The 111,878-nt window shown below is 71.7% G+C and carries 101 protein-coding genes, 1 tRNA gene and 1 pseudogene (2 of these 103 running past the window's edge); 45 read left to right on the forward strand and 58 right to left on the reverse strand.

The window, feature by feature from the left end:
• From LXM90_RS06170 to rpsF, 10 genes are all read right to left on the reverse strand, one after another.
• Positions 1 to 897 carry the 5' portion of a class I SAM-dependent methyltransferase gene (locus LXM90_RS06170; RefSeq protein WP_234082054.1) on the reverse strand. 174 nt of this gene lie to the left of the window's left edge, so only the first 897 of its 1,071 coding nucleotides appear in the window; it begins with the start codon at positions 895 to 897; its stop codon lies off the left edge, out of view.
• The gene (gene lgt / locus LXM90_RS06175; protein ID WP_020090639.1) at positions 894 to 1,796 is read right to left on the reverse strand and encodes a prolipoprotein diacylglyceryl transferase; all 903 of its coding nucleotides are present in this window, start codon (positions 1,794 to 1,796) and stop codon (positions 894 to 896) included. The genes LXM90_RS06170 and lgt overlap by 4 nt, the downstream gene beginning before the upstream one ends.
• An 82-nt stretch (positions 1,797 to 1,878) precedes the next feature.
• Positions 1,879 to 2,793 carry a VOC family protein gene (locus LXM90_RS06180; RefSeq protein ID WP_234082057.1) on the reverse strand — a complete coding sequence of 305 codons (915 nt, stop codon included), beginning with the start codon at positions 2,791 to 2,793 and terminating at the stop codon, positions 1,879 to 1,881.
• Entirely contained in the window at positions 2,790 to 3,692 is a 903-nt protein-coding gene (locus LXM90_RS06185; protein ID WP_234082059.1) for an SMP-30/gluconolactonase/LRE family protein, read from the reverse strand. Before LXM90_RS06185 ends, LXM90_RS06180 begins: the two co-directional genes overlap by 4 nt.
• Positions 3,693 to 3,702: 10 nt before the next feature.
• Complete coding sequence (locus LXM90_RS06190) at positions 3,703 to 4,152, reverse strand: cupin domain-containing protein (protein WP_020090636.1); 450 nt, start codon at positions 4,150 to 4,152, stop codon at positions 3,703 to 3,705.
• 226 nt (positions 4,153 to 4,378) lie between these two features.
• Positions 4,379 to 5,866 (reverse strand): replicative DNA helicase, encoded by a 1,488-nt coding sequence (locus tag LXM90_RS06195; protein WP_020090635.1) that lies wholly within the window; start codon positions 5,864 to 5,866, stop codon positions 4,379 to 4,381.
• A gap of 312 nt (positions 5,867 to 6,178) precedes the next feature.
• Positions 6,179 to 6,751 (reverse strand): 50S ribosomal protein L9, encoded by a 573-nt coding sequence (rplI, locus tag LXM90_RS06200; RefSeq protein ID WP_020090634.1) that lies wholly within the window; start codon positions 6,749 to 6,751, stop codon positions 6,179 to 6,181.
• A 41-nt stretch (positions 6,752 to 6,792) separates the two neighbouring features.
• A complete protein-coding gene (locus LXM90_RS06205; protein WP_234082062.1) occupies positions 6,793 to 7,842 on the reverse strand; it encodes a DUF2232 domain-containing protein in 1,050 nt (349 codons plus the stop codon).
• A gap of 128 nt (positions 7,843 to 7,970) precedes the next feature.
• Positions 7,971 to 8,222 (reverse strand): 30S ribosomal protein S18, encoded by a 252-nt coding sequence (gene rpsR / locus LXM90_RS06210; RefSeq protein WP_007561044.1) that lies wholly within the window; start codon positions 8,220 to 8,222, stop codon positions 7,971 to 7,973.
• 3 nt (positions 8,223 to 8,225) lie between these two features.
• Positions 8,226 to 8,687: a 30S ribosomal protein S6 gene (gene rpsF, locus LXM90_RS06215; RefSeq protein ID WP_020090632.1), complete on the reverse strand. Its 462-nt coding sequence runs from the start codon at positions 8,685 to 8,687 to the stop codon at positions 8,226 to 8,228.
• A 519-nt stretch (positions 8,688 to 9,206) separates the two neighbouring features.
• Between rpsF and hpnA the strand changes: the two genes are divergently transcribed.
• The 6 genes from hpnA to LXM90_RS06245 all read left to right on the forward strand — a co-directional run bounded on the left by hpnA (position 9,207) and on the right by LXM90_RS06245 (position 16,249).
• A complete protein-coding gene (gene hpnA / locus LXM90_RS06220; RefSeq protein WP_026604540.1) occupies positions 9,207 to 10,235 on the forward strand; it encodes a hopanoid-associated sugar epimerase in 1,029 nt (342 codons plus the stop codon).
• Positions 10,232 to 11,128: a squalene synthase HpnC gene (gene hpnC / locus LXM90_RS06225; RefSeq protein WP_103984922.1), complete on the forward strand. Its 897-nt coding sequence runs from the start codon at positions 10,232 to 10,234 to the stop codon at positions 11,126 to 11,128. Before hpnA ends, hpnC begins: the two co-directional genes overlap by 4 nt.
• Positions 11,125 to 11,976, forward strand: a complete 852-nt coding sequence (hpnD, locus tag LXM90_RS06230) for a presqualene diphosphate synthase HpnD (protein ID WP_020090629.1) — start codon at positions 11,125 to 11,127, stop codon at positions 11,974 to 11,976. The genes hpnC and hpnD overlap by 4 nt, the downstream gene beginning before the upstream one ends.
• Complete coding sequence (hpnE, locus tag LXM90_RS06235) at positions 11,976 to 13,277, forward strand: hydroxysqualene dehydroxylase HpnE (RefSeq protein ID WP_091679133.1); 1,302 nt, start codon at positions 11,976 to 11,978, stop codon at positions 13,275 to 13,277. Before hpnD ends, hpnE begins: the two co-directional genes overlap by 1 nt.
• A 42-nt stretch (positions 13,278 to 13,319) precedes the next feature.
• Positions 13,320 to 15,317: a squalene--hopene cyclase gene (gene shc, locus LXM90_RS06240; protein WP_020090627.1), complete on the forward strand. Its 1,998-nt coding sequence runs from the start codon at positions 13,320 to 13,322 to the stop codon at positions 15,315 to 15,317.
• A gap of 233 nt (positions 15,318 to 15,550) precedes the next feature.
• Positions 15,551 to 16,249, forward strand: coding sequence for a phosphorylase (locus LXM90_RS06245; protein ID WP_103984920.1), 699 nt, complete (start codon positions 15,551 to 15,553; stop codon positions 16,247 to 16,249).
• Positions 16,250 to 16,364: 115 nt separating this feature from the next.
• Here LXM90_RS06245 and LXM90_RS06250 read toward each other — a convergent pair whose 3' ends face one another.
• Positions 16,365 to 17,891, reverse strand: a complete 1,527-nt coding sequence (locus LXM90_RS06250) for a Do family serine endopeptidase (RefSeq protein WP_020090625.1) — start codon at positions 17,889 to 17,891, stop codon at positions 16,365 to 16,367.
• Positions 17,892 to 18,217: 326 nt separating this feature from the next.
• Between LXM90_RS06250 and LXM90_RS06255 the strand changes: the two genes are divergently transcribed.
• Positions 18,218 to 18,583, forward strand: coding sequence for a hypothetical protein (locus LXM90_RS06255; RefSeq protein ID WP_103984919.1), 366 nt, complete (start codon positions 18,218 to 18,220; stop codon positions 18,581 to 18,583).
• A gap of 70 nt (positions 18,584 to 18,653) precedes the next feature.
• Here LXM90_RS06255 and LXM90_RS06260 read toward each other — a convergent pair whose 3' ends face one another.
• The 4 genes from LXM90_RS06260 to LXM90_RS06275 form a co-directional block, all read right to left on the reverse strand.
• Positions 18,654 to 21,371: a valine--tRNA ligase gene (locus LXM90_RS06260; RefSeq protein WP_234082065.1), complete on the reverse strand. Its 2,718-nt coding sequence runs from the start codon at positions 21,369 to 21,371 to the stop codon at positions 18,654 to 18,656.
• Positions 21,372 to 21,484: 113 nt separating this feature from the next.
• Positions 21,485 to 22,036: a PopZ family protein gene (locus tag LXM90_RS06265; protein ID WP_020090622.1), complete on the reverse strand. Its 552-nt coding sequence runs from the start codon at positions 22,034 to 22,036 to the stop codon at positions 21,485 to 21,487.
• 197 nt (positions 22,037 to 22,233) lie between these two features.
• Positions 22,234 to 23,847 carry a TolC family outer membrane protein gene (locus tag LXM90_RS06270; protein ID WP_020090621.1) on the reverse strand — a complete coding sequence of 538 codons (1,614 nt, stop codon included), beginning with the start codon at positions 23,845 to 23,847 and terminating at the stop codon, positions 22,234 to 22,236.
• A 411-nt stretch (positions 23,848 to 24,258) separates the two neighbouring features.
• Entirely contained in the window at positions 24,259 to 25,008 is a 750-nt protein-coding gene (locus tag LXM90_RS06275; protein ID WP_234082070.1) for a collagen-like protein, read from the reverse strand.
• Between the two features lie 279 nt (positions 25,009 to 25,287).
• Here LXM90_RS06275 and LXM90_RS06280 point away from each other — a divergent pair, with 279 nt between their 5' ends.
• Positions 25,288 to 25,512: a hypothetical protein gene (locus LXM90_RS06280; RefSeq protein WP_020090619.1), complete on the forward strand. Its 225-nt coding sequence runs from the start codon at positions 25,288 to 25,290 to the stop codon at positions 25,510 to 25,512.
• Between the two features lie 21 nt (positions 25,513 to 25,533).
• Here the strand turns inward: LXM90_RS06280 and LXM90_RS06285 are convergent, their stop codons facing one another.
• Entirely contained in the window at positions 25,534 to 27,447 is a 1,914-nt protein-coding gene (locus LXM90_RS06285) for a putative bifunctional diguanylate cyclase/phosphodiesterase (protein ID WP_020090618.1), read from the reverse strand.
• Positions 27,448 to 27,753: 306 nt separating this feature from the next.
• Here LXM90_RS06285 and LXM90_RS06290 point away from each other — a divergent pair, with 306 nt between their 5' ends.
• The gene (locus tag LXM90_RS06290; protein WP_020090617.1) at positions 27,754 to 28,821 is read left to right on the forward strand and encodes a spore photoproduct lyase family protein; all 1,068 of its coding nucleotides are present in this window, start codon (positions 27,754 to 27,756) and stop codon (positions 28,819 to 28,821) included.
• 93 nt (positions 28,822 to 28,914) lie between these two features.
• Positions 28,915 to 29,373, forward strand: a complete 459-nt coding sequence (locus tag LXM90_RS06295; protein WP_020090616.1) for a nucleoside deaminase — start codon at positions 28,915 to 28,917, stop codon at positions 29,371 to 29,373.
• Between the two features lie 16 nt (positions 29,374 to 29,389).
• On the opposite strand, the gene LXM90_RS06300 is transcribed toward LXM90_RS06295, so the two are convergent.
• Both LXM90_RS06300 and LXM90_RS06305 read right to left on the reverse strand, forming a co-directional pair.
• Entirely contained in the window at positions 29,390 to 29,701 is a 312-nt protein-coding gene (locus tag LXM90_RS06300) for an ETC complex I subunit (protein WP_020090615.1), read from the reverse strand.
• A gap of 25 nt (positions 29,702 to 29,726) precedes the next feature.
• A tRNA-Pro gene (locus LXM90_RS06305) sits at positions 29,727 to 29,803 on the reverse strand.
• Positions 29,804 to 30,161: 358 nt separating this feature from the next.
• Here LXM90_RS06305 and LXM90_RS06310 point away from each other — a divergent pair.
• From LXM90_RS06310 to LXM90_RS06325, 4 genes are all read left to right on the forward strand, one after another.
• Positions 30,162 to 31,100, forward strand: a complete 939-nt coding sequence (locus tag LXM90_RS06310; RefSeq protein WP_020090614.1) for an SMP-30/gluconolactonase/LRE family protein — start codon at positions 30,162 to 30,164, stop codon at positions 31,098 to 31,100.
• Positions 31,101 to 31,215: 115 nt separating this feature from the next.
• Positions 31,216 to 31,923, forward strand: coding sequence for a glutathione binding-like protein (locus tag LXM90_RS06315; RefSeq protein WP_020090613.1), 708 nt, complete (start codon positions 31,216 to 31,218; stop codon positions 31,921 to 31,923).
• Positions 31,924 to 31,930: 7 nt separating this feature from the next.
• A complete protein-coding gene (locus LXM90_RS06320; RefSeq protein WP_082558041.1) occupies positions 31,931 to 32,506 on the forward strand; it encodes an NUDIX domain-containing protein in 576 nt (191 codons plus the stop codon).
• Positions 32,503 to 33,399 carry an inositol monophosphatase family protein gene (locus LXM90_RS06325; RefSeq protein WP_026604536.1) on the forward strand — a complete coding sequence of 299 codons (897 nt, stop codon included), beginning with the start codon at positions 32,503 to 32,505 and terminating at the stop codon, positions 33,397 to 33,399. The genes LXM90_RS06320 and LXM90_RS06325 overlap by 4 nt, the downstream gene beginning before the upstream one ends.
• 94 nt (positions 33,400 to 33,493) lie before the next feature.
• On the opposite strand, the gene LXM90_RS06330 is transcribed toward LXM90_RS06325, so the two are convergent.
• The 4 genes from LXM90_RS06330 to clpB form a co-directional block, all read right to left on the reverse strand.
• Positions 33,494 to 35,443 (reverse strand): DUF4139 domain-containing protein, encoded by a 1,950-nt coding sequence (locus LXM90_RS06330; RefSeq protein ID WP_042671285.1) that lies wholly within the window; start codon positions 35,441 to 35,443, stop codon positions 33,494 to 33,496.
• A 258-nt stretch (positions 35,444 to 35,701) separates the two neighbouring features.
• Complete coding sequence (locus LXM90_RS06335) at positions 35,702 to 36,163, reverse strand: hypothetical protein (protein ID WP_020090610.1); 462 nt, start codon at positions 36,161 to 36,163, stop codon at positions 35,702 to 35,704.
• Positions 36,164 to 36,497: 334 nt separating this feature from the next.
• The gene (locus tag LXM90_RS06340; protein WP_020090609.1) at positions 36,498 to 36,947 is read right to left on the reverse strand and encodes a hypothetical protein; all 450 of its coding nucleotides are present in this window, start codon (positions 36,945 to 36,947) and stop codon (positions 36,498 to 36,500) included.
• 182 nt (positions 36,948 to 37,129) lie between these two features.
• Entirely contained in the window at positions 37,130 to 39,754 is a 2,625-nt protein-coding gene (clpB, locus tag LXM90_RS06345; RefSeq protein ID WP_020090608.1) for an ATP-dependent chaperone ClpB, read from the reverse strand.
• A 198-nt stretch (positions 39,755 to 39,952) separates the two neighbouring features.
• Here clpB and LXM90_RS06350 point away from each other — a divergent pair, with 198 nt between their 5' ends.
• Positions 39,953 to 40,723, forward strand: a complete 771-nt coding sequence (locus tag LXM90_RS06350) for an MOSC domain-containing protein (protein ID WP_042671271.1) — start codon at positions 39,953 to 39,955, stop codon at positions 40,721 to 40,723.
• Between the two features lie 144 nt (positions 40,724 to 40,867).
• Here LXM90_RS06350 and LXM90_RS06355 read toward each other — a convergent pair whose 3' ends face one another.
• Entirely contained in the window at positions 40,868 to 41,458 is a 591-nt protein-coding gene (locus tag LXM90_RS06355; protein ID WP_234082073.1) for a c-type cytochrome, read from the reverse strand.
• Positions 41,458 to 42,732 (reverse strand): PQQ-dependent sugar dehydrogenase, encoded by a 1,275-nt coding sequence (locus LXM90_RS06360; RefSeq protein WP_170855136.1) that lies wholly within the window; start codon positions 42,730 to 42,732, stop codon positions 41,458 to 41,460. The genes LXM90_RS06355 and LXM90_RS06360 overlap by 1 nt, the downstream gene beginning before the upstream one ends.
• 317 nt (positions 42,733 to 43,049) lie before the next feature.
• Between LXM90_RS06360 and LXM90_RS06365 the strand changes: the two genes are divergently transcribed.
• Entirely contained in the window at positions 43,050 to 43,703 is a 654-nt protein-coding gene (locus LXM90_RS06365; RefSeq protein WP_234082076.1) for a protein-L-isoaspartate O-methyltransferase family protein, read from the forward strand.
• A 68-nt stretch (positions 43,704 to 43,771) separates the two neighbouring features.
• Here LXM90_RS06365 and LXM90_RS06370 read toward each other — a convergent pair whose 3' ends face one another.
• Genes LXM90_RS06370 through LXM90_RS06380 form a run of 3 tightly spaced genes read right to left on the reverse strand, consistent with a single transcriptional unit; the run spans position 43,772 to position 46,984 of the window.
• A complete protein-coding gene (locus tag LXM90_RS06370; RefSeq protein ID WP_234082079.1) occupies positions 43,772 to 45,238 on the reverse strand; it encodes a flavin-containing monooxygenase in 1,467 nt (488 codons plus the stop codon).
• Positions 45,235 to 46,137, reverse strand: a complete 903-nt coding sequence (locus LXM90_RS06375; protein WP_234082081.1) for an alpha/beta hydrolase — start codon at positions 46,135 to 46,137, stop codon at positions 45,235 to 45,237. The genes LXM90_RS06370 and LXM90_RS06375 overlap by 4 nt, the downstream gene beginning before the upstream one ends.
• 1 nt (position 46,138) lies before the next feature.
• Entirely contained in the window at positions 46,139 to 46,984 is an 846-nt protein-coding gene (locus LXM90_RS06380; protein ID WP_020090601.1) for an SDR family NAD(P)-dependent oxidoreductase, read from the reverse strand.
• A gap of 73 nt (positions 46,985 to 47,057) precedes the next feature.
• On the opposite strand from LXM90_RS06380, the gene LXM90_RS06385 reads away from it, so the two are divergent.
• Entirely contained in the window at positions 47,058 to 47,747 is a 690-nt protein-coding gene (locus LXM90_RS06385) for a TetR/AcrR family transcriptional regulator (RefSeq protein WP_234082083.1), read from the forward strand.
• Between the two features lie 57 nt (positions 47,748 to 47,804).
• Positions 47,805 to 49,052, forward strand: a complete 1,248-nt coding sequence (locus LXM90_RS06390; protein ID WP_020090599.1) for a NupC/NupG family nucleoside CNT transporter — start codon at positions 47,805 to 47,807, stop codon at positions 49,050 to 49,052.
• A gap of 4 nt (positions 49,053 to 49,056) precedes the next feature.
• On the opposite strand, the gene LXM90_RS06395 is transcribed toward LXM90_RS06390, so the two are convergent.
• From LXM90_RS06395 to pqqA (LXM90_RS06405), 3 genes are all read right to left on the reverse strand, one after another.
• Positions 49,057 to 50,010 carry a class I SAM-dependent methyltransferase gene (locus tag LXM90_RS06395; protein ID WP_020090598.1) on the reverse strand — a complete coding sequence of 318 codons (954 nt, stop codon included), beginning with the start codon at positions 50,008 to 50,010 and terminating at the stop codon, positions 49,057 to 49,059.
• Between the two features lie 159 nt (positions 50,011 to 50,169).
• Complete coding sequence (pqqA, locus tag LXM90_RS06400) at positions 50,170 to 50,259, reverse strand: pyrroloquinoline quinone precursor peptide PqqA (RefSeq protein WP_020090597.1); 90 nt, start codon at positions 50,257 to 50,259, stop codon at positions 50,170 to 50,172.
• An 80-nt stretch (positions 50,260 to 50,339) separates the two neighbouring features.
• Positions 50,340 to 50,429: a pyrroloquinoline quinone precursor peptide PqqA gene (gene pqqA, locus LXM90_RS06405; RefSeq protein WP_007559223.1), complete on the reverse strand. Its 90-nt coding sequence runs from the start codon at positions 50,427 to 50,429 to the stop codon at positions 50,340 to 50,342.
• A 393-nt stretch (positions 50,430 to 50,822) separates the two neighbouring features.
• On the opposite strand from pqqA (LXM90_RS06405), the gene mgtE reads away from it, so the two are divergent.
• Entirely contained in the window at positions 50,823 to 52,235 is a 1,413-nt protein-coding gene (mgtE, locus tag LXM90_RS06410) for a magnesium transporter (RefSeq protein WP_376738881.1), read from the forward strand.
• A 15-nt stretch (positions 52,236 to 52,250) separates the two neighbouring features.
• Here mgtE and LXM90_RS06415 read toward each other — a convergent pair whose 3' ends face one another.
• From LXM90_RS06415 to paoA, 4 genes are all read right to left on the reverse strand, one after another.
• On the reverse strand, positions 52,251 to 53,792 hold the full coding sequence (locus LXM90_RS06415; RefSeq protein WP_234082085.1) for an acyl-CoA synthetase: 1,542 nt from the start codon (positions 53,790 to 53,792) through the stop codon (positions 52,251 to 52,253).
• A 108-nt stretch (positions 53,793 to 53,900) separates the two neighbouring features.
• On the reverse strand, positions 53,901 to 56,123 hold the full coding sequence (locus tag LXM90_RS06420) for a xanthine dehydrogenase family protein molybdopterin-binding subunit (RefSeq protein WP_234082086.1): 2,223 nt from the start codon (positions 56,121 to 56,123) through the stop codon (positions 53,901 to 53,903).
• A 21-nt stretch (positions 56,124 to 56,144) separates the two neighbouring features.
• Positions 56,145 to 57,119 carry an FAD binding domain-containing protein gene (locus tag LXM90_RS06425; RefSeq protein WP_234082088.1) on the reverse strand — a complete coding sequence of 325 codons (975 nt, stop codon included), beginning with the start codon at positions 57,117 to 57,119 and terminating at the stop codon, positions 56,145 to 56,147.
• Positions 57,120 to 57,129: 10 nt separating this feature from the next.
• On the reverse strand, positions 57,130 to 57,786 hold the full coding sequence (gene paoA / locus LXM90_RS06430) for an aldehyde dehydrogenase iron-sulfur subunit PaoA (RefSeq protein WP_012322349.1): 657 nt from the start codon (positions 57,784 to 57,786) through the stop codon (positions 57,130 to 57,132).
• Between the two features lie 300 nt (positions 57,787 to 58,086).
• Here paoA and LXM90_RS06435 point away from each other — a divergent pair, with 300 nt between their 5' ends.
• From LXM90_RS06435 to lptB, 9 genes are all read left to right on the forward strand, one after another.
• Positions 58,087 to 58,917 carry an aldo/keto reductase gene (locus tag LXM90_RS06435; RefSeq protein ID WP_234082091.1) on the forward strand — a complete coding sequence of 277 codons (831 nt, stop codon included), beginning with the start codon at positions 58,087 to 58,089 and terminating at the stop codon, positions 58,915 to 58,917.
• A gap of 138 nt (positions 58,918 to 59,055) precedes the next feature.
• Positions 59,056 to 60,072, forward strand: coding sequence for a quinolinate synthase NadA (gene nadA / locus LXM90_RS06440; protein WP_234082094.1), 1,017 nt, complete (start codon positions 59,056 to 59,058; stop codon positions 60,070 to 60,072).
• The gene (locus LXM90_RS06445) at positions 60,069 to 61,583 is read left to right on the forward strand and encodes an L-aspartate oxidase (protein WP_234082097.1); all 1,515 of its coding nucleotides are present in this window, start codon (positions 60,069 to 60,071) and stop codon (positions 61,581 to 61,583) included. Before nadA ends, LXM90_RS06445 begins: the two co-directional genes overlap by 4 nt.
• Positions 61,580 to 62,452 carry a carboxylating nicotinate-nucleotide diphosphorylase gene (gene nadC / locus LXM90_RS06450; protein ID WP_091977714.1) on the forward strand — a complete coding sequence of 291 codons (873 nt, stop codon included), beginning with the start codon at positions 61,580 to 61,582 and terminating at the stop codon, positions 62,450 to 62,452. The genes LXM90_RS06445 and nadC overlap by 4 nt, the downstream gene beginning before the upstream one ends.
• A 174-nt stretch (positions 62,453 to 62,626) precedes the next feature.
• A complete protein-coding gene (locus LXM90_RS06455) occupies positions 62,627 to 64,615 on the forward strand; it encodes a potassium transporter Kup (protein ID WP_419149852.1) in 1,989 nt (662 codons plus the stop codon).
• A 131-nt stretch (positions 64,616 to 64,746) separates the two neighbouring features.
• Positions 64,747 to 66,579: a molecular chaperone HtpG gene (gene htpG / locus LXM90_RS06460; protein ID WP_234082100.1), complete on the forward strand. Its 1,833-nt coding sequence runs from the start codon at positions 64,747 to 64,749 to the stop codon at positions 66,577 to 66,579.
• A 229-nt stretch (positions 66,580 to 66,808) separates the two neighbouring features.
• Positions 66,809 to 67,528 carry an LPS export ABC transporter periplasmic protein LptC gene (lptC, locus tag LXM90_RS06465; RefSeq protein WP_042671243.1) on the forward strand — a complete coding sequence of 240 codons (720 nt, stop codon included), beginning with the start codon at positions 66,809 to 66,811 and terminating at the stop codon, positions 67,526 to 67,528.
• Positions 67,525 to 68,196 (forward strand): LptA/OstA family protein, encoded by a 672-nt coding sequence (locus tag LXM90_RS06470; protein WP_056531813.1) that lies wholly within the window; start codon positions 67,525 to 67,527, stop codon positions 68,194 to 68,196. The genes lptC and LXM90_RS06470 overlap by 4 nt, the downstream gene beginning before the upstream one ends.
• An 8-nt stretch (positions 68,197 to 68,204) precedes the next feature.
• Positions 68,205 to 69,056, forward strand: coding sequence for an LPS export ABC transporter ATP-binding protein (gene lptB / locus LXM90_RS06475; RefSeq protein WP_419149853.1), 852 nt, complete (start codon positions 68,205 to 68,207; stop codon positions 69,054 to 69,056).
• 9 nt (positions 69,057 to 69,065) lie between these two features.
• Here lptB and LXM90_RS06480 read toward each other — a convergent pair whose 3' ends face one another.
• A complete protein-coding gene (locus LXM90_RS06480) occupies positions 69,066 to 70,217 on the reverse strand; it encodes a demethylmenaquinone methyltransferase (RefSeq protein ID WP_020090583.1) in 1,152 nt (383 codons plus the stop codon).
• 179 nt (positions 70,218 to 70,396) lie between these two features.
• On the opposite strand from LXM90_RS06480, the gene LXM90_RS06485 reads away from it, so the two are divergent.
• Positions 70,397 to 71,710, forward strand: coding sequence for an MFS transporter (locus tag LXM90_RS06485; RefSeq protein ID WP_020090582.1), 1,314 nt, complete (start codon positions 70,397 to 70,399; stop codon positions 71,708 to 71,710).
• A gap of 50 nt (positions 71,711 to 71,760) precedes the next feature.
• Here LXM90_RS06485 and LXM90_RS06490 read toward each other — a convergent pair whose 3' ends face one another.
• From LXM90_RS06490 to LXM90_RS06505, 4 genes are read right to left on the reverse strand one after another with little or no spacing between them, the layout of a single operon-like run.
• Positions 71,761 to 72,888, reverse strand: coding sequence for a glycosyltransferase family 4 protein (locus LXM90_RS06490; protein ID WP_020090581.1), 1,128 nt, complete (start codon positions 72,886 to 72,888; stop codon positions 71,761 to 71,763).
• 1 nt (position 72,889) lies between these two features.
• On the reverse strand, positions 72,890 to 74,272 hold the full coding sequence (locus tag LXM90_RS06495) for a right-handed parallel beta-helix repeat-containing protein (protein WP_020090580.1): 1,383 nt from the start codon (positions 74,270 to 74,272) through the stop codon (positions 72,890 to 72,892).
• Complete coding sequence (locus LXM90_RS06500) at positions 74,269 to 75,210, reverse strand: glycosyltransferase family 2 protein (protein WP_026604531.1); 942 nt, start codon at positions 75,208 to 75,210, stop codon at positions 74,269 to 74,271. Before LXM90_RS06500 ends, LXM90_RS06495 begins: the two co-directional genes overlap by 4 nt.
• Positions 75,207 to 76,685: a lipopolysaccharide biosynthesis protein gene (locus tag LXM90_RS06505; RefSeq protein WP_026604530.1), complete on the reverse strand. Its 1,479-nt coding sequence runs from the start codon at positions 76,683 to 76,685 to the stop codon at positions 75,207 to 75,209. The genes LXM90_RS06500 and LXM90_RS06505 overlap by 4 nt, the downstream gene beginning before the upstream one ends.
• A gap of 128 nt (positions 76,686 to 76,813) precedes the next feature.
• On the opposite strand from LXM90_RS06505, the gene LXM90_RS06510 reads away from it, so the two are divergent.
• Positions 76,814 to 77,416: a serine acetyltransferase gene (locus LXM90_RS06510; RefSeq protein ID WP_026604529.1), complete on the forward strand. Its 603-nt coding sequence runs from the start codon at positions 76,814 to 76,816 to the stop codon at positions 77,414 to 77,416.
• 8 nt (positions 77,417 to 77,424) lie between these two features.
• Positions 77,425 to 78,015 (forward strand): serine acetyltransferase, encoded by a 591-nt coding sequence (locus LXM90_RS06515; RefSeq protein ID WP_020090576.1) that lies wholly within the window; start codon positions 77,425 to 77,427, stop codon positions 78,013 to 78,015.
• A 28-nt stretch (positions 78,016 to 78,043) separates the two neighbouring features.
• Here the strand turns inward: LXM90_RS06515 and LXM90_RS06520 are convergent, their stop codons facing one another.
• On the reverse strand, positions 78,044 to 79,219 hold the full coding sequence (locus LXM90_RS06520) for a DUF1972 domain-containing protein (RefSeq protein WP_043711944.1): 1,176 nt from the start codon (positions 79,217 to 79,219) through the stop codon (positions 78,044 to 78,046).
• A 39-nt stretch (positions 79,220 to 79,258) separates the two neighbouring features.
• Between LXM90_RS06520 and LXM90_RS06525 the strand changes: the two genes are divergently transcribed.
• On the forward strand, positions 79,259 to 79,996 hold the full coding sequence (locus LXM90_RS06525) for a class I SAM-dependent methyltransferase (RefSeq protein ID WP_020090574.1): 738 nt from the start codon (positions 79,259 to 79,261) through the stop codon (positions 79,994 to 79,996).
• A 4-nt stretch (positions 79,997 to 80,000) separates the two neighbouring features.
• Here the strand turns inward: LXM90_RS06525 and LXM90_RS06530 are convergent, their stop codons facing one another.
• From LXM90_RS06530 to LXM90_RS06550, 5 genes are read right to left on the reverse strand one after another with little or no spacing between them, the layout of a single operon-like run.
• Positions 80,001 to 80,942: a glycosyltransferase family 2 protein gene (locus LXM90_RS06530; RefSeq protein WP_020090573.1), complete on the reverse strand. Its 942-nt coding sequence runs from the start codon at positions 80,940 to 80,942 to the stop codon at positions 80,001 to 80,003.
• Positions 80,939 to 82,543 (reverse strand): O-antigen ligase family protein, encoded by a 1,605-nt coding sequence (locus tag LXM90_RS06535; RefSeq protein ID WP_020090572.1) that lies wholly within the window; start codon positions 82,541 to 82,543, stop codon positions 80,939 to 80,941. Before LXM90_RS06535 ends, LXM90_RS06530 begins: the two co-directional genes overlap by 4 nt.
• On the reverse strand, positions 82,540 to 83,181 hold the full coding sequence (locus LXM90_RS06540) for a CpsD/CapB family tyrosine-protein kinase (protein ID WP_020090571.1): 642 nt from the start codon (positions 83,179 to 83,181) through the stop codon (positions 82,540 to 82,542). The genes LXM90_RS06535 and LXM90_RS06540 overlap by 4 nt, the downstream gene beginning before the upstream one ends.
• On the reverse strand, positions 83,178 to 84,710 hold the full coding sequence (locus LXM90_RS06545) for a GumC family protein (protein ID WP_020090570.1): 1,533 nt from the start codon (positions 84,708 to 84,710) through the stop codon (positions 83,178 to 83,180). Before LXM90_RS06545 ends, LXM90_RS06540 begins: the two co-directional genes overlap by 4 nt.
• Positions 84,707 to 85,861 (reverse strand): polysaccharide biosynthesis/export family protein, encoded by a 1,155-nt coding sequence (locus LXM90_RS06550; RefSeq protein ID WP_020090569.1) that lies wholly within the window; start codon positions 85,859 to 85,861, stop codon positions 84,707 to 84,709. Before LXM90_RS06550 ends, LXM90_RS06545 begins: the two co-directional genes overlap by 4 nt.
• Positions 85,862 to 86,319: 458 nt before the next feature.
• On the opposite strand from LXM90_RS06550, the gene LXM90_RS06555 reads away from it, so the two are divergent.
• The 5 genes from LXM90_RS06555 (at position 86,320) to LXM90_RS06575 (ending at position 89,851) form a co-directional block, all read left to right on the forward strand.
• Positions 86,320 to 87,423, forward strand: a complete 1,104-nt coding sequence (locus LXM90_RS06555) for a helix-turn-helix transcriptional regulator (RefSeq protein WP_234082103.1) — start codon at positions 86,320 to 86,322, stop codon at positions 87,421 to 87,423.
• Between the two features lie 98 nt (positions 87,424 to 87,521).
• Complete coding sequence (locus LXM90_RS06560; protein ID WP_012322375.1) at positions 87,522 to 87,722, forward strand: hypothetical protein; 201 nt, start codon at positions 87,522 to 87,524, stop codon at positions 87,720 to 87,722.
• A gap of 394 nt (positions 87,723 to 88,116) precedes the next feature.
• On the forward strand, positions 88,117 to 88,326 hold the full coding sequence (locus LXM90_RS06565) for a hypothetical protein (protein ID WP_020090567.1): 210 nt from the start codon (positions 88,117 to 88,119) through the stop codon (positions 88,324 to 88,326).
• Positions 88,327 to 88,468: 142 nt separating this feature from the next.
• Positions 88,469 to 88,999, forward strand: a complete 531-nt coding sequence (locus LXM90_RS06570) for a GNAT family N-acetyltransferase (RefSeq protein ID WP_234082105.1) — start codon at positions 88,469 to 88,471, stop codon at positions 88,997 to 88,999.
• A gap of 237 nt (positions 89,000 to 89,236) precedes the next feature.
• The gene (locus tag LXM90_RS06575) at positions 89,237 to 89,851 is read left to right on the forward strand and encodes a DUF2147 domain-containing protein (RefSeq protein WP_234082107.1); all 615 of its coding nucleotides are present in this window, start codon (positions 89,237 to 89,239) and stop codon (positions 89,849 to 89,851) included.
• A gap of 28 nt (positions 89,852 to 89,879) precedes the next feature.
• Here LXM90_RS06575 and LXM90_RS06580 read toward each other — a convergent pair whose 3' ends face one another.
• Entirely contained in the window at positions 89,880 to 91,103 is a 1,224-nt protein-coding gene (locus tag LXM90_RS06580; protein WP_234082110.1) for a serine hydrolase domain-containing protein, read from the reverse strand.
• 52 nt (positions 91,104 to 91,155) lie between these two features.
• Positions 91,156 to 91,665, reverse strand: a complete 510-nt coding sequence (locus tag LXM90_RS06585; RefSeq protein ID WP_234082112.1) for a DUF427 domain-containing protein — start codon at positions 91,663 to 91,665, stop codon at positions 91,156 to 91,158.
• Between the two features lie 114 nt (positions 91,666 to 91,779).
• On the opposite strand from LXM90_RS06585, the gene otsB reads away from it, so the two are divergent.
• The 3 genes from otsB (at position 91,780) to LXM90_RS06600 (ending at position 94,076) form a co-directional block, all read left to right on the forward strand.
• Positions 91,780 to 92,523 carry a trehalose-phosphatase gene (gene otsB / locus LXM90_RS06590; RefSeq protein ID WP_234082114.1) on the forward strand — a complete coding sequence of 248 codons (744 nt, stop codon included), beginning with the start codon at positions 91,780 to 91,782 and terminating at the stop codon, positions 92,521 to 92,523.
• A 29-nt stretch (positions 92,524 to 92,552) separates the two neighbouring features.
• The gene (locus tag LXM90_RS06595) at positions 92,553 to 92,957 is read left to right on the forward strand and encodes a DUF4260 domain-containing protein (protein WP_234082116.1); all 405 of its coding nucleotides are present in this window, start codon (positions 92,553 to 92,555) and stop codon (positions 92,955 to 92,957) included.
• Positions 92,958 to 93,074: 117 nt separating this feature from the next.
• Positions 93,075 to 94,076, forward strand: a complete 1,002-nt coding sequence (locus LXM90_RS06600; RefSeq protein WP_234082120.1) for a glucokinase — start codon at positions 93,075 to 93,077, stop codon at positions 94,074 to 94,076.
• Between the two features lie 85 nt (positions 94,077 to 94,161).
• Here LXM90_RS06600 and LXM90_RS06605 read toward each other — a convergent pair whose 3' ends face one another.
• Complete coding sequence (locus LXM90_RS06605) at positions 94,162 to 95,634, reverse strand: MFS transporter (protein WP_024828057.1); 1,473 nt, start codon at positions 95,632 to 95,634, stop codon at positions 94,162 to 94,164.
• Positions 95,635 to 95,794: 160 nt separating this feature from the next.
• Between LXM90_RS06605 and LXM90_RS06610 the strand changes: the two genes are divergently transcribed.
• Together LXM90_RS06610 and LXM90_RS06615 are read left to right on the forward strand one after the other, a co-directional pair.
• On the forward strand, positions 95,795 to 96,082 hold the full coding sequence (locus LXM90_RS06610) for a hypothetical protein (RefSeq protein WP_234082123.1): 288 nt from the start codon (positions 95,795 to 95,797) through the stop codon (positions 96,080 to 96,082).
• 104 nt (positions 96,083 to 96,186) lie between these two features.
• A complete protein-coding gene (locus LXM90_RS06615) occupies positions 96,187 to 97,128 on the forward strand; it encodes a 2-hydroxyacid dehydrogenase (RefSeq protein ID WP_205833815.1) in 942 nt (313 codons plus the stop codon).
• 10 nt (positions 97,129 to 97,138) lie between these two features.
• On the opposite strand, the gene LXM90_RS06620 is transcribed toward LXM90_RS06615, so the two are convergent.
• A complete protein-coding gene (locus LXM90_RS06620; protein WP_234082125.1) occupies positions 97,139 to 98,032 on the reverse strand; it encodes a LysR substrate-binding domain-containing protein in 894 nt (297 codons plus the stop codon).
• Between the two features lie 111 nt (positions 98,033 to 98,143).
• On the opposite strand from LXM90_RS06620, the pseudogene LXM90_RS06625 reads away from it, so the two are divergent.
• Together LXM90_RS06625 and LXM90_RS06630 are read left to right on the forward strand one after the other, a co-directional pair.
• Positions 98,144 to 98,868: pseudogene (locus LXM90_RS06625) on the forward strand (SDR family NAD(P)-dependent oxidoreductase).
• Between the two features lie 134 nt (positions 98,869 to 99,002).
• Positions 99,003 to 100,964: a cytochrome C oxidase Cbb3 gene (locus LXM90_RS06630; protein ID WP_234082128.1), complete on the forward strand. Its 1,962-nt coding sequence runs from the start codon at positions 99,003 to 99,005 to the stop codon at positions 100,962 to 100,964.
• A gap of 189 nt (positions 100,965 to 101,153) precedes the next feature.
• On the opposite strand, the gene LXM90_RS06635 is transcribed toward LXM90_RS06630, so the two are convergent.
• From LXM90_RS06635 to urtA, 9 genes are all read right to left on the reverse strand, one after another.
• Complete coding sequence (locus tag LXM90_RS06635) at positions 101,154 to 101,723, reverse strand: ClpP family protease (RefSeq protein WP_234082130.1); 570 nt, start codon at positions 101,721 to 101,723, stop codon at positions 101,154 to 101,156.
• A 58-nt stretch (positions 101,724 to 101,781) separates the two neighbouring features.
• On the reverse strand, positions 101,782 to 102,837 hold the full coding sequence (locus LXM90_RS06640; RefSeq protein WP_234082132.1) for an aliphatic amidase: 1,056 nt from the start codon (positions 102,835 to 102,837) through the stop codon (positions 101,782 to 101,784).
• 46 nt (positions 102,838 to 102,883) lie between these two features.
• On the reverse strand, positions 102,884 to 103,201 hold the full coding sequence (locus LXM90_RS06645) for an FmdB family zinc ribbon protein (protein WP_234082134.1): 318 nt from the start codon (positions 103,199 to 103,201) through the stop codon (positions 102,884 to 102,886).
• Between the two features lie 119 nt (positions 103,202 to 103,320).
• Complete coding sequence (gene fmdA, locus LXM90_RS06650; RefSeq protein ID WP_012322394.1) at positions 103,321 to 104,550, reverse strand: formamidase; 1,230 nt, start codon at positions 104,548 to 104,550, stop codon at positions 103,321 to 103,323.
• 161 nt (positions 104,551 to 104,711) lie between these two features.
• Complete coding sequence (gene urtE, locus LXM90_RS06655; RefSeq protein WP_234082137.1) at positions 104,712 to 105,476, reverse strand: urea ABC transporter ATP-binding subunit UrtE; 765 nt, start codon at positions 105,474 to 105,476, stop codon at positions 104,712 to 104,714.
• Between the two features lie 2 nt (positions 105,477 to 105,478).
• Complete coding sequence (urtD, locus tag LXM90_RS06660; protein ID WP_012322397.1) at positions 105,479 to 106,264, reverse strand: urea ABC transporter ATP-binding protein UrtD; 786 nt, start codon at positions 106,262 to 106,264, stop codon at positions 105,479 to 105,481.
• Between the two features lie 8 nt (positions 106,265 to 106,272).
• Positions 106,273 to 107,445 (reverse strand): urea ABC transporter permease subunit UrtC, encoded by a 1,173-nt coding sequence (urtC, locus tag LXM90_RS06665; RefSeq protein ID WP_234082139.1) that lies wholly within the window; start codon positions 107,443 to 107,445, stop codon positions 106,273 to 106,275.
• 12 nt (positions 107,446 to 107,457) lie between these two features.
• Positions 107,458 to 108,384 carry an urea ABC transporter permease subunit UrtB gene (urtB, locus tag LXM90_RS06670; RefSeq protein WP_012322399.1) on the reverse strand — a complete coding sequence of 309 codons (927 nt, stop codon included), beginning with the start codon at positions 108,382 to 108,384 and terminating at the stop codon, positions 107,458 to 107,460.
• Between the two features lie 196 nt (positions 108,385 to 108,580).
• Positions 108,581 to 109,849, reverse strand: a complete 1,269-nt coding sequence (gene urtA / locus LXM90_RS06675; RefSeq protein WP_042669481.1) for an urea ABC transporter substrate-binding protein — start codon at positions 109,847 to 109,849, stop codon at positions 108,581 to 108,583.
• 283 nt (positions 109,850 to 110,132) lie between these two features.
• On the opposite strand from urtA, the gene LXM90_RS06680 reads away from it, so the two are divergent.
• Positions 110,133 to 111,878 carry the 5' portion of an ATP-binding protein gene (locus LXM90_RS06680; RefSeq protein ID WP_234082143.1) on the forward strand. 1,635 nt of this gene lie beyond the right edge of the window, so only the first 1,746 of its 3,381 coding nucleotides appear in the window; the start codon lies at positions 110,133 to 110,135; its stop codon lies off the right edge, out of view.

Consider the following 111,878-nt stretch of genomic DNA (forward strand, 5'->3'; position numbering starts at 1 on the left):
GAGTCCGAGGGCGGCCAGGAAGTCGCCCTGATCGACGGGGCCGTGGATCGCGGCGCCCTCGGCCCGCGCCGCCTGGGCGAGGGCGGCGAAATCGACGTGATGCGTCAGATCCGCCTCGCCGGGCTCCGCCAGCGGGTCGGCGAAGCGATGTCCCGCCAGCGCCTGGAGGGTGTCGCCGAAGCCCGGACGCACATGGCCGTAATCGATGGCCAGCAGGGCGCCGCCTTCGGAACACAGCCGCCGCGCCAGCGCGCGTATCAGCGCGAGGCCGGCCGCCGGCACGCTCATCAGCGCGCCGTCCGGGCCGTCCGCCGCGAGGCCCGGGACCGGCTCCGGCGACAGGCCGAAAGCGAGGCCGCCCGCCGGATCGAGACCGACCTGCCGCTCGTGCCAGCCCGACGGCTGGCGCTCGAACTGGCGCACCGGCAGGCAGTCGAAGAACTCGTTGGCCAGGATGATCGCCGGCCCCTCGGGCAGCGTGTCGACGCTGTCGTGCCACGCGGCACCGGTCCCGGCGAGGGCGCGCGCCTGCGCGGCCCGCAGCACCGGGCTCGTCTCGACGAGGTGCGGTGCCACGCGCACCCCCGGGAGCGCTGCCCGCAGCGCGCGCAGCGCGTCCGCCATCAGCGTGCCGCGGCCGGGCCCCAGCTCCACCAGGAGGAGCGGATCCGGCGACCCGATCGGGCCGCGGACGTAGGCTGTCCAGGCACCGAGCAGTTCTCCGAACATCTGGCTGATCTCGGGCGCGGTGGTGAAGTCGCCCTGGGCGCCCAGGGGATCGCGGGTGCGGTAGTAGCCGTGGACCGGGTGGCCGAGGCAGAGGGCCATGTAGCGGTCGACGCCGATCGGCCCGTTCTGCCGGATCAGCGCCGCGATCTCGGTTCCGAGGGGGGTCACGCCTCGACGGCCGCCTTGCGGGCGGCCTCGGCGGCCGGCGCTTCCACCGGATGGCGGGGCCGTGTCCGGCCGGTCGCGGCCAGCACGATGTAGGTCAGGCCGACGATCATCATCGGCACGCACAGCAGCATGCCCATGGTCACGCCGCCGCCCATCGGACCGAGATGGTCGCCGAACAGGAAGCCGAGCTGGCGATCCGGCTCGCGGAAGAACTCGCAGAAGGTCCGGGCCAGCGCGTAGCCGAGGACGAAGATGCCGCCGAGGAGCCCGGGCTTGCGGAAGCCGAACCGGCGGACGCTGACCGCCATCACGATGAACAGCAGCAGGCCCTCGGTGGCGGCCTCGTAGAGCTGGCTCGGGTGGCGCGGCAGCGGGCCGCCGCTCGGGAACACGATCGCGTAAGGGAAGTCCGGCGCCGCGCGGCCCCAGAGCTCGCCGTTCACGAAATTGGCGATCCGGCCGAAGAACAGGCCGATCGGCACCACCACGGCGCCGATATCGAGGAGCGTGTAGGCGTTGAGACCTTTCCCGCGGGCAAACAGCACGAAGGCCAGGATGGCCCCGATGAAGCCGCCGTGGAACGACATGCCGCCATTGCGGATCGCCAGGATCTCCCACGGATCGGCGATGTACATCGGCAGATTGTAGAACAGCACGTAGCCGATCCGCCCGCCGAGCACGACGCCGAGCGCCACCCAGACGACGAGGTCGTCGATGTCGACGACCTGCGGGCGCTTCACCACGCCCCAGAGGCTGTCGGCCATGACGAGGCGGCGCGCGTAATACCAGCCGCCGATCAGGCCGGCGATGTAGGCGAGCGCGTACCATTTGATCGTGATCGGCCCGATCGCGATCGCCACCGGATCGATGGCCGGAAAGGGCAGGGCGAGGAGCGGCATCTAACTCACCTCCGGGGCGGCCGGATTGGACGCCGGAGGGGCGACGCGTCAAGCCCGGGCGCACGCTCCCGGAACGGAGGCCTCAGCCGCGCACGAACAAGAAGCCGTGTCCGTCCGGGCCGGCGCAGTAGGCTGCCGTGCCGTCGGCGGAGGTCCGCGGCGTTCGCCCGCTCTCGCGCAGGCGCCGCGACAGGGCCCGCGGATCCGCTGCGGTGAACAGGTAGCGGGTGGCGGCCCGGTCGGCGGGCTCGACGACGAGCCGTGGCTCTGTCGCGGGCGTGCGGTAATGCAGGAGCTCCACGTGCGGCGCGGGGTCCGGCGGCGCCAGGGCGATCACGTCGACCTGCGGATCGTCGACTCCGTCGAGGCGCGCTTGCTCCGGCCCGCGGTTCAGGCCGCGCTCCGTCACCGCCAGCCCGAGGGGGCCGGTCAGGAAGGCCAGGGTGGCGTCGAGGTCGGTGACGGTGATCGCCGAGTGATCGATCCCCAGGAACAGGCCCGGCGGGTCGCGCCAGCGGGCGGCCGCGGGTCCGTCGGGGAAGAAGATCAGCTCCAGGGGATGCCCGTCGGGGTCGCGGAACTTGTAGGCGATCACGCCCCCCGTGGAGGCCGGCAGGCGCTGCGGCCCGCCACGGCTGATCGGCGTCGGGGCGAGCCGTGCCAGTCGCGCGGCCGCGGCTTCCATGTCGCGGACCGGGATCGCGAGGTGCTGGAAGAACGGGTCGGTCGCCGCGGGATCGGCCGGGTAGGGCGCGCCGGGCGGATCGACCGCCAGGAAGGTCACGGTCTGCCCGCCGAGGCGCATGCGCAGCTGGGTGGCGCGCCGGTCCGCGAGCCCCATCGCCTCCGCCTGCGCGGCGGGAACCGGCTCCGGCGGGGCGGCCCGCGCGAAGCCGAGCCCGTCCCGGTAGAAGGCCTCCGTGACGGCGAGGTCCGCGACCGTGCGGCCGAACCCCGTGAGGGCCCGCACGCCGCCCTCGGGAGCGGTGCCGCTCACAGGAGCGGCGCTCCCCGCACGTTCACGTAGATCGCGTAGAGCGCCTGCGAGGCGCACAGGAAAAGGCGGCTGCCGTTGCGTCCGCCGAAGGTGAGATTGGCGACCGTCGCGGGCACGAAAATCTTGCCGACCAGCTCGCCGCCGGGGTCGATGCAGTGGACCCCGTCCCCGGCGCTCGACCAGACATTGCCGTGCTCGTCGCACCGGATGCCGTCGGCGTTGCCCGGCGCGATCCGGCAGAACACGTCGCCGCCTGACAGGCTGCCGTCCTCGGCCACGTCGAAGACGCGCACGTGCTGGAGCGGATCGGTGTCGAACTGCAGCCCGGTCTCGACGATGTAGAGTCTGCGCTCGTCGGGCGAGAAGCAGAGCCCGTTCGGCCCCTGGAAATCGTCGGCCACCACCCGCAGCGAGCCGTCGCGCGGATCGAAGCGGTAGACGGCGGCGGGCAGCTCGGATTCCTGCTTGCCGCCCTCGTAGTCGGTCTGGATGCCGTAGGGCGGGTCCGAGAACCAGATCGTCCCGTCCGACTTGCAGACGATGTCGTTGGGCGAGTTCAGGCGTCGCCCCCGGTAATGCTCGACCAGGCCCGTGACCCGCCCGTCGAGCTCGGTCCGATGGATGCGCCGGCCGCGGTGCGAGCAGGACAGCATCCGCCCCTGGCGGTCGCGGGCGTGGCCGTTCTCGAAGTCGCTCGCCTCGCGGTAGACGCTCAGGCCGGCGGATTCCGACCAGCGCATTACCCGGTTGTTGGGGAGGTCCGAGAACAGGAGCTCGTCGCGGTCGCCGAACCAGACCGGGCCCTCGGTCCAGCGGAACCCGTCCGCGAGCTTCTGCAGCGGCGCGTTCGGCAGGATGTAGGCCTTGAAGCGCGGCTGCGTGAGTTCGAAGCCGTCCATGGAGCCGCCCCTACTTGAAGCGGCCGGGCTGATTGACGGTCGGCTCGACCTGCAGCCCGGTCACGATCATCGTGCAGGGCTCGTCACCCACCGTCCCGGACAGGTGGCCCTTCCGGCCGTCCCGCGCCTTGGTGTTCTGGTCCTCGCCCATCATCAGCTCGCCCGGGCCCATCTCGACCCGGTGGCCGTCCATCGTCTCGACGAACCAGCGGCCCGACAGGACGGCGATCCATTGCGGCCGCGGATTCTCGTGCCACTCGCCGACCCAGCCGACCGGCAGGACCGTGAAGGTCACGACCGACGGCGCCGGGTCCATCTTATCGTTCCACTGCGGCGCGGTCTCGGGGTTGATCCCCTCGAACTTGAACCGCTCGAGGTGGAACAGCTCCTGGCGGCTGACACCCTCCGCATCGGTGTAGACGTGCCAGTACGGCATCTTCGGAGGGGTCGGCTCGCTCATCGTCGCTCCTGCCGCGGCGGGACACACCCTCCCACAACGGCCGGGCTTGGCGATGGTTCGCGGCTCCCGACGAAGGCCAGAACGACCGGGACATCGCTCCGAGTCCCGGTCAGCAAAGCTCCTCACCGTCCTTGCGAGCGGAGCGAAGCAACCCAGCCGGCGCCACACTCGGCGATCGCGCGCCGGCCCGGCTCGCCTCGCCGCGCTCGCGATGACGGCGCGACGCTCACATCTGCTCGGGGATCCGGTCCGTCTGCGCGAGGTTCGAGAACCGGGTGATGTTCGCGTCGAACTGCAGCTCCACGGTGCCGGTGGGGCCGTGACGCTGCTTGCCGAGGATCACCTCGGCCTTGCCGTGGACGCGCTGCATCTCGGCTTCCCAGGCGAAGAACTCCTCGGTCCCTTCGCGGGGCTTCTTGTTCCCGACGTAGTACTCCTCGCGGAACACGAACATGACGACGTCGGCGTCCTGCTCGATCGAGCCCGACTCGCGCAGGTCGGCGAGCTGCGGACGCTTATCGTCGCGGTTCTCCACCTGACGGGAGAGCTGCGACAGGCCGATGATCGGAACCGCCAGCTCCTTGGCGAGCGCCTTCATGCCCGTCGTGATCTCGGTCATCTCCTGCACGCGGTTGTCGCTGCGCTTGCCCGAGCCCGAGAGGAGCTGGAGGTAGTCGACGATCAGCAGGTCGAGGCCCTTCTGGCGCTTCAGGCGCCGGGCCCGGGCGGCGAGCTGGGCGATCGAGATGCCGCCGCTCTGGTCGATGTAGAACGGGATCGTCTGCATGTCCCGGGCGGCGTCGGTGATCTTGTAGAAATCCTCGGGCCGGATGTCGCCGCGGCGGATCTTGTACGAGGGCACGCCCGACTGCTCTGCGATGATGCGGGTCGCGAGCTGCTCGGCCGACATTTCCAGCGAGAAGAAGCCCACGATGCCGCCGTTCACGGTCCGGGTCGTGCCGTCCGGCTGCTTCTCGCCGCGGTAGGCCTTGGCGATGTTGAAGGCGATGTTGGTCACCAGCGAGGTCTTGCCCATGGCCGGGCGGCCCGCGAGGATGATCAGATCGGAGGGCTGCAGGCCGCCCATCTTGGCGTCGAGGTCGGACAGACCCGTGGCGATGCCCGAGAGCTTGCCGTCGCGCTGGTAGGCCTTGGCGGCCATGTCGACCGCGGCGGTCAGCGCGTCCGAGAATTTCTGGAAGCCGCCGTCGTAGCGTCCGGCCTCGGCCAGCTCGTAGAGCCGGCGCTCGGTCTCCTCGATCTGGTCCCGGGGCGCCTGCTCCACCGGCGCCTCGTAGGCGCCGTTCACCAGATCCTCGCCGATGGTGATCAGCCGGCGGCGGATGGCGAGGTCGTAGATCGTGCGGCCGTACTCACCGGCGTTGATCACCGTCGTCGCGTCGGCGGCGAGGCGCGCGAGGTACTGCATCACCGTCTGGCCGCCGAAATCGGCGTCGCCCAGATAGGTCTTCATGGTGATGGGCGTGGCGAGCTTGCCGGCCTTGATCAGGGAGGCCGCCACCGTGAAGATCTGCTGGTGGGCATCCTCCATGAAGTGCTCGGCCAGCAGGAAGTCCGACACCCGATAATAGGCGTCGTTGTTCACCAGGATCGCGCCCAGCAGCGCCTGCTCCGCGTCGATGTTGTGCGGGGCGACGCGGTACTCGGCCTGGACCGCTTCGAGCTTGGCCGTGAGCGCATTGGGCAAGGCCATCGGCGGACGACTCCGTATCAGGCGCCGCGGCGGGCGCGCCAGGATCACACCGCACGACCTTGGCGCCGGTATGGTTACCGAAGCCTAGCCGACGGCCGGTTCTGCCGGGCCGGGGCGCGGAAAAGCGGACGCCCGCCGACTCTCGCGAGGGGCGGGCGTCCATGCTGGAACAAAACTGGAACGTGTCAAGTCTCGGGGACCATCATCCCCAGTGTTCACCGGTATACACGGCGGGGTCGGCCTCGCGGCTCGGCCACGCCGCCGCAGGCCCGACCGGCCGGTTGGCCGGCCGGTCAAGCCTGCAACCGGGGATCAGCCGCGGTCGTCGGCGCCCTCGCCGGCATCGGCCAGCGCCTGACCGACCTCGAGGCCGAGGTCGTCGAGGTTGAACGCCTCGCGCTCGGTCACCGACTCGCCGCGGGCCTGACGCTCGGCCTCCTCGGGGCTGCGGGCGACGTTGACGGTGATCTCCACCTCGACCTCGGGGTGCAGCACCACCGGGACCGTGTGAAGGCCCAGCGTCTTGATCGGCTGGTTCAGGGTGAACTGACCGCGATCGACCGTGAAGCCCTCCTTCGCGACGACCTCGGCGAGGTCGCGGGTCGAGACCGAGCCGTACAGAACGCCGGTCTCGCCGGACTGACGGATGAGGACGAAGCTCTGGCCGTTCAGCTTCTCGGCGACGACCTCGGCGTCCTTCTTGCGGTCGAGGTTGCGAGCCTCGAGCTGGGCGCGCTGGGCCTCGAAGTGCTTCTTGTTGGCTTCCGTCGCGCGCAGGGCCTTGCCGCGGGCGAGCAGGAAGTTGCGGGCGAAGCCCGGACGGACATTCACGGTCTCGCCCATCTGGCCCAGCTTGGCCACGCGCTCGAGCAGGATCACTTCCATGGTCTTTCTCCTTCAGGTGTTCGGCCACGCGGGCCGGGGTCTCACGGCGCCGGATCGCCCTTGGGGCGTCGGCGGTCGAGGGCTGTGTCGGCGAGGCCGAACAGGGTCAGGGCGACCAGGGCGATGCCCTGGGTCACGAACAGGATCAGGTACATGCCGAACAGCATGAGCCCGCGCCCCGGCCGGCCGCGGGAGCGGTCGTGGAAGGCGGCGAGCCCCTGGAGGGCGAAGGCGGCGCTGAACGCGCCGAGCAGCGCGACCCCGAACACGCCGACATAGCCGGGCGCGAAGCACATCCCGACGGCCGCCGCGACCGCCACGAGCGTGCTGCGCGGCATGGCGGTCGAGGGGATGTCGGGCCAGGGCCGCGGCAGGCGGCCGGAGATCTTCACGATCCGGGCCGACGCCCAGAGGTAGAAGGCCAGCAGCAGGGCGAGGCCGTTCGCCGCGAAGGCGGGCACGACGCGGGCGAGGGCGTCCGCCACCTCGGCCCGCGTCACGTCCGCCGGGTCGGCGTCGGCCTGCGGGGCCGGACCGGGCGTCGCCGCCCCGTCCTTGCCGCCCGCCTCGCCGCCGGTCGAGGGCGCGTCGGCGCGCGGGGCATCTGCGCGCGGGGTCTCGGGGGACGGGCGGGCGGAGGGCAGCCGCGTCTGGACCAGGGTCTGGGCGAGCCCGCGCAGCTGCGCGTCGAAGGCGGCGTGGTTCGGCGACGACAGGACCGCGATGGCGATGAAGGCGAGGGCGGCCGTGGCGGCGATCCAGCCGAGCAGGCGGCCGGTCGGGTACCATTCGAGGCCGGCGGGCGTCTCGCGCCCGAGGAGCGCGAGGTAGGCGATCCACCAGGCGGGCAGGGCGATGTAGGCCGCGAAGGCCAGTCCCAGGAAGGGCGCGATCACCAGGACCAGCGCGAGGCTGCCGGCGGCGGCCGCGGCGAGCGCGGCCTTGTGGCTCCAGCCCAGGCCGACGATCAGGATCGGAAGCGGCGCCACGAGGTAGAGCAGGATCGCGAGCGGCGTCGCCTTCAGCAGCACCCCGAACAGGAGTGCGGAGACGAGGCCCGCGCCGATACCGATGCCGATGTGCTGTGCCATGAATTCCGCTGTCCCGCTGCCGGTACGGCAGGGTTAGAGGCGGCTACGCGCCCCAACGATCGGGCGGCGCGAGCCGCCCTCTGGGAGGGCCGGCCCGGGCAGATGCCGGGCCGGCGGGTTCTGATGGCCTACTTGATCACGTAGGGCAGCAGGCCGAGGAAGCGGGCGCGCTTGATCGCCTGGGCGAGCTCGCGCTGCTTCTTGGCCGAGACCGCGGTGATCCGCGACGGCACGATCTTGCCGCGCTCGGACACGTAGCGGGACAGGAGCTTGACGTCCTTGTAGTCGATCTTCGGCGCGTTCGCGCCGGAGAACGGGCAGGTCTTGCGACGACGGAAGAAGGGACGGCGTCCGCCGCCCGCACCAGCACCGAATGCCATGGGTTAGCCCTCCCCGCCGAAGCTGCGCTCGCCGCGGTCACCGCGATCGCCGCGGTCACCACGGTCGCCGCCGAAGCCGCCACCGCCGAAGCCCTCGTCATCGCGACGACGGCCGCGCTCGCGATCCTTGCGGTCGTCGCGGTCGCGCTTCTGCATCATGGCGGACGGCTCGGAATCGAGCTCCTCGACCCGGATGGTCATGAAGCGCAGCACGTCCTCGGAGATCTGCATCTGGCGCTCCATCTCGGCGATGGCGGCCGGCGGGGCGTCGATGTTGAGGAGGGCGAAGTGCGCCTTGCGGTTCTTCTTGATCCGGTAGGCGAGGGACTTCACGCCCCACATCTCGATCTTCTCGAGACGGCCACCGTTCTGCTCGATCACACCCTTGTAGGTGTCGATCATCGTCTCGACCTGCTGGGACGTCACGTCCTGGCGGGCCAAGAGCACATGCTCGTAGAGAGGCATTGTCGGGCCTTTCATCGTCAAAAGGAGCCCGGCCGCCGGAAGGCGGCTGATTCGGGCCGGTTCATCTCGCGCTACGCTCGGCGCCAAGCCCTTCGAGCCGATTTTCAGGCCCGAGCGGTTGATCGAAGGCGGAGACACCGGACGACGGGATCTGGGAGAGCCCTGTGCCGCGAGCGGCACCGTCCGTTCAGCCCCCGGCCGGAGCGAACGCGAGGGGCGGCGCATAGTCGGTTTTTCGCGACCTGGCAAGGTCGTGGCAAGGTCGCGTCGTGGGTCGCGGCTTGGGTGGCGGGCCCGAACTCCCCGCGGCCGCGGGGATTCGGGCCGCGCGTCCCGTGCCGGGCCCTGCCGGGACGGCCCCGCCTGTTGTGCGGAACACGCCCACGGGCGCGTGCCGCGCCGCGGCGCGACCCTGTCCGGCACCGCTCAAGCTTGCCGCTCGGGCGGTTCGATGACACAAGCGCGGCGCGGCTGGGGATCCCCGGCCGCACTGGTTTTCGGTAATCCTCCAGATCCGCGATGGCAGAGGCCCCAGCTTCCGGCCCGTCCGAGGTCGGTCCCGTGCTGATCACCGGCGCGAGCGGCTTCCTCGGCTCAGCCCTGGTCGACGTGTTCCGCCGGGCCGGCTTCCCGGTGCGCATCCTCGTGCGCGCGTCGAGCCCCCGCCGCAACCTCACCTGGACCGACGTGGAGATCGCCGAGGGCGACATGCGCGACCCGGCCGCCGTGGCGGCGGCGATGCGCGGCCAGCGCTACCTGATCCACGCCGCGGCCGATTACCGGCTCTGGGCGCCGGACATGGAGGAGATCGTCCGCACCAACCGCGACGGCACGCGCCTGATGATGCGCGCGGCGCTCGAGGCCGGCGTGGAGCGTGTCGTCTACACGTCGAGCGTCGCGACGATCAAACCGCCGGCCGACGGCGTCACGCCCTCCGACGAGACCATGCCGCTGACGCCCGAGACCGCGATCGGCGCCTACAAGCGCAGCAAGGTCGTGGCCGAGCGGGTGGTCGAGGAGATGGTCGCCCGGGACGGCCTGCGGGCGGTGATCGTCAACCCGTCGACGCCGATCGGTCCCCGCGACGTCAAGCCGACGCCGACCGGCCGGATCATCCAGGAGGCGGCGCTCGGCAAGATGCCGGCCTTCGTCGATACCGGGCTCAACCTCGCCCACGTGGACGACGTGGCCCAGGGACACCTCCTGGCGCTGCGCAAGGGCCGCATCGGCGAGCGCTACATCCTCGGCGGCGAGGACGTGTTCCTCTCGCAGATGCTCGCCGACATCGCCGGCATGGTCGGGCGCAAGCCGCCGACCGTGAATCTGCCCCGGGCCGCCGTCTACCCGGTGGCGTTCTTCGCGCAACTCGCCGCGCGGGTCACCGGCAGGCAGCCCTTCGCGACGATCGACGGGATCCGCATGTCGCGCTACCGGATGTTCTTCTCGGACAGGAAGGCGCGCGCCGAACTCGGCTACACGGCCCGGCCGTACCGCGAGGGCCTGTCGGACGCGATCACGTGGTTCCGGGAGGCGGGCTACCTCGCATGAGCACCCTCGATTCCGCCACCGCGACGCGCTCCGGCAAGGGGCACCGCGACGAGAACTTCCCCGTCGCCTCGCACCTGATCCATCCCCGCCACCGGGGCGCGATCCTGGCGTTCTACAACTTCGTCCGCGCCGGCGACGACGTGGCCGATCACGCCGCCCTGTCGCCCGAGCGCAAGATCGAGCTGCTCGATCGCCTCGCCGACGCGCTCACCGGCGCCGGGCCGTCCGATCCCGAGGCCGAGCCGCTGAAGCGCGAGCTCGCGGCCCGCGGCCTGCCGTCCCGGCACGCCCTGGAACTCCTCGACGCGTTCCGCATGGACGCGCGCAAGAACCGCTACGCGGACTGGGACGAGCTGATCCACTACTGCCGCTACTCGGCGATGCCGGTGGGCCGCTACGTCCTCGACGTGCACGGCGAAGACCCGGCCCGGGTCTACCGGGCGTCCGACGCCATCTGCGCGGCGCTCCAGGTGATCAACCACCTCCAGGATTGCGGCAAGGACTTCGCGGCGCTCGACCGGGTCTACCTCCCGCAGGATTGCCTCGACCGCCACGGTGCCACCGTGGGGATGCTCGGGGAGGAGAAGGCGCCGCCGCAGCTCCGGGCCGCGATCCGCGAGCTGGCGCAGCGCTGCCTCGACCTCCTCGACGAGGGCGCGGTCCTGCCGGACCTGATCGACGACCTGCGCCTGTCTCTGGAGATCGCCGCCATCCACCGGCTCGCCGTCGTGCTGAGCCGGGGCCTGCTGGAGCGCGACCCGCTCTCGGAGAAAGTCCATCACGGCAAGGCCGCCTTCGCGCTGACGGCGCTGGGCGGCGTCGCCGCCACCCTGGCGCGCCGGCCCTTCCGCGGCCGGACCGTCCGGGCCGCGGCTCAGGGAATCCGCTCGTGACCGCCACCGCCACGCCCGCCCAGGACCACGCGAGCGCCGCCCCGGCGCTGCCCGCCGCCGGCTCCTCCTTCTACACGGCGATGCGCCTGCTGCCGAAGGAGCGGCGGGAGGCGATGTACGCCGTCTACGCCTTCTGCCGCGCCGTCGACGACGTCGCCGACGACGGCGGCACCCGAGCCGTCCGGCAGGTCGAGCTCGACCGCTGGCGGGCCGATATCGACGCGCTCTACGCCGGCCGCCCGGCCCCGCGGGTGCGCGACCTCGTGGAGCCCGTGCGCCGATTCGGCCTGAAGCGCGAGGATTTCCAGGCGGTCATCGACGGCATGGCGATGGACGCCGTCGAGGACATCGTCGCCCCCGACGCCGAGACCCTCGACCTCTACTGTGACCGGGTCGCCAGCGCGGTGGGCCGGCTGTCGGTGCGGATCTTCGGCATGCCGGAGGCGGACGGCATCCGGCTGGCGTGGCACCAGGGCCGCGCGCTCCAGCTCACCAACATCCTGCGCGACATCGACGAGGATGCCGAGCGCGGCCGCCTCTACCTGCCGCGCGAGAAGCTCCGGGCGATCGGCCTCACCGACCCGACGCCGGCAGAGGCGATCGGCCACCCCCGCATCGGCGAGGTCTGCATCTCCCTCGCCCGCGAGGCCGAGGATCACTACCAGGCGACCTGGGAAATCATCCGGCGCAGCCCCCGCAAGGCGACCAAGGCCGCCCGGCTGATGGCCGCCGCCTATCACCTCTACCTCAAGGCGGTCCTCGCGCGCGGCTGGGCGATGCCCCGCGCCCGGGTGAAGCCCGGCAAGCTCGCGCTGCTGGGCGTCGTCGTCCGGCACGGCCTGATCTGATGGGCACCGTCCACGTCGTCGGCGCCGGCCTCGCCGGCCTCGCCGCTTCCGTCGCGCTCGCCGAATCCGGCGCCCGGGTGGTCCTGCACGAGGCCGCCAAGCAGGCCGGCGGCCGCTGCCGCTCGTACTACGACCCGGCCCTCGGCCTGACCATCGACAACGGCAACCACCTGCTCCTGTCCGGCAACGCCGATTCCCTCGGGTTCCTCCGGACGATCGGCGCGCCGGCCGACGCCCTGGTGGGGCCGGACGTGGCGGAGTTCGACTTCGCCGACCTGAAGACCGGCGAGCGCTGGCGGCTTCGGCCCAATGCCGGGCGGCTGCCCTGGTGGGTCATGAGCCCGGCCCGCCGCGTCCCCGGCACCCGGGCGCGGGACTACCTCGCGCCCCTCGGGATCCTGCGCGCGGCCTCCGGCAAGGCGGAGGGCGCGGGCGGCACGATCGGCGCCCACATGGCCTGCGAGGGCACGCTCTACCGGCGCCTCTGGCACCCGGTGCTGCTCGCGGCCCTCAACACCGAGCCCCGCGACAGCGACGTCGGACTGGCGGCGCGGATCCTGCGCGAGACCCTGGGGGCGGGCGGCAAGGCCTGCCGCCCGCTCGTGGCCGTCGAAGGGCTGTCCTACGCCTTCGTAGATCCGGCGATCCGCTACCTCACGAGCCGCGGCTGCGAGATCCGCCTCGGCCGGCGCCTGCGCGGCCTCGACCTCGCGGACGGCCGCGTCGGGCAGCTCGTGTTCTCGGACGGTGCCGAGACCCTCGGTCCGGAGGACGGCGTCGTGCTGGCGCTGCCGCCGTGGGTCGCCCGGGAGGTGTTGCCCGGTCTCCTCGCACCGGTGGAATTCCGCTCTATCGTGAACGCGCATTTCGCGCTGGTGCCGAAGCCCGGCAGCCCGCTCGTCCTCGGCGTGGTCAACAGCCTCACGGAGTGGCTTTTCGCCTATCCCGACCGGTATTCGGTCACGATCAGCGGTGCCGACCGGCTCCTCGACGTGCCCCGCGAAGACCTCGCGCGGCAGATCTGGGCCGAGATCGCACAGTTGTGCAACCTTGCACCCGACCTGCCCAGCTGGCAGATCGTAAAGGAGAAGCGTGCGACCTTCGCGGCGACGCCGGCGGAAGCCGCGCGGCGCCCGAAGGCCGAAACCGCCTACGACAATCTCGTCCTGGCAGGCGATTGGACCGCCACCGGCCTGCCGTCGACGATCGAGGGAGCGATCCGCTCTGGCCAGACGGCCGCACGTTCCTTGCGTGCGGGATCTGCCGCGCGTGCTGGAACCCAGGTGCGCGGCGCAGCTTGAGGCATGGCGTCCGCCGCGAGGCGGTCGTTCGAGGCGAGGACTATGAGAGAGGCCGTTAGCAAAGTCGAGGCGCTGCAGCGCTCGAAGACTCAGGGGATCTCGCTCGAGGACGTCGAGCGCGGCGTGGCGCAGGCGACGCGCGCGCTGACCGCCCTGGCGCACGACGACGGGCACATCTGCTTCGAGCTCGAGGCGGATGCCACGATCCCGTCCGAGTACATCCTGTTCCACCATTTCCGCGGCACGCGGGTCCCCGGCGACCTCGAGGCCAAGATCGGCAACTACCTCCGCCGCACCCAGGGGCGGCACGGCGGATGGGCCCTCGTCCACGAGGGGCCGTTCGACATGAGCTGCACGGTCAAGGCGTATTTCGCCCTCAAGATGATCGGCGACGACATCGAGGCGCCGCACATGCGCCGGGCGCGCGAGGGCATCCTGTCCCGCGGCGGCGCGGCCAACGCCAACGTGTTCACCCGCTTCATGCTGGCCCTCTACGGCGAGGTGCCGTGGCGCGCCGTGCCGGTGATGCCCGTCGAGGTGATGTTCCTGCCGAAGTGGTTCCCGTTCCACCTCGACAAGATCAGCTACTGGGCCCGCACCACCGTGGTGCCGCTGTTCGTGCTGCAGGCGACCAAGCCCCGGGCGCGCAATCCCCGCGGCATCAGCGTGCAGGAGCTGTTCGTCACCCCGCCGGAGAGCGTCCGCTCCTGGCCGGGCTCGCCCCACGCTACGTGGCCCTGGACCCCGATCTTCGGCTTCATCGACCGGGTGCTGCAGCGGGTCGAGAACCACCTGCCGCGCAAGAGCCGGCAGCGCGCCATGGAGATGGCGCGCGCCTGGGTGAGCGAGCGCCTCAACGGCGAGGACGGCCTGGGCGCCATCTTCCCCGCCATGGTCAACTCGGTGCTGATGTATGAGGTGATGGGCTACCGGCCCGATCACCCGCAGGTCCGCGTCGCCTGCGACGCCATCGAGAAGCTCGTCGTCGAGAAGGCCGACGAGGCCTACGTCCAGCCCTGCGTCTCGCCGGTCTGGGACACGGCGCTCGCGAGCCACGCGCTGCTCGAGGCCGGCGGCCCCGAGGCCGAGGCCCAGGCCCGCGCCGGTCTGGACTGGCTGAAGCCTCGGCAGGTGCTCGACATCGTCGGCGACTGGGCGGCGCGCAAGCCGAAGGTCCGGCCGGGCGGCTGGGCGTTCCAGTACGCCAACGCCCACTATCCCGACCTCGACGACACCGCCGTGGTGGTGATGGCGATGGACCGGGCCATGCACCAGCACGGCCTCGTCGCCGGCATGCCGGACTACAAGGCCGCGATCGCCCGCGCCCGGGAATGGGTCGAGGGGCTGCAATCCGAGGACGGTGGCTGGGCGGCGTTCGACGCCGACAACAACCACATGTACCTCAACCACATCCCGTTCTCGGATCACGGCGCGCTGCTCGACCCGCCGACCGCGGACGTGACCGCCCGCGTGGTCGGGATGCTGTCCCAGCTCGGCGAGACCCGGGAGACCTCCCGCGCCCTCGACCGCGGCGTGAACTACCTCCTGAATGATCAGGAGGAGGACGGCTCGTGGTACGGCCGCTGGGGCATGAACTTCATCTACGGCACGTGGTCGGTGCTCTGCGCCCTCAACGCCGCCGGGGTCGACTCCGCCGATCCGCGCATCCAGAAGGCCGTGTCCTGGCTGATCCGGATCCAGAACCCGGATGGCGGCTGGGGCGAGGACGCCTCCTCGTACAAGATCGACCCGGCCTTCGAGCCCGGCTCGTCCACCGCCTCGCAGACCGCCTGGGCGCTCCTCGCCCTGATGGCGGCCGGCGCGGTCGACGACCCGGCCGTGACCCGGGGCATCAACTTCCTGACCCGCACGCAGGGCGCGGACGGGTTCTGGAAGGAGGAGCGCTACACCGCCACGGGCTTCCCGCGGGTCTTCTACCTGCGGTACCATGGTTACCCGAAGTTCTTCCCGCTCTGGGCGATGGCGCGCTTCCGCAACCTCAAGCGTGGCAACAGCCGGCGCGTCCAGTTCGGCATGTGACGTCCGCCGACGTCCTGGGGCCGGCCCGGCGGGCCGGCTCCGCTCCGCCGGATCGCGGCGCGCTCGACCGTCCCGACAGCCGATCCGCGAGCCCCGGTACGAGACACGTGGCCTCCTCAGACAGCGATCCCGCGGGACCGGACGAACCGCCCCCCGCGTCGGATCCGGCCCGGACCCCGCCTCGGCGCTCGCGCCTTCTTGCGGACCTCGCCGGACTCGTCCACGAGCGCGCCATGATCGATCCCGCCGCACCCGTCCTGGCCGTTACCGGCCTCGCCCGCGAGCGCCGCATGGCGGCGGGGGCGGGGGTCGAGGCCGTGGGAGCCGGCGGCAATCCCTACCGGCTCCGCCAGCTCCTGGAGGCCCGCGGCCAGCCCGGCTGCCGGGCGGTTGTCAGCTTCGGCATCGCGGGCGGCCTCGATCCCTCGCTCCGGCCCGGCGACGTCGTGGTGGGCACCGGCGTGGTGAGCGAGGAGGGGCGGCGCGCCGCCGATCTCGACCTGTCGGCCACGCTGCTCAACCTCCTGTCCGGCGTCGGGCCGCGGGTGATCCCGGCGGATCTGGCGGGCGTCGACACGGCGGTGCTCGCGGTCGACGGCAAGACGGACCTGCGGACCACCACCGGCGCCGCGGCCGTCGACATGGAATCGCACGTGGCCGCGTCCTTCGCGGGCCGGCACGGCCTGCCCTTCGCGGCCGTGCGGGTGATCTGCGATCCGGCCGACCAGGCCCTCCCGGTTTTCGCGGCCTCGGCCCTCACGCCGGACGGCGAGCCCGACATCGCCGCGGTGTTCTTCGCCTTCGCGCGCGGCCGGGCACGCCTGGGAGACCTCATGCGCCTCGCCCGGGACTCGAACGCCGCCTTCGCGGCGCTGGGACGGTGCCGGACGCGGCTCGGGCCGGGACTGGGCATACCGGTCCCGGGTCGCTGAGACCCGCGAACGCGGTCAGGTGAGCCACGAAAAAGCGCCGGCCTGTACGGCCGGCGCGAGTCGGAGGTCACCACGAGACGGCGCGGGGCGGACCCCGCGCCGGGAGAAACCGGCCTCAGCCGGCCTTCTTGTTGAGCGAGACCGCCACGAACCGGGTCTGGCCCTTGCCGCTCTTCACCCGCATCAGCACGGCCTTGCGCCCGCTCGACTCGGCCGCCCGGATCTGCGTCGCCACGTCCGACGGACGGGCCACGCTCTGGCCGCCGACGTCGAGGATCACGTCGCCCGCCTCGATACCCTTGGCGGCCGCCGGGCCGTCGGGATCGACCTGGACCACCGCGACGCCCTGATCCGACAGGCCGACATCGCCGGCCGGGGCGAGCTGCAGGCCGAGCCGCGGCTGGCCGTTGCCCGAGTCGTCGTCGCGGCTCGCCATCTTGGTGCCGTCGGTCGGCATCGTGCCCAGCGTCACCGTGGCGGTGTCGGTCTTGCCGCCGCGCAGGTAGCTCAGCTCGACCTTGGCGCCCGGCTTCAGGCCGGCGATCTTGCGCGACAGCTCGCGGGCGCTGTCCACCGTGTCGCCGTTGACCTTCTCGATCACGTCGCCCGCCTTCAGGCCGGCCTTGGCCGCCGGGGTGCCGTTCTCGGCGTGGTCGACCAGGGCACCCTTGGCCTTGTCGAGGCCCAGGCCCTCGGCGATGTCCTGCGTCACGGGCTGGATCTGGACGCCCAGGTAGCCGCGGGCGACCTTGCCGTCGGTGCGGAGCTGGTCGACCACCGCCTGGACGGTCTCGGCGGGGATCGCGAAGGCGAGGCCGACGCTGCCGCCCGACGGGGACGCGATGGCGGTGTTCATGCCGACCACCTCGCCGTTGACGTTGAAGGTCGGGCCGCCCGAGTTGCCCTTGTTGATCGGGGCGTCGATCTGCAGGAAGTCGTCGTAGGGGCCGGCGCCGATGTCGCGGCCGCGGGCCGAGACGATGCCGGCGGTCACGGTGCCGCCGAGGCCGAACGGGTTACCGATCGCCACGACCCAGTCGCCGACCTGCGGCGCGGCCTTTCCGAACTGGACGTACGGGAAGTTCGAGCCCTCGGTGATCTTCAGCAGGGCGACGTCCGTCTTGGAATCCTTGCCGATGACCTTGGCGTCGAGAGTGCGCCCGTCGTCCAGCGTCACCTGCACGGTCTTGGCATGGTCGACCACGTGGTTGTTGGTGACCACGTAGCCGTCGGCCGAGATGATGAAGCCGGAGCCGACAGCGCCGCGCGGGCCCTGATGCTGGGGCTGCATCCCGCCGGGGCCGTTCTGGCCGAAGCGCTTGAAGAACTCGCGCAGCTGCGGCGGCACGTTCTGGAGGTTGCGCCCCTGGCTCGGTCCGTCGTCGTCGTCGCTGCTCGCCGAGTCGTCGAGCTTCACCTTCACCGAGACGACGCCCGGCTTCACCTTGTTGACGATACCGGCGAACGAGCCCGGCGGGTGCTCGGGGGCCTCGATCGGCGACTTGGGCAGCGCCTGCGCGTAGGCCGGGGTCGCGGCCGGCAGATAACCGCTGCCGATGGCACCGCCGGCGATCAGCGCGGCGGCCGCCACGGAGGCGAGGGCGCGGCGCGAGGTGCGGCCAGTGGGACGGGTCTCGGTCATGGGGGGTCTCAACCTCTCGGGACTGATCGGGACGACGCCGGCGGTCGCGGCCATCGATGGGATCTGTCTAAGGGGCGGCGCCTGACCCGGGCGTGGCGATCAAATTACCGTTTGGACAGGTAGCCGAGCGCTCGCGGAGCCCCAGCGCGATCGCGGCGCGTGACCGAGACCGGAGGCCCGACGTCGCGGCGCTGGCCGAGCCGGATCCGGGCTCGTGCCGCCCAGCACCGCAGTTTCCGGGAGTCGATCTTAAATACCGCTCAGTTCGGCGGGCCGGCGCAATCTCGGTGCCGCCAGATCCGAGTGTGTAGGCAGAGGAATTGACAATGAAGGTGCTGTTGGCGGCCGCCATGTTCTTCGGATCGACTGTCGGCGCGCTGGCGGTCGAGTCGTACGCGGATTACCGTGATTACTTCGACGCGAAGCCCGCCGTCGCAAGTCGCGCGCTGCGCAGCGTTTCCGAGAGAACGTACAGCGTCGATACGCGCCGCCCCGGAGATGAGCGCGTTGCGAAATCGGCGGCCAACTTCCGGCCCGGCTACTGGAACCAGTCGGGCGGCTACGTTCCACCGGACTATTCCCTGCATCCGCGGGGCGCGTCGCAGGACGGCTTCTGGACCCCGAACGACGCGTCCGCCGCCAGTTGGGGCGGGCCGCGGGCGTTCACCGGAACCCTCGGCACCCGACGCTGACGGGCGAGCCTCCGGGGCCGGGTCACCCCCGGGGCGGGCCTGACACGTCGGAGCGCTCCCGGACGGGCGCTCAGTCGCCGCTGAGCCGGACCAGAGCTTCCTCGATCTTCGCCAGCCGCGCCGACTCGCTCTCGCGGCGCTCCCGGTTCTCCTCGATGATCTCCTCGGGCGCCCGGGCCACGAAGTCGGCGTTGCCGAGCTTCGCGTCGATCTTCTTGATCTCGCCCTGCGCCTTGCCCTGCTCCTTCTTCAGGCGCGCGACCTCGGCCGCGAGGTCGACCACGCCTTCAAGGGGCAGCGCGGCGACGCTGCCGCGCACTAGGAGCTGCACCGAGTTCTTCGGCGGCGTCTCGGAGAAGGTGATCTCCGACAGCCGAGCGAGACGCAGGAGCGTGTCGCGCCACGCCTCAACCCGCGCTCTCACCTCCGGGGCGGCGCCGACCATCACCAGCGGGATCTGCGCGCCGGCCGGGACATTGGTCTCGGACCGCGCCGAGCGGATCTGGCTGACGAGATCGACCACGAACCCGACCTCGGCCTCCGCGGCCGCGTCGGCGAGGCCGCCGAGGTCCGGCCAGGCGGCCAGGGTCAGCAGGCCGCGCTCCGACAGGTCGGCGCCCTTGATCGCCCACAGCTCCTCCGTGAGGAACGGCATGAACGGGTGGAGCAGCTTGGCGACCTGATCGATCAGGAACGCCACGCTCGCCTGCGTCTCGGCCCGGATCGCCGGATCGACGCTCTCGCCCTGGAGCACCGGCTTGGCGAGCTCGAGATACCAGTCGCAGAAGATGTTCCAGACGAAGCGGTAGGCCACCGCCGCCGCGTCGTTGAAGCGGAAGGCCTCGAGGGCGCCCGCGACCTCGTCGACCGCGCGGGCCGCCTCGGTGAGCGCCCAGCGGTTGATCGCGCCGGTGGCGGAGCGCGGGTCGAAGGCCGGGTCGAGGCGGCAGCCGTTCAGTTCGGCGAAGCGGGCGGCGTTCCAGAGCTTGGTCGCGAAGTTGCGGTAGCCCTGGACACGGTCGGTGGACAGCTTGATGTCGCGGCCCTGGACGGCCAGGGCGCAGAGGGTGAAGCGCAGGACGTCGGCGCCGACCTGATCGATCAGTTCCAGGGGATCGACGACGTTCCCCTTCGACTTCGACATCTTCGCGCCCGACGCGTCCCGCACCAGGGTGTGCAGGTAGACCGTGTCGAAGGGCGCCCGGTCGGTGAGGTGCAGGCCCATCATCATCATCCGGGCGACCCAGAAGAACAGGATGTCCTTGCCGGTCACCAGGGTGTTGGTCGGGTAGAAGCGCGCGAGTTCCGGGGTCGTGTCCGGCCAGCCCAGCGTCGAGAACGGCCAGAGCGCCGAGGAGAACCACGTGTCGAGGACGTCCGCGTCGCGGGTGAGCGCGACCGGCCGGCCGTGCTGCGCGTCGGCCGCCGCCTGCGCCTCGGCCTCGCTCTCGGCGACGAAGATGCCGCCGGCGTCGTCGTACCAGACCGGGATCTGGTGGCCCCACCAGAGCTGGCGCGAGATGCACCACGGCTCGATGTTGGTGAGCCACTGGAAGAAGATCTTCTCGTAGTTCTCGGGCACGAACTTGGTCTGCCCGTCGCGCACCGCCTGGAGGGCGCGCTCCGCGAGCGGCTTGACGTTCACGTACCACTGGTCGGTCAGGTAGGGCTCGATGACCACGCCCGAGCGGTCGCCGTGCGGGACCGCGTGGGTGTTCGGCTCGATCGCGCGCAGCCGACCGCGCGCCTCCATCAGCGCCACCACCTCCTTGCGGGCCTGCGCCCGGTCGAGGCCGTGGAGCGCCAGGGCCTCCGGCTCGGGCGCGACGCCGTCGAGGAACTCGGCGTTGCCGTCGAGCAGCATCCGGCCCTCGGGATCGAGGACGTTGATCAGGCCGAGTCCGTGGCGGCGGCCGACGTCGAAGTCGTTGAAATCGTGGGCGGGCGTGATCTTGACCGCGCCCGTGCCCTTCTCGGGATCCGAGTAGGTGTCGGCCACGATCGGGATCAGCCGCCCGACCAGCGGCAGGCGCACGCGCTGGCCGACGAGCGCGGTGTAGCGCGCGTCCTCGGGATGGACCGCGATGCCGGTGTCGCCCAGCATCGTCTCGGGGCGGGTGGTGGCCACCGTGATGACGGCGCCGGTCTCGGCGCCGGCCTCGTCCACCACCGGGTAGTCGAAGTGCCAGAGATGGCCCCTGGTCTCGACCTGCTGGACCTCCAGGTCCGAGATCGCGGTCTGGAACTTCGGGTCCCAGTTCACCAGCCGCTTGTCGCGATAGATCAGGCCCTGCCGGTGCAGGTCGACGAAGGTCTTGAGCACGGCCCGGCTCAGCCCCTCGTCCATGGTGAAGCGCTCGCGGGACCAGTCGCACGAGGCGCCGAGCCGCTTCAGCTGGTTGACGATCGCGCCGCCGGATTCCGCCTTCCAGGCCCAGACCTTCTCGACGAAGGCCGCGCGGCCGATCTCGCGGCGGCCGGGCTCCTGACGCTCCATCATCCGCCGCTCGACCACCATCTGGGTGGCGATGCCGGCATGGTCCGTCCCCGGCTGCCAGAGCACGTCCTTGCCGCGCATGCGCTCGAAGCGGCAGAGGATGTCCTGCAGCGTGTTGTTGAGGGCGTGGCCCATGTGCAGGGAGCCCGTCACGTTCGGCGGCGGGATCACGATGCAGTACGGCGGGGCCCCGACGCGCTCGGGCCGGCCGGCACGGAAGGCGTCCGCCTCGGCCCAGGCGGCGGAGATCCGCGCCTCGACGGAGGTGGGCTCGAAGGTCTTGTCCATCATCGCGGGTACGGGCCGGCGCTTGTCCAAACGGGGGTGGCCCCGCTTTCGACCGTCACGCCGCTCCCGTCAACACGCGGACGGCGGCCCGCGGCCGCCGTACCCAGGCCGCCGGCTCAGCGGCCGCGCGACACCCGCTCGATCTCGGCGCGCACGAGGCGCTCGACCACGGCCGGGAGGTTGTCGTCGAGCCAGGATTTCAGCATCGGCCGGAGCATCTCCTTGACGAGATCCTCCAGGGTCCGGGCGTTCTGCGTCAGCACGGTGTGGGCCAGCAGGTTGAACGCGCCGCTGACGCTGGCATCCGTGGCCGGAGAGACCAGGGCCTCGGGCTCCGGCTCGGGCGCGCGGGCGGCCTGGAGCACGGGCTGCGGGGGCGGAGGCGGTGGGGGCGGCGGCTCCGGGGCCGGCTCGGGCTCGGGCTCGGGCTCCGGTTCGGGCGCGGCGGTCACCGGGTCCTCGAAGTCGATCGCGTCGAAGTCGAGCAGGTCCGGCGCCGGCTCGGGTTCCGGTTCCGGCTCGACGACGCGCGGGCGCATCACCGGCTCGGCGACCTCCGCGAGGTCGAGCACGTCGTCGGGCTCCGGAGCGGGCGCCGCGACCTCGGCCGGCTTGGCGGCCTGATCGTCGGCGATGATCCTCCGGATCGACGCGAGGATCTCTTCCATCGAAGGCTCGTGCGCCTTATCGGCAGCCTTGTCCTGGAATTTCGAGTCCGGGATCTTGGGGCTTGCTGCACTCATCGGCAGGCGCACTCGGGCATGGGAGACTGGAAAGCGACCCGAATGGATCGATGTTCAATCAGTATTCCATGCCGTTTCGTGACGGCAAGCGCGCCCACAACACACTCCCCGTGGAAAAGCCGTCAGCGACCGTCCGGGGTGCGCAGGCCGAACCAGAGATCCTTGACCTGATCGTAGTGAACCTTGGCGCTGTAGTATTCGACCGGGAGCGCCGTGAAGCGCGCGGTCAACTGTCCGATCGCCTGGACCACCCCGTAGGAGAAGATGACCCGGTCACGCTGGGCGACGATGAGGTTCACCCGGGAGTTCAGCAGTTCCTGCTGCGCGTTGAGCACGTCGAGGGTCGTGCGCTGGCCGACGCGCGCTTCCTCGCGCACGCCGTTCAGCGCCACCTCGTTGGCCTGGACCTGGGCCTGGGCGGCGATGACCTGCGCCTTGGCGGCCTCGAGCCGGCCCCAGAAATCGACGATCTGGGCGCGGACCTGATCGCGGATCTGGTCGACCTGGATGCGGGCCTGGCCGACCGACTCCTTGGCCTGCCGGATCTGCGCGTAGGTCTGGCCGCCCTCGTAGATCGGGATCGAGAGCCGTCCGCCGACGAAGCCGACGAAGAAGCTCTGGTTCGGTCCGTTCTGGTCGTAGAGCTGGCTGAGCGAGCCCTGCAGGCTGAGCTGCGGGGCGAGCTGGCCTTCCAGGACTTTCACCTGGGCCTCGCTCGCGTCGACGTTGTGGATGGCCGAGACGACCTGCGGGTGCTCGCGCAGGCCGACGGCGATCGCCTGATCGAGGCTGCGCGGCACGAACCGGTCCAGCGGCCGACCCGGCGCGAGCTGGCGCGGCTCGACGCCGATATTCTGCCGGTAGACGCCGATGCTCGTGCGGAGAGTCGACTCGGCCTGGGCGACCTGCGATCGCGCGCCGGCCAGTCGGGCCTCGGCCTGCGCGACGTCGGTCCGGGTCACCTCGCCGACGTTGAAGCGGTCCCGGGTCTGGCGGAGCTGCTCTTCCAGAACCTCGACGTTGTTCCGGTTCAGCTCCAGCGTCGCCGTGTTGCTGAGCACGTTCATGTACGCCTGGACGGCGCTGTACAGAACCGACAGCTCGGTGAAGCGCAGGCTCTCGCGCTGGCTGTAGACCTGCGACTCCGCGCGCCGGACCGTGTTGTCGGTCTGGAAGCCGTTGAAGATCGTCTGCGTGACGTTCAGGCTGGCGGAACTCGGCAGGTAGGTGGTGCGCGTCGTCCGCCGGGAGGTGATGACCTGGCTCGCGATGTCGGAGGTCGCGCCGCCGGACAGGCCCTCGCCGCCGGTCGCGGATCCCGCCGCCCCGGCACCTGAGGTTCCGATGCCGGTGGTGCCGCCCGCGGTCCCGATCCCCGTCGTCCCGATCCCCGTGGTCGTTCCGGTCCCGGTCGTCCCGGCGCCCGCCGTTCCGCCCAGGCCGCCGCCCGTCGTCCCGAGGGCCGATCCGGCGGTGGTCGCGGCCGTGCCGCCGGTGGCCGCCGTCGCGACCGTGCTGGACGAGCGCGTCTGAAGGTACTGGACGCCGATCGCGGCGTTGACGTTGACGGTCGGCCGGTAGCCCGACTGCGCGATCGCCACGTTCTCGTCGATAGCGCGCACGCCCGCACGGCTGGCGTTCAGGCTCGGATTGCCCTGATAGGCCTTCGCGAGAGCGCTCTCCAGAGTCTCGGCCGATGCCGGCATGGCAGCCAGCATCGCGAGTCCGGACACCATCCCGGCCAGGCGGAACGTCGGGCAACTCGCTGGTGGACGTCGTGTCACGATGAACAAGCCCTTGCGGTCTCTTTCGGTCCGGAAGTCCGAGACGAAAACGGCCAAGGTACGGCGTTTCGCTCGTCTCCGATCAAGCCCGCCCCACCGTCACGCTTAGCGCAAACCGGGCGCTTTGGCTCGCCTCGGTGCGGGTCTGGCGGCGGAATGTGCGGCGTTGGGGCATTAAGGTGACACACCCGGCGCGGACAGCGCGGCACGCGAGCGAATTGAGTTGTTAAGTCGCATAAATACGCTCTTCCAAAGACTATTGCCGGCGTGCAGCCACGCGAGACTTGGGGGCCGACGCGTCGCCCCTGGCCGGGCAGGGTGGCCCGTTCCGCGGCTGGCCCTGCGGTCGACACCGGTCCGCGCCTAGTAGCGGTCCATCCCGCCGCCGCCGGCGTCGGGCTCCAGATCCAGCGGTCCCTCGGGCGCGGATTCCGGCTCGGGTGCGCGGCGCGCCCGCGCCGGCGGCCGCGGCTTCGGCGCCGGCCCTGCCAGCGCGGCCGACGGGTTCGGTTTCGGCGCGGCGCTCGGGGAAGCCGGCTGCCCGCGGGTGCCGCCGGGCGGCCCGGGCGGGCCGGGCGGGCCCATGGCCCCCATCAGCCCCGGTGCGCCGGCCATGCCGATGGGGCCGCGCTCGCCCGGCGGGCCCGGCGGTCCGGCGACGCCCTCCGCGCCGGCTGGCCCCTGGGGTCCGGGCGGCCCGGGCGGTCCCATCGCGCCCCGCTCGCCGGGAGGCCCGGCCTCGCCCCGCGGACCCGTCTCGCCGCGCGGGCCGGCGAGCCCGGGCGCCTGCGGCCCCTGCTGGCCGCACTCGCCGACCACGATGCTGCGGGTCTGTTTCGGCGTCCGCAGCGTCGCGATGCAGGTGGCCGGATGATAGACGACGCGAAACTCGAAATAGCCGCGGCTGTCGGTCCGGTGGGGGAACTGGCCGTCGAGCGTGATCTCCACCCCCGGATCGTCGGCGTAACCGATGATCCAGAGATCACCGCCGGTGATCTTGGCGGCCTCGATGCGCATGTCCGCCGCCCGCGCCGGCGGCCCGCAGGCGGCCGACAGGGCCAGCATCGAACACAGCGCCCAGCGCTCGTGCCACAGGCGTTTGGCAGATCTCATGGCAGGTCACGCAGTCTTTTAGACGGTCAGAATGCCATAGCCCGCAAACTAAGCAATAAATTGCGGAGAAAGTTGGATGTGGAAAAGCGCGGCCGGTCGAAGGCCGTAGTCCGAAATGGGTATTCGAAGGGCGCGCGGCGGGGCCTGTAGCGTGACCGCGCTGGACCCGGTCAGGCGTGTGCGGACCGGGCCGGCAGAGGAGTGACGCGGACCGATTCATCGGTCACCGCCGCGCGAGCGCCCCGGGCCGCATTCGGACCCGCGGTGGAGGGTTCTGCCGTGGACAACGACGATCCGCCCTGGGACACGGACCCGCTCTGGTACGACCGGACCGAGTCCGGAACGCCGCCGGGGCCCATCCTCGAGGCGCTGGCCTGGCTGTTCCTGCTGGCGATCGCCGGGTGCGCGGCGCTCGTGTGGCTCTACGGGATTCCGGACCGCCTGTGGCGCGCGGCGGCGCGCCGGCTGATGCGCCGCGATCCGGCGGATGCCGGGCGGTTCTGAGCCGCGCGCGCCGGCACCGGCTCAGGCCGCGGCGATGCGGGTGCTGAGCAGGGTGGTCTCCAGATCTTCCACCGGCATCGGGCGGCCGAGATGGTAGCCCTGCAGGAACGGGCAGCCCATCGCCTGCAGGATGTTCAGGTCCTCAGCCGACTCGACGCCTTCCGCCACCACGTCGAGCCCGAGCAGCCGGCCGAGGCCGAGGACGGCGAGGACGAGCCCGCGCTTGTCGTCGCTCGCCCCGAGGCCGGTCACGAAGCTCCGGTCGATCTTGATCCGGTCCGCCTTGAGCTGGCGCAGCGAGGAGAGCGACGAGTAGCCGATGCCGAAATCGTCCAGGGCGACCCGGATGCCGGCGCGGGACAGCGCCTGCAGCTTGCCCTGCACCGCGCCGATGTCGAGGGCCGTCTCCTCGGTGATCTCGATCTCCAGCATGGTGGGCGGCAGGCCGAGGAGGTTCAGGCGCCCGATGACGATCTCGTCCACGGGGACCTGCGCCATCTCCCGGGGTGAGACGTTCATCGCCACGCGCACGCCGCTCAGGCCGCGGCGATGCAGGATCTCCAGCATCGCGCAGACCTGCTCGAGGATGTAGCGGAGCAGCGATTCGGTCAGGCCGGCCATCGCGGCGGCGGCGATCAGGTCCGGGGGCGCGATCCAGCCGAGCCGCGGATGCTCCCAGCGGATCAGGGCTTCCAGCCCGACCAGGGTCCGGCCATCGGCCGCGTAGATCGGCTGGAACCAGACCTTCGGGGCGTTCTCGACCAGGGCCTGCGACAGGTCGCGCTCCAGGTCCCGCCGCATCTGCAGCCCCTCGCGCAGGCCCGAATCGAACACCCGGTAGCGGTTCCGCCCGGCGGCCTTCGCGGCGTAGAGCGCCTCGTCGGCGCAGCTCAGCATCTCGGTGAAGCTCGGCTCCGCGCTCGCGTGGACGCCGATGCTGACCCCGAGGCGGCCCGCGTCGAAGCCGTCGAACGGCTGGGACACCGCGGCGATGAGGTTCGCCGCCATGACGTCGTCGGGCACGCCCGACGTCACGGGATCGTACAGCACCGCGAACTCGTCGCCGCCCAGCCGGGCCGCGAGACCGTTCTCCGGCAGCGCGTCCTTCAGCCGGCGCGCCACCTCGACGAGCACCCGATCGCCCGCCTTGTGGCCGTAGACGTCGTTGACGAACTTGAACCCGTCGAGGTCGAGCATCAGCAGGCTGAGGGTCCCGGTGCGGAGCCGGTTCTCCGTCGCCTGGAGGAAGCCCGCGCGGTTCAGCAGGCCGGTGAGATCGTCGTGCGTGGCGCGCCACCGCATCTCGTCCACGAGGGCGCTGGCGCTGGCATGGGCCTCGGCGCGGGACCGGGCGAGGGCGTGGGCCTCGTTCTTGAGCCGGCTCGCCTCGCGAAACACGGACTCGCTGCGGAACGCCGTGTGCGTCAGGGCGAGGAAGTAGAGCAGCACGCAGGCCGCGAGGCAGTTCCGGTCGAAGTCGCCGGCATAGGCGAGGCAGGCCACGACGGACAGCAGCGGCAGGGCGATGAAGGCGAGGGGGATGCGCGCGTACGCGATCCCGTGCGTCACCGCCCCCGCGGTCACGCCGCAGGTGATGGTCAGGTAGAACAGGGTCTCGGCGGTCGTGTAGCCGTCGCACAGGAGCGGCTGACAGGCCCAGACCAGTCCGGAGAGGAACGCCGCGACCGTGAAGACGCGCAGGTGCCGGTCGACGGAGCGCGCGGCGGCCGCGGCCAGGCTCGGCGTCATGTCGGCGGTCAGCGCCAGGCCGAGGCAGGGGATCCGGCAGAGGGCGATTCGCAGGAGGTTGACGCTGGTCGACGCCGCGAACCAGATGGCCCCCACGGTGCCGTGCCCGCTCCTGTAGGCGACGAGCATGCTCGCCACGCCGAGCAGCATGTTGACCGGGATGGCCGCCAGCACGCTCCCGCGCATGGCCTCCAGCTGATCCCGCCGGATCAGCGCGCCCCACCTCGGATCTGCAGGGTCGAGAGATTCACCGGAGCCGGGTGAGCCCGGCTCGGATCTCTCCTGGTCCCGAACGATCATCGCACGTCCACTCGAAGATGAGGGACTCATGGCACCGAATCGTAAGATATCGTTGAACGATCAACGCGCGCCGCGCCCGATCCCGAGCTCTTCGCGCGCCGCGCGAAGAGAGACTCCGGGTCGCAAGGCATTCCGGCCGCGTCGCCGCGCACCATATCGGGTCGCGGGCCGCTTCCGGGCCCCGGATCGTCCATGGCCCTGACCCGCGACCTGCTCGATATCCGGACGATCTATCACGAGCCCACTGTCGGCGACTTCCCGCTGGGCCGGGACATCCTGGCGCGCTTTCCCGACGCCGCGCGCATCGTCGTGCCGTCGCACTGGAACATCCCGGAACTCCACGGCAACGCCGGCTCGGTGGAGGATTGGGTGCGGATCAAGCGCTCGACGCTGGTCCTCGGCGTGAAGAAGGGGCTGGCGATGCGCCCCAACGGCCGCAGCGCCCACTTCATCGCGCCCTCGACCTCCAACGGCTGCGCCATGGCCTGCGCCTATTGCTACGTGCCGCGCCGCAAGGGCTTCTCCAACCCGATCTCGCTGTTCGTGAACCTCGAGCAGGCCTGCGCGGCGATCGCCCGCCACGCCGGCCGCCAGGGGCGCCTGCCGGAGCCGGACCCGATCGATCCGGAGCACTGGGTCTACGATATCGGCGAGAACGGCGACCTCTCGGTCGACGCGGCGGTCAGCGACGGCGTCCGCGCCCTGGTCGCGCTGTTTCGCACCCTGCCCAACGCCAAGGCCTCCTTCGCCACCAAGGCCGTCAACCGCGACCTCCTCGCCTACGATCCGCAGGGCAAGACGCGCGTCCGCTTCTCGCTCATGCCGGCGCGGATCGCCCGGATCGTGGACGTGCGCACCGCCCCGATCGCCGAGCGGATCGCCGCCATCGACGAGTTCGTGGCCGCCGGCTACGAGGTCCACGCCAACTTCTCGCCCGTGATCCTCTACGAGGGCTGGGAGGCCGACTGGCGGGCGCTGTTCGCCGAGATCGACGCGACGCTGTCCGACGCCGCCAAGGCGCAGCTCAAGTGCGAGATCATCATGCTGACCCACAACGCGGATCTGCACGCGGTCAATCTCGGCTGGCACCCCAAGGCCGAGGACCTGCTCTGGCGGCCGGACATCCAGGAGGCGAAGGTCTCGGAGGGCGGGGGCACCAACCTGCGCTACCGGGCCGGCTGGAAGGGCCGCTGGCTCACCCGCTTCAAGGCCCTGCTCGCCGAGACGATGCCCTACTGCACGGTGCGCTACGCGTTCTGAGCGCGGAGCGCTGAACTTCCGGCCGCGCGCGGCGTTGGCGCGCCAGCGGAGGAAAGCTCAGCCATGTCGAGCCCGTCCATGTCGAGCCCGTCCATGTCGACGCACGAGGACCATATCGGCGAGGCGGTGGCCCTCGCCGCCGCCAATGTCGAGGCGGGCGGTGCGCCCTACGGCGCGGTCATCGTGCGGGAGGGGACCGTGCTGGTCCGCGCGGCCAACACCGTGCACGCGACCAACGACCCCAGCGCCCATGCCGAGATGGTGGCGCTGCGCGAGGCCAGCCGCCTCCTCGGCCGCCGCGACCTCGGCGACTGCGTGATGTACGCGAGCGGCCGCCCGTGCCCGATGTGCCACGCCGCGATGCGCCTGGCCGGCTTCAAGGAGGGCTACTTCGCCTTCTCGGCCGAGGAGGCCGAGACCTACGGCGCCGGCAGCACGTCGATCTACGCCGAGCTCTGCCAGCCCCTCGACGCGCAGCCGATGCGCGTCACGCAGCTGCGTCCGCCGGGCGATTCGCCCTACCCAGCGTGGAAGGCGCGCCGCGAGGCCTGACGCGGCGGCGACGGCCTCAATGGGTCCAGGGCGCCGTGCGGTTGAACTTGAAATTGTCCGAGTAGGACAGGCCCTTGCGCTGGACGGGCTTGGCCGGCTGCTCGACGCGGTAGGCGATCCCCTCGCGCTTCGCGTAGGCCACGGCCTCCTCCTCGGTGTCGAATTCCAGGCGCACCTGCTGGAGCATGTCCGAGGACCCGTTCCACCCCATCAGCGGATCGATCTCGCGCGGGCTGGTCCGGTCGAACTCCAGGATCCACTGCTTGGTCCGGGCGAGGCCCGACTGCGTGGCGTCCCGAGACGGACGGAAGATGCGGGCGCTCGGCATCTGACTCGACAAGCTCCTGATCGAATGGTCGGGGCGATAGGATTCGAACCTACGACCCCCTGGTCCCAAACCAGGTGCGCTACCAGACTGCGCCACACCCCGACTGCCACACGGCCTCAATGCCGTAGCGGTTCCGCCGTTCCCCCGCAAGGCGCGGCGCGGTGCGCGCCGACGCTTCCGGGATCGGCCCTTCGCGGCGGCCTGGCCGTCGCGTACCACTTGTCAGACAAATCGGGGCGCGGTAGCGTTCGGGCCGGGACGAGGGCCGAACCGCCCCGCTGTCGAACCGGCGCCTGCCATCACTGGGGGGTGGAGGATGGTGCGCCCGGATCGCCGTGCCGGGCGCTTCCGGCCCTCGTCGCCGCAGCGTCACCGCGGTGCTGCGCCCGCGTCCGCGCGGCGGGCCTTGCCGGCCCGCGCCGGAACGGTAACGATCGCCGCGAGTGACAGGGACCTGCCCGTGTGGACACCGAGCCCGCGCTACCCGGACCCGGCGGTCGAGATTCTCGACGCCGCCTTCGCCCGCTACCGGGTGTTCAACGCGGCGGTCGAGCGCCTCGCGACCGGCTTCCGCTGGTGCGAGGGGCCGGTCTGGTTCGGCGACGGACGCTACCTGCTCTGGAGCGACATCCCCAACGACCGCATCCTGCGCTGGGACGAGGAGAGCGGGGCGGTCGGCCTCTACCGGCGGCCGTCGGGCTTCGCCAACGGCAACACCCGCGACCGGCAGGGGCGGCTCGTCACCTGCGAGCACGGCGGCCGTCGGGTCACCCGGACCGAGCATGACGGCGCGATCACCGTCCTGGCGGACGCATTCGAGGGCCGCCGGCTCAACTCGCCCAACGACGTGGTGACCGCGGCCGACGGCGCGGTCTGGTTCACCGACCCACCCTTCGGGATCGGCGGGTTCTACGAAGGCGTGCGCGCCGAGCCCGAACTGCCGCAGAACGTCTACCGGCTCGACCCGGTCACCGGTGCGCTGGAGGCCGTGGCCACCGACCTCGCCGGCCCCAACGGCCTGTGCTTCTCCCCCGACGGCCGCGTGCTCTACCTCGTGGAATCGCGCGGGCAGCCGACCCGGCGGATCGCCGCCTACGACGTGGTCGCCGGCCGCACGCTCCGCGACCGGCGGGTCCTGATCGATGCCGGGCCGGGCACGCCGGACGGGCTGCGCTGCGACGTCGACGGCAATCTCTGGTGCGGGTGGGGCATGGGCGACGACGCACTGGACGGCGTCATGGTGTTCAACCCCGACGGCCGGCCGATCGGCCGCATCCGGCTGCCGGAGCGCTGCGCCAACCTCTGCTTCGGCGGCCGGCACCGCAACCGCCTGTTCATGGCGGCGAGCCAGTCGCTCTACGCCGTCCACGTCGACGTCCAGGGCTGCGCCGGCGGGTGAGGCCCGGATGCCCAGCCCTGCGTGCGCCGCCGGCGTCGTCGCCGGCACCATGCTTGACCGGAGCGGCGCGCCGACCCACTTCCCGTCCGCCGGGGGCATAGCGGGACACCAGCCGATGATCGAACTCCATTACTGGCCGACGCCGAACGGCCATAAGATCACGATGTTTCTCGAAGAAGCGGGCGTTCCTTACCACATTCATCCCGTCAATATTGGCAAGGGTGAGCAGTTCAACCCGGATTTCCTCAAGATCGCGCCCAACAATAGGATGCCGGCGATCGTCGACGACGAGCCGGCGGGCGGCGGCGCGCCGGTCACGCTGTTCGAGTCGGGGGCGATCCTGCTCTACCTCGCCGAGAAGACCGGGCGCTTCATCCCGGGTGACCCGCGCGGCCGGGCCGAGGTGCTGCAATGGCTGTTCTGGCAGATGGGCGGCCTCGGCCCGATGCTCGGCCAGAACCACCACTTCTCGCAGTACGCGCCCGAGAAGATCGACTACGCGATCAAGCGCTACGTCAACGAGACCAACCGGCTCTACGGCGTCCTCGACCGGCGGCTGGCCGACCGCGCCTTCGTCGCCGGGCCGGACTACTCCATCGCCGACATGGCCTGCTATCCCTGGATCGTGCCGTGGGAGAAGCAGGGGCAGAACCTCGACCAGCACCCGAACCTCAAGCGCTGGTTCACGGCGATCGCCGAGCGGCCCGCCACCAAGGCGGCCTATGCCCGCGCCCCGGAGGTCAATCCCGATTTCGGCAAGACCATGAGCGAGGATGCCAAGAAGGTGATGTTCGGCCAGACCGCCGCCAGCACCAAGCGCTGACCGGATCATGGTCGAGATCCCGCCCGCCCTGCCGCTGCAGGTGATCCACCGCGGCTGGAACACCTTCGGCATCGCCACGCTGACGCTGCAGGACGGCAGCACCGTGCGGCGGGCGCTGGAGGACCACGGGCAGGCGGCCTGCGTGCTGCCCTACGATCCCGAGCGGCGCGTGGCGCTGCTCGTCCGTCAGGCGCGGGTCGGGCCCGCCTTCTGGGGTGAGTCGGCCGAGTTCGACGAAGCCCCGGCGGGCGGCCTCGACGGGGGCGCCCCCGAGGCGACGGCGATCCGGGAGGCGATGGAGGAGGCGGGCGTCCGGCTGACCCGGCTGGAGCCGGTCGCCCACGCCTACAGCATGCCGAGCGTGTCCTCGGAGCGCCTCTGGCTCTACCTGGCACCCTACGCCGCGGCCGACCGGGTCGGCCCCGGCGGGGGTCTGCACGCGGAGGGCGAGCAGGTGGTGGCCGTGGAGATGCCGCTGGCCGCGCTGGCGGAACAGGCCCGGGCCGGCCGCCTGCCCGATCTCAAGACCCTGGTTCTCGTCCAGGCCCTGATGCTCCGAAGCCCCGAACTGTTCGCCGCATGACCCTCTCGCCCACCGCACCCGCGCCGGATGTCCTCGCGGCGATGCTCGCCTTCGCCGAGGAGGCGGCCCCGCTGGCCCTCGCCATGCGGGCGCGAGGCCTCGCGATGAGCAACAAGGGTCCGGATCTCGGCCAAGCGCTGACCGAGGCCGACCTCGCCGTCAGTCGGTTGATGCACGCGCGGTTCGGCCCCGACCTGATCGAGGAGGAGACCGCCGAGGATCTCGGACAGGCGGCGGCCCGGGCGCTGCTCGCCCGCGACGCCTGGACCTTCGTGGGCGACCCGATCGACGGGACCCGGCCCTTCGCGGGCGGCCTGTCGGGCTGGGGCGTGATGGTGGCGGCCTGCCGCGGTGGCTGGCCCCGGGCGTGCGTCATGAGCCTGCCGGCCTGGAACGAGGACCGCTCCGCACCGGCCGGGGGCGTACCGGCGGAAGCCACGGAGGGTCTCCTGCTGGCGGCGAGCGAGGGCCGCGCCTACTGGGCCCCGACCCGCGGCGGCCGCATGACGACGGCGCTGCGCCCGCTCGAGCGCCCGGAGCGCCGGACCGGCCATGTCGGCTGGCTGTCGGTGACGGCGCAGCGCTACACCCTGGATTACGGCCGCGGCTGGTTCCCCTGGAGCGAGGGCGGGGCGATCTCGGACGCCGCGCTCCTGGCCACCGGGCGCCTCGACGCGACCCTGAGCAACAACCGATTGTGGGACCTGGGCCCGATCCTCCCGCTGTTCGAGGCGCTGGGCTTCCGCCTGTTCCACTGGCCCGATCTCGGGGATCCGCCGGCGGACTTCGTGGACCTGTTCGACGCCGAGCTGTCGGCCCATGACGACCTCTGGCTGGTGTGCCGGGATCGCGCGCAGGCCGCCGATCTGGCGACGGCCATCCGCCCCGCCTAGGACAGGGCCCTGCCGGGCCGCGTCCGGGCCGCGTCCGGGCCGGGATGGCCGTCGATCGGGCGGTCCCGGATCGCGCGGGGATCCGGGACCGCTCTCAGAGCGCCGCGATCAGCGACCGGATCCGCGCCTGCGACGCCCTGAGCCCGTCCTCGGCCTGGGTCCGGGCGGCATCGAGCTTCGCCAGCTCGTCCTCCTGGGCACCCATGCGGCTGAGATAGCGGCGCGCCAGCTCGCTGTCCTTCGGAACGGCGCCGAGATTGCTGCGGATGCGCTCCTGCTCCGCCTGCACCTTCGCCGCGCGCTCGCCGATCTCCTCGACGGTCCGGGTCGCCGCGGCGACCTCGGCGCGGGCCTGGGAGAGGGTCTTGAGCTTGCCGCCCAGCTCCGGGTCGGTCGCCAGGGAGGCCCACCGGACGAGCAGCGCCTCGTCGGCGTCGACGAGGTCGTAGGCGTCGATCCGGACGCGCTCGAGCACGGCCCGGGTCTCGGCCGTCCCGCCGGCGGGAACCGCGACCTTGAGGCGATAGGCCGTGGGGGTCTCGCCGTCGCGAGCGGACGCGGTGAGGGTCCAGCCATCCCGTCGGGGATGCTCGATGATCACGGAGCGGGCGGCGTCCGGCGCACCCTTGATCGTGTAGGTCGTGACCTCCCGGGCGATCACCGTCGCGCGCGCCACGCCGTCGACCACGGTGATCTTGGTCAGGGCGTCGCTCGGCGCGGTCTCCGCCTGGACGGCGACCTTGCGGTCGAGGGCGAAGCTGGCGAGCCGCTGCTCGCCGACGGGCGTCGCGGGCAGACGGGCGTCCCCCAGGTAGCCGGCCTTGCGGTCGTAGAGGGTGATGAGGCCCGCCGGCAGGGTCGCGCCGGCGCTGTTGCGGATCCGGAGGGCCGCGATCGGGTGAACCCCCTGGCCTGGCTTCCAGAGGGCGACCCGCTCGGCCTCGATCTCGGTATCGAGGAACGGCACCGACAGCGTGCCGCCGGCGCGCAGATCGACCGGATGCGGCAGCGTGAAGTTCGCCGCGACATCCCCCTCGCTGGCGGCGGCGCCCGCGGTGGCGGCCGCGGCGTCGTAGCTCGGTTCCGCGGCCTCCATGCGGCTGTCGCGGGTGTCCATCCGCGCCATCGGGGCCGGAAGAGGCGCGGCGGCGGGGGCCGGGGCGCGCAGGCGCGCGACCGACTTCGACGCGACCGTGCCCGGGTCGAGGTCCGGCATGCCGACATCCTCGACCATTACCGGCGCCTCCGGTCTCTTGCGCCAGTAGCGCTTGTGCAGGCGCTGGAGGAGCGCCACCGGCGACCCGGACGAGAGGGTGACGTCGACGCCCGTCCAGTCGGCGCCGAGGGCGTTCTCGATGATGGCCCAGGCCTGCAGGTTCGCGCGCCCGCCGCCGCCATCGACGATGCGGTAGCTCGTCTTCCAGACGGGCGCGGCGACGACGTAGGTCAACCGGACCTCGCGCTGGCCCTGCCCGGAGACGGCGATCTCGACCCGGTGGGCGTCGCCGACCTTGGTCTTCCCGGCCGCCGCGATAGCCTCGGCGATCTTGGCCGCCATGGCCGGGTCGAGGATCGTCACGGAGGCGCCGTCCTCGATCGGCACGGATTCGAGCGTGCCGGTCGCGGTCAGGACGGTCAGGATCGAGACGTCGCCGGTCCCGGTCCCGGCATTCCGCTCGGAGACGCCGAGCACCCGCCCTTCGAGCGTGCGCCCGCCGCTCTGGACCCGGATCGGGACGCCCTGCAGCTTGCCCACGAGGCGGGTCGGCGCGGACAGGTCGTCCGCGGTGAACGGCATCGTCCGCAGGGTCTCGTCGGCCTGATCCACCCCGTCCAGGCGCAGGGCGCCGACGGTTCCGACGGGATCGCGCACGACGAGGCTCTTGAGAATGTCGTCGACCTGCTCGGGCCGGACGCTGAGCCCGATCGTCCCGTCGCCGTCGACGGCATGGACCAGGGTCACTTCGGCCAGGCCGCCGCTCGACAAGGTCACCGCGCGGATGCCGTCGGGCGCTGCCATCAGGGGCGATGCGGCTGCAATCATGGACACGAGGACTCCGGCTAAGGTCAGATGCGATCGGATCAATTCGTCTGGCTCCAGTCAGGGCGCGCCCGCCGCACGCGGTCCCACCCTGGCCGACCGCGCGCCGTCCGGCAAAGGCTTCGTGACGCGCGCGGGCGTGAACCGATCGCGGGCGCCCCTCCCGTGCTGTCCGCGCCGGGGCGCGCCGGGTCGCGGCGCCGATGCGGCGGGATGGGAACGGCGGCGCGATGGGGGAAGGCTGCGGTCCGCGGATGCACCCTACCGTGTCCGGCCGAATGTCCTGCCGTTCCAGACGGCGATCGCGCCGCACGGATCCTGCCCGGATCGTCCGCACGTCGCCCCGGTCATATCGACGATGACCGCCGGGCGGCCTCCCACCGTGCGGAATCGGAGGTCGTGGGCGACGGCGTCGAAGGCGTCCACGAACCCGTCCGTCGTCGAGGCGAAGACCTGCATCTCGCAGCCCGCGGTGCCGCACGCGGCGGACCCGTCATCGCCGCATTGGACGGCCGCGAAATCCAGGATGAAGTCCGGTACAGCGTCGCCGTTCACGTCCTGGCGGGTGATGAAGCCCGGCTTGAGCGTGGCCGGCTCGGACCCGCAGGACGCCTCGGCCCGCGCGGCCGACGCCGCGACCGGCGGCGGGAGATCGTCCGCCGCGGCGGTGAGCGGGACGGCGGGCGGGAGGGCGAGAGCCAGGGCGGCGAGGGCGCGACGCATGCGGCCAGGATCCTCAGGCCCGTCCGCCCTGTCCAGCGCACTAGCTCATCGCGGCCCCGATGGAGGCTACGCCCCGGGCCTTCCTCCGACCCAGGCGCGCAGCGCGTTCGCGCCGTCCGGACGGATGGTGACCGCGACGCTGGGGGCACGGTCGACAGCGGGAATGAGGGCGCCGCTCGACAGGGCGACGTCACCGGCGAGGGCGCCGAAGCCGTATCGGACATCCGCGCATCCAGCGAGGGTGGGCGACCGGTCCTGTGCTCGCCCGGCGCTTCCCGGAGCGTCGACCCGGGGAGCGACCGCCTGCCTGCGGCGCCGGAAAGCCAGACAACCTCTACTCGGCGCAGGCGAAGCGCGTCCCGTCCCACAGGAAGGTCGTGCGGCCCGGCCCCCTCCGGACCGAGCCGCAATTCCATCCCTCGTCGTTCGCCGAAGCCGCCGGCCGGCCATTCAGCGCGCGAAACCGGAGGTCGTGCGCGTAGATGTCCAGCACCAGGACGAACCCGTTCTTCGAGGATGCGAGGACGATCTTCGGGCATCCCATGAGGCCGCACTGGGAGACTTCTTCGTCGCCGCATCGGAGGCCGCCGACGTTGAGGATGAAGTCCGGCACCCCGTCACCGTTCACGTCCTGCCGGTCGATGACGAACGGATCGATCCTCGCCGGCGCGGATCCGCAGGCGGCCTCGACCTCGGCGATGGCCGCAGCCACCGGCGGCGGGAGATCGTCCGCCGCTGCGGCGAGCGGCACGGCGACGAGAAGGGCGGCGACGGCAGGGCGCATGGCGCCAGGATTCGGGTACCCGTCCGCTCTGTCCAGCGCACTAGCTCATCGCGGCATCGACGGTCGATGCGGCGCGCCCGTCCTCCCGCGGGGGCCGCCTCGTGAGGGCCCGTGTCCGAGAGGCGCGACGGACCGGGCGGCGCACCGAGTGCCGGTGCGCCGCCCCTCGACCGTCCGGCCGATCAGTTCAGCGTCGCGTTGACCGGGCGGCGCTCGGCCCCGACCGTCACGTCGCCGATCATCAGGCCCATTGGGCCGAGGCGGACCGGCACCGTCTCGCCGTCATGGACCTTGCCGGAGAGCACCAGCTCGGCCAGCGGATCCTGGACGTTCTTCTGGATCACCCGCTTCAGCGGCCGCGCCCCGTAGGCCGGGTCGTAGCCCTTGTCGGCGAGCCAGTTCTTGGCCTCCTCGTCGACCTCCAGGGTGATCTTGCGATCGTCCAGGAGCTTCTGCAGGCGCCTGAGCTGGATCTCGACGATCGCGCCCATCTCCGACCGCGCGAGGCGGTGGAACAGGATGATCTCGTCGACCCGGTTCAGGAATTCCGGCCGGAAGTGGCCCCGGACCACGCCCATCACCTCCTCGCGGACCGCGTCGGTGTCCTGGCCCGCGGGCTGGTTCACCAGATACTCGGCCCCGAGATTCGAGGTCATGATCAGCAGCGTGTTGCGGAAGTCGACCGTCCGCCCCTGGCCGTCGGTGAGCCGCCCGTCGTCGAGAACCTGCAGCAGGACGTTGAACACGTCCGGGTGCGCCTTCTCGACCTCGTCGAACAGCACGACCTGGTAAGGCCGGCGCCGCACGGCCTCGGTGAGGGCGCCGCCCTCCTCGTAGCCGACGTAGCCCGGAGGCGCGCCGATCAGCCGGGCGACCGCGTGCTTCTCCATGTACTCGGACATGTCGATGCGCACGAGCGCCGTGTCGTCGTCGAACAGGAAGCCGGCGAGCGCCTTGGTCAGCTCGGTCTTGCCGACGCCGGTCGGGCCCAGGAACATGAACGAGCCGATCGGCCGGTTCGGGTCCTGAAGCCCGGCGCGGGCGCGCCGGACCGCGGTCGAGACCGCCTCCACCGCCTCGCGCTGGCCGACGACGCGCTTGGACAGCGCCTCCTCCATGGCCAGGAGCTTCTCCCGCTCGCCCTCCAGCATCTTGTCGACCGGCACGCCGGTCCAGCGGGAGACGACCCCGGCGACGTGGGCGGGCGTGACCGCCTCCTCCATCATCGCGTCGCGGCCGTTCTCGGCCTTCGCCTCGATCTCGGCGAGCTGCTTCTCCAGGCCCGGGATCACCCCGTAGGCGAGCTCGCCGGCGCGCTGGTACTGGCCCTGGCGCTGCGCAGCGGCGAGGTCGTTGCGGGCCTCGTCGAGCTTCTTCTTGAGGCCTGCGGCCGTCCCGAGCTTGTCCTTCTCGGCCTTCCACCGGGCGGTGATCGCCGCCGAGCGCTCCTCCAGGTCGCCGAGTTCCTTCTCCAGCCGGACCAGCCGGTCGCGGGAGGCGGAATCGGTCTCCTTCTTCAGCGCCTCGCCCTCGATCTTCAGCCGGACGATCTCGCGGTCGATGTTGTCGAGCTCCTCGGGCTTCGAATCGACCTGCATGCGCAGGCGCGAGCCGGCCTCGTCCACGAGGTCGATCGCCTTGTCGGGCAGGAACCGGTCGGTGATGTAGCGGTTCGACAGCGTCGCGGCCGCGACCAGGGCCGAATCCTGGATGCGCACGCCGTGGTGCTGCTCGTACTTCTCCTTCAGGCCGCGCAGGATCGAGACCGTATCCTCCACGGTCGGCTCCGACACGAAGACCGGCTGGAAGCGCCGGGCGAGCGCCGCGTCCTTCTCGACGTGCTTGCGGTACTCGTCGAGCGTGGTCGCGCCGACGCAGTGCAGCTCGCCGCGGGCGAGGGCGGGCTTCAGGAGGTTGGAGGCGTCCATGGCCCCGTCCGCCTTCCCGGCGCCGACCAGCGTGTGCATCTCGTCGATGAACAGGATGATGCCGCCCTCGGCCGCCGTGACCTCGGAGAGCACGCCCTTCAGCCGCTCCTCGAACTCGCCGCGATACTTCGCGCCGGCGATCAGCGCGCCCATGTCGAGGGCGAGGAGGCTCTTGTCCCGCAGGGACTCGGGCACGTCGCCGTTGACGATGCGCAGGGCCAGACCCTCGACGATCGCGGTCTTGCCGACGCCGGGCTCGCCGATCAGCACCGGGTTGTTCTTGGTGCGCCGGGACAGGACCTGGATAGTCCGCCGGATCTCCTCGTCGCGGCCGATCACCGGGTCGAGCTTGCCGTCCCGGGCGGCCTCGGTGAGGTCGCGGGCGTACTTCTTCAGCGCGTCGTAGGCGTTCTCAGCCGAGGCGTTGTCGGCGGTGCGACCCTTGCGCAGCGCGTTGATCGCGGCGTTGAGCGAGGCCGGGGTGACGCCCGCCGCCTGGAGCGCGCGGCCGGCCTCGGAATCCTTCTCCACCGCGAGGGCGAGGAGCAGCCTCTCCACCGTCACGTAGGAATCGCCCGCCTTCTCGGCGGCCTTCTCGGCGGTGTCGAACAGGCGCATCAGCTCGCGCGTCGCCTGCGGGGCGGCCGCGTTGCCGGAGACCTTCGGCTGCTTGGCGAGCCACTGCTCAGTCTGTGCGAGCGCCACGCGCGACTGGCCGCCCGCGCGGTCGATCAGGCCGGCGCAGAGGCCTTCCGGATCGTCGAGCAACACCTTGAGCAGGTGGCCCGGCTGAAGCTGGGGATGTCCCTCGCGCATCGCGAGGTTCTGAGCCGCCTGCACGAAGCCGCGGGCGCGCTCGGTGTACTTCTCGAAGTTCATGCACAACCCTCCCGTACCGGCATCCGCCGCCCGATGAGAGGCGCGGCGCCACCGAAACGTCGCCCTCCGGCTATCCGCCGCGCGAGGGCCCCGGCGCCGTGGTGGCCGCCGGTAGACCCGATGTGGTGTTGCAATTGAGCACCACAAGGGGCCGCGAAGCTCTTGCGCGCCGGATCATTTCAGGGCCACGCTCCGCGCATGACCGCATTGATTCATGTCAGCGCCCTGTATCGCTACCCGGTGAAGGGCCTGAGCCCCGAACCCGTCGAGCGGGCGGAGCTCGAGACCAGCGGCCACTTCCCGGGCGACCGGCTCTACGCCATCGAGAACGGTCCGTCGGGCTTCAACGCGGTTGCGCCCCGCCACCAGCCCAAGACCAAGTACCTGATGCTCATGCGCGACGAGGCGCTCGCCCGCCTGCGCACCCGCTACGACGATGCCACGGCGACGCTGACCGTGGAGGGGTACGGCGACCCGCAGGCCTTCCGGCTCGACACCGAGGCGGGTCGCGAGGGCCTCGCGGAGCTGATGCGGCGCTACGTCCCCGAGAGCCTCCGGGGCGAGCCGAAGGTCCTCGCCGCGCCGCCGCAGTACCGGTTCACCGACTCCCCGACCGGCTACGTGTCGCTCATCAACCGGGCGAGCGTGGCCGCGGTGGAGGACTACCTCGGCGCGCCCGTGGACCCGCTGCGCTTCCGCGGCAATCTGCTGGTCGAGGGGCTCGAACCCTTCGCCGAGCTGGAGATGGTCGGGCAGGTGGTCGAGGCGCCGAGCGGGTTGCGGCTCAAGATCACCAAGCGGACCGTGCGCTGCGCCGCCACCAACGTCGACCCGGTCAGTGGCGTGCGCGACTGCGACATCCCCTGGACCCTCGACGCACGCCTCGGGCACCGCGACCTCGGCGTCTACGCGGAGGTGATCGCCGGCGGGCCGCTGGCGCGGGGCGACGCGCTGCGCGTGGTGGGGTGACGCGCGACGGGTGATCCCAGCGCTGCCGTCGTTGCGAGAGCAGCGAAGCGAGCGAGGCAGCGCCACGCTGACACGCCGCGCGCCGCCCTGGGTCACTTCGCTGCGCTCGCGATCACGGGTGAGCGCGGCCAGAGAGACGTCGTGTCAGAGCCGCGACACGTAGGCCGCGAGATCCTTGATATCCGCCTCGCTCAGGCCCTGCGCGACTTCGTTCATGGCGGGATCGTAGCCGGGCCGGGCGTTCGACTTGTAGCCGGCGAGCGCCTTGGCGAGATACTCCTCCCGCTGCGCCCGGATCCGCGGGATCGCATCCCGGCCCGCGAGGTCCGGCCCGTGGCAGGAATTGCACTGGTGCTTGGTGACCAGCGCCTGCGCGCGCGCCGCCAGGGCCGCGTCGGCCTGTGGCCCGGACCAGGCGGGCGGCGGCAGCGTCGCCACCGCGTCGGCGTAGGCGCGCAGGTCGTCGTCGGAGAATCCGGCAGCGACCTCGTTCATCGGCGGCGCCTCCCGCTGCTTCTCCCGGAACTGGAAGAGCTGCGTGACCACGTAGTCCGGGAGCTGCCCGCCGAGCGAGGGCACGCCCTCCGTCGCCGACGTGCCGGCCCCGTGGCAGCCGATGCAGGGGGCGAGGCGCTCCTGCATCGCCGCGTCCGGGGCGGCGAGCGCCGCGCCCGCCAGCAGCAGCCCGCCGAGGGCGGGGACCAGCCCGCGGGCTGCCCGGGTGGGGCGGCGCATCACCGGCCGTAGCTGACGCGGTAGATCGCGCCGTTGTAGTCGTCGGAGACGAGCAGCGATCCGTCCTTGGCGACCAGCACGTCGACGGGCCGGCCGACATACTTGTTGTCCTGGAGGAAGCCGGTCAGGAACGGCTCGACCGCGGCGGTCTTGCCGTCCGGTCCGGGCTTAGCCACGACCACATCGCCGCCGAGCTTGGTCGTGCGGTTCCACGAGCCGTGCCGGGCGACGAACATCGCGTCGCGGTAAGCCTCCGGGAACTGCGTGCCGGTGTAGAACCGCAGGCCGAGGGAGGCCGTGTGCGGGCCGAGGAGCGCCGCCGGCGCGGTGAATTCCGAGCAGGCATGGCCCCAGCCGTATTCCGGATCCGTGAACGTGCCCTGGTGGCAGTACGGATAGCCGAAATGCTGCTTGCCCGGCTCCGTGAGCACGTTCAGCTCGTCGTTCGGGATGTCCTCGGAGACCCAGTCGCGGCCGTTATCGGTGAACCAGAGCTGCTTGGTCTTCGGGTTCCAGTCGAACCCGACGGTGTTGCGCACGCCGCGGGCGACCACTTCGGCGTTCTTGCCGTCGAGGTCCATGCGCCGGATCTGCGCGTGCGTGTCCGGCGGCATCACGATGTTGCCCGGCGCGCCGACCGGGACGTAGAGCTTGTTGTCCGGGCCGATGGCGATGAACTTCCAGCCGTGGGCCTCGTCCTTCGGCAGGTCGTCGTAGACCAGGGTCGGCTTCGCCGCACCGTCTAGGTGGTTGGCGATGTCATCGTAGCGCCAGATCTTCGAGAGTTCGGCCACGTAGAGGGCACCGTCGTGGTACGCGACGCCGTTCGGCCGGTGCAGGCCCGTCGCGATGGTCTTCACCGCGCGCTTCCCGTCACCGTCCGGGTTCGGCAGCACCGCGTAGACCTTCCCCACCGTCCGGGTGCCCACGTACAGCGTGCCGTCCGGCGCCTGGGTCATCTCGCGGGCGTTGGCGAGGCCGCTGGCGTAGACCTCGATCTTGAAACCCTCCGGGACCTTCAGCTTGTCGAGCGGCAGCTTGGCGGCCGCGGTCGCCAGAGGCGGTCCGGCCACCGGCGCGAGCTTGGCCGCGGCGCCGCCCTCGGGGCGGCCGTAGAGGGCCGAGCCGCGATCGACCTGGACATTGGGGGGCGGGGCGGCGGTCGCGGGCGTCTCCTGCGCGGCGACCGGGCCGGATCCCATCAGGCCGAGACTCAGTCCGGCGAGGGCGGCGGCGAGGCCGCGGGTCAGGATCGGCTGGCTGATCGGCGTCATGATGTCTCCCGGTGGCGGCGGCCTCGCGGACCGCCCGCTCGCTCTGCACTCTTTATTCAACGGTCCGCCGGGGAGTGCGACCGGCCCGGGCGGCAGGGAGGCGACACTCCGCGGCCGCCGTAACGTCGGCCGGGATTCGGTGCGCCGCCGCGTCCTCCGGGGCCATCTTCGGCTGTCGCGTCGGCTCACCTTGCGTTTTGGGCAATGATCTCCGAAAACGCCCCCCGTCCGGGAAGCTTAGGCTTGGCCGGGGCTGCCGGCCGTCCGCTGGAGCCCGGCCGACGCGGCGTTCCGATCCGGTTCGAGGACACGTATCGATGATCGATTACGCGCAGGCGCGGCGGATGATGGTCGACTGCCAGTTGCGGACCTTCGACGTGAACGACAACACGGTGCTCGACGCGTTCGACACCGTGCCGCGCGAGGCCTTCGTGCCGAAGGGCCGCGAGCCCTTCGCGTATATCGACCAGACCCTGAACCTGGGCGAGGCCGGCGGCGAGACCCGCTGCATGCCGGCCCCGATGGTCGTAGCCCGGATGATCCAGGCCCTGCGGGTCCGGCCGGGCGTCGCCGCCCTCGACGTCGCCACCGGCTACGGCTACGCCGCCGCCGTCATGGCGGAACTCGGCGCGCAGGTGACGGCGCTGGAATCGGTGCCCGATCTCGCCGCGGCGGCGCGCACCCGGCTCGGCGCCGCCGCCCAGGTGATCGAAGGCCCGATCGCCGACGGCGCGCCCAAGCAGGGCCCCTTCGACGTTATCCTGATCAGCGGCCGGGTCGAGGTCCGGCCGCAGGCGCTGCTGAACCAGCTCAAGGACGACGGTCGCCTGGTCTGCGTGTTCGGTCCGCACCGCAACGCCAAGGTCACGCTCTTCGTGCGTGCCGGCGACGCGTTCGGCGCTCGGCCGCTGTTCGACGCGTCGCTGCCCGGTCTCGAGGCCTTCGCGGCGGAGGCGGGCTTCGCGTTCTGACAGCGCGCGCCGGATCGCGTCCGCCCCCGTCGGCGCGGGCGGATCCGTGACGGCGCCGCAGGCCCCGATCAGCCGAGCCTGTAATCCCCCAGCCGGGCCCGGCGGGCGCTCCGGCGATAGGCCATCACCGAGTCGGGCCAGAGGGTGTTGTTGCGCCCGGTCGCGTCGAGGTACCAGCTGCGGCAACCGCCGGCCTGCCAGATGCTGTCGGCCATGCGGCTGTGGATCCGGTCCACGAACCGGGCCTGGGCCTCCGGTCGGACCTCGATGGTCTGCCTCCCGCGGCGCAGCGCCTTCAGGCAGTCGAGGACGTGCTGCACCTGGATCTCGATCATCGAGACGACCGAGTTGTGGCCCAGCCCGGTATTGGGCCCGAGCAGCATGAAGAAATTGGGGAATCCCGCGACCGTGATGCCCTGGTAGGCGCCCACGCCGCCGGACCAGGCCTCGGTCAGGCTCCGGCCGTCGCGGCCGACGAGGTGCATCCGCGCGAAGGTCGCGGCCACGTCGAAGCCCGTGGCGTAGACGATCACGTCGAGGTCGTGATGCTGCCCGGCCTCGGTGGTCACGCCGGTCTCGGTGATCCGGGCGATGCCGTCCGTCTCCAGGGTGACGTTCGGACGCTGGAGCGCGGGGTAGTACTCGTCGGAGATCAGCACCCGCTTGCAGCCGAGGCGGTAATTCGGCGTCAGCTTCGCCCGCAGGGCCTTGTCGGGGACCGCCTTGGCGAGATGGTGCCGCGCCAGGGACTCGGCTTGGCCGGTGAGCTTCGAGACCTTGGTGAAGCCGAGCAGCGCCCGCACCTCGTGCAGCCAGAACAGCCGCGCCCGCTCGAGCCGCCGGCTGAGCGGCAGGCGCCGGTAGCGCTCCCGGGCCCGCTCCGCGATGGCGTGGTCGTTCTTGGGCATGATCCAGGGCGGGGTGCGCTGGAACAGCGTCAGGTGCGACGCGACGGCGGCGAGTTCCGGCACCACCTGGATCGCGCTGGCGCCGGTGCCGATCACCCCGACTCGCTTGCCCGCCAGCGCCGCGGAATGATCCCACGTCGCGGTGTGGAAGGCGGGGCCGGCGAACGCGTCGCGGCCGGGGATGTCCGGGTAGGCCGGATGGTGGAGCCCGCCCATGCCCGCGACGATCGCGCGCGCCGTGATCGGTCCCCGGTCGGTCTCCACATGCCACAGGGCGCGCGCCGCGTCCCAGGTGGCGCCGGTGAAGGTCGTCCCGAGCTGGATCAGGGGCGTCAGGCCGTTCCGCTCGGCGGTGTCCTGGAGATAGGCCAGGATCTCCGGCTGCGGCGCGTACATCCGGCTCCAGTCGGCCTTCGGCGCGAAGGACAGCGAGTAGAGGTGCGAGGGGACGTCGCAGGCCGCCCCCGGGTAGGTGTTGTCGTGCCACGTGCCGCCGATGCCGTCGGCCTTCTCGATCACCCGCAGCGGGCCGATGCCCGCCTGCCGGCAGCGGATCGCCATCGCGAGCCCCGAGAATCCGGCGCCGACGATCAGGACGGCCAGGGTCTCGTCCGCGGGCTCGGTCATCGCAGGGTGCTCCCGGACGGGGTGTGCGGCGCGTGCGCCGTCAGGAAGGCCGCGGCCTCGTCGAGGGAGGTCCGCGCCTCCGGCAGCATGCTGGCGGCGAACTGCCAGGCGTGGGACACGACCGGGAACAGCTTGAGCTCCGTCTCGACGCCGGCCCTGCGGGCCCGCTCCGCCATGCGCACGGAATCGTCGCGCAGGACCTCGCGGGCGCCGACATGGAACAGCAGCGGCGGGAAGCCGGTCGGGTCGCCGTAGAGCGGCGAGACCCGCGGATCGGCCGGATCGGCGGCGCCCAGATACATCGGCCGGATCGCCGCGAGCGCCTGCGGGTCGAACATGGCGTCGCGCCACGCATTGGTCACCCGCGATCCGTCCTCGGACATGAAGTCCGTGGCCGGCGAGAACAGGGCCGCCGCCCAGGGCATCGGCAGGCCGCGGGCGCGGGCCTCGCCCATCAGCACGAGGGCGAGGTTGCCGCCGGCCGACTCGCCCGCCACGCAGGCGGCGCCCTCGGCGCTGAACGCCGCCCAGACCGCCGTGACGTCGTCGACCGCCGCGGGGAACGGGTGCTCGGGGGCGAGGCGGTACTCGGGCGCGAAGATCGTGAAGCCCCGGTTCGCCAGCGCGCCGGTGACGGGACGGTGCGTACGGGGCGAACAGGCGATGAAGCCGCCGCCGTGGATGTAGAGCATCCGCCGGCCGGGGCCCGCTTTCGGCCGGACCCACTCGCCCTTGACCCCGCCGACGATGCCCGGCTCGTAGGTGACACCCTTGGGGTCGGGGAAGGTCGGCGCCTCGAAGATCCGGCGGAACGCGGCCGCGTCCCGCGCCCGGGACAGGGGGCCGCGGACCCGGCTGCGGACCATGTAAGCCCCGAAATACGCGCGCAGGCTCGCCATCTCAGAGCGTCCCGCCGGACAGGCGCACAATCGTCTTCCAGTAGCCCACCGGCATCAGCCGCTGGATCAGCGCGGCGTTCTTCGCGTCCTTGCCGATGACGATCCGGGGCGCCCGGGCCTCGATGCCGCGGATGATGGCGGCGGCCGCGTCGGCGGGCGCCAGGGTCAGGAGCTTGCCGAACGCCTCCCGCGCCTCCTCGTCCTCTACGGCCGCGCGCTTCGCAGCCTCCGGATCGCTCGGCGGCCGCCGGCCGCGGGCGTTGCGGGAGATGGCGGTGGCGACGCCGCCCGGGTGGACCACCGTCACCCCGAGGCCGGTGCCGGCGTACTCGTGCCGCAGCGCCTCCGAGAAGCCGCGCACGCCGAACTTGCTGGTGCAGTAGGCGACTTGGCCCGGCGGCGCGATCAGACCGAACAGGCTCGACAGGTTGACGATCTGCGCCGCCGGCCGGGCGCGGAGCATCGGCAGGAAGGCGTGGCACATCCGCACGACGGCGCGCAGGTTGATGTCGAGAAGCCACTCGAAATCGTCGAGATGCGTCTCGTCGAACCGGCCGCCGAGGGCGACGCCGGCATTGTTGATGAGGAGGTCGAGATGCCCGGACCGCTCCGCGACCCAGGCGGGCAGCGCGCGGATCCCCTCGGCATCCGTGAGGTCGAGGACGCGCGTCTCCACCGTGACGCCACAAATCTTCGCGGCGACGGCCGCGAGGCCGGTCTCGTCTCGGTCCACCAGGAGAAGGGTGCAGCCCTTCGCGGCGAGGCCCTCAGCCAGCGCCGCGCCGATGCCGCTCGCCGCCCCGGTGATCAGGGCCACCGCGCCCGCGAGTTGGAACCGCTGTGCCAAACCGCGCCCCCGTGCCGCCGATCTGGATCGGACCGTCCACGGGGGATAGGCCCCGCCGGCCGGATTGTCTAGGGTGAACACCCTAGACGGGGACGGGATCATGTCGCGGGGCGAGGGTCGGAGGGTCGAGCGCGAGTGGGAGGTCGGCCCGGAGCCCGGTCCCGCGGCCGCGTCACCTGACACGCGCACCCGGATCCTCGCCGTCAGCCTCGCGCTGTTCAATGCCCGCGGCCTCGGCCACGTCACGACGGCGGAGATCGCGGCCGCGGCGGGGATCCGCGAGGGCAATCTGCAGTACCATTTCCCGCGCAAGCGCGGCCTCGTCGAAGCCCTGTTCGCGGCCTTCGAGACCGAGGCCGTGGCGGTGGCGGGCCGGATGCCCGCCGACCCCGCGGCGCCGGAGGCGCTGCTCGCCTACCAGAGGGCGTGGTTCGACCTGATGTGGCGCTACCGCTGCGTCTACCGCGACGGTATCGCCATGGTGGAGATCGCGCCGGCCCTGCGCGCCCGGGTGCACGCGCTGCGGGCCGAGACCCAGGCGCTGGCCCGCGCCGTGTTCGAGGCGGCCGTGCGGGCGGGGCGGCTGCGCGTTTCCCCGGACGCGCTCGGGCGACTCATCGACAACGCCTGGATCGTGTCGAGCCACTGGATGAGCCACCGTCTCCAGGGCGGCACCGCCCTGACGGAAGCGGATCGGGACTGGGGCTTCGCGCAGGTCCGCGACCTCTTCGCGCCCTATCTCGCGCCCGAGAGCCCTACTTGACGGCCACTGGCCCGATCCTTCCATGCGCTCCGGCCAAGCTCGGACCCGAAGGACGCGATGCTCGACCGCCTGACCCATGCCGGCCTCAGCCTGCTCGTGCTGCTCGCGGTCGCGTTCCTGTTCTCGACCAACCGGCGGGCGATCAGTCCCCGCGTGGTCCTCACGGGACTGGCTTTGCAGGTCGGCCTCGGCGCGCTGGTCCTGTTCCTGCCCGCCGGGCAGGCCGCGCTGCGCGCCGCCGCGGACGCGGTCGTGACCGTGCTGTCCTACGGCGACCGCGGCACGGCCTTCCTGTTCGGCGGCCTCGTCGAGCCGAAGATGTTCGAGCTGTTCGGCGGCTCAGGCTTCATCCTGGCGCTGCGGGTCCTGCCGCAGATCCTCTACGTCTCCGCGCTGATCGGCGTGCTCTACCACCTCGGCGTGATGCAGGTGCTCGCCCGCGGGCTCGGCGCCGTGCTCCGGCGGATCCTCGGCACCTCGCCGATCGAGTCGTTCTCGGCGGTGATCACGATCGCCATCGGCCAGAGCGAGATCGCCGTCGCCCTGCGCCCGTTCCTCGCCCTGCTGACCGGCGCCGAGCTGTTCGCCGTCATGTCGAGCGGCGCCGCGTCGACGGCGGGCTCGATCCTAGCCGGCTACGCGGCGCTCGGCGTGCCCATGACCTACCTGCTCGCGGCCTCCGTGATGGCGATCCCGGGGGGCCTCGTCTACGCCAAGATCCTGATGCCCTCGACGGAGCCGACCCGGATCGCCACCACCCGGGTGGAGTTCGGCGAGACGCGGGCGGCCAACATCATCGAGGCGGCGGCCGACGGCACTCAGAAGGGGCTCGCGGTGGCGGTCTCGGTGGGGGCCATGCTGATCGCCTTCGTCGGGCTGATCGCGCTGGCGGACGGCCTGTTCGGCACCCTCGGCGGCTGGATCGGCTACCCGTCCGCCTCGTTCGAGGGCGTGCTCGGCTGGGCGCTCGCCCCGCTGGCGTGGCTGCTCGGCGTGCCCTGGGACCAGGCGACCCTGGTCGGCGGGGCGATCGGCCAGAAGCTCGCCTTCAACGAGTTCCTGGCCTACGCCAACCTGTCGCCGGTCCTGAAAGCCGGAACCCTCGAGCCGCGGGCGCAGGCCATCGTCTGCTTCGCCCTGTGCGGCTTCGCGAATCTCGCGTCGATCGCGATCCAGCTCGCGAGCTTCTCCAGCCTGGTCCCGGAGCGGCGCTCGGAGGTCGCCCGGTACGGCCTGCGGGCCATCCTCGCGGGGACGCTGTCGAACCTCACGAGCGCGGCGATCGCGGGGCTGTTCGTGGCGTGACGGGTCAGGCCGCCTTGCGCGCCGCGAGCAGCAGCGCGTTCGGGCGGGTCCGCTTCGGCACCGGCAGGACGCGGTCGAGGACGGCGCCGACGCCGTACGCGAAGGCGAGCGCCGCCGCCCAGGACCATGTCCGCCGGAAGAAGCGGTCGCGGCAGCGGACGGGGCTGACCTTGGCCATCCAGTGGATCAGCGAATCGTGCCGGTCCATGCCGATGGCGTGGACGGCCTCGGGCGTGCAGCCGAGCGTCCCGGCCAGCGCCTCCAGGGCTCTGGGCGTCCACCACGTCAGGTGGTGGGGCGGCGCGTTGATGACGAAATTCGGGACCGTGGTGTTGGGCGAGGGCCATAGCGGCGTGCCGATCAGGACCACGCCACCCGGCTTGACGCAGGCCGCGAGCGCCCGGGCGAAACCCAGCGGGTCCGCCACGTGCTCGATCACCTGGAACGCGCAGGCGACGTCGTAGACCGGCCCGACGCGCGCCGCGTGCGCCTCCACGGTCTCGTCGAGGATCGCGCCGGTCGGGTCCTCGGCGGAGAAGTTCGGATCGAGGCCGGTATAGGTGGCGTCCGGCACGTAGGCGCGGAACCCGCCGTGTCCGCAGCCGACATCGAGCACCCGGGCTCCGGACGGGACGTGCGCGGCGGCCTGGCGGAATTCCAGGCGCTCCGTCTCCGGGCCAGCGAGCTTATCGTGCGCGGCGATCCGGCCGTAAAACGCCCGGTAGAAGGCCGCGTCGCCGGCCACCGGCGGATCGAAGAAGATCAGTCCCGTAGGAGATTCCCAGAGCCGGAACGTGCCGGCGGGGCGGAGCAGCGGCCCGACATCGACGCGGCCGGAATAGTGCCAGAGGAGCGTCAGGAAGCCGGCGTCCAGGCGCTCGACGCAGCGCAGAGCGGGGGCACCGGTGATCGGGCAGGGGGGGATCGACCGATCGGCCGTGTGCGCGCTGTCCGCCAAACTGGTCCTCGCTCGCTCCGCAGGCCCGGCTGGTCCGGGGCGCCGCAGCGGCACAGGTTTGGTGCGGCCCGTCAAGCCGAGGCGCGGCTCGTGTCGAGCGCGCAAAGAAAAAGGCGCCGCTTCGAATGAAGCAGCGCCCGGAAACGTCAGAGCGACGTCTTAGTGGAAGGTGTCGATCTCAGCGGACTCGTAGCTGGTGACTTCCATGCCGACGCAGATCTCGGAGACGACGGGGGCGGACCAAGCCATGATTTCCTCCAGGTAAGTTGATGCGATGGATAGAGAGGCCACGAAGGCCGGAGCGAATCGCGCTCCGGACCGCGCGCGACTTAGTTGAACGTGTCGATCTCGGCGGACTCGTAGCTGGTGACTTCCATGCCGACGCAGATCTCGGACACGATCGGGGCAGACCAAGCCATGGCGTTTCTCCTCGCTGTTGCTGCGATCCATATAGGCAATATCTTGGACGCAATACAAGCGAGCACAACACTTATATTTCTCATAGGGAGCCTGGCCGTGGGCGGCGCGGGGTCGTTCCGTGGCCGCGCGGCCACCCGCCGGAGCCCTGTTCGGCATCGGCTGCGGATGGGCGCGGTTTCGGCTTGACGGGCCCCGCGCCCGGGCGCACGACGCACCCGCGCGACGGTGTCCCCGACGGTGTCGCGCTCCCATTCCAGCAGCGACCCGCGAAGCGACGTGCCCGACCGATCGTGCCTGCCGTGCCCGGCCCCGTGCCGTCGTTCCGCCTGAGCCGCTGAGAGGCCCGGCCGCGGGGCGACCGACGCGGCGGCCGGCCACGGCCCAAACCCAGGATGACCGGCGCCGCGTCGCCTCGTAACCCACGAGGCGAGGCCATGAACGAGATCGCCCCCTTCGATACGCGCGTCGATCCCTCCGTGCTGGCCGCCCGCCTGTCGGACGAACGGGCGCCCGACATCGTCGAGGCCCTGAACGACGAGGCTCCCGAGGTCGCCGCCGCCATCCTGCTCGGCCTGCCGCTGGAGCGGGCGATCGAGGTGCTGGACCAGCCGGAACTCGACTGCGCCGCCGACATCATCGAGATGCTGCCGCGGGACCGGGTCGCCGGCTACCTGTCGGGCATGTCGGCCGACCGGGTCACGGACGTTTTCCGCGAGATCGAGGAGCCGGGCCGCTCCGACCTGCGTGCCCGCCTCGACGCGGAGACCCGCGGCGCTGTCGATCGCCTGTCGGCCTACGGCGAGGAGACCGTGGGCTCGCTTATGACCACCGAGTTCGTCACCGTGCCGGGGACCTGGACGGTGGGCCAGACGCTGGAGCACATCCGCCACGTCGAGAAGACCCGGGAGACGATCTACGCGATCTTCGTGCTCGACCCGCGCACCCGGGCGCTCACCAAGGCGGTGCCCCTGCGGCGCCTGATCTCGGGGGACCCGGGCGACAACGTGCTCAGCGTCGCGCCGGGACGCCGGCCGCTCGCGGTCTCGCCCACGGCCAGCCGCGAGGAGGCGGCCCGGCTGATCTCCAAGTACGACCTCCTGGCGCTGCCGGTCGTCGACGCGGTCGGCCACGTGATCGGCATCGTCACCGTCGACGACATGATCGACGCGATGATCGAGAAGCAGACGCAGGACGTGCAGCGCTTCGGCGGCATGGAGGCGCTGCCCGAGCCCTACATGGATATCGGCTTCTTCACGATGATCCGGAAGCGGGCCGGATGGCTGTGCGCGCTGTTCCTGTCGGAGATGCTCACCGCCTCGGCCATGCAGGGCTTCGAGGGCGAGCTGGAGAAGGCGATCGTCCTGACCCTGTTCATCCCGCTCATCATGAGCTCCGGCGGCAATTCCGGCTCGCAGGCGACCTCGCTGCTGATCCGGGCGCTGGCGCTCCACCAGATCCGCCTGCGCGACTGGTGGCGGGTGGCGCTGCGCGAATTGCCGACCGGGATCTTCCTCGGCGCGATCCTCGGCGTGATCGCGGTGATCCGGATCGTCGCGTGGCAGAAGCTCGGCCTCTACGATTACGGCGCGCACTGGCCGCTGGTCGCCGCCACGGTCGGCGCGGCGCTGGTCGGGATCGTGACCTTCGGATCGCTCGCCGGCTCGATGCTGCCGTTCCTGCTCCAGCGGATCGGCTTCGATCCGGCCACCGCCTCGGCGCCCTTCGTGGCGACGCTGGTCGATGTCACCGGCCTCGTCATCTACTTCTCGGTGGCGCTGCTCATCCTGCGCGGGACGCTGCTGTAGGAAGGCCTCCGCGCATCATCCCGTAACCGCCTCGGCCAGCCGCTTCCTCTGGACCTTGCCGTTCGCCGTACGCGGCAGGGCGTCGAGGAAGCGGATCTCCCGCGGGCGCTTGTAGGCGGCGAGCCGCTCGGCGCACCACGCGAGCAGGGCCTCCGCGTCGGGCTCGGCGCTAGCCTGCAGCACCACGAAGCCGCAGATGACCGAGACGTCCGCCCGCACCGGCAGCTCGGCGACCCCCACTTCCGCCACGGACGGGTGGGTCGACAGCACCGCCTCCACCTCGTTCGGCGAGACCCGGTAGCCCATCGCCTTCATCAGGTCGTTGTTGCGGCCCTCGAACCAGATGTAGCCGTCGGCGTCGAGGCGGGCGAGATCGCCGCCGACGAACCAGTCGCCGCGCATGACCTCCGCCTCTTCCTCCGGCCGGTTCCAGTAGCCGAGCATCAGCGCCGGCTCGGTCCGGTGGACGGCGAGGAGCCCGCTCTCTCCGGCCGGGAGCGGCTCGGGCTCGCCCGCCACGGGCAGGATCGCCACCCGCCGGCCCGGCTGCGGCTTGCCGGGCGAGCCGGGGCGCACCGGGATGGTCGGGCCGCTGGATATGTAGGTCGAGATCTCGCTCATCCCCAGCGCCTCGTAGAGGGGCTTGCCGGTGGCCTGACCCCAGGCCTCCAGGAGCTCCACCGCGAGGGGTTCGCCGGCCGTGCAGCCGTGGCGCAGGCTCGACAGGTCGTGGGCGCCGAGGTCGCCGTACTTGAGGATCTGGCGGTAGAGCGTCGGGACGGCGGCGAACAGGGTCGCGCCGTAGGCCGCGATCAGGCGCGGCCAGATTCCGGGATCGCGCGGGCCGTTGTAGAGCACCGCGGTCGCGCCCACCGACCAGGGATCGCTCAGCCCGACGCCGAGCGTGTAGGTCCAGTTCATGGTGCCGGCGTGGAGCATCACGTCGGATTCGGTGAGCCCGAGCCAGTGGTCGAGCATCGGGCGGCGCCCGTAGGCGGCGCGGTGCGCGTGCAGCACGCCCTTCGGCCGGCTGGTCGTGCCGGACGTGTAGATCAGCATCGCCGGGTCGTCGGCGGCGGTGTCGGCGTACTCGGCCATGGGCGGACCGGCCTTCAGGGCGGCGACCGCGGCGGCGTCGAGCAGGAGGCGCCCGCCCAGGACCTCGGGCGCGACCGTGCAGCCGCTTCCGATCACCACGGCGGCGGCCCCGGAATTGTCCATGAGGAACGCCGCCTCGCTCTCGGTGAGCTGCGGCGAGGACGGCAGCGCCACGAGGCCGGCCGCCAGGGCGCCGAAGTAGACGAGGACGTAGTCGGCCTCGTTGCCCATCCGGATCATCACCCGGTCGCCGGGCCTCAGGCCGAGGCCGAGGAAACCCGCCGCGATGCCGCGCACCGCCCGCTCGACTTCGCCGAAGCTGAGGCGGTCCGCGGTGCCGTCGCCGACCATCACCAGGGCGGTCTTGTCGGGACGCAGGCGCGCGTTCTCGGCGAGGCAGTACCGCGCCGCGTTGAAGCGGGCCGGCGGACGGCGGTCATCGTGCTGGCTGTCGGACACCGGGCGCTCCCCGCGGGCGGCTTTTCGCCGGGTGTCCCGCCTGGGCGCGCCTGCGTCAACTGGGGCCGTCGCCCCGCCGGCGAGCGCGGCCCCCGGGCAGTCTGGCCCTCAGGTCCGCCGCTGCGCCTGGCCCTCCTGCTCCTCGAAGCCCTTGAGCATCTTGTCGAGGGTCATCGGGTAGTCGCGGACCCGGATCCCGGTGGCGTTGTAGATCGCGTTGGCGAGCGAGGCGCCGGCGCCGCAGATGCCGAGCTCGCCGAGCCCCTTGCTCTTCAGCGGGTTCGCCTTGTCGTCGAGCTCCGGCAGGAACACCGCGTCGATCTCCGGGAGGTCGGCGTGGACCGGCACGTGGTACTCGGCCATGTCGTGGTTGACGAAGAAGCTGTAGCGCGGATCGACCACGGCATCCTCCATCAGCGCCGCGCCGACGCCGAAGGTCATGCCGCCGATCGCTTGGCTGCGCGCGGTCTTGGCGTTGAGGATGCGCCCGCCGGTGAACACGCCGAGCATCCGCCGCAGCCGGATCTCGCCGGTATCGACGTCGACCCCGACCTCTGCGAAGTGCGCTCCGTACGAGTACTGCGAGAACTTCTGCTTCATCTCGCCGGGCTTGATCTCGCCGGAGGCCTCCATCCCCGCCTTGGCGAGGTCGGCGAGCTTCTCCGTGCGGTTGCCGGACGTGACTGCGCCGTCGCGGAAGGTGGCGCCGTCCGGGTTGAGGTCGCCGGCCTTGAGCAGGGCCTGCCGGAGGTTGTCGCAGGCGACGTAGAGCGCCGAGCCCGCCGAGCCGGCGCCGAAGGATCCCCCGGAGCCGGCCGCGAACGGGAACTCGGTGTCGCCCATCTCGACCCGCACGCGCTCGGGCGGCAGCCCCAGCATCTCGCCGGCGATCTGGGTGAGGATCGTGTAGGTGCCGGTGCCGGGATCGGTCATCGCCATCCGCACCACCAGCACGCCGTCCGGCCCGAGGCGGACCTTCGCGGCGGACGGCATCAGCGGGTTGAGGCGCGCGGCCGCCGACATGCCCATGCCGACGAGCCAGTTGCCCTCGCGCCGGGAGCCCGCGGCCTGCCGCCTGTCCCAGCCGAACAGGCGCGCGCCCTCGCGCATGCAGGGTACCAGCTTGCGGGTCGAGAACGGGACCTTCTTCTCGGGATCCTCGGCCGGCTCGTTGCGCACCCGGAGCTCGATCGGGTCGATCTTCAGCTGCTCGGCGAGCTCGTCCATGGCGCACTCGAAGGCGAGCTGGCCTACGGCCTCCCCTGGAGCGCGCATCGCCGAGGCGATCGGCATGTTGAGGTTGACCAGCCGATGGCGCGTCACGCGGTTCTGCGCGGCGTACAGGGAGCGGGTGACGTTGGCCGAGGTCTCGAAGAACCCGTCGCCCTCGGCGGTGTCGGACCAGGATTCGTGGCTGATCGCGGAGAGACGGCCGTCGCGGTCGGCGCCGAGGCGGATCCGCTGGATCGTGTCAGTCCGGTGGGTCGCGACGTGGAACTCCTGCTGCCGGGTGAGCGCGACCTTCACGGGACGCTGGATCACCTTCGAGGCCAGGATCGCGAGCGTCGCCTCCGGCTGGACCTGCAGTTTCGCGCCGAATCCGCCGCCGATATAGGGGCTGACGATGCGCACCTTCTCGGGGGGGAGCTTGAGCACCGAGCCGAGGGATTTCTGGCCCCGGTTCGGCATCTGGTTGGCCGTGTAGAGCACGACCCCGTCGCCCTCCCAGGACGCGATGGTGGCGTGCGGCTCCATCTGCGCGTGGATCTGGTTCGGCGTGACATACTCCACGTCGAGCTTGACCGGTGCGGCCGCGAAGGCGGCGTCGAAGTCGCCGAGCTTGGAATCCGGCGGCGAGTTGACCGGCTTCGGCTCGTAGGCCGCCGCCAGGCTGTCCTTGAGCAGCCCCTTGGGCTTGGCCGCGTCGTACCGGACCTTGACCAGCATCGCGGCGGCGCGCGCCTGCTCGAAGGTCTCGGCGACCACGAAGGCGACCGGCTGCCCGTAGAACCGGATCTCCGTCCCCTGGAGCTGTGGCCAGACCTGCTCCTTCTTCTCGCCCTGCTCGGGCACGTTCTCGTGGGTCATAACCAGGATCGCGCCCGGCGCCCTGCGGGCGGCCTCCGCGTCGATCGACCGGATCGTGCCGGCCGCGATCGTGGCCGGCACGATGAACCCGTAGGCCGGATTCGCCAGGGCCCGGGTCTCGTAGGCGTAGGGCGCGTGGCCCGTCACCTTGAGCTTGCCCTCCACGCGGTCGAGCGGCTTGCCGACGAGGCCGTCAGGCCGGTCGTCGAGGGGCGTCCGGCCGATCGGCTGGTTCATCTCCATGGGACGGTCCTTGAGCGAGGGCTACGCGCGCGTCGCCTGCGCCACGACGGCGCGCAGGGTCCGGCGGGTCAGCGGGATCTTGAAGTCGTTGCTGCCGTAGCCGCGGGCGCCCTTGAGCACCGCGTCGGCGGCGGCATCCGCCGAGCCGGTCTGCACCAGGGCCGTCTCGGCCTCGGCCACCCGCCAGGGCTTGTGGGCCAGGCCGCCGAAGGCGAGGCGCGCGGCCTGCGGCTTGCCGCCCTCGGCGCCCGCGATCACGGCGGCCACCGACACGGTCGCGAAGGCGTAGGATGCGCGGTCGCGGACCTTCCGGTAGATGTGCGTGCCGGCCACCGGCTTCGGCAGCGTCACGGCCGTGATGATCTCGCCCTTGCGCAGATCGGTCTCGATCTGCGGCGTGTCGCCCGGCAGCCGGTGGAAATCGGCAATCGGGATGCTGCGCGCCTGCCCGTCGGGGTTCACCGTCTCGACCGTCGCGTCGAGGGCGCGCAGGGCGACGTTCATGTCGGACGGGTTGGTGGCGATGCAGGCCTCGCTCGCTCCGACCACCGCCATGATGCGGTTGAACCCGCCGGTCGCCGAGCACCCCGAGCCGGGCTCGCGCTTGTTGCAGGGCATCGCCGTGTCATAGAAATAGTAGCACCGCGTCCGCTGGAGCAGGTTGCCGGCCGTGGTCGCCTTGTTGCGCAACTGGCCCGACGCACCGGCGAGCAGCGCCTTCGCCAGCACGGCGTAGTCCTTCCGGACCCGCGGGTCGGCGGCGAGGTCGGCGTTGCGCACCAGCGCGCCGACGCGCAGGCCGCCGTCCTGCGTGGCCTCGACCTTGTCCAAGGGCAGCCGGTTGACGTCGATCAGGGTGGCGGGCGTCTCGACCTGCAGCTTCATCAGGTCGAGGAGGTTGGTGCCGCCGGCGATGAACTTGGCGTTCGGCCGCTCGGCCGCGAGCTTGGCGGCGTCCTGCACGGTGGCGGGGCGCTCGTAGGCGAAGGCCTTCATCTGCGCCTCCTCAGAGGTTGCTGGCGGCGGTGTCGCGGATCGCCGCGACGATGTTCGGGTAGGCGCTGCAGCGGCAGATGTTGCCGCTCATCCGCTCGCGGATCTCCGCGTCGCTGAGGGTCGGCGTGGATGCGACATCCTCTGTGACGTGGCTCGGCCACCCCGCCTTCGCCTCGCTCAGCATGCCGACCGACGAGCAGATCTGGCCCGGCGTGCAGTAGCCGCACTGGAAGCCGTCGTGCTCCAGGAACGCCGCCTGCATCGGGTGGAGCTTGTCACCGTCCGCCAAGCCCTCGATCGTGGTGACCGAGTCGCCCTCGTGCATCGCCGCGAGCGTCAGGCAGGAATTGATGCGCCGGCCGTCGACCAGGACCGTGCAGGCCCCGCACTGGCCGTGGTCGCAGCCCTTCTTCGTTCCGGTGAGGGCCAAGTGCTCGCGCAGGGCATCGAGGAGCGTGGTGCGGGTGTCCAGGACGAGATCGTGCGACTGGCCGTTGACGGTGAGCCGCACCGGCATGGTCTGCGGAGCCGGATCGCCCGGCGCCGACGCCGCCACTGCGGGCGCGGGGCGGAAGCCGAGGGCGCCCAGAGCGCCGGCCACGGCGCAGCCCTCCACCACGGCCCGCCGCGTCAGGGCGAGCGGCTTCGTCGGAGTCGCGTCTGTCATGCTGCCATCCCGCCCGTGCACCGCGCGTGGGACGCCGCGCAGCTTGGAATCTGGTGCGCCAACGTGCATCCGCCTCGATTAGATCCGGTCCAGACTGCGCCCGTTCAGCGCGGGCGGATAGCGTCCCGTCATCGGGAGCGCAGCGAACCCACCCGGGGCAGGACACGCTGCGCAGGCATCGCGCCGCGCTGGATTGCTTCGCTCCGCTCGCAGCGACGTGCCGCTTCGGCGTGCCGCTTCGGAACGTGTTGCGCCGACGCCGTTTGGGTTGAGCGACAGCCGTCACCGGAGACACGCCGCATGGCCGCAACTGCCCCGACCCTCGCACTGAACGACGGGCGCCGCATCCCGCAGATCGGCTACGGCTGCTGGCAGCTCTCGGACGCGCAGGCTCCGGACCTGGTCGGCCAAGCCCTCCACGCCGGCTATCGGCTGATCGACACGGCCGCCGCGTACGGCAACGAGGGGGGTGTCGGGCGCGGCATCCGGGACGCGGGGATCCCCCGCGCCGAGATTTTCCTCACCACGAAGCTCTGGAACGACCGCCAGGGCCGGGACGAGGCACGCCGCGCCTTCGACGAGAGCCTGCGGCAGCTCGGTCTCCCATATGTCGACCTGTACCTGATCCATTGGCCGTGTCCGCAGCGGCGCCTGTTCGTCGAGACCTGGACGACGCTGATCGAACTCCGGAAGGAGGGCCGCACGAAGTCCATCGGCGTGTCGAACTTCACGCCCGAGCATCTCGCCACCCTGATCGGCGAGACCGGCGTGGCTCCGGCCGTCAATCAGATCGAGCTGCATCCCTATTTCCAGCGCGAGGAGCCGCGCGTCGAGGACGCCCGTCACGGTATCGTGACCGAGTCATGGAGCCCGCTGGGGAGGGGCAAGGAGCTGAACGACCCGGTCATTCTCGCGATCGCGAAGGCGCACGGGAAGACGCCCGCTCAGGTGGTGCTGCGCTGGCAGATCCAGATCGGCTGCGTGGCGATCCCGAAGACCGCCACCCCGCGACGCATCGCCGAGAACATCGCGCTGTTCGATTTCGAGCTCGGCGCCGACGAGATGGCGCGGATCGCCGGTCTCGACAGGCCGGACGGCCGCATCGGGCCGGACCCGGCGACCTTCTGCTGATCGCTTCGGCCTTCGGCGGCGCAGCGTAACATCGCACCGCAAAAGATTTATGCTCACAGCTAGCATATCTGGACAGGCGCGCGCGGCCCCCATAAGTTAGACGGCGCAATGCTCAAACTGAGCATAATGGAGGACGCCATGGCGGCGACCGTTGCACCCGTCTCCCGCACGACGATCCCGGGGCTGCCCCTTCCGGATCTCTACGCCCGCGTCAGCCGGCACGTCCCCGCGATCGAGTGGCCGGCGCTCGCCCCCGACATCGAGGCAATCCTGCGCCTGAAGCGCGAGCGCAACGCCGTCATCCTGGCGCACAATTACCAGGCGCCGGAGATCTTCCACACGGTGGCCGACATCGTGGGTGACAGCCTCGCGCTGGCCCGCGAGGCGGTGAACGTGAACGCCGACGTGATCGTGCTGGCGGGCGTCCACTTCATGGCCGAGACGGCCAAGCTCCTGAACCCGAGCAAGACCGTGCTCATCCCCGACATGGGCGCCGGCTGCTCGCTGGCCGATTCGATCACCGCCGCAGACGTGCGCGGCCTGCGCGCCAAATACCCGGGCGTGCCGATCGTGACCTACGTGAACACCTCGGCGGCCGTGAAAGCCGAGTCCGACCTGTGCTGCACCTCCGGCAACGCCGTCGCGGTGGTCAGGTCGCTGAACGCCCCCCGCGTCCTCATGATCCCCGACGAGTTCCTCGCGCAGAACGTCCAGGCCGAGATCCCGGAGGTCGAGATCCTGACCTGGGCCGGCCACTGCGAGGTGCACGAGCGCTTCACCCCGGCCGACATCCGCGACGTCCGCGACAGCTATCCCGGGGTGACCGTGATCGCGCACCCGGAATGCCCGCCGGACGTGGTGGCCGAATCGGACTTCTCGGGCTCCACCGCGATGATGATGGACTTCGTCGTCGAGAAGCGGCCGAAGCAGGTAGTACTCGTCACCGAGTGCTCCATGGCGGACAACATCGCGGCGCAGAACCCGGACATCGAGTTCATCAAGCCCTGCAACATGTGCCCGCACATGAAGCGGATGAGCCTGCGCAACATCCGGCGGTCGCTCGAGACGATGACCTACGAGGTCACGGTCGACCCGGCGCTCGCCGACCGCGCCCGGGCCGCGGTCGAGCGCATGCTCGAGGTGCGCACACGATGAACGCGATCTCCCCGAACAGCGCCGACCGCGTCGTCGTGGTCGGCGGCGGCGTCGCGGGCCTCAGCGTCGCGCTGCGCCTCGCGCCCCGCCCGGTGACGCTGGTCACGGCCTCGGCCCTCGGCCTCGGCACCGCCACCGGCTGGGCCCAGGGCGGCATCGCCGCCGCGGTCGGCGCCGACGACGCGGCGGCGCTCCACGCCGCCGACACGGAGGCCGCCGGCGCCGGGCTCACCGAGCCCGACGTGGCGCTCCGGGTCGCCGCGGAGGGCCCCGCGCTGATCGACTGGCTCGTGCGGATCGGCGTCCCGTTCGACCGCACCGACGACGGCGCGCTGGCCCTCGGGCTCGAGGCGGCCCACGGCCGCCGCCGCATCGTCCGCTCCGGCGGCGACGCCACCGGCGCCCGCGTCCTCGAAGGGCTCGTGCGGGCCGTGCTGTCGGCGCCGTCCGTGGAGGTCGTCACGGCGCGGGCCTGCGACCTGCTCCGGGACACGCGCGGGGCGGTGGCCGGCATCGTGGCCGAGCGCGACGGCGCGCTGTTCCGCATCCCGGCCCGCGCGGTGGTGCTCGCCACCGGCGGTGTCGGCGCCCTCTACGCGGCGACCACCAACCCGCCGGGCGCCGTCGGCCGCGGGCTGGCGCTCGCCGCCCGGGCCGGCGCGGTGATGCGCGACATGGAGTTCGTGCAGTTCCACCCGACCGCCATCGCGGCCGGCGCCGACCCGATGCCGCTCGCGACCGAAGCTCTGCGCGGCGAGGGCGCCCGCCTCATCGACGAGACCGGCGCCGCCGTGATGGCCGGCATCGCGGGCGGCGACCTCGCGCCGCGCGACGTGGTCGCCCGCGGCATCTTCCAGGCGCTGCAGCGGGGCCGCACGGTCTATCTCGACGCCCGCGGCGCGCTCGGCGCCGCGATGCCGACGCGCTTCCCGACCGTGGCGGGGCTCTGCGCCGCCGCCGGCATCGACCCCGCCGTGCAGCCGATCCCGGTCCGCCCGGCGGCGCACTACCACATGGGCGGCGTGAAGGTGGACGCGTACGGCGCAACCTCGGTGCCGGGCCTCTACGCCTGCGGCGAGGTCTCCTCGACGGGCCTCCACGGCGCCAACCGCCTTGCCAGCAACTCCCTGCTGGAGGGCCTCGCCTACGCGCGCTTCATCGCCGACGGGCTCGATGCGCCGCCGCCCGCCGCGATCGTGCCCGAGGCCGTGTCTGTCCGTGCCGCCGGCGACCTGCCGGCGATCCGCGCGCTGATGGAGCGCAGGGTCGGCGTCGTGCGCGACGCCGCCGGCCTCGAGGAAGCCGTCGCCGTCCTCGAGGCGGGGGCTGAGACCTGCGACGCCGCCCTCGTGGCGCTGCTCATCGCCCGCGGCGCGCTCGCCCGCCGGGAGAGCCGCGGCGCCCACTGGCGCAGCGACTTCCCCCATCTCGCCCCGGCCGCGCACACCGAGGCGACGCTGGCCGACCTGATCGCCGCGACCCCGTCCGCCGAGGAGGCGCTGACGCCATGACCCAGTCGGTTCTCTCCGATGAGATCCTCCCCCTGCCGCGGCTCCTCGTGGAGCCCGTGGTGCGCGCTGCCCTGCTGGAGGATCTCGGCCGGGCCGGCGACATCACCACCGACGCCATCGTCCCCCCGGGCGAGCGGATGCGCGGCGTGATCGCCTCCCGGCAGGACGGCGTCATCTCGGGCACCGACGCCGCCGCCATCGCCTTCGCGCTGGTGGACCCGGCCGTCACCGTGACGGTCGAGCGCGGCGACGGCGCCCGCGTGGCGCCGGGCGACGTGGTGCTGCGCCTCGAGGGGCCGGCGCGGGCGATCCTCACGGCCGAGCGCGTGGCGCTGAACCTGCTCTGCCGGATGTCGGGCGTGGCCACCGCCACCCACGGCCTCGTCGAGGCCGCGCGCCCGCACGGCAAGGCCTCGATCGTCTGCACCCGCAAGACGACGCCGGGCCTGCGCGCCCTGGAGAAGCACGCGGTCCGGGCCGGCGGCGGCTCGAACCACCGCTTCGGCCTCGACGACGCGGTGCTGATCAAGGACAACCACGTGGCGGTGGCCGGCGGCATCGTCCCGGCGATCGAGCGCGCCCGGTCCCGGGCCGGCCACTTGGTGAAGATCGAGTGCGAGGTCGACAGCCTGGAGCAGCTGGAGGAGGCGCTCTCGGTCGGGATCGACGCGGTGCTCCTCGACAATATGGGGCCCGACCTGCTCCGCCGCGCCGTGACGATGATCGACGGGCGCGCCCTGTCCGAGGCGTCGGGCCGGATCACCCGCGAGACGGTCGGGGCCGTCGCGGCCTCGGGGGTCGACCTGATCTCCTGCGGCTGGATCACCCATTCGGCGGCGATCATCGACCTGGGGCTCGACGCCGCCTGATCGGCGGGCCCCGCGCGCCGCCGGCGCGGCGGGGCCGAAGCGGTCGCTCGACTGTCATCACGTTCGGGTGACAAGTCTTCGCCGCGGTCGCTCGGGAGATCTGCCGAGTCTATCGCCGCGCGACCGACTCGCTAAGATTTCGGCCAACCGCGACGCCATCGACCGGACCCGACCGTGAGCCAAGCCCTGCCTTCCGCGGCTGCCCCGGCGGTCGATCGTCCGGCGGCGCCGGTGGCGCGCAAGCCCGGCGCGGTCCGGCACGGGCCCGGCGGCGCGCTGATGCTGGGCGCGCTGGGCGTCGTGTACGGCGACATCGGCACGAGCCCGCTCTACGCGTTCAAGGAGGCCGTGAAGGCCGCGACCAGCGGCGGCGCCTCGGTGCCGGCGGCGGCCACCGGCGCGGTGTCGCTGATCCTGTGGTCGCTGATCCTGATCGTGTCGCTGAAATACGCGGTGCTGATCCTGCGCGCCGACAACCGCGGCGAGGGCGGCATCGTCGCCATGCTGGCGCTGCTCGGCGCGCGGCATGCCAGGCCGGGGACGTGGAAAGCGCTGCTGCTGGTGGTCGGGCTGGTGGGCGCGGCGCTGCTCTACGGCGACGGCGCGATCACGCCGGCGATCTCGGTGCTGTCGGCGATCGAGGGCCTGAAGATCGACGCGCCGGCGCTCGGGCCGTACGTCGTGCCGATCACCCTCGCCATCCTGGTCGGGCTGTTCCTGGTCCAGCACAAGGGCGTCGCCGCCATCGGCCGGGTGTTCGGGCCGGTCATGCTCGTCTGGTTCGTCGTCCTGGTCCTGCTCGCGGTCCCGAGCATCCTGCACGCGCCGGAGATCCTGGCGGCGGCCAACCCGTTCCGGGCGGTGGACTTCCTGATCCATGCCGGCTGGCATGTCAGCTTCCTGATGCTCGGCGCGGCCTTCCTGGCGGTGACCGGCGGCGAGGCGATGTACGCCGATCTCGGCCATTTCGGCGCCCCGGCGATCCGGATCGCGTGGTTCGGCCTCGTGCTGCCGGCGCTGCTGATCCACTATTGCGGCCAGGGCGCGCTGATCATCGCCGACCCGAGCGCGATCGAGAACCCGTTCTACCGGCTCGCGCCGGACTGGGCGCATTACCCGCTGGTGGCGCTCGCCACGATGGCGACCGTCATCGCCTCGCAGGCGGTGATCTCGGGGGTCTACTCGCTCACCCAGCAGTCGATCCAGCTCGGCTTCATGCCGATGATGCGGGTGGTGCACACCGATGAGGACGAGCGCGGCCAGATCTACGTGCCGGCGGTGAACTGGCTGCTCGCCGTGGCGACCCTGACGGCCGTGGTGGTGTTCGGCTCCTCCGACGCGCTGGCCGGCGCCTACGGCATCGCGGTCTCGGCGCTCATGGGCATCACCACGCTCCTCGCCGCGCTGATCGCGCTCCGCTGGGGCTACAACCCGGTCCTGGTCCTCGCGGTCAACGGCTTCTTCCTCGGCATCGACCTCGTGTTCTTCTCCGCCAACAGCGTGAAGCTGTTCGAGGGCGGCTGGTTTCCGCTGCTGCTCGCCGGCGTGGTCGCCTTCCTGATGCTGACCTGGATGAAGGGCAACCACGTCCTCGAATCCGTCCGCCAGACCATGCGCATGTCCGAGGCCTCCTTCCTCTCCAGCCTCGGCTCGCACCCGCCGGTGACGCTGCCCGGCACCGCGGCCTTCCTGACCGCCGCCACCGAGGGCATCCCGATGGCGCTCGGCCGCCTGCTGGAGCGCAGCCGCTGCCTGCACGAGCGGATCCTGCTGATCACCGTCGTCTACGAGGAGGAGCCGGTGATCCCGGCGAGCGAGCGGGCGCAGGTCACGCTGGTGGCGCAGGGGATCCGCAAGGCGATCTCGAAGTACACGCCCGGCATGGAGCGCGTCGTGCTGCGCTACGGCTTCATGCAGACCGCCTCGATCCCCGAGGGGCTGCAATGCGCGGTGGCGAGCGGGCTGCTGCCGCCGGAATATCTGGAGGACATGACGTATTTCGTGGGCCACGAGGTGGTGATCCCGTCGCCGACCCATCCCGGCATGGCGACGTGGCGGGAAGGCCTGTTCGCCTTCATGAAGCGGAACGCCGAGCGCACCGGCGCCCATTTCGGCCTGCCGACCCGGCAGATCGTCGAGGTGGGCACCGAGATCGAGATCTGACCGGCCGCGGCGCGCGGGGGCGCTGCCCGAGCCGCGCGTCGGAGGCCGGGGCCGGCCGTCTTTCGCATTGAAAACGGCCCCGTTCGCCAGCATATCGCCACCGCAATTTCCCCACAGCGGAGGCATCACCCGTGAGCGAGACGATCGAGCGGCACGAGTTCGGGGCGGAGGTGGGACGCCTCCTCGACCTCGTCGTGCACGCGCTCTACTCCGACCGCGAGATCTTCCTGCGCGAACTCGTCGCCAACGCGGCCGACGCCATGGACCGGCGGCGGTTCGAGGCCCTGACCTCGGCGGCGAGCGCGCTGCCGCCGGACGCCAAGGTCCGCATCGCGCCCGACAAGGAGGCGCGGACCCTGACCGTGTCGGACGCCGGCATCGGCATGACCAAGGAGGATCTCGCCACCAACCTCGGCACCATCGCGCGCTCCGGCACGCGGGCCTTCTCGCAGACGCTCGAATCCGCCAAGGCCGAGGATCGGCCGAGCCTGATCGGCCAGTTCGGCGTCGGCTTCTACTCGGCCTTCATGGTCGCCGACCGCGTCACCGTCACGTCGCGCCGCGCCGGCAGCGACGAGGCCTGGACCTGGGCCTCGGAGGGGCAGGGCAGCTACACGCTGGAGCCGGCGACGCGGGCCGAGCCCGGCACCGACATCGTGCTGCACCTCAAGGCGGATGCCGACGAGTACCTCGAGCCCTACCGCCTCGACCATCTCGTGCGGAAATGGGCCGACTTCATCACGGTGCCGATCGCCGTCGTGCGCGACGGCAAGGACGAGTCGGCCAACCAGGGCACCGCGCTCTGGCGCAAGGCGAAGTCCGAGGTCACCGAGGAGCAGTACGAGGAATTCTACCACTCCATCGGCATGAACTTCGACAAGCCGTGGGCGACGCTCCACTGGCGCGCCGAGGGGCAGCTCGAGTTCTCCGCGCTGCTCTTCATCCCCGGCTCGAAGCCGTTCCAGGCCCTCGAGAACGAGCGGCAGAGCAAGGTCCGGCTGCATGTCCGGCGGATGTTCATCACCGACGAGGCCGAGCTGCTGCCGCCGTGGCTGCGCTTCGTCCAGGGCGTCGTCGACACCGAGGACCTGCCGCTGAACGTCTCCCGCGAGATGCTGCAATCGACCCCGGCGCTCGCCCGGATCCGCCGCGCGGTCACCGGGCGCGTCGTCTCCGAACTCACCACCCGCGCCAAGGACGCGGAGGGCTACCAGTCCTTCTGGGAGAATTTCGGCCCCGTCCTCAAGGAGGGCATCTACGAGGATTTCGAGCGCCGGGGCGAGATCGCGCCGCTCCTGCGCTTCCGCTCCTCGGCGGTCGAGGGCTGGACCTCGCTGCCCGACTACGTGTCCCGCATGAAGGACGGCCAGGAGGCGATCTACTACCTCGTCGCCGACGACGCCGAGGCGCTCAAGTCGTCGCCGCAGCTGGAGGGCTTCCGGGCCCGCGGCCTCGAGGTGCTGCTCCTCTCCGACCACGTCGACGCCTTCTGGCCCGATCAGCTCGGCACCTTCGACGAGAAGCCGCTCCGCTCGATCACCAAGGGCGGCCTCGACCTGTCGAAGTTCGCGCCGGAGGGCGAGCAGCCGGAGGCGCCTGAGGGCATCGACGCCTTCGTCGCCGCCGTGAAGACGGCCCTCGGCGCCGAGATCTCGGACGTGCGCACCACCGACCGGCTCGTCGATTCGGCCGTGGTCCTCTCGGCCGGCACCGGCGGACCCGACCTGCAGATGCAGCGGCTCATGCGCCGGGCCGGGCGGGCCGGTGCCGGGCAGCCGGTCCTGGAGATCAACCCGCGCCACCCGCTGATTCGGGCGCTGGCCGCGGCGCCCGAATCGGAGGTGCCGCAGGCCGCCGGCACGCTCCTCGACCTCGCCCGCATCCAGGACGGCGACAGCCCCCGCGACCCGGCGGCCTTCGCCCGCACGGTGGCGGCGGCGCTCGCGGCCGCGCGGGGCGCGTAGGACTACGGAGACCCGCGCCGCGCGCTGCCGGGACGCCGCGCGCGGCGTGTGTCTCCACACACATCCGTTCGGGATGATTGTGGGTTCGGTTGATCATTCGGAAATGGTCGAGCCATAACTTCGCCACCGGTCGGGATCATTGCCCGGCCGAAGGCGCGGGCGCGGTGGGGGCCGCAGGCGTCTGAGCCGAACCCTCTCGCGCGCCTCGGGCGCGCCTCACGGACGCTGCATGAACCCGGTCGAGGCTGAAGCCGGCAACGGACAGGCGGTCGCGGCGGCGCGGACCCGGGCCCACGCCCGGGCGTACCGCCACAGCGGACGCGTGCGCACCATGCGCCGGCTGATTCCGGTGGTCGCCGGCGGCGCGGTGGCGCTGCTGCTGGGCTACCTGTTCAATCCCTTCGCGGCGCAGCTGCCGGGCGTCTCGGTCGGCCCGGTGACGCTGGCCGGCTCCAAGGTCCGCATGGAGAACCCGCGGCTCTCGGGCTTCCGCCAGGGCACGCGCGGCTACGAGGTGACGGCCGACGCCGCCCTCCAGGACGTCCGCAAGCCGAGCCAGATCGAGCTGCAGCAGATGCGCGGCCACATCGCCACCGACGACCAGGGCGGCATCGCCCGCCTCTCGGCGACGTCGGGCCTGTTCGACACCGCCCGCGAGGCGCTCGACCTGAAGGACGACATCCGCATCTGGACCGACAAGGGCGAGGAGGCGCGCCTGCGCTCCGCCGCCGTCGCGTTCAAGACCGGCTCCATCAGCTCGCAGGAGCCCGTCACCGTCTCGAGCGCGCGGGCCAACGTGAAGGCCGACACCCTCGACGTCGTCGAGAACGGCAAGCGGATCTCCTTCGTGGGCAACGTCCACGTGGTCATCGTCAGCGACGCGCCGGGGGAGAAGCCCCAGGCCCGCATCCTGACGTCGGACGCCGAAGCCGCGGACGGTGCCCGATGAGCGCCGCCCGCCTCCTCTGCGCCGCCCTGGCGGCCGGGCTGGTCCTCGCCGGCCCGGCGCTGGCCGAGAAGCCGGCGCGCAAGGATTCGCCCTTCGGCAATATCGGCGGCGGCGGCAAGGATCCGATCAAGATCGACGCCGACCGGCTCGACGTGTTCGACCGGGAGAACAAGGCGGTCTTCGCCGGCAACGTCGTGGCCGTGCAGGGCGACAGCACCATCCGCTGCTCGACCATGACGGTGACCTACAAGCGCGGCAAGGACGCGCCGGGCAAGGGCGCCAAGGGCGACGCCAAGCCCGAGGCGCGGGACGAGGGCGCCGACGCGGCGCCGCGGAACCCCGCCGAGAACGGGATCCAGAAGGTCGACTGCGCCGGGCCGGTGACGGTGGTGCAGAAGGACCAGGTCGCCACGGGCGATCACGCGGTGTTCGACCAGGACGCCAAGCGGATCGTGCTGACCGGCAACGTCGTCCTGAGCCAGTGTCAGAACGTCACCCGCGGGCAGCGGCTCGTCTACGACATGAACACCGGACGCGCGAACATGGACCCGGTGGCGGGCGGCCGCGTCTCGGCCCTGTTCGTGCCCGGCGAGAAGTCCGACGCCAAGGACGGCAAGGCGAAGGGCTGCAGCCAGCCGCCGCCCAGGCCGAAGGCGCAGGTCGATTGAGCGGCGCCGTGGCGTTCCAGGCGGGCCCGCAGGAGCCGGCCCGGACGGGCTGGCTCGGCCGGCTGTTCGGCCGGCGCGCTCGGCAGGCCGAACAGCCGGCCGAGGCCGACGGCTGGTCCGCGGCCGAGGAGGGCGGTCTCGGCATCCTCAGCGTGCGCGGCCTGCGCAAGAGCTACGGCGCCCGCACGGTCGTCCACGAGGCCGGCCTCACCGTGCGCACCGGCGAGGCCGTCGGGCTGCTCGGGCCGAACGGCGCCGGCAAGACCACGATCTTCTACATGATCACCGGGCTGGTGGCGGCCGATCGCGGCCACATCACCCTGGACGGCCTGCCGATCACGCACCTGCCCATGTACCAGCGGGCGCGGCTCGGGATCGGCTACCTGCCGCAGGAGGCCTCGATCTTCCGCGGGCTCACCGTGGAGGACAACATCCGGGCGGTGCTGGAAGTGGTCGAGCCGGACCGCAAGGCGCGCGCGCGCAAGCTCGACTCGCTGCTGGAGGAGTTCGACATCGCGCGCCTGCGCAAGTCGCCCTCGATCGCGCTCTCGGGCGGTGAGCGGCGGCGCTGCGAGATCGCCCGGGCGCTCGCCTCGTCGCCGACCTTCATGTTGCTGGACGAGCCCTTCGCGGGCATCGACCCGATCGCGGTCGGCGACATCCAGGACCTCGTGAAGCACCTGAAGCAGCGCGGCATCGGCGTGCTGATCACCGACCACAACGTCCGCGAGACGCTGGGCCTGATCGACCGCGCCTACATCGCCCATTCCGGCCGCATCCTCACGGAGGGCACGCCCGAGGAGATCGTGGCGAACCCGGACGCGCGCCGGCTCTATCTCGGCGAGGATTTCCGGCTCTAGGCCGGCCGCTCAGCCCTTCCAGTTCTTCAGCGCCGCGAAGGGGCTGTCCGAACCCGCGGGCTTCTCCGGGTTCAGCACCGGCTCCACCTGGGCGATCGCGTCCGCCATCGAGAAGGCCGAGCCGCTCTGGAGCCGGCCGCCCGCCGCGTCGCGGTGGCCGCCGCCGCGGAACAGGCGGGCGCCGTCGAGCGCCGTGCCGTCGTTGGACCGGAACGACAGCGTGCCCATCCGCTGGACGTTGACCACGCGCTTGGCCCGGCCCGCGTCCATGATCAGGTCGGAGACCCGCTGGAAGGTACCCGAATCGAGGGCGAAGGACAGGAGCGTGCCGTCCTTCAGCGGGCGGAACAGGGAATCCGAGCGGGCGAGCGCCCGGGCGAGCCGCATGCGCGTCGTCAGCGCCGGATCGTCGTCCGGCGCGTCGCGCAGCAGGGTGTCGACCACGCCGGCGCGCAGCGCCGAGGCGCGGCGCTCCAGCTCGGCCGGGCTCGCCCCGTCCCGCAGGGCGGCGGCGGCCGCGAGCAGGATCTCGGACACGAACCGGTCGTGCCAGGGATGCCCGACCGGCACGTAGCTCGACACGACCTCCCAGAACAGCTCGTCCAGGGCCAGGCCGCCCCGGAAGGCGGGGCTCTCCTTGCGCCACAGGTCGAGGGCGTCGACCGCGGTGAGCAGGCTCGACAGGTCGGTCGCGGGCTCGTGCGCGGCGAACAGGGACCGGTGCTCGAAGGCCATCCGCGTGGCGCAGATGTCGTCCTCGATCAGCACGGCGATCTCGGGGTCGCCCAGGTCGATCCGGTGGAGCGCCGGCCGCTCGGCGTCGGGTGCCGCATCCAGGCCCAGGCGCCGCATCTGGTCGAGGGAGGAGGCGTGGTGGTCGAGGACCACGAGGCGGTGCTTCTGCCCGTCCTCGCGGCGCCGGTTCATCGCGGCGAACTTCTTCAGGCCCGCGATGGTCTGCTCCTCCAGGCCGAGGTCGGTCATCAGCAGGATCTCGCGCTCCGCCGCGCGGCCGAGGCGCCGGATCTCGTCCTCGAAGACCGGGCCGACATCGCTGTAGCGGGGCACGTGGACGACGCGCTCGACCGGGGCGCAGGCGGCGGCGACCGTCGAGGCGCCGTAGCCGTCGAGGTCGTGGTGGGTGATCTGGATCAGGCGCAACGGGCGGACTCGGAGGGTGACGGAGCGGCCCGTCTACGACGCCCGGCGCCGCGAGGCGAGGGGCGGCGGCCCTTCCGTCCGGCGGCGTTCGGTGCAGAATGCTCCCCGGCTGCCACGAGTCGCGAAGGACCGGCCGGCCGCGGAGACCCCCAAGGGGCCCGTCATTCGGGGAGGACACGATGGCCCTGGCCGCAACGCCGCGCGTGCGCCGCATCCAGACGATCTCGCTCGCCCTGCTGGTGACCGCGGGCGTCGTCAACTACGTCGACCGGGCGACCCTCGCGGTGGCCAACCCGCTGATCCGCGAGGATCTCGGCCTCTCGATCCCCGACATGGGCCTGCTGCTCTCGGCCTTCCTCTGGGCCTACGCCTTCGCCCAGCTGCCGGCCGGGGCGCTCGCCGACCGGCTCGGCCCGCGCCTGACGCTGACGCTCGGCCTGACCTGCTGGTCGTTCGGCCAGATGCTCGGCGGCGCGGTGACGTCGTTCTGGCAGTTCGTGAGCGCCCGGATCGTCCTCGGAATCGGCGAGGCGCCGCATTTCCCGACCTGCGCCCGGGTCAGCCGCGACTGGTTCAACATCCGCCAGCGCGGCACCGCCACGGGGATCTGGAACTGCGCCTCCTCGCTCGGGACCTTCCTGGCTCTGCCGCTGCTGACCTTCCTGATGGTGAGCTTCGGCTGGCGGGCGATGTTCGTCATCATGGGCGCGGCCGGCCTCGTCCTCGCGGCGATCGTCTACCTCGTGTTCCGCAACCCGCGCGAGACCGACCTCACGCCGGGGGAGCGGGCCTTCCTGGAGGAGGGCGATGCTCCGAACGCCGGCCGCGCGGTCACCTGGAGCGCGTGGCGGCGGCTCTTCGGGTTCCGCACCAGCTGGGGGATGATCGTCGGCTATTTCGGCTGCATCTACATGACGTGGCTCTACACCGCGTGGCTGCCGAGCTACCTCGAGATCGAGCGGCACTTCACCCTGCAGAAGACTGGCCTCGTCGGCTCGATCCCCTTCGCCTTCGGCGTGCTGGGCGGGATCCTGGGCGGTCGCGTCGTGGATGTCCTCGTCCGCCGCGGCGTCGACCCGATCCGCAGCCGCAAGATCCCGATGGTCGGCTCCCTGGTGGCGACCGCCGCGTTCACGGTGGTGGCGGCGCTGACGCCGAGCGACACCCTCGCGATCGCCTGCATCTCGGCCTCGCTGTTCCTGGTCTACATGAGCTCGTCGTCGGCCTGGGCGATGGCCTCCGTGGCGGCGCCGGCCAGCTGCACGGCGTCGCTCGGCGCCATGCAGAATTTCGGCGGCTACATCGGCGGCGCCCTGGCGCCGACCGTGACGGGCTTCATCGTCGGCGGCACGGGCCACTTCTCCATGGCCTTCATCACCGGCGCCGTGATCGCCCTGGTGGCGGCCCTGGGCTACTGGACGCTGATCCAGGATCCCATCGCCGACGAGGGTCCGGAGAGCCCCGCCGTCGGCGCGCTCGGGGCCGCGCGCTAGGCGAGCCGACGGCGCCCTCTCGCGTCACCCCCGCGCGTCACCCCCACGCTTCACCCCCGCAGGTTCGGCGCGGCCAGGATCAGGTCGCGCAGATGCGTGCGGGCCGTGAAGCTCCGGCGCATCAGGTCGACGAAGGTGGCGGCCGGCCCGTCCCAGTCGTGGCGCGCCGCGTGGGCCCGCGCGGCGCAGGCGTCGAAGGGCAGCCGCCCCTCGACCGCCGCGCCCATCAGCTCCGCGAGACGGTCGACTCGGTCGGGCGCGTCCGGGTCGAAGTAGCTCGCCGCGCTGCCGCCGGCTTCCGGGATGGCCGTCAGGCTCGAGGCGATGACGGGGGTTCCCCGGGCGAGGCTGTCGAGCACCGGGATGCCCCAGCCCTCGCCGCGGCTCGGGAAGACCAGGGCGGCGGCCCGGGCGTAGAGGTCGGACAGGCCCCGGTCGTCGATGCCGGCGATGTGCACCGCGTCCGGCGTCCGGGCGAGGCGGTCGAGGGTCTCGGGCCGCTCGCCGTCGCCCTTGCCGACCACGATCAGCCGGGCCGCGCCCTGCGGCAGCCGCGCGAAGGCGTCGAGGACGAGGCCGAGGTTCTTCCGCGGCTCCAGCCGGCCGACCATCAGCAGGTAGGGGCGCCCGTCGGCGAGCGGCGTCCGCTCCGTGACCGCCTGCGGCGGCGTGGAGCCGCAGCGCACCTCGGCGATGCGCTCCCGCGCGATGCCGTAGACGTTGGCGATGGAGTCGCGGCTGTAGTCGGAGATGGTCAGGACCAGCTTGGCGCGCCGCGCCGAGAGCCGGGTCAGGATCTTGTTCCGCCAGCGCATCGACCAGGGGAAGAACTCGGGATGCGTCTCGAACAGGATATCGTGGACCACCACCACCTGCCGGTCGCCCGGCACCAGCGGCGGGGCGATGTAGGTGGTCAGCAGCGTGTCCAGACGGTCGCGCAGGAACAGCCACGGCCAGACCAGGGTCAGCCGCACGGTCGCGGGCACGCGCGGCAGCCGTTGGTGCTCGATGTTGTCGCCCGAGACGATGCGGGCGCAGGCCTCCGGGTCGCCGGAATACACCACGTAGGTGGCGTCCGGGTGGCGCGCGGCGGCGCGCCCGATGATGTTCACGAGCCAGGTCCGGCTGCCCTGCGGCTTGCCGGTGAGCACGTGCGCGTCGATGCCGATGCGAAGCATGTTACGGGTTCCTGTAGGCGCCGAAGGTCGGGGCCTCGCCGGGGGCGTAGGCCTGGCCGGCGATGTCGCGGGTGGCGCCGAGCGGGATGCCGGCGCGGGCCGGGGGCGCCGTCAGGGCGAGCCCGCCGGCCATGGGGTTCGCGGGATCGCGGAAGGCGGGCGTGCCGGTGAGGTCGGGACCCTGACCGTTGAGCGGCAGGCTCGCCCCGTCGCCGGTGGCCTGCGTGCCCCAGCGGTAGAGCGGGGCGCCGACGGCGCTGCCGAGGAAGTTCGGCCCGATCGCGTTGTTGTTGTCGGTGGTGGTCGCCTCGACCACGATCGCGGCCACGTTCGGCCGGGTCGCGTAGGCGATGTTGTTGAGCACCCGGTTGTTCGACGTGCGGTCGACCTGCTTGGTGTAGTCGGAGGCCAGCACGATCTCGCCGCGATAGACGTGCTTGCCGCCGGAATCGCGCATGTTGCCGGTGGTCGAGTTGTTGACCACCGTGTTGGAGCCGGCGTCGAACAGGTTGATCCCGGCGCCGTCGTTGTCGGCCGCGACGTTGAACGCGACGATGTTGCCGTCGCACCACTGGTCGATCTGGATTCCGTTGCCGTCCTGGCCGGTCGTCTCCTTCTGGCCGGTGACGATGTTGTACCGGATGATGTTGCGGTCGCCGGCGTCCTGGGCGGCGTCCTTGGCGTAGACGTGGATGCCCGAGGTGCCCGACATCCCCACGCCGTTGCCCGAGACGCGGTTGCCCTCCACGACGTAGCCGGAACCGTTGATCTCCATCCCGTGGATGCCGTTGCCGGTCACGGTGTTGTCGAGGATGAAGCTCGGATCCTCTGCGGGCGCGTTGATCACGTCGACGGCCACGCCGTGGGTCTGGTTGTCGGCGAGGGTGTTGCCGGTGATGCGGTGACCCGCCCCGGCACCGTCGCCGATCCAGATCCCCAGGCCGGAGCGGGACACGGTCGAGCCCGCGACCGTGACATGGCTCGATCCCCGGCGGATGATGAAGCCGGAATTGACCGCGCCCTGGACGCTCAGGCCCGTGACCGTGACGTAGGTGGCGTTCTCGAACACCACGGAGTTGGACAGCCGCGGCTGCGTGCCGGGTTCTGCCGCCACCGTCACGGGCGCCGCCGCGGTCCCGCGGGACCCGACGAACACGACGTCGCCGTAGCTGCCGCCCCGGACCAGCACGCTCGATCCGGGACCGAGACTGGCGAAGGGCACGTCGGCGAGCCGCGCCACCGTGGTGTAGCCGGGCTTCGCGCCGCCGGCGGGATCGACCAGGATGTTCTGCTGCACCTGCGCGTCGGCCGGCCCGCAGGCGGACAGGACCGGCAGGAGCAGGGCCGACAGGGCGCCGCCGAGGACCGTGCGGGGCCAACTCATGCCGCGAGCGCCCGGGCGATGGCGAGGCGCTTGCGCCGCTGGAACAGCCGCCGCCACACGCTGCGGCCGGCCTCGGGGCTGATCCGCGTCAGCGCGCGCGCCGCCATCTGCCAGCCGGGCAGGAGCGCCTGCGGCATGGCGAGGTCGGCGACCCGGTGGCGCGCCGCCGCGCCCAGCGGCGGCGGCCCGACGAGGCCGAGCCGGCCGAGATCCGCCACGAGGTCCGGGCGCTTGCGATACCACAGCACCAGCGCCGCGCCCTCGCGCTCGGCGATCCGCAGGTAGGCCGCCTCGTCCAGGAGGTGGTGGTGGTAGCCCAGCGCCTCGGGCGCGTAGAACAGGCGCATGCCGCGCCGGGCCAGCCGCTCGCCGAGCTCGATGTCCTCGTGCCAGAACAGCTTCGGGTCGAAGCCGCCCGCCTCCTCCAGGAAGCGCCGGTCGACGCTGACGTTGCAGGTCAGGAACGCGTCCCAGCCGACCGCGTCGCGGCCCGCCAGCGCGTCGTAGGAGGCGTCGTGGTGGAGCGCCGAGAAGGGCGAGAAGGGCAGGGCGGGGTCGATCGTCATCCGTCCGAGGATCGCTGTCTCACGACCGCCCCGCCGGGCGTGGGCGAGCCGGTGCGCCTCGACGAGGCTCGGGACCGGGATCGTGTCGTCGTTGACGATCAGGAGGCGCTCGCCCCGCGCCGCCGCGATGGCGCGGTTGCGGGCGGCGTTCGCCCCGGCATTCTCCTGGCGCAGGTGCACCACGGGGATCCGGGCCGTGGCGACGGCGCGGCTGACGACCGTCCCGGTGTGGTCGGTCGAGCCGTCGTCGCAGACGACGATCTCGAAGGGCGCGTCCGTCTCCTGCCGGTCGAAGGCCCTCAGGCACAGGCGCAGCGTGTCGGCGCGGTTGTAGGTCGGGATGATGACCGAGAGCACGGGTCGATCGCTCATGAGGAGGCTTCCGGGAGCGGGAGGTCGAGGGGATCGGTCGGGGCGCGGCGCAGGCACAGCCACCCCGCGAGGGCGGCCGAGAGGGCCGCGGCGGCGGGCACCGCCGCGGGCGCCAGGGCGGCGGGACCGGCGGCCCAGGCGAGGACGGTGAGGAGGGCCGGCGCGGCGAGGATCGGCACGTCGGCCAGGGCGAGGGGCGGTCCGGCCTCCCGCCAGAAGGCCTGGGCCAGGACGCCGAGCATCGCGGCCTCGGCGAGCAGCGCGGCGATGCCCGCGCCGAGGAGCGGATCCCAGGGGATCAGCAGCGTGCAGGCGAAGAGGTTCGTGGCGCAGGCCGCCGCGCTCCCGCGCACCGCGAAGCCGGTCCGGCCCAGCGGGACGAGGCCCGCGAACAGGATCGTGGCGGCGATCAGCAGGACGCTCATCCCGGTGGCGATGCGCAGCACCGGGACGGCGCGGCCGAAATCCGGGCCGAAGGCGAGGCGCACCAGCGGCTCCGCGAGGGCGCAGGTCGCCACCGCTCCGGCGCAGGACGCGGCGAGGATCGGGACCAGCGCGCCGCGGACCCGCGCGCGCAGGGCGGTCGTGCCGGCGCGCGACCGTCCGTCGACCAGGGGCCCGACGGCGCGCCCGAAGACCGGCACCAGCGGGGCGCACAGGGTGATCGCCACCGCGGCGCCGAGCTCGAAGAACCGGAAGCCGGCCGTGAACTGGCCGAGCTCGGCCGCGCCCGCGAAGGCGGCCAGCATCATCAAGCTGATCCGACCGTTGAGCGAGCCGAGGGCGTTCGAGACGCCCACCCCCGCCGCGGCCCGGATCGTCGCGAGCGCGTGCGGCAGCGAGGCGGGGCGGGCGGGCACGAGGCGCAGCGCCAGCGCCAGCCCGACCGCGCCGTACGCGATGCCGGCGGCCACCGCCACGAGGCTGAGCGCCGCCTCCGGAAGCTGCAGCCAGAGCGCGAGTGCCGTCCCGCCGACCAGCAGGGCGGCGTTGGCGAGCGACGGCCAGACGGACCAGCCCGGGCGCCCGCAGACCTGGAACAGGGCGTCGAGGAAGCGGGCGGCCGCGAGCGGCATGAGGAGAGCGGCCAGCGCCAGGGCGGGCCGGATCGCGTCCGGCAGCATCGGCAGGACACCGAGGAGTGCGGCGCCGGTCCCGAGACCGAGGACGAGGCGCGCCGACAGCATCCGGCCGAATTCGGCCGCCCGCATCTCCGGCCCGATCGCGCCGAGCCGCGCCCCGAAGGTCAGGGTGGTGCCAAAATCCGCCGCGATCAGCGCCACCGCGAGGATCGCCAGGGCGAGGCCGTAGCGGCCCAGCGCCGCCGGGCCGGCGAAATGGCCGACCATCACGAAGGCCGCGAAGCCGGCCGCGAGGTAGACGCCGCGCCCCGCCGCCTGACCGAGCAGGTTCGCGCCGTAGCGCAGCCCGCCGGCGCGCCTCCGTCCCGACAATCGGTTTACCAAGCGAAGCATCTCTCGGTGAAGCCTGACTGAAAACTGCGACCTACGATTGCATCGTGGCAGGCTGCGTATGGCTTGCAACCGCAAGCTCAATTTATGGTTGCAGAGTTGTCGCGTTGGGAAAAACCGGAGGACTGCGTATGTCCGAGACAGCCGCTGGACCGGATCTGCGTCTCTCGCGCGGAGTGGACGCGGAGGCGGGGCGTCTCCGGTGGGCCGAGGTGCGGGCTGCCCTGTCCGCCGACCGCGATCACTGGCGCCGCCGCGGCGGCGGACCGGCCCGCCTGCGCCGGGGCTACCACGCGGTCTGGCTCTACCGCCTGTCCCGCTACGCCCACGAGCGCGGATGGCGGATGGCGGCGTGGCTGCTGTGGCTGGTGAACGGCTGGTGGACGGGCGCCGACATCCCGCCCTCCAGCCGCATCGCCGGCGGCCTGTTCCTGCCGCAGCCCTACGGGACGGTCATCGCCGGCGCCGTGGGCCGCGACGCCGCCTTCGGGATCCAGGCCTCCATCGGCGGCCTGCTGAAGGAGCCCGATCAGGACATCGGCGGCGGCCCCGGCCTGCCGGTGCTGGGCGACGACGTCGTCCTGGAGGCGGGCGCCATCGTGCTCGGCGCCGTCCCGATCGGTGACCGGGCCCGGATCGGCCCGCGGACCACCATCCTCAAGCCCGTCCAGGCCGACGAGGAGGTCATGCCGCAGCCCTGGCGGCCGCTTCCCGGCCGGGGGGGCGCGGCGTGAGCGGCCCGATGACCGACCACGTCACCCTGCCGGGCCTGCGGCGCCTCCTGGCGGCCGACTTCGCCCGCGTCCTGCGCCAGACGACGGGGGGCAAGCCGACCTCGCGGCTGCGGCGCGCGATGCACCTCACGCTGCCGGCCATGCAGGTGGCGATCCTCCACCGGACCGCGCACCTGCTGCACGGCCGGGGCTGGCGCCGCTGCGCCGCCCTGGTGGCGGACCTGTCCCTGCGGCTGACCGGCGCCTGCCTGCATCCGGGCTCGCGCCTCGGGCCCGGGCTGTTCGTGCCGCACCCGGCGCGGGTCGCCTTCTGCGGCACCGGGGGCGCCGACCTGACGCTCCTCCCCGGCACCCTGGTCGGGCCGCGGGACTGGGTCTTCCCGAGCCAGCCGTTCCCCGCCGACGGCCCCCGTCTCGGCGACGGCGCCGTGGTCGGCGCGCACGCCGCCGTGCAGGGGGCGGTTGCCATCGGCGCGGGCGCGACGATCGGGATCGGGGTCTGCAGCCTCCGGGACGTCCCGGCCGGCACCGTGACGATGCTGGTCCAGCGGCAGCTCCGCAGCGGCGGCCGCGGCCCGGAGGCGGGCCGTGGGCGCTAGATCCGGACGCGCCGGGCCGGTGCCCGGCTCACGCGCGCCCGTGCTCGCGGCGGACGGCCGGCCGCGCCTCCCGGCCCTGGCGCCTGGGCGCCAGCTGGCGGCGCAGCACGCGCTCGTAGGCGTCGAAGATGCCGCGCCACGTGAACGCCTCGGCGTGGCGGCGACGGGACGCCTCGCCCATGACCGCGAGGCGGCGCGGCCCGGCCCGGACCAGGCCGAGGATGCCCCGCCGCAGCTCGGTCTCGTCACCGAAGTACAGCGCCTGCGGCCCCGCCACCCAGCGGTTGAACGGGTTGTCGTGGGCGAGGATCGGCGAGCCCGCCCCCAGCGCCTCGACCAGCGACGGGTTGGTCCCGCCAACGGTGTGGCCGTGGATGTGGAACCGGGCGTGGAAGCGGAGTGCGGCCACGCGCTCGGCCTCGTAGATCGCGCCGGCGAAGATCACGTCCGGCCCGCCCGCCGCGCGGACGGCGCAGTGGTACGGGTCGGACTCCGCGAGCTTGCCCAGCACGAGCAGCGGCAGGCCCGGCCGGACCTCGCTCCAGGCCCGGACGATCTGGAGCACGAGGTTCTCGGGCACCACCCGGGCGATCAGCAGGCCGTAATCCCGCGGGCGCAGGCCGAACGTCGCCAGCGGCTCGGTCGAGGCCTCCAGCACCGGGTCGGCGCCGTACGCGATGGTGGTGATCCGGGCGGCCGAGGTCCGGCGGGCGAGGTGCAGGGCGATCTCCGGATGGTCCGCCACGAGGTGGGTCGAGAACAGGCTGCCGAGCCGCTCGTTCAGCCAGAACCAGGCCTTGGCGGGCTTCGACCAGCGGTCGCGCTTCCACTCGATGCCGTCCATGTTCATCACGCTGCGCTTGGCGGTCAGCCGGTAGAGCAGCGAGAACACCGCGGTGTTGTAGCCGAGCACGAGGGGCAGGGCCGGCCGGAAGGCCGCCCGCAGGGTGCATTTCAGGTCGAACACGATCGTCGAGACGGCGCCGTCGCCCCGGACCGCGACCGGGATCAGCAGGATCCCGCGCCAGACCATCGGGGGCGCCGGCTCGCGGACTTGGCAATAGACCTCGACCCGCCAGCCGCGCGCCACGAGCTCCAGCGCGAGGCGCTCCGCCAGCGTCTCGAACCCCCCGTGCGCCGCCGGCACCCCGCGGGTGCCGAGGATCGCCACTGTCGGGCGCCCGCCCGATCCCCCGGATTTCATATGCGCCGTCGGCGCAGCACGTTCAGAGGAGCCTGAGGCATGGTCACGGTCGAACAGCGTCTGTTCCGGGAGATGGGAGCCGGGGGCTATTCCCGGCACGACCACCGGATGGAGTACATCGTGCGCGTCAACGCGCTGCTCCGCTCCGACATGCGGGTCATGGAGTTCGGCGCGGGGCGCGGCAAGTGGAGCGATGACCCGGTCCCACTGCGGCGGCACCTCGGCGACTTCCGGGGGCGCTGCGCCCAGGTCGTCGCCTGCGACGTCGACGAGGCGGTCCTCGGCAACCGGTCGGCCGACGAGGTCCGGCTGATCGGTCACGACGGGGTGCTGCCATTTCCGGACGGGAGCTTCGACCTGATCTCGGCCTTCTCGGTCCTCGAGCATATCGAGCACCCCGAGGTCACCGCGGCGGAGCTCGGCCGGGTGCTCGCGCCGGGCGGCTGGCTCTGCGCCTGGACGCCGAACCGCTGGGGCTATGTCGGGATCGGGGCGCGGCTCGTGCCGAAGCGGCTGCACGCCCGGGTGCTGCGCCTCGTCGAGCCGCGGCGGGTCGAGATCGACTCGTTCGTGCCGCTCTACACGATGAACACGGAGGCGGCGCGGAAGCGGCTTTTCCCAACTGACCGGTTCGAGCACTTCACCTACAGTTTCGACGGGCAGCCGTTCTATCATGGCGAGAACATCGTCCTGGGCAAGTTCTGGGAGCTGCTGTTCCGGCTCACGCCGGGTCCCTTCAAGGGCTACCACATGGTGTTCATCCGCAAACGGCCGTGACGGTTCATCGCGGTCGGAGACGAAGACTGCGCAGGTGCCCGGAGAACCTGCGCATGTCCTCGGCCTTGCGGGCGAGGTCCGGCTGCCGGCGCAGCCGGGCCGCGACACCGTAGGCCACGGCCCGCAGGGTGAAGCCGAGCCGGAGCGGGCCGGAGAAGAAGGCGGGCGACGACAGGAGCCGCCCGGCATTGCGCAGGCTGTAGATGGCCGCCAGCCCGTCGAGCCAGCGTGCCGAGCGGGCGCTTCCCGAGCCGCCCTGGAGATGGGTGACGGCGATGTCCGGGCGGTAGGCGACGCGCAGGCCGGCATCGCGCAGTCGGCAGCCCCAGTCCACGTCCTCGCCGTAGAGGAACATCGGGCTCTCCAGGCCGCCGATCGCGGCGATCGCCGAGCGGCGCAGCAGCAGGCAGGCCCCGCAGATCCAGTCGACGTCGAGCGCCCGCGCCCCCCTGGCCTGGCGGCTCACGAGGTAGAGGCCGCGCAGCCCGAGGCGGCCCGACAGGCCGGCGGCGTGCACCAGGATCGAGAGCGGGCGCGGCTCGTAGCCGGCGTCACCGACCTGATGCGTCCCGTCCGGGAAGGTCAGGCGCGGGCCGACCGCCCCGACATCCGGTTGCGCGTCGAGATGGTCCAGGAGGCCCGCGAGCGCGTCCGGGTCGTGCAGGAACGCGTCGGGGTTGAGGAGCAGGATCGCGGTACCGCGCGCGTGCTCCAGCGCGCGCGCGTTGCCGCCCGCGAAGCCGTGATTGGTCGGCTCGGCGATGACCCGCACCCAGGGAAAGGCCCGCGCGACGCGCTCGGGCGTCCCGTCGGTGGAGGCATTGTCGACGAGGATCACCTCGTAGGGGCGTCTCACCCGGCTCGCCGCCAGCAGGTCCAGGCAGGTCTCGATGTCCCGGCCGGCATTGTAGGTGACGATCAGGACGCTGAGGCTGACGGCGCTCACGGACGGTCTCCGTACGCTGCGAGGGATGGGCGACGCCCGGACGGCACGGGGATCCGCTCCGGACGCGCGCGCGCCGCGCCGATCGGGCCCGTCGACGCGACCGCCCGGGACGCTGCGACGGCCCTGCGCCGCTGCGCCGCCCGCACCCCGGCGATCAGCCCGAGGCCGGTGTAGAGCAACTCGGCGATGCCGAGATTCAGGCGGAAGCCCGGATCGACCAGCCCGTGCAGCAGGTGCGCGATCAGGCCGACCGCGCAGGCGGCCGCGATCGCCGCGAGCGGATCGCCCACCGGGGCGCGGCGGGCGGCGCGGAAGCCCCGGGCGATGCCGATGCCGAAGACCAGCGCGAAGGCCGCGTAGCCGACGACCCCGACCTCGGTGAGGATCAGGATGTGCAGGTTGTGCACCACGTGGTTCGACCGGTCGAACAAACCGGCGAGCCGGGACAGGCCGGTCCTGTCGAGAACCGCGAACTGGTTGCCGAAGTTGTTCAGGCCGACGCCGAAGATCGGGAACTGCTCGAACAGGGCGAGGGCCGCGGCGTTCAGCGGGCCGCGCTGGGCGGCCGAGCCGCCGTCGTCGGCGGTGAGCCGCTCCCAGATCAGCGGGCCGGCGTAGAGCGCCGCGACGGCGCCGACGATCGCCAGCAGGCCGAGGACGATCAGGCTCGTCCGGGAGAACAGGCGGTCGCGGTAGACCAGCAGGATCAGGAGGGCGGCCGAGACCGGGAAGGTCAGCCAGGACGCGCGCGACAGGGTCAGGACCACGCCGACCAGGGCCGAGGCGGCGCCCGCCGCCCCCGCGAGGCGCAGGAGCAGCGGGCCGCGCGACAGGGCCAGCGCCAGGGCGAGCGGCCAGACGAACTCGTAGTAGTAGCCGAGGATGTTCGGGTGGACCTTCAGTCCGCCGGCGCGGCGCTGGGCCGAGAAGTTGATGTTCTCCTCGACGATCTGTTCCTCGCCCAGCACCGACAGGCCGAGTTCCGAGCCCGAGACGTATTGCAGGCCTGCCACCGCGGTCTGGACGAGGCAGAGGGCGCAGATCGCCAGCGCGAGGGTCCGGATGTCGCCCTCGGACAGGTTCGAGACCGCGACCGAGACCAGGAGGAGGCCGGCGAAGCGCCACGTGTCGAACCAGAGATAGGCCGGGTCGGTGGCGTTGGAGAGCGAGAGCAGCCCCGCGATCAGGAAGCCGAGCTGCGTCAGCACGAGGGGCCGGTCGAGCCGCAGGCCCGGGGCGTCCTCCCCGAGTCCGGTGAGCTTGGCGACGATCAGCGCCGTGGCCACCAGCAGGGCGACGCTCACCGTCAGGCCGGCGCCGCCGCCGATGCTCGGCAGGTACTGCCCGACGGCCTCGAAATGCTGGAGGAAGCTGACGTCGAGCTTGACCGTCAGCCCGACCGCGAGGGCGACGAGCAGGAGCGGCGTGAGGCGATAGAGCCGCCCGACGATCAGGGCGCCGACCCCGCCGAAGGCCGCCGCGAGGCCGACGACGGCGAATTTGAGCGGCGCCGCGCTCAGGGCGATCGCCCCGGCCGCGGCCGCGAAGCCGATCCCGGCGAGCGGCAGGACCCGCAGCGCGCGGACGGGCGCCGCGCTCATCCGAGCCACCGGTAGAGCCATCGCGGGATCGGCCGCCGCGTGCGGTTCAGGACGACGCCGAGCGGCGCCCCGCCGGCGGCCTTGAGGTCGGCCAGGGCGCGCTGCGCCACGGCCCGACGGGTGCGCTCGGCGCCGATCACCACGATGAAGCCGTCCACGAAGGGGGAGAGCGCGGCGGCGTCGCCGATCTCGGTGATCGGCTCGCAATCCACGATCGCGAGCTCGAAGCGGTCGTCGACGAGCGCCAGGAAATCCTCCACGCGGCCGTCGTCCAGGGTCGCCTGGCGGATGGCCGACGGGCTGCCCGCGGGCACGACGCTGAGGTTGTCGGCGACCGGGTGGACGCCGCGGCTCGGGGCGACCGTGCCAGCGACGATGTCGGCGAAGCCCGGCTGGCCGGTCAGGCCGTAGGCCTCCGCCAGCGACGGGCGGGACCAGTTCGCCTCGATCAGAACGGCGCTGCGGCCCCGCCGGGCGTAGGCGCCGGCGAGTTCACGCGCGAGGGTGCTGACGCCCTCGCCGGGCTGGACCGCGGTGAGGCCGACCCGGCGCACGCGCGCCTCGTGCCGGGTGAGCTGGACGAGGGCCGGCTCCAGGATCGCCGGATCGATCTTCGGCGCGATGGCGGCGGCGATCATGCGGCGGCTCCCGTCTGCAGCGGCACCGCGGCCAGCACCGGCACCCGCAGCGAGCGGGCGACCTCCGACGCGCTGCGGTAGGTCTGGGCCAGGATCTCCGCGAGGGCGACGTAGGCCAGGGCGGCGAGCAGGCCGAGACCGGCCGCGAGCCCGAGGATCAGCGGCCGGTTCGGGCCGGAGGGCAGCCGCGGCGGCACGGCGCGCGCCACGAGGGCCGAGGAGGTGACGGCCTGCGCGTCGAGACCCGTGCCGGTCTTCAGAGCGTCGATCCGCTTCTGGGTCTCGGTGATCTCGTCGGTGAGCAGGCCCTTCTGCTGGGTCAGCCGGCCGTAGGCCAGCGCCGCGTCGCTCTGGCCGATGGCCGCCCGGCGGCGGGTCTGCTCGATCCCCGTGATGCTCTGGATCTTCTCGGCGAGGATGGCGAGCTTCGCCGTGTCGGCGGCGAGGAGCGCCTGATACTTCTGCCGGGCCAGGGCCGCGAGGTCCCGATCGAGGCTCACGAACTCGGGGGCGGTCGGCCGGAACCGCACCGCCAACTCGGCGCGCTTCGTCCGCAGGTCCGCCCAGCGCTGGTCGAAGGCCGTGACCGTCGGGTCCGCGTCGGGCGGCGTCGGCTGCCAGCGGTCGGGCCCGGCCTCGCGGGTGCGCTTGAGCCGGGTCTCGACCACCTCGCGCTCGATCTGCGCCGCCGATTTCTGCTTGGCGAGGTCAGCGAGGGTGCCGAGGTCGTTCTGCTGCTCGATCTCGAAGCTCGCGGTGTTGTTGCCCTTGAGGTAGGTCGAGAGCTGCGCGTCGATGGCGGCGAGGTCGGCCCGGGCGCGCTCCAGCTTGCTCTGGTAGAACGAGGCGGGAGTCTCGTCGGCGTAGACCTCCACGTGGCGGCGCTTGTAGGCGTCGAGCAGCCGGTTCAGCGCCTGGGCGGCGAAGTGCGGGTCCGTCCAGGTGAAGCCCGTGAGGATCACGTCCGTCTCCTTCACGAAGACGACCTTGAACGCCGCGAGGTACGCCTCGTAGAGCTTCTCGTCCGGGGTCAGGTGGCGCAGCAGGCCCACCGCCTCGAACGGGATCCGCACCGTATCGACGACCCAGGTCTTGACCGCCTTCGCGCTCCGCACGGCCTGACGGCCCTGGTAGATCAGCCAGTCGGTCCAGTCCGCCGGGGGCGGCCCGAGGTCGCCGGTCGGGGTGATCGCCTTCAGCGTCGCAAATTCGTCGCGCACGATGCTGGGATCGCGCAGGATCTCGATCTCGTTGTTCACGTTCTGCGCGCGCTCCGAGAACATGTAGTTCTGGTTCGCGCCGCCCTGGAGCGGGGCGCCCGCCTTCTCGCGGCCGAGACGGATGATCAGCTTGGCGTCGGCCGTGTACTCGGCCGGCGTCAGCAGCAGGTAGATCCCGGCGCCGAGGATCGCCGCGACGAGGATCAGCAGCGCCGGCCGGATGTGCCGGAACAGGGCCGCGAGGGCGTCGCGGAGGTCGAAGGCCGGGCCCTCGACCGCGTCGGCGGCGGTCAGGTCGCTCTGCCTCACGTGCCGGACCTCACGGTGGCGCTGGTGGAGGTGCTGGCGGACGGGCCGGTGATGTAGTTCACGCCGAAGCCGGTCCCGTTGAAGAGCAGGATCTGGCGCACCACGAGGTCCACCGCGCGGGCGGTCTTGGCCAGCAGCGAGGGCGGCACGTAGACGGTGGCGTTGGGCGGCACCACGATCGAGTCCGCCAAGCCCGGCTGGCCGATGTCGACGATGCGCACGCTGCCGGCCGCCTCGGCGTCGAAGCGGATGATCCGCACGGCCTCGCCGGCCGCGGTCGGCAGGACGCCGCCGGCCGAGCCCAGGACCTGCGCCAGCGTCCGCGGCCCCTGCAGGGTGACGGGACCCGGCGCGCGGACCTCGCCGAACACCATGGTGTTGGCCGGGACGAGGCTCGCGAGCCGGACGCTGGTCGTCACCGAGGCCAGCTGGTGCTTGTAGGCGGCGTTCAGGCTGCCCATGACCTCGTGGACGGTCCGGCCCGCCGCCTGGACCGGAGGCACCATCGGCAGGTTGATCTTGCCGTCCGGCTCGATCGCCAGGACCTTCACGCGGCCCATGTCGGCCCGCTGGGTGAGGTCGCGGAAATCGTCGGTGACGGTGCGGAACCGGCGCAGCATCAGGGTGACGACCGGATCGATCAGCACGTCGTCGTAGGTGCTCTTGATCAGCGCGGCGGCCGCCTCCGGCGACAGGCCGGCGACCTTGATGCCGTTCTTGCCCGGCAGCGAGATCCGGCCGTCCGGCCGGACGATCACCGTACGGTTGTATTCCGGGTGCGTGCGGAAATCGACGTCGAACTCGTCGTTCGGGTTCAGGCGGTAGGTCGGCTGGACGACGCTGGAATCGATCAGGAACGAGACTTCCAGGTTGTCGCCGACGTTGAGCCGGTAGTTCGCCAGCCCGAGGCGCATGGTCCGCCCGACCTCCTCTTGGGCGGCCGCGACCAGCGCGGCCGGGAGGCCCTCGGTGACCGAGCCGGTCTGAGCCACGTCGAGGCCGGAGCGCGCCGCGCTCTGCGGGCGCCCGGAACTGCAGCCGGCGAGCAGCGGCGCGCAGGCGACGAGCGCGAGCGCGACCGCCGAGGCACCGGATGGCCGGCCGGGACGCCGTCGCGCGACACCGAGGAACGCAGACAGGGTAAACGCCATCGACCTTCAGCCGCATCCTGCTCGAGTGCGCTCGTCCCATCACAACTCGTGATCGAACCGCGCACCGCGATACAATCGCCAAGCTTGGTTAACGAGGCTTGAACCCGGCTCTCGGCAACTCTATCAGAAGTTGTGTCTGGCAAGCCGTGGCAAAGTGCTGAGCCTCGCCCGCCCCGTAGAGGGGGGCGGGTTCCGGCGCAGGCCGAACGCGTGTGCGCGGCCGGGGCGCAGTCGTTCCCGCCGCCGGCGGGTCGATGCGCGGATCCCGCCGCGGCGGTGCCGTCTCCCGACAAGTCCCGCGCACGCTCCCGCCGATCTAAACCTGTAATTAGAGGGATGCTTGCCCGGATTTAAGAACCTGATCTATAGTTCGACGGTATGGAGCCGTACCGAGCGAGGACGAGAGTTCGACAAGCCGGCGCGGGGCGCCAGTATCCGGCGCGGCGGAGGCGCGTCACATGTCGGGCGTGAGGCCGGATCTCTTCGCCCGCCTGCACGACGACCTGGAGTCCGGCTTCCGGGAGGACCTCGAGGAGGCCGTGATCGATCCCGCGCGCTGGCCTGACTTGGCCGAGCGCGTCGTGCGGGCGTCCGGCAGCGAGGGCGCCCTCCTTCTGCGCTCCGACCGGACCGGCCTCGAATCGCTCTGCACCGCCTCCCTCGCCGACGCCTCGCGCCGCTACTTCGACGAGGGCTGGCACCGCGACGACCATCGCCTCCGCGGCATCCCGCTCATGCGGACGCGCGGGATCGCGGTCGATCAGGACTTCACCACGCCGGAGGAGATCGCGCGCCTGCCCTTCTACCAGGACCTGCTGGCCTCCCGCGGCCTGCGCTGGTTCGCCGGGATCGGCTTCTCCGTGAAGGGACGCCTGTGGTGCCTCTCCCTGCAGCGGACCGTGGAGCAGGGACCGTACGAGCTGCACGAGCAGCGGCGCCTCGCGACCCTGTCGCCGCTCCTGCAGCGCGCGGGCCTGCTGACGTCGATGGTCGAGCGGGCCCGGCTCGCGGGGCTGACGCAGGCCTTCGAGCTGATCGACCGCGCCGCCCTGATTCTCGACGCCGACGGACGGGCGCTCCGCTGGAACGACGCGTTCGGCGCCCTCCTCGGGCGCGACCTGAAGCTCTCGGGCGGCCGCCTCACCGCGGAGGATCCGGAGGCGGCGCGGCAGCTCGAAGCCCTGGCGCGGCCCTCCGGCCGCCCGCCGATCTCGGCGGTCGTCGCGGCGCGACGGGACGGGCCGCCGCTCGTGATCCACGTCGTGCCGCTGGTCGGGCCGAGCCGCGGCCTGTTCGCCGGGGCGAGCACGCTGCTCCTCGGGAGCGTGCCCGGGGCCCCGGCCGCGCCCGCGACCGCGATCCTCCAGGCGGCCTATCGGCTGACCCCGGCGGAGGCGCGCCTCGCCCAGGCGCTGTCGAGCGGGATCTCGCTGGCCGAAGCCGCTTCGCGATTCGCGATCACCGCGGCGACCGCGCGCTCGCAGCTGAAGGCGATCTTCGCCAAGACCGGAGCGACGCGCCAGTCGGATCTCGTGCGGCTCGTGGCCGGGCTCGCGCGCTGAGGGGTCACGGTTCCGAGAGGCGCGCGGCCCTGTCGCGTCGGCGCCGGAACGGGTGGGGCCGGCCGCCGGTTGCCGCAGGAACGACAGGAGATGTCTCGATGACGAATCGGATCGCACTCGTTTCCGCCCTGGCCGTCGCGGGCCTGCTGGCCGGCGCGCCCGCCCAGGCGAAGGGCTGCCTCAAGGGCGCCGTGGTCGGCGGAGTCGCCGGGCACATGGCCGGACACGGCAAGATGGGCGCGGCCGCGGGCTGCGCGATCGGTCACCACAACGCCAACAAGAAGGCCAAGCAGGGCTGACCGTCCCGACGCCGTCTACTTTGACGGCGATCGGATCGGCCAGAGGGTGATGACCAAGTCATCGCCGCTTCTCCGAAGCCGGATTCCCAGCGGAATCCGGCTTCGCTGCGTTCTGGGCCATGGCGCCAGCGAGATCGGTTCGCGCGGCACCTGACCTTCTCACCCAGATGACGGGACCGTCGGCGCGGCGCCCGCCGACCCGGACCGCCCGCGCGTCCACGTCTCCAGTCGCCCTCGCTCCACCCTTTCGCACCGCGTCGCGCTCGGCCCCCCGCCCGCAAGCCCCGCGCAAGCCAGCCGTTGACCTTACTTTCGAGCTATTCTAATTAAGAACTGTGGAGGGCGCGCCGCCGAGGCGGTCCCCTCCCTCCGAGATACCCGATGGAGAGACCCGATGGCCGGTTCCGCGAACGCCGCTTGCGAAAGCTGCCGCTTCTTCGACGATCACAAGCTCAACGGTGCCCAGGCGCAGGGTGACGAGGGCCTCTGCCGCTTCAATCCGCCGGTCAGCCAGCCGGCCCCCGAGTCGAAGGGTCTCTGGCCGGTCGTGGCCTCGAAGGACTGGTGCGGCCACTTCACGGCCGAGATGTCCGCCGCCGAGTAAGTCATCGCATCCTCGAGCCGTGCGGGATCTGCGCCGAGGCGCCGGTCCTGCCGAGGCTCCGCCACCCTCCGCGGGATCGAGCCGCGCCCGGCTCGTGCGGGGGAGATTGCCGGAGCCGCGCCGCCTCGCGTAACCTGCGGCCGTGACAGACGTGATACGCCCGGCCACGGAGGCCGACCTTCCCGCCATCGCGGCGATCTACGGCGACGCCGTCGCCTCCAGCACGGCCAGCTTCGAGACGGAGCCGCCGACGCTGGCCGAGATGACGCGCCGCTTCGAGGTGCTGCGCGCGGGCGGCTTTCCCTACCTCGTGGCCGAACGGGACGGCGCGGTCGCGGGCTACGCCTATGCCGGCCCCTATCACCAGCGCGCCGCCTATCGCTCGACCCTCGAGGATTCGATCTACGTCGCCCGGACGGCCCGAGGAGGCGGGGTCGGCCGGCGCCTGCTCACCGCCCTGATCGCGGCGAGCGAGCAGATCGACTGCCGGACCCTGGTCGCCATCATCGCCGAGAGCGGCTCACCCGCCTCGATCGCGCTGCACGCGAGCCTCGGCTTCACGCCCGTCGGAACGCTCGCGGGAGTCGGCCACAAGCACGGGCGCTGGCTCGATGTGACGCTCATGCAGCGCAGCCTGGGACCCGGCCGCAGCCTTCCGCCGACGCGGATCTGACCGTCCAAGGCGCACCGATCCCAGTATCGCCGGGTCGATTCCCGTCCAGAGCCGCGGCTGAGTTGTCATGATGCGGACAACTTCGCGCGGGAGAGGGCGGGCATGACGCGCACGCCGTCCGGTTCTCGGCGCGGGCGCGATGGCGCGGAGGGAGCGATCTTTCCTGCGCGGAAGCGGCACACGCGAGGGCGGGCGGTCAAGGCTCCATCACGACTCGCGAGGGATGGGAGTTCGGGTATGCGGTTTACATCGATCGGACGCCGGGTTGCGCCGCTCGCGATCCTGGCGCTCTCGGCGCTGGCGGGCACGGCCCAGGCCAAGACGCCGACCGATCCCAGCGGCACCTATCTCACCGAGGACGGCCGCGCGCGCGTGCGCCTCGAGAAGTGCGGGACCGCGGGTGACCGGCTCTGCGGATACGTGGTGTGGCTGAAGGTCCCGCTGAACGACAAGGGCGAGCCGCGGATCGACTTCAAGAACCCCGATCCCAAGAAGCAGGCCCGGCCGTCCCTCGGACACCAGCTGATCCTGGGCCTGAAGCCGAATGCCGACGCCCATTACGAGGGCAAGATCTACAATTCCGAGGACGGCAAGTCCTACGACGTCACCATCTGGACCGAGACGCCCGGCGAGCTGACGGTGCGCGGTTGCCTGATCGCGTTCCTGTGCAAGTCCCAGACCTGGACCAAGGTGACCGATCTCGCGCCCGGCCAGCTCCCCGGCCCGACCAACGGTGCGAACGGTCCGCGCAGCGATCCCGAATACGCCACCGCCGCCCCGAAGCCGACCGCCAAGGCCGGCGCGAAGCCGGCCCAGAAGCCCGGCGCCGCCGAGGCGCCCAAGGAGGAGTGACCGGCGCGGACCCGCGCGTGGCCGGCCCTCAGTCGGCCAGGGCCGCGTAGGTCAGGACGCGCAGCTCGCGCCGGATCGGCAGGGCCGAGGACGGAACGAGCTGCGTCATGAGCACCACCGACAGATCCTCGGCCGGGTCGATCCAGAACGCCGTCGAGGCGAGGCCGCCCCAGGCGACCTCGCCCGGCGTGCCGAGGATCTGGGCCCGGGCGGGGTCGAGCATCACCGAGAAGCCGAGGCCGAAGCCGATGCCGGTGTAGGAGGTCTCGGCGAAGCGCGGCGTGCCCATCGCAGCCAGGTCGCCCGGCAGGTGGTTCGCCAGCATCAGGTCGACCGTCTTGCGGCCCAGGAGGCGCGCGCCGTCGAGGGTCCCCCGGTTGAGGATCATCCGGCAGAAGCGCTGATAGTCCGCGGCCGTCGAGACGAGGCCGCCGCCGCCCGACGCGATGGCGGGCGCGCGCGCGAAGGCCGTGTCCACGGAATCGTCGAACAGGCGCAGCTGCCGCGCGCGGTCGTACGCGTAGGTGGCGCAGAAGCGCGGCATCAGCTCGGGCCGCACGTGGAAGTCGGTATCGACCAGGCCGAGGGGCCCGATCACCGCCTCGCGGAGGTGGTCGGCGAACGGGCGGCCGGTCAGCGCGGCCACGTACTGGCCGAGCACGTCGGTGGCGACGCTGTAGTTCCAGGCGCTGCCCGGCTGGGCGAGGAGCGGCAGCTTCGCGACCCGCGCGGTCATCTCGGCGAGGGTGCCCTCGCGCGCCAGGAAGTCGACGCCCTGCTCGCGGTACTGCGCGTCGACCAGGGTCGCCTCCATGAAGCCGTAGGTCAGCCCGGCCGTGTGGGTCAGCAGGTCCCGCACGGTGATCGCCCGGCGGGCCGGCTCGGTCTCGAGCTTCGCGCGGTTGCCGCCCACGGCGACGCGCATCTCGGCGAACTCGGGCAGGACCCGGGAGATCGGATCGTCGAGCTGGAACAGGCCCTGCTCGTAGAGCTGCATCACCGCCACTGAGGTCAGCGGCTTGGTCATCGAGTAGATCCGGGCGACCGTGTCGAGGGTGAACGGCGTTGCCCGGGCGAGGTCGGCCTGCCCGCAGGCGCGCGCGAAGGCGACGCGCCCGCGCCGCGCCACGGTGACCGACAGGCCGGCCAGCCGGCCGTCGCCGACGAGGCGGTCCATCCACGGCGCGATCCGGGCGAGCCCCTCCGGGCTGACCCCGGCGCCGGTCGGATCGGTCTCGGTCAGCGCGCTCATGCGGTCTCCTCGTCGTGGCTTTCCGCGAACGTAGAAGGGGCGGGGGACGAAATCACCAGCCCATCGTCCCGGGACTGCCCTTGAACGGACCGACGATGCCGGGTGTGATCCAGCCGCCGTAGAAGTTTCCCGGTTGCGGCGTCACCGGGTCCGTCCCGACGAAGCAGGCATCCATCGGGCCGGCGTAGAACGCGACGTAGCCGGCGATCGCGCGGAAATCCGGGGTCGGATCCGGGTAGGCCCAGGCCGCCCCGGGCACGAGACGGTCGCCGCCGTGCACGTCGAACAGGACCGCCTGTCCCTTCCACTCGCAGATCCCGCCGCGCCGCCGGTTCACGAGCGTCCCGTCCGCGATGTCGGCGGGCGGCAGGTAGTAGGTCGGCGCGTGCGAGGTCTCGAGCACCCGGAACCCGGAACCCGTCTCGGCGATGACGCGGCCGCCGAGCACGACCCGCAGCCGGTCCGGGACGGATTCGAGCCGCGGCGGCCGCGGATAGTCCCAGACGCTCTCCTCGCCCGGTCCGACCGGATCGGGAACGGGCCGAAAGGGCGATCCGCGCATGGAGAACCTCGTGTTGTGCCGGTGCGGATCCAGATAGGGCACTGCGGCCGGCGTTTGTCGTCCGGCGCGCCCGTGCTAGCCCGTCGCCGACACTCGAGCCCGGGATCGCCCGCGATGGACATCGCCCTCTTCCTCGACTTCGACGGCACGCTCGCCGAGATCGCGCCGCGTCCGGACGCCGTGCGGGTCGAGCCCGGCCTCGTGGAGGATCTGGAGCGGCTCAGGGCGCGCCTCGGCGGCGCCCTCGCCATCGTCACCGGCCGGCCGGTCACGGTGATCGACGGCTTCCTGGCGCCGTCCCGGTTGGATGCGGCCGGTCTCCACGGCGTCGAGCGCCGGGTCGCCGGCGCGCTCACGGGCGGCCGCGCGGAGGACCATCCGGATCTGCGCCGGCAGGTCGCGCGCCTGCAGGCCGAGAGCGCCGCGCTGGCGCAGGTCCTGATCGAGGACAAGGGCGCCTCGGTGGCGGTCCACTGGCGGCTCGCGAACCCGGACGATGCCCTGCGGGCCGAGACGCTGGTGAAGGGCGCGGCGGAGGCGCTCGGCGCCGAATACCGCCTGCAACTCGGCAAGGCGGTCGGCGAGATTGTCCCGGCGCAGGCCACCAAGGCCCACGCGATCCGCGCCTTCATGGCGCAGGCGCCCTACGCCGGACGAGTCCCCGTCTTCTTCGGCGACGACCGCACCGACGAGATCGCCTTCGCGTCGATCAACGAGGACGGCGGCGTCGCGGTGCGCGTCGGTGACGGCGAGACTGTCGCCCGGCGGCGCCTGCCCGACCCCGCCGCCGTCCGTGCCCTGCTCAGCAACTGGGCTAACGGTGGCGCGATCGACCCGGACGCGCTGCCGCCGGCCTGACTCGCCGCGCTGTCCAAGGGGAGGTCGCGATGTCGGGGCGTTCCGTCACGGGCTGGCCGCGCCTGCTGCTGCGGCTGGAGGGGGGCTGCATCCTGGTCGCCGCCCTGCTCGCCTATGGTTGGCTCGGGCCGTCGTGGTGGCTCTTCGCGGCGCTGCTCTTCGTCCCCGACCTGAGCATGCTGGGCTACGCGGCCGGTCGCGTGGTCGGCGCCGTGCTCTACAACGCGGCCCACACGCTCGCGCTGCCGCTCGTCGGCCTGTCCCTGGCGATCGCTTCGGGCCGTCCCGAGGCCGTCGGGCCGGTCCTCATCTGGCTGGCCCATATCGGCCTCGACCGCGCCCTCGGTTACGGTCTCAAATACGGGAGCGGCTTCGGTGATACCCATCTCGGCGTGATCGGCCGGCCGCGTGACAAGACGATCGCGCAATCCTGAGCGGCGGACGCCGCCGATTGGGACTTGCCCGCGCGGGGTCGCGCGGCCGATGAATCGCCGGAGCCGTGTCGGACGCGAGTCCCGTCGCGGCGGGCCAGAGAGCAGAGGCGAGTTGCGATGTTCGAGTTTCCGGTTCTGGTCGGCGACATCGGCGGGACGAACGCGCGGTTCGGTCTGATCGAGACGTCCGGCGACCAGCCCCGCCTCCTCGCGCACGAGGCGACCGCCGACCATCCCGATCCGTCGAGCGCCATCAAGGCATCGCTGGCCAAGGGCGGCGGCCCGGCACCGCGCTCGGCCATCCTGGCGATCGCCGGCCGGGTCGACGGGCCGGAGATCCAGCTGACGAACGCGCACTGGAAGATCGCCGGCCAGCGCATCGCCGAGGATTTCGGTCTCTCCTCCGCGACGGTGGTCAACGACTACGTGCCGGTGGCGGCCGGCGCCGCCGATATCGAGCCCCACGACCTCACGCCGGTCGGCCCCTGTCCCCCCGTGCCCGGCGGCGCCCGCGTGGTGCTGGGCCCCGGGACCGGCTTCGGCGCGGCCGCGCTGGTCCCCTATGCGGCGCATCTCGCCATCGTCTCCACCGAGGTCGGCCACACCGATATCGGTCCGGCCGACGCCTTCGAGGAGAAGGTCTGGCACGCGCTGGAGCGGGTCGAGGACCGGATCACCGTGGAGACGGTGCTGTCGGGGCCGGGCCTGTCGCGGCTCCACGCGGCCGTCGCCCATGTCCGGACCGGGCAGCCGCACGAGAAGATCGAGCCGGCCGCGGTCACCGAGGCCGGTCTCAGCGCCACCGATCCGCACGCCGCGGAGACGCTCGAGCTGTTCGGCCGGGTGCTCGGACGCGTCTGCGGCGACCTCGCGCTGACCTTCCTGGCGACGAGCGGGGTCTATATCGGCGGCGGGATCGCGCCCCGGATCCTCAAGGTGCTTGAGGAGAGCGGCTTCCGCGACGCCTTCGAGAAGAAGGCGCCCTTCGCCGCCATGATGCGCCGGATCCCGACCAGCGTGATCACCGTCCACGACCCCGCTTTCCGGGGCCTGGCGGCCCTGGCGAACGAGGGCGCCAAGTTCGTCTACCACGGGCAGGTGTGGCGGAAGGGGGCGTGAGCGCCCGCGGCGGCGTCGGCCGGGCGCGGAGCGAGGCCGGACGGCTCCGCTCCGCGCGCGTCCCGCTGTCGCGCCGGGCCGGCCCTCAGGCCGCCGCGAGCGGCTTCGAGACCTCCTCCAGGGACTTGCCCTCCGCGGCGGTGCCCCAGATGCCTCCGACGACCGCCGCGATGAGCATCAGCACCGCGCCGAGGCCGTAGCCGAACAGCACCCAGTCGCGCGAGCCGGTCTCGACCAGCGTGCCGAACAGGAGCGGGCCCGAGACGCCGCCGATGCCGGTGCCGACCGCGTAGAAGGCCGCGATGGCCAAGGCCCGGATCTCCAGCGGGAACGTCTCGGAGACCGTGAGATAGGCCGAGCTCGCCGCCGCCGAGGCGAAGAAGAACACCACCATCCAGGCCGCGGTCTGGCCGACCGGCCCGAGCACGTCGAGGCGGAACAGCAGGCCGACGCCGGCGAGGAGCAGCGCCGAGATGCCGTACGTGAAGGCGATCATCTTGCGCCGGCCGATCGTGTCGAACAGCCGCCCGAGCAGCAGCGGGCCGAGGAACGAGCCGAGCGCGAAGGGCAGCAGGTACCAGCCGACATGGTTGCCGGGCACCTGATAGAAGCGCTCCAGCACCAGCGCGTAGGTGAAGAACAGCGCGTTGTAGAAGAAGGCCTGCGCGATCATCAGCGCGAGGCCGACCATGGTTTCCTTGCGGCTCGTCACGAACAGCGCCTTGAACACCTCCGACAGCGGGGTGTGGTCGCGGGTGCGGACCTTCATGCGCTTGCTCTCGTCCACCGGCGGCAGCGTGACGCCCTCGTCGGTGAAGCGCTTCTCGATTCCGGTGACGACGCGGTCGGCCTCCGCGGCGTAGCCGTGGGTGGCGAGCCAGCGCGGGCTCTCGGGGATCCAGGTGCGCAGGAGCAGGATCACGAGGCCGATGGCGCCGCCGGTGAAGAAGGCGACGCGCCAGCCCCAGGCCGGGTCGATCACCTCCGGCTTCAGGAGCACGATCGACATGAACGAGCCGAGCGCCGCGCCGATCCAGAACGAGCCGTTGATGACGAGGTTGGTCCAGCCGCGGACCCGGGCCGGGACCAGTTCCTGGATGGTCGAGTTGATCGCCGTGTACTCGCCGCCGATCCCCGCGCCCGTGAGGAAGCGGAAGAAGCAGAAGCTCCAGATGTTCCACGACAGGCCGGTGGCCGCCGTGGCGACGAGGTAGAGGGCCAGCGTGATGAAGAACAGCTTCTTCCGGCCGATCCGGTCGGTGAGCCAGCCGAAGCCGATCGCGCCGGTCACGGCGCCCACGAGGTAGCAGGAGGCGGCGAGGCCGACGTCGAACTCCGAGAACGACATCGGCGGCTGGCGCAGCGCGCCCACCAGGGAGCCGGCGAGGGTCACCTCGAGGCCGTCCAGCACCCAGGTGATGCCGAGCGCCACGATCACGAGGACGTGGAAGCGGCCCCAGGGCAGCCGGTCCAGGCGCGCGGAGATGTCGGTGTCGATCACGCGGCCGATCTCCGCGCGCTCCGGCGTCCCGGATCCCCCCTCGACCTTGCTCGCCATGTCCGCGTGTCCTCCCAAATCGCCCGTTTAACCGTGCCTGGACAGCGGGCATTTACCGCGACTGTAGGCAGGTGTTGGGAACGGGTTGGAAATCGATTCGGTTCGATTTCGTCTTCACGTGCGCGGCGCAGAACGGGGAGGTCCACGCGGTGCCCCTCCCATGCCCTCCTGCTCCACCCGGTCTCGCCGATCCTGGCCCCGCTACGCCCTGCTGGCCGCGATGACGCTCGGCGGCCTCGCGACCGCTCCCACCGAGGGCGCGGACCGGCACCTCGAACGGCCCAAGCCCCGCGTCGCGATCCAGGCGGCCGAGCGCTGGCGCCTGCGGCCGACCGAGCCCGTCGTGGCGGCGACGACCGGCAGCATCCGCAAGCGGGCGGAGACCGCGATCCCCGAGGATCGGCGCAACGTCCGCCTCGTCTACCCGGCGCTGATCGAGGCGCGCTGACCGCGCCGGCGCCCGACCCATCTCGACGATCCGGATCCCGTCAGGCACAGCGCCTGCTTCGCCCGCACGTGGACGGGCGGAGCGGTACGGTGCGGAGGATGCGGATGGCGGAGGCGATCGCCCTGGTCGGGTGCAAGGGGCCGGATCAGGAAGCGGAGTACCTGCGGATCCTCTCGGCGGCCATGCCCGAGGAGCGCCTGATCCCGTTCCGGTCGATGGACGACGCGGCCCGGGCGGCCGCGCGGGTCGCCGTCGTGGCCAACCCCGATCCGGCCGAGGTCGCGGCGCTGCCGGGCCTCGTCTGGGTGCAGAGCCTGTGGGCCGGGGTGGAGAAGCTCGTCGGCGCCTTCGACCGGCCGCTGCCGATCGTCCGCCTCGTCGACCGCGAGATGGCCCGCACCATGGCGGAGGCCGTCCTGGCCTGGACCTACTATCTCCAGCGCGACATGCCGGCCTACGCCCGCCAGCAGCGGGACCGGGTCTGGCGCCCGCACGCCTACCGCAAGCCGTCCGAGACGACGGTGGGCCTGCTCGGCCTCGGGGCGCTCGGGACCGCGGCGGCGGAGCGGCTCACTGGAGCCGGCTTCCGCGTCGTCGGCTGGAGCCGCAGCCCCAAGGCGGTGCCGGACCTCGAGACGTTCCACGGCGCTGACGACCTCCCGGCGATGCTCGGCCGGTGCGACATCCTCGTCTGCCTCGTGCCGCTGACGCCGGAGACGCGGGGCCTCGTGAACGCCGAGCGCCTCGCCGCCCTGAAGCCCGGCGCCGCGCTGATCAACTTCGCCCGCGGACCGATCGTCGTCACCGAGGACCTGATCGCCGCCCTGGACAAGTGCCATCTGGCCCACGCCGTGCTCGACGTCTTCGCGGTCGAGCCCCTGCCGGCGGAGTCGCCGCTGTGGTCGCATCCCGGCGTGACGGTGCTGCCGCACGTCTCGGGGCCGACCGACATGGATTCGGCGGCCGCCACGGTGGCGGCCAACCTGAGGGCCTATCGGCGGACCGGCCAGGTGCCGGACGGCGTCGACTCGGCGCGCGGATACTAGGGCGCGCGCCTCACAGCTTCGGGAATGTCGCCGCGAGGTGGTCGATCAGCACCCGCACGGCCGGCGGCAGCACGCGCCGGGTCGTGAAGACGATGTGCACGATCCCGGGCTGACCCTGCCAGTCCGGGTAGACGGGCACGAGCCGGCCGGCCGCGACGGCATCGGTGCAGGCGTGGTCGGGCAGGAACGCGACCCCGAGGCCGTCGGCGGCCGCGTCGCACAGCGCGGCGAAGTCGCCGCAGGTCAGGCGCGGCTCGTGGCGCAGGGTGAAGATCGTGCCGTCCCGGTGCTCCAGCCGCCACTCCGCCTCGCCGGGATCGTCGCGTGTGCCGAGGGTCGGGACCGCGCCGAGCGCGGCGATGTCGGGGCCGAGGCCGCGCGCGATCCGCGGCGCGGCGACCAGGATCCACCGCGAGGTTCCGAGCGTGCGCATGGTCAGCGACGCGTCGCTCGTCAGGTCCCGTCGGACCCGCGGCGCCACGTCGATCCGCTCCTCGATCAGGTCGACGGGCCGGTCGGTCACGACCAGCTGCAGCCGCACCTTCGGGTATCGGACTAGGAATCCGCGGACGCGCGCCGCGACGATGTCGGTGAGGCCCGTGGGACAGCTCATGCGGATCCGCCCGTGCGGCTCGGTCTGCGCCTCCGCGACCAGCGCCTCGGCCCGCTCCGCCTCGAGCATCATCGCCCGGCAGCGCTCGTAGAACCCCTGGCCGACCTCGGTCACGCGGAAGCGCCGGCTCGACCGCTCGATCAGGCGGGCGCCCAGGCGCGCCTCCAGGGCCGCGATGCGGCGGCTCAGCTTCGACTTCGGCTGGTGCAGCGCCCGGCCGGCCGCGGCGAAGCCGCCATGCGCGACGACCTCGGCGAAGTAGACGTAGTCGTTGAGATCGGCGCGGACCATCGTTCCTCCTGTGGAACGCTGGATGCCACAATCGCCGACTACCCGCACCATCGTTCCGGCGGCATCTCTCCGACCAGCGGCGCGCGCGGCGCCGAACAGCGGAGAACGACGATGACCGGCAGGTTTCAGGACAAGGTGGTGGTGGTGACCGGCGGCACCAGCGGCATCGGCCTCGCGACCGCCCAGGCCTTCGTGGACGAGGGGGCCTCGGTGTTCATCACCGGTCGCCGCCAGGAGGCGCTCGACGCGGCGGTGAAGCGGATCGGCGGCCGGATCACGGGCGTGCGCGGCGACATGGCGAACCTCGCCGACATCGACCGCCTGTACGACGCGGTCCAGCAGAAGCACGCGCAGATCGACGTGGTCTTCGCCAATGCCGGCGGCGGCAGCTTCGCGCCGCTCGGCGCGATCACCGAGGCGCATTATCAGAGCATCTTCGACACCAACGTGAAGGGCGTGCTCTTCACCGTGCAGAAGGCGCTGCCGCTCCTGCGGGACGGAGCCGCGATCGTCCTCACCGGATCGACCACCGGCAGTTCGGGCACGCCGGCCTTCAGCGTCTACTCGGCCACCAAGGCGGCCGTGCGCAACTTCGCCCGGAACTGGATCCTCGACCTGAAGGACCGGCGCATCCGAGTGAACACGATCAGCCCGGGCGTGACCGAGACCGCCGGCCTCGACGAGCTCTTCGGCGGCGGCGATCAGGCGGCGGCCACCAAGGATGTCCTCGCCGGCCCGAGGAGATCGCCCAGGCGGTGCTGTTCCTCGCCTCGGACGCGGCGAGCTTCGTCAACGGCGTCGAGCTGTTCGCCGACGGCGGGCAGGTCCAGATCTGAGGGTTCGGGGCGGCCGGGACGCGACACCCGGTCCCGGCCGCCCCCGTGAACCCTGGCAATGGCCGGCGGTTAAAGGCCCGGCCCTCCGGTCCCGCTTCCTCGCGGGCGGGCGCCGGGAAGGACAAACGGTTTCCATGGGCTGGCCGCGCCGCATCCTGATCACCGCCGGTCTGGTGACCGTCGCGGCCGGCGTCGCCCTGGGCGTCGGCCGCTTCAGCTACGCGCCGATGCCCGACCGGGCGGACCTGCTCAACCCGGACCGCTACCCGATCCAGACCGCCTTCGACATCCTCGGCCGCCGCGTCTCGCGCGCGGAGGCCGACCGGCTCAGCGGCACCGAGGCCGGACGGAAGGAACTCTCGCCGAAGACCGGTGCGGTCGCGATCGATCCTGCCATGGTCGAGCGCGGCCGGCAGGCCTTCTATCAGGAGACGTTCGGCAACGAGGTCTTCCTCACCGACGTCATGGGCATGCTCGACGGCGGCCTGACTCCCACGCAGGTCGCCCTGGCGGTGGCCAAGCTCGGTGGCCAGGGCACCACCGATCTCAAAGTTGCCATGGCCAGGGACGTGCGCGTCGGCGACCGCGTCTACCGGGCGGGCGAGCTGGTCCCGACCGGGCTCGACGTGCCGAAGGGCGGCGCCTTCATCATCGGGATCAAGACCTTCTACGACCGCGGCCACCTGCGCATGGGGATCACCTGCGCCCTGTGCCACGCGGCGGTCGATCCCGGCACCGGCAGGGTCGTAGAGGGCGCGCCCAACACCGACCTCAATGCCGGCCTGCTGATGGCACTCGCGAAGAACTCCTCGGCCTACTTCATGCACGCCAGCGTGCCGGAGGCCGATGCCAAGCCCCCCGCTGAACCGCAGCATACCGGCTCGACCGGCACGGGGCCGGCGCTCCCGGACGCCGCTTCCGTCGAGGCGGCCACGAAGGTGCAGGTGGCGAGCTGGCCGCCGGGCAGCTTCGACTCGTCCGCCGACCGGGTCACCAACCCGACCTCGATCCCGTCAAGCTTCTCGGCGCACGGCGAGCCCTACAGCTGGAGCGGGCGCGAGGCGATCGGGCCCTTCGCGGGCCTGTCCTCGCTCAACAACAACGTCCACGCGGCTAATTCCGACACGACCCAGCTCGCCGCCGCCGCGCCCTGGCTGTTCGGCATGGATCCCGAGACGTATCTCGGGATCGTGCTGCGCGGCTCGGCCACGGAGGCGTTCCGCTACAGGCCCGACGGCGGCCGGAGCCCGTCGGAGGTGCTGCGCAGCGTCGATCCGACCCCGGCCTCGCCGGGGCTGAATAGCTACGCGGTGCTGCCGACCTATCCGGCGACCAACTACGTCACCGACAACGGCCTGTTCACGTCCGTGCCCGGGGAGCCGGTCAACCACGCCAACAACGCCATGTCGGCCTTCCAGAACCTGCTGCACCCGCCGGCCGCCGGGCAGGATCCCGACCGGGTCCGCGCGGGCCGCGCGGTGTTCGAGAAGGCCGGCTGCGGCAGCTGCCATTCCGGCCCGGCGCTCACCAACCACCGGGTCGTACCGGAGGCCGAGATCGGTACCGAGCCGACCCGGGCGCGGGCGGGCGCCAAGATGGAGGCGCGCCTGTCGGCGCCGGCGATGTTCGCCGCCGACACGCCGTTCCCGACCCCGGCCGACCCGGTCATCGTCCCGGTGCCGCTCGCGGGCGACGCCCTCGCCCAGGTGCAGCTCGCCTGGGGGCAGGGGGGCACGGAGGGCGGCTACAAGGTGCCGAATCTCGTGGGCCTCGCCTGGACGGCGCCGTACCTGCACGATTCCGGCGTCGCGGTCGGTCCCGATGCCGAGGGCCAGCTCGGCGTCCCGGGCACGCTGTACCGGGGCGTCACCCCCGATCCCGCCAACAGCCTGCGCGCCCTGGTCGACCGGGATCTCCGGGCGAAGGTGATCGCCGCCAACGCGGCCTCGGACACGGCGCGGATCGCCCGCGTGACCGGCAAGGGGCACGCCTACTGGGTGGATGCCGGCTCGGGCGTCTCGCGCGAAGAGCAGACGGCGCTGATCGCGTACCTGCTCTCGGTCGATCGCCTGACGGAGCCGGCCGCGACGCCCTGACCGCGCCGCCCGCGAGCCGGATCTCCCATGTCGCGGACCCTCACCCCGGTCTTGGTCAGCCTCGGGCCCTGTTACCCGGCGCTGTGAAATCTCATCGTCCTCGCGGGCGGGGCGAAGCGATCCAGCAGCGCCGCGCGCGCCGGTGTCGCGCCGCCCTGGGTTGCTTCACTGCGTTGGCAAAGACGCGGCTCAGATCACCGCCTCGATCAGGCCGCGCCGCTTGGCCTCCTCGGCCTCGAGGTACCAGTTCGACGGTGCCTTCTCGAGCACCTCGTCGAGGGTGACGTCAGAGCCCTGGATCAGGTTGGCGAAGCCCTCGTTCTGGATCTCGATCGAGCACAGGATCTCGTTGAGCGTCGCCTTCACGGAGGCGATGCAGGTGGTGAGCGGTCCCTCGACCTGGAGCTGCTTGTTCATCTTGCGCTCGTGGATCATCAACCGCGTCCCGCAGGTGAGATAGCGGTTGGGCCGGGCGAAGAAGCTCATGAAGGTCGTGCCGGCCGAGTAGATCGCGGCTTTGCCGAGGAAGACGAACCGCCGGTTCGGATCCATCGCGCTGTTGAAGCGGATGTCCTCGCCCATCATCCGGGCGACCTCCGGGTCGCCGCCGAGCGTCGTCAACTCGACGACGACGAGGTCGCGGTCCCCCGCCGCGTCGAGCTGGCGGCGGAAGTCCTTGTACATGTCGTAGTCGACCGGTCCGGAAAGCAGGACGGCCGGGGCCCGGAAGGCGGTGGGGCCGAGGGGATTCGTGTCCATGGTCCTCCTCATCGATGGAGCGGCCCAGACCCACTCGTCCCGCGGCTCTGGCCCGGCGTCAGCGCGCCGGGTCGGGCGCGCCCGCGCCGTTGCCCACGAACGGGATACCCTCGATCGGGCATTCCTCCGTGCCGACGCTCTGGCGGGTAATGGCCCGGACGGCGTCGCGGGTCCCGTCGGGATCCTCGATCCAGCGCCGGTAGAAGTCGTAGGGGCATTCCGACATCCCGTGCCGGTTCTCCTTCGAGTTGATCATGCCCGTGTAGCCGCGGTGCAGGAGCTTGAAGAGGTGGTTCTCCGACTGGCCGTGGGCGCGGAAGTCCCGGATCAGGAACTTCGACAGGGCCGCGTACTGGATGCCCATCTCCTCCTCGCCGCACTCGCCGAGCGTGCGGCCGTCGAAGCCGATGATCGCCGAGTGGCCGAAATACGTGTAGACGCCGTCGAAGCCCGCCGCGTTGGCCACCGCCACGTAGGTGTTGTTGGCGAAGGCCATCGCCTTCGAGATGACGACCTGCTGCTCTTTCGCCGGGTACATGTAGCCCTGGCAGCGGATGATCAGCTCAGCGCCCCGCATGGCGCAGTCGCGCCAGATCTCGGGATAGTTGCCGTCGTCGCAGATGATCAGGCTGATCTTCAGACCCTTCGGCCCGTCCGACACGTAGGTTCGGTCGCCCGGGTACCAGCCCTCGATCGGGGTCCAGGGCATGATCTTGCGGTACTTCTGGACGATCTCGCCCTGGTCGTTCATCAGGATCAGGGTGTTGTAGGGCGCCTTGTGCGGGTGCTCCTCGTGGCGCTCGCCGGTGAGCGAGAACACGCCCCAGACCTTGGCCTCCCGGCAGGCGGCGGCGAAGACCTCGGTCTCGGCGCCCGGGACCGTCGAGGCGGTCTCGTACATCTCCGCGGCGTCGTACATGATGCCGTGGGTCGAGTATTCGGGGAAGATCACGAGGTCGAGGCCAGGCAGGCCGGTCTTCATGCCGACGATCATCTTGCCGATCGCCTTGGCGTTCTCCAGCACCTCGGCGCGGGTGTGCAGGCGCGGCATCTTGTAGTTCACGACGGCGACGCCGACGCTGTCCTGGCTGGACGAGATGTCTCCGTGCATCATGGCGTGATGTCCTCCTGACCTTGATCGTCCCCCGGTTGAGGGCGGCTCAGTGGCTGATCATCCAGGGCCGCGCCTTCGGGAAGCTCTTGGCGGCCGCCGGGGCGGCAGCGGCCTTCTTGGGTGAGCAGCAGCCGCAGCCGGCCCCGTGACTGGCGGAGCGCCTGGGCGCGTGGCGGCTGCGCTCGTTGGTGGCGTGGGCGGTCCTGAGGCCCGCATCCATGCCGGCGATGCGCGGCGCGGTGAGGAAGGCCCGCGGGCTCGCGCCGCCGCAATCCGGGCAGGCATGCGGCTCGCGGAACTCCGCCATCGGCCGCATCACCGTGAAGGGCCCGCAGGCCTCGCAGGCGTAGTCGTAGACGGGCATGGGGTGCTCTCAGGAAGGCTGCCGGTTCAGAAAGCGGTCGGGTCCAGCGCGGGTCCCCTCTCCCGTGCGGGAGAGGGGGCAGGTCGCGTTCGGTCAGGCCGGACGTGCCGAACGATCCATCATAGATCCGGCGAGAGCGGCATCTGGATCGAGCCGTCGAGGAACTTGGTCGGTCCGTCGGCGCCCGGGTTGATGTCGAACTCGAAGATCTTGGTCGGTATCCAGAGCGTCGCGCAGGCGTTCGGGATGTCGACGACGCCCGAGATGTGGCCCTGGACCGGCGCGGTGCCGAGGATCGAGTAGGCCTGCGCGCCCGAGTAACCGAACTTCTTCAGATACTCGATCGCGTTCAGGCAGGCCTGCCGGTAGGCGATGTGCACGTCGAGGTAGTGCTGGCCGCCGCTCTCGTCGACCGAGATGCCCTCGAAGATCAGGTGATCGTCGTATTTCGGCGTGATCGGCGACGGCTTGAAGATCGGGTTCTTGATCCCGTACTTGGCCATGCCGTCCTTGATCAGCTCGACCTTGAGATGCACCCAACCGGCCATCTCGATGGCGCCGCAGAAGGTGATCTCGCCGTCGCCCTGGCTGAAGTGGAGATCGCCCATCGAGAGGCCGGCGCCGGGGACGTAGACCGGGAAGTAGATCTTCGAGCCGCGCGACAGGTCCTTGATGTCGCAATTGCCGCCGTGCTCGCGGGGCGGGACGGTGCGGGCGCCGGTGGCGGCGGCCGCGTCCTTCGCGTCGCCCTTCAGGCGGCCCATGTGGGCGGTCGGCCCGAAGGGCAGGGTGGCGAGCGCCGGCACGCGCTCCGGGTCGGTGTCGTAGAGCGCCTTCTCGCGGGTGTTCCAGGTCTCCAGCATCTTCGGGTCGGGCAGGCAGCCGATCAGGCCGGGATGGATCAGGCCGGGGAAGCGCACGCCCGGGACGTGGCGCGACTTTGTGAACATGCCCTCGAAGTCCCAGATCGACTTCTGGGCCTGCGGGAAGTGCTCGGTGAGAAAGCCGCCGCCGTTCTTCTTCGAGAAGAAGCCGTTGAAGCCCCACTGGCTCTCGGGCTTGGCGCCGATGTCGAGGAGGTCGACCACCAGCAGGTCGCCGGGCTCGGCGCCCTCGACGCCGATGGGGCCTGAGAGGAAGTGCACGATCGACAGGTCGATGTCGCGCACGTCGTCGGCGGAATCGTTGTTCTTGATGAAGCCGCCGGTCCAGTCGTAGGTCTCGACGATGAAGTCCGCGCCCGGCTTCACGTAGGCGACCATGGGGATGTCGGGGTGCCAGCGGTTGTGCACCATGTCGTTGTCATAGGCCGACTGCGTCAGATCGACCTTGATCAGCGTCTCGGGCATTTTTTACGACTCCCTGCTGCGATTATGTTGGTCAAATCTTTGGCGCTGCCGTCATCGCGAGCGCAGCGAAGCGATCCAGCGGCGCTCCGTCTTGACGCCTCGCGCTGCCCTGGGTCGCTTCGCTGCGCTCGCGATGACGGCCCGCACGAAGCGTTCGGCGGCTAGACCGAGAGGAACCGGGCGACGGCGGCCTCGTCGATCCCGTCGCGCGGCGCCTCGTGGACGATGGCGCCGTTCTCCAGCACGATCACCCGGTCGGCGACGTCGAGGGCGAAGCTCAGGACCTGCTCGGACACGACGATGGAGAGGCCGCGCGCGTCGCGGATCTTTTTGAGAGTCCGACCCATCTCGCGGATGATCGAGGGCTGGATGCCCTCGGTGGGCTCGTCGAGGAGCAGGACCTTCGGTCGGCTCGCCAGCGCCCGGGCGATGGCGAGCTGCTGCTGCTGCCCGCCCGAGAGGTTGCCGCCCCGCCGGCCCTTCATCTCCAGCAGGACCGGAAACATGTCGTAGAGGTCCTGGGGCACCTTGCGGGTGCCGGTGACCGTCAGGCCGGTCTCGATGTTCTCCTGGACCGTCATGGTCGAGAAGATCATCCGGCCCTGCGGCACGTAGGCGAGGCCCTTGGCGACCCGGGCGTGGCTCTTCAGCCCGGCGACGTCCGCGCCCTCGACCTGGATCGACCCGGCCTTGACGGGCACGAGGCCCATCAGGGTCTTCATGAGCGTGGTCTTGCCCATGCCGTTGCGGCCCATCACGGCGACGATCTCGCCCGGTGCCACCGAGAAGGTCAGCCCGTGCAGGACCTCGCTCTGGCCGTAGGCGGCGTGCAGGTCCTCGACGGCGAGGGCCGGCGTCGCGGACGGGGCCGCGGTCGGCGGGGGCGCCTGGACGCCGGGGATGTGCGCAGTCTGGAGCGACGCCATCGTCAATGTCCCAGATACACTTCGATGACCTTCGGGTCGTTCTTGACCCGCTCCATCGAACCTTCGGAGAGCACCTTACCCTGGTGCAGGACGGTCACCCGGTGGGCGATGTCCTCGACGAACTTCATGTCGTGCTCGATCACCAGCACCGAGCGGCCCTTGATGATCTGGTTGAGCAGCTCGGCGGTCTTGATCCGCTCGCCGACGCTCATCCCGGCCACCGGCTCGTCGAGCATCAGCAATTCCGGGTCCTGGATCAGCAGCATCCCGATCTCCAGCCACTGCTTCTGGCCGTGGCTCAGGAACTCGGCCCGCTCCCTGAGCTGGTCCTTCAGGAAGATCGTCTCGGCGATGGCGTGGATGCGGTCGCGGACCTCAGCGTCCCGCTTGAACGTGAGGGCGCCGAAGACCGAGCGGCCGCGGGGGAACGAGATCTCCAGGTTCTCGAACACCGTCAGGTCGTCGTAGATCGACGGCGTCTGGAACTTGCGGCCGACGCCGGCCTGCACGATCGCGCTCTCGGAGAGCTTGGTCAGTTCCTGGCCCTTGTACTTGATCGAGCCGGCGCTGGCCCGGGTGCGCCCGCAGATCAGGTCGAGGACCGTGGTCTTGCCGGCGCCGTTCGGGCCGATGATCACCCGGATCTCGTCCGGATCGACGTAGAACGACACGTCGTTCACCGCCTTGAACCCGTCGAACGAGACCGTGAGCGCCTCGACGGCGAGGAGGTAGTCGGGCGGGGCCGCCTCGGCGCCGACCACGGGGGAGGAGAGGATCGCGGCATTCATGGAGGGACTCACTCAGCCGGAGTGCCGTGGGGCGGGACGATAGCGGGCGGCGGGGCGCGCAACGCCTTCACCCGGCGGGTGAGGCGGGGCTCGATGTGCTCGCGCCAGATCCCGGCGAGACCGTTCGGGAAGGCCAGCACCACCGCGATGAACAGGGCGCCGAGGCCGAACAGCCAGAGATCCGGAAAACTCTCGGAGAAGCTGGTCTTGGCCCAGTTGACGAGCAGCGTGCCCCAGACCGCGCCGAACAGCGACAGGCGCCCGCCGACCGCGGCGTAGATCACCATCTCGATCGACGGGACGATGCCCACGAAGGAGGGCGACATGAACCCGACCTGCAGGGTGAACATCGCGCCGCCGATCGCCGCCAGTCCGGCGGCGAAGCAGAAGGCGAAGACCTTGAAGCCCGCCACCGAGTAGCCGGAGAACCGGACCCGGTCCTCCTTGTCGCGCATGGCGACGAGGATGCGGCCGAGCTTCGACTTTTTCACGTACTGCGCCGCCAGGATGCAGGCGATCAGCAGGCCGCCGTTGACGAAGTACAGGATGAACTTCGCCGAGTCGGAGCGGATGTCCCAGCCGTGGAGGGTGCGCAGGTCGGTGATGCCGTTGATGCCGCCGGTGTAGCCCTGCTGGCCGACGATCAGGATGGTCAGGATCGCCGCGATCGCCTGGGTGATGATGGCGAAGTAGGTGCCCCCGACCCGGCGCTTGAACATCGCGAAGGAGATCAGCATTGCGAACAGGACCGGGACGGCCACCGCCAGGATCAGTGTCAGCGGCAGGCTCTTGAACGGCTGCCAGAACCAGGGGAGCGCGGTGATCTGGTTCCAGTCCATGAAGTCCGGGATCCCGGGCGTGGACTGGATCTTTGTATTCTCGATGCTCGAAGCTTCCAGCTTCAAGTACATCGCCATGCAGTAGCCGCCGAGGCCGAAGAACACCCCCTGGCCGAGGGAGAGGATGCCCGCGTAGCCCCAGCAGATCACCAGACCGAGGGCGACGAACGCGTAGGTGAGGTACTTGCCGACGAGGTTGAGGCGGAAGCTGTCGAGCACTAGCGGCAGGACGACCAGGATCACGCCGGCCAGGAGGCAGAGGCTCAGCCACTCCACCGGCTTCATGAACGGGTTGTCGTTGACGGTGACGGATTTGGTGAGGGTCTGGACCGGGTTCGTCATGGTCGAAAATCCTCAGCGCCGGACCTTGAGGGTGAAGAGGCCCTGCGGCCTCAGCATCAGGATGCCGACCACCGCGAGCAGGGTGATGACCTTGGCCATCGAGCCGGAGAGGAAGAACTCCAGGGTCGACTGCGTCTGGGAGATCGAGAAGGCCGACGCGATGGTGCCGAGCAGGCTCGCGGCGCCGCCGAACACCACGATCAGAAAGGTGTCGACGATGTAGAGCTGGCCGGAGGTCGGCCCGGTCGAGCCGATCATCGTGAAGGCGGAGCCGGCGATGCCGGCGATGCCGCAGCCGAGGCCGAACGTGTAGCGGTCGACCTTCTCGGTATCGATGCCCACCGCCCCCGCCATGGCGCGGTTCGACATGACGGCGCGGACCTGCTGGCCGAAGCGCGAGCGGAAGATCAGCAGCGCGACGCTGACGGTGATCAGGATGGTGACGGCCATGACGAACAGGCCGTTGATCGGGATCTCGATCGTGTCGGTGACCTGCACCGAGCCGATCAGCCAGGACGGCAGCTCGACGCCGACCTCGCGGGCGCCGAAGATCGACCGGTAGGCCTGCTGGAGGATCAGCGAGAGGCCCCAGGTGGCGAGCAGCGTGTCGAGCGGGCGCTTGTAGAGGAACCGGATCAGGCCCCATTCCACCAGCATGCCCAGAGCCCCGGAGGCGAGGAATGCCAGCCCCATCGCGATGAAGAAATAGATCGGGAAGAGCGCCGGCAGGTAGGTCTGGAAGAAGGTCGAGCAGAGATAGGTGACGTAGGCGCCGAGGATCATGAACTCCCCGTGGGCCATGTTGATCACGCCCATCTGGCCGAAGATGATCGCGAGCCCCAGCGCCATCAGCAGGTAGACGGAGAACAGGATCAGGCCTGCGAAGCCCTGCATGGCGAAGATCGCGCCGAGGTCGCCGAGGGAGTAGTCGCCGAGCATGGTTTCGGTCTTCCGCAAAAGGAGTGCGTCTTCTGCCGACTCGTCACGGCCTCCGGGCGAACCGGGCCGTCTTTGCGAGCGGAGCGAAGCAATCCAGGGACGCGCTTCGTGCCGGAAAGTCTCGCTGCCCTGGGTCGCTTCGCTGCGCTCGCGATGACGCTGGGGAGGGGCTAATTTGCCCCTCCGAACGAGGTGACTACTGGTAGCCCTTCGGGAAGGGATCGGGCTTGATCAGCTCGGGGCTGGTGTAGACGATCTCGAACTGGCCGTCGGGCTTCGCCCGGCCGACCCGGGTCTTCGACCAGAGATGGTGGTTCTCGTCGATCTTCACGTAGCCTTCCGGCGCGCCCTTGAACTCGATCCCGGGCGAGGCCGCCACCACCTTGTCGACGTCGAACGAGCCGGCCTTCTCGCAGGCCATCTTCCACAGGAACGGGCCGAGATAGGCCGCCTGCGTCACGTCGCCGATGACCGTCTTCTCGCCCCACATCTTCTTGAACGCGGCCACGAATGCCTTGTTGTTCTCGTTCTGGATCGACTCGAAGTACTTCATGCAGGCGTAGGCCCCGGCGATGTTCTCGCCGCCGATGCCGTCGATCTCGTCCTCGGTCACCGAGATCGTCATCAGCACCTGCTTCGACAGGTCGATGCCCGCCGCCTTGAGCTGCTTGTAGAACGCCACGTTCGAGCCGCCGACCACGTCGGCGAAGATCACCTTGGGCTTGGTGAGCTTGATCTTGTTGATGACCGAGTTGAACTGCGTGTGGCCGAGGGGGAAGTACTCCTCGCCGACGACCTTGCCCTTGAGCACGTTCTCCACGTGCTTGCGGGCGATCTTGTTGGAGGTGCGCGGCCAGATGTAGTCGGAGCCGATGAAGTAGAAGCTGTCGCCGCCCTTCTCCTTGTGGACCCAGTCCAGGCCGGCGAGGATCTGCTGCGTGGCCTCCTGGCCGGTGTAGAAGACGTTCTTCGACTGCTCCAGGCCCTCGTAGAAGGTCGGGTAGTACAGCAGGCCGTTGTACTGCTCGAAGACCGGCAGCACCGCCTTGCGCGAGGCCGAGGTCCAGCAGCCCATCACGGCGGCGCAGTGGTCGTTGACGAGGAGCTTCTTGGCCTTCTCGGCGAAGGTCGGCCAGTCGGAGGCGCCGTCCTCCTGGATGATCTTGATCTTGCGGCCGAGCACGCCGCCGGCGTCGTTGATCTGCTGGATCGCGAGCTTCTCCGCTTCCTGCGCGCCCGTCTCCGAGATCGCCATCGTGCCGGTGACCGAGTGCAGAATGCCGACCGTCACCTCGCTGTCGGTCACCGCGAGGCCCGTGGTGTTGACCGCCGCGGTCGGCGGCGCCGCCCAGGCGGTGCGCGGCAACAGCGCCAGCGCCGGGGCGCCGGCCAATCCCATGAGCAGCCTGCGCCGCAGCGGGGAGCGCAAGCCGTGATCGGCGCCGGTCTCGGTGTCGTCTGCCATGTGCCTGACCCTGTTCGCGTCCGGGCCTTGAGAGGCGGCCCGGATCGACGAGCGCAGGCTAGGTCCTGGGTTGCAGTGCGGCCTATACGCGATTTTGCGTATGGCCGTGGTCTTGCATGCGCCGCACCATCGCGGCGGAATACTTTGAGGTCGGGGTGGCTGAGAGCGCGAATAGTGGGAGCACCGCTCCGGTGCCCGGTCTTTCGCGCGCGCGCGCGTCGCGCGGCCGCCCGTGCGCGACGCTGCCCGGGCACGACGGGCTGATCGTCCCGGCCGGGGCCCGATGAGCGGTCCGCAGCGCATCATCCCCATCCGCCGGGACTACAACCGCTTCGTCGCCGACGAGACGCTGGAGGATTACGCCCTCCGCTTCACCGCCAAGAAGGCGCGGCGCTGGTCGAGCCTCGAGGTGGCGCAGACGGCCCTCGGCTCGATCTCGTTCCTCGCGCTGGAGGCGATCGGCGGGACGCTGGCGCTCACAGCGGGATTTCCCAACACGGTGGCGGCCGTGCTGGTCGTCGGCCTGATCATCTTCGCCACGGCGGCGCCGATCACGGTCTACGCCGCCCGCTACGGCGTCGACATGGACCTGCTCACCCGGGGCGCCGGCTTCGGCTATCTAGGCTCGACCGTCACCTCGCTGATCTACGCGAGCTTCACCTTCCTGTTCTTCGCCATCGAGGCGGCGATCATGGCTCTGGCTCTGCAGCTCTGCTTCGGGCTGCCGCTCGGCGTCGGCTACCTGCTCTGCGCCGGAGCGGTGATTCCCCTGGTCGTCTACGGGATCCGGCTGATCAGCCGGTTCCAGATCTGGACGCAGCCGATCTGGATCGCCTTGAGCCTGCTGCCGCTGATCTTCGTGGCGGCGCAGGGCACGGGGCCGCTGCGGGCGCTCGCCGGCTACCCGGGCCTCGACGGCGGCGGGGGCGGCTTCGACCTCGCGCGCTTCGGTCTCGCCACCGGCGTCCTGCTGGCGCTGCTCGCCCAGGTCGGCGAGCAGGTCGACTTCCTGCGCTTCGTGCCGGAGCCGCGGGGCCCGCGCGACCGCCGCTGGTGGCTCGCCGTCCTCTCGGGCGGCGCTGGCTGGATCCTGCCCGGGATGCTGAAGATCCTGCTCGGCGCCGCGCTGGCGGTCCTTGCGCTGGGGCACGGCGTCCCGGCCGAGCACGCCGCCGAGCCGACCCGCATGTACGCGGTGGCCTTCGGCTACCTGACGGGGGAGGGGAGCCGGGCGGCGCTGCTGCTCACCGGGCTGTTCGTCCTCGTGTCGCAGCTCAAGATCAACCTGACCAACGCCTATGCCGGCTCGATCGCGTGGTCGAACTTCTTCTCGCGCCTGACCCACAGCCATCCGGGACGGGTGGTCTGGCTCGTGTTCAACGTCGCCATCGCGGTGCTCCTGATGGAGCTCGGCATCGACAAGACCATCGAGAGCACCCTGCCATTCTACGCCTCCGTGGTCTCGGCCTGGGTCGGCGCGCTCGCCGCCGACCTCGCGGTCAACAAGCCGCTCGGCCTCTCGCCCCCGGGCATCGAGTTCAAGCGCGCCCACCTTTACGCGGTGAATCCCGTGGGGACCGGCGCCATGGCGCTATCCCTCGCGGCCGGGGGCGCGGCCTATGTCGGCTGGCTCGGCGCGACCCTGCAGCCCTTCGCGCCATTGCTGACCCTGGCGATCGCGTTCTGCGCCGCGCCGGCGATCGCCTGGGCGACGGCGGGGCGCTGGTACATGGCGCGGGTCCCGAAGCGGGATTGGGGCGCGGCCGAGGTGGTCTGCCGGGTCTGCGAATTGCCCTTCGAGGGCGAGGACATGGCCCATTGCCCGGCCTACGACGCCCCGATCTGCTCCCTCTGCTGCTCGCTCGACGCCCGCTGCGGCGACCTGTGCAAGCCCCACGGGCGCCTGGAGGTGCAGGCGCAGGCCGCCGTCGCGCGGATCCTGCCGGGCCGCACCGCTGCCTGGATCGGCGCGCCACTGGGCCGCTACCTCGCGGTGATGCTGACGCTCTGCGCGGTGATCGGCCTGATC

It is taken from the genome of Methylobacterium oryzae (assembly GCF_021398735.1).
GTDB lineage: Bacteria > Pseudomonadota > Alphaproteobacteria > Rhizobiales > Beijerinckiaceae > Methylobacterium.

Coding starts and splice junctions, on each gene's coding strand:
- LXM90_RS06285 (WP_020090618.1), bottom strand. CDS start 27,447: ATGCGCGGGAGCGTGCTGGCGGCCATCCCGGTCAACATGCTGCTCGGC.
- LXM90_RS06425 (WP_234082088.1), bottom strand. CDS start 57,119: ATGAAGGCCTTCGCCTACGAGCGCCCCGCCACCGTGCAGGACGCCGCC.
- rpsR (WP_007561044.1), bottom strand. CDS start 8,222: ATGGCATTCGGTGCTGGTGCGGGCGGCGGACGCCGTCCCTTCTTCCGT.
- nadC (WP_091977714.1), top strand. CDS start 61,580: ATGACCCAGTCGGTTCTCTCCGATGAGATCCTCCCCCTGCCGCGGCTC.
- LXM90_RS06585 (WP_234082112.1), bottom strand. CDS start 91,665: ATGCGCGGATCGCCCTTTCGGCCCGTTCCCGATCCGGTCGGACCGGGC.
- hpnA (WP_026604540.1), top strand. CDS start 9,207: ATGGCAGAGGCCCCAGCTTCCGGCCCGTCCGAGGTCGGTCCCGTGCTG.
- LXM90_RS06510 (WP_026604529.1), top strand. CDS start 76,814: ATGTCCGAGACAGCCGCTGGACCGGATCTGCGTCTCTCGCGCGGAGTG.
- lgt (WP_020090639.1), bottom strand. CDS start 1,796: ATGCCGCTCCTCGCCCTGCCCTTTCCGGCCATCGATCCGGTGGCGATC.
- LXM90_RS06185 (WP_234082059.1), bottom strand. CDS start 3,692: ATGGACGGCTTCGAACTCACGCAGCCGCGCTTCAAGGCCTACATCCTG.
- LXM90_RS06565 (WP_020090567.1), top strand. CDS start 88,117: ATGGCCGGTTCCGCGAACGCCGCTTGCGAAAGCTGCCGCTTCTTCGAC.
- LXM90_RS06525 (WP_020090574.1), top strand. CDS start 79,259: ATGGTCACGGTCGAACAGCGTCTGTTCCGGGAGATGGGAGCCGGGGGC.
- LXM90_RS06325 (WP_026604536.1), top strand. CDS start 32,503: ATGACCCTCTCGCCCACCGCACCCGCGCCGGATGTCCTCGCGGCGATG.
- LXM90_RS06365 (WP_234082076.1), top strand. CDS start 43,050: ATGATCGATTACGCGCAGGCGCGGCGGATGATGGTCGACTGCCAGTTG.
- hpnC (WP_103984922.1), top strand. CDS start 10,232: ATGAGCACCCTCGATTCCGCCACCGCGACGCGCTCCGGCAAGGGGCAC.
- LXM90_RS06560 (WP_012322375.1), top strand. CDS start 87,522: ATGACGAATCGGATCGCACTCGTTTCCGCCCTGGCCGTCGCGGGCCTG.
- LXM90_RS06350 (WP_042671271.1), top strand. CDS start 39,953: ATGACCGCATTGATTCATGTCAGCGCCCTGTATCGCTACCCGGTGAAG.
- LXM90_RS06205 (WP_234082062.1), bottom strand. CDS start 7,842: ATGGCACAGCACATCGGCATCGGTATCGGCGCGGGCCTCGTCTCCGCA.
- LXM90_RS06375 (WP_234082081.1), bottom strand. CDS start 46,137: ATGGCGAGCCTGCGCGCGTATTTCGGGGCTTACATGGTCCGCAGCCGG.
- LXM90_RS06500 (WP_026604531.1), bottom strand. CDS start 75,210: ATGAGCGATCGACCCGTGCTCTCGGTCATCATCCCGACCTACAACCGC.
- LXM90_RS06490 (WP_020090581.1), bottom strand. CDS start 72,888: ATGCTTCGCATCGGCATCGACGCGCACGTGCTCACCGGCAAGCCGCAG.
- urtD (WP_012322397.1), bottom strand. CDS start 106,264: ATGAATGCCGCGATCCTCTCCTCCCCCGTGGTCGGCGCCGAGGCGGCC.
- LXM90_RS06330 (WP_042671285.1), bottom strand. CDS start 35,443: ATGATTGCAGCCGCATCGCCCCTGATGGCAGCGCCCGACGGCATCCGC.
- LXM90_RS06315 (WP_020090613.1), top strand. CDS start 31,216: ATGATCGAACTCCATTACTGGCCGACGCCGAACGGCCATAAGATCACG.
- LXM90_RS06390 (WP_020090599.1), top strand. CDS start 47,805: ATGCTCGACCGCCTGACCCATGCCGGCCTCAGCCTGCTCGTGCTGCTC.
- LXM90_RS06435 (WP_234082091.1), top strand. CDS start 58,087: ATGGCCGCAACTGCCCCGACCCTCGCACTGAACGACGGGCGCCGCATC.
- LXM90_RS06605 (WP_024828057.1), bottom strand. CDS start 95,634: ATGGCGAGCAAGGTCGAGGGGGGATCCGGGACGCCGGAGCGCGCGGAG.
- LXM90_RS06445 (WP_234082097.1), top strand. CDS start 60,069: ATGAACGCGATCTCCCCGAACAGCGCCGACCGCGTCGTCGTGGTCGGC.
- LXM90_RS06580 (WP_234082110.1), bottom strand. CDS start 91,103: ATGAGCGCGCTGACCGAGACCGATCCGACCGGCGCCGGGGTCAGCCCG.
- pqqA (WP_020090597.1), bottom strand. CDS start 50,259: ATGGCTTGGTCCGCCCCCGTCGTCTCCGAGATCTGCGTCGGCATGGAA.
- LXM90_RS06255 (WP_103984919.1), top strand. CDS start 18,218: ATGAAGGTGCTGTTGGCGGCCGCCATGTTCTTCGGATCGACTGTCGGC.
- pqqA (WP_007559223.1), bottom strand. CDS start 50,429: ATGGCTTGGTCTGCCCCGATCGTGTCCGAGATCTGCGTCGGCATGGAA.
- LXM90_RS06495 (WP_020090580.1), bottom strand. CDS start 74,272: ATGAGTTGGCCCCGCACGGTCCTCGGCGGCGCCCTGTCGGCCCTGCTC.
- rpsF (WP_020090632.1), bottom strand. CDS start 8,687: ATGCCTCTCTACGAGCATGTGCTCTTGGCCCGCCAGGACGTGACGTCC.
- LXM90_RS06620 (WP_234082125.1), bottom strand. CDS start 98,032: ATGGTCCGCGCCGATCTCAACGACTACGTCTACTTCGCCGAGGTCGTC.
- mgtE (WP_376738881.1), top strand. CDS start 50,823: ATGACCGGCGCCGCGTCGCCTCGTAACCCACGAGGCGAGGCCATGAAC.
- LXM90_RS06265 (WP_020090622.1), bottom strand. CDS start 22,036: ATGGAAGAGATCCTCGCGTCGATCCGGAGGATCATCGCCGACGATCAG.
- LXM90_RS06195 (WP_020090635.1), bottom strand. CDS start 5,866: ATGGCCTTGCCCAATGCGCTCACGGCCAAGCTCGAAGCGGTCCAGGCC.
- LXM90_RS06505 (WP_026604530.1), bottom strand. CDS start 76,685: ATGCTTCGCTTGGTAAACCGATTGTCGGGACGGAGGCGCGCCGGCGGG.
- LXM90_RS06290 (WP_020090617.1), top strand. CDS start 27,754: ATGGCCCTGACCCGCGACCTGCTCGATATCCGGACGATCTATCACGAG.
- urtB (WP_012322399.1), bottom strand. CDS start 108,384: ATGCTCGGCGACTACTCCCTCGGCGACCTCGGCGCGATCTTCGCCATG.
- LXM90_RS06645 (WP_234082134.1), bottom strand. CDS start 103,201: ATGCCCGTCTACGACTACGCCTGCGAGGCCTGCGGGCCCTTCACGGTG.
- LXM90_RS06260 (WP_234082065.1), bottom strand. CDS start 21,371: ATGATGGACAAGACCTTCGAGCCCACCTCCGTCGAGGCGCGGATCTCC.
- paoA (WP_012322349.1), bottom strand. CDS start 57,786: ATGACAGACGCGACTCCGACGAAGCCGCTCGCCCTGACGCGGCGGGCC.
- LXM90_RS06340 (WP_020090609.1), bottom strand. CDS start 36,947: ATGCGCCCTGCCGTCGCCGCCCTTCTCGTCGCCGTGCCGCTCGCCGCA.
- LXM90_RS06250 (WP_020090625.1), bottom strand. CDS start 17,891: ATGACCGAGACCCGTCCCACTGGCCGCACCTCGCGCCGCGCCCTCGCC.
- LXM90_RS06555 (WP_234082103.1), top strand. CDS start 86,320: ATGTCGGGCGTGAGGCCGGATCTCTTCGCCCGCCTGCACGACGACCTG.
- LXM90_RS06270 (WP_020090621.1), bottom strand. CDS start 23,847: ATGGTGTCCGGACTCGCGATGCTGGCTGCCATGCCGGCATCGGCCGAG.
- lptC (WP_042671243.1), top strand. CDS start 66,809: ATGAACCCGGTCGAGGCTGAAGCCGGCAACGGACAGGCGGTCGCGGCG.
- LXM90_RS06420 (WP_234082086.1), bottom strand. CDS start 56,123: ATGGAGATGAACCAGCCGATCGGCCGGACGCCCCTCGACGACCGGCCT.
- LXM90_RS06615 (WP_205833815.1), top strand. CDS start 96,187: ATGGCGGAGGCGATCGCCCTGGTCGGGTGCAAGGGGCCGGATCAGGAA.
- urtC (WP_234082139.1), bottom strand. CDS start 107,445: ATGACGAACCCGGTCCAGACCCTCACCAAATCCGTCACCGTCAACGAC.
- LXM90_RS06535 (WP_020090572.1), bottom strand. CDS start 82,543: ATGAGCGCGGCGCCCGTCCGCGCGCTGCGGGTCCTGCCGCTCGCCGGG.
- LXM90_RS06600 (WP_234082120.1), top strand. CDS start 93,075: ATGTTCGAGTTTCCGGTTCTGGTCGGCGACATCGGCGGGACGAACGCG.
- LXM90_RS06320 (WP_082558041.1), top strand. CDS start 31,931: ATGGTCGAGATCCCGCCCGCCCTGCCGCTGCAGGTGATCCACCGCGGC.
- otsB (WP_234082114.1), top strand. CDS start 91,780: ATGGACATCGCCCTCTTCCTCGACTTCGACGGCACGCTCGCCGAGATC.
- LXM90_RS06540 (WP_020090571.1), bottom strand. CDS start 83,181: ATGATCGCCGCCGCCATCGCGCCGAAGATCGATCCGGCGATCCTGGAG.
- LXM90_RS06630 (WP_234082128.1), top strand. CDS start 99,003: ATGGGCTGGCCGCGCCGCATCCTGATCACCGCCGGTCTGGTGACCGTC.
- LXM90_RS06635 (WP_234082130.1), bottom strand. CDS start 101,723: ATGGACACGAATCCCCTCGGCCCCACCGCCTTCCGGGCCCCGGCCGTC.
- LXM90_RS06335 (WP_020090610.1), bottom strand. CDS start 36,163: ATGCGTCGCGCCCTCGCCGCCCTGGCTCTCGCCCTCCCGCCCGCCGTC.
- LXM90_RS06295 (WP_020090616.1), top strand. CDS start 28,915: ATGTCGACGCACGAGGACCATATCGGCGAGGCGGTGGCCCTCGCCGCC.
- urtA (WP_042669481.1), bottom strand. CDS start 109,849: ATGGCAGACGACACCGAGACCGGCGCCGATCACGGCTTGCGCTCCCCG.
- LXM90_RS06370 (WP_234082079.1), bottom strand. CDS start 45,238: ATGACCGAGCCCGCGGACGAGACCCTGGCCGTCCTGATCGTCGGCGCC.
- LXM90_RS06640 (WP_234082132.1), bottom strand. CDS start 102,837: ATGATGCACGGAGACATCTCGTCCAGCCAGGACAGCGTCGGCGTCGCC.
- LXM90_RS06355 (WP_234082073.1), bottom strand. CDS start 41,458: ATGCGCCGCCCCACCCGGGCAGCCCGCGGGCTGGTCCCCGCCCTCGGC.
- LXM90_RS06190 (WP_020090636.1), bottom strand. CDS start 4,152: ATGAGCGAGCCGACCCCTCCGAAGATGCCGTACTGGCACGTCTACACC.
- LXM90_RS06360 (WP_170855136.1), bottom strand. CDS start 42,732: ATGACGCCGATCAGCCAGCCGATCCTGACCCGCGGCCTCGCCGCCGCC.
- rplI (WP_020090634.1), bottom strand. CDS start 6,751: ATGGAAGTGATCCTGCTCGAGCGCGTGGCCAAGCTGGGCCAGATGGGC.
- shc (WP_020090627.1), top strand. CDS start 13,320: ATGAGAGAGGCCGTTAGCAAAGTCGAGGCGCTGCAGCGCTCGAAGACT.
- LXM90_RS06550 (WP_020090569.1), bottom strand. CDS start 85,861: ATGGCGTTTACCCTGTCTGCGTTCCTCGGTGTCGCGCGACGGCGTCCC.
- LXM90_RS06515 (WP_020090576.1), top strand. CDS start 77,425: ATGACCGACCACGTCACCCTGCCGGGCCTGCGGCGCCTCCTGGCGGCC.
- LXM90_RS06595 (WP_234082116.1), top strand. CDS start 92,553: ATGTCGGGGCGTTCCGTCACGGGCTGGCCGCGCCTGCTGCTGCGGCTG.
- LXM90_RS06610 (WP_234082123.1), top strand. CDS start 95,795: ATGCCCTCCTGCTCCACCCGGTCTCGCCGATCCTGGCCCCGCTACGCC.
- urtE (WP_234082137.1), bottom strand. CDS start 105,476: ATGGCGTCGCTCCAGACTGCGCACATCCCCGGCGTCCAGGCGCCCCCG.
- LXM90_RS06575 (WP_234082107.1), top strand. CDS start 89,237: ATGCGGTTTACATCGATCGGACGCCGGGTTGCGCCGCTCGCGATCCTG.
- LXM90_RS06485 (WP_020090582.1), top strand. CDS start 70,397: ATGGCCCTGGCCGCAACGCCGCGCGTGCGCCGCATCCAGACGATCTCG.
- LXM90_RS06245 (WP_103984920.1), top strand. CDS start 15,551: ATGATCGATCCCGCCGCACCCGTCCTGGCCGTTACCGGCCTCGCCCGC.
- nadA (WP_234082094.1), top strand. CDS start 59,056: ATGGCGGCGACCGTTGCACCCGTCTCCCGCACGACGATCCCGGGGCTG.
- LXM90_RS06520 (WP_043711944.1), bottom strand. CDS start 79,219: ATGAAATCCGGGGGATCGGGCGGGCGCCCGACAGTGGCGATCCTCGGC.
- LXM90_RS06275 (WP_234082070.1), bottom strand. CDS start 25,008: ATGAGATCTGCCAAACGCCTGTGGCACGAGCGCTGGGCGCTGTGTTCG.
- LXM90_RS06300 (WP_020090615.1), bottom strand. CDS start 29,701: ATGCCGAGCGCCCGCATCTTCCGTCCGTCTCGGGACGCCACGCAGTCG.
- LXM90_RS06470 (WP_056531813.1), top strand. CDS start 67,525: ATGAGCGCCGCCCGCCTCCTCTGCGCCGCCCTGGCGGCCGGGCTGGTC.
- clpB (WP_020090608.1), bottom strand. CDS start 39,754: ATGAACTTCGAGAAGTACACCGAGCGCGCCCGCGGCTTCGTGCAGGCG.
- fmdA (WP_012322394.1), bottom strand. CDS start 104,550: ATGCCCGAGACGCTGATCAAGGTCGATCTGACGCAGTCGGCCTATGAC.
- hpnE (WP_091679133.1), top strand. CDS start 11,976: ATGGGCACCGTCCACGTCGTCGGCGCCGGCCTCGCCGGCCTCGCCGCT.